The 115,343-nt window shown below is 46.8% G+C and carries 93 protein-coding genes (2 of these 93 only partly in view); 43 read left to right on the top strand and 50 right to left on the bottom strand.

Annotation, left to right across the window (positions count from 1 at the left end):
* Nucleotides 1–1,193, top strand: the 3' portion of a protein-coding gene (locus NL646_RS10225; protein ID WP_005458380.1) for a dicarboxylate/amino acid:cation symporter. Its footprint begins 112 nt before the window's first position; the window shows 1,193 of its 1,305 coding nt (coding positions 113–1,305); its start codon lies off the left edge, out of view; the stop codon is at nt 1,191–1,193.
* Nucleotides 1,194–1,297: 104 nt separating this feature from the next.
* Here the strand turns inward: NL646_RS10225 and NL646_RS10220 are convergent, their stop codons facing one another.
* The 4 genes from NL646_RS10220 to NL646_RS10205 all read right to left on the bottom strand — a co-directional run bounded on the left by NL646_RS10220 (nt 1,298) and on the right by NL646_RS10205 (nt 4,182).
* Nucleotides 1,298–1,672: a YkvA family protein gene (locus tag NL646_RS10220; protein ID WP_253664180.1), complete on the bottom strand. Its 375-nt coding sequence runs from the start codon at nt 1,670–1,672 to the stop codon at nt 1,298–1,300.
* A gap of 171 nt (nt 1,673–1,843) precedes the next feature.
* Nucleotides 1,844–2,968, bottom strand: a complete 1,125-nt coding sequence (locus NL646_RS10215) for a M20 family metallopeptidase (protein ID WP_253664179.1) — start codon at nt 2,966–2,968, stop codon at nt 1,844–1,846.
* A 9-nt stretch (nt 2,969–2,977) separates the two neighbouring features.
* Nucleotides 2,978–3,445: a YjiG family protein gene (locus NL646_RS10210; protein WP_005458317.1), complete on the bottom strand. Its 468-nt coding sequence runs from the start codon at nt 3,443–3,445 to the stop codon at nt 2,978–2,980.
* Nucleotides 3,445–4,182, bottom strand: a complete 738-nt coding sequence (locus tag NL646_RS10205) for a nucleoside recognition domain-containing protein (RefSeq protein WP_005458324.1) — start codon at nt 4,180–4,182, stop codon at nt 3,445–3,447. Before NL646_RS10205 ends, NL646_RS10210 begins: the two co-directional genes overlap by 1 nt.
* Before the next feature lie 448 nt (nt 4,183–4,630).
* Between NL646_RS10205 and NL646_RS23435 the strand changes: the two genes are divergently transcribed.
* Together NL646_RS23435 and NL646_RS10195 are read left to right on the top strand one after the other, a co-directional pair.
* Complete coding sequence (locus tag NL646_RS23435; RefSeq protein ID WP_005484669.1) at nt 4,631–4,918, top strand: hypothetical protein; 288 nt, start codon at nt 4,631–4,633, stop codon at nt 4,916–4,918.
* 96 nt (nt 4,919–5,014) lie between these two features.
* The gene (locus NL646_RS10195; RefSeq protein WP_005499951.1) at nt 5,015–5,731 is read left to right on the top strand and encodes a DsbA family protein; all 717 of its coding nucleotides are present in this window, start codon (nt 5,015–5,017) and stop codon (nt 5,729–5,731) included.
* A 67-nt stretch (nt 5,732–5,798) separates the two neighbouring features.
* On the opposite strand, the gene NL646_RS10190 is transcribed toward NL646_RS10195, so the two are convergent.
* From NL646_RS10190 to NL646_RS10170, 5 genes are all read right to left on the bottom strand, one after another.
* Nucleotides 5,799–7,859 (bottom strand): alpha-amylase, encoded by a 2,061-nt coding sequence (locus NL646_RS10190; RefSeq protein ID WP_140343612.1) that lies wholly within the window; start codon nt 7,857–7,859, stop codon nt 5,799–5,801.
* Nucleotides 7,860–8,039: 180 nt separating this feature from the next.
* The gene (gene mtgA, locus NL646_RS10185; protein ID WP_140343613.1) at nt 8,040–8,717 is read right to left on the bottom strand and encodes a monofunctional biosynthetic peptidoglycan transglycosylase; all 678 of its coding nucleotides are present in this window, start codon (nt 8,715–8,717) and stop codon (nt 8,040–8,042) included.
* Nucleotides 8,718–8,868: 151 nt separating this feature from the next.
* On the bottom strand, nt 8,869–11,118 hold the full coding sequence (gene glgB / locus NL646_RS10180) for a 1,4-alpha-glucan branching protein GlgB (protein ID WP_031791469.1): 2,250 nt from the start codon (nt 11,116–11,118) through the stop codon (nt 8,869–8,871).
* Between the two features lie 213 nt (nt 11,119–11,331).
* Nucleotides 11,332–13,512 (bottom strand): 4-alpha-glucanotransferase, encoded by a 2,181-nt coding sequence (gene malQ, locus NL646_RS10175; protein WP_005480181.1) that lies wholly within the window; start codon nt 13,510–13,512, stop codon nt 11,332–11,334.
* 117 nt (nt 13,513–13,629) lie between these two features.
* The gene (locus NL646_RS10170) at nt 13,630–16,083 is read right to left on the bottom strand and encodes a glycogen/starch/alpha-glucan phosphorylase (RefSeq protein ID WP_140052416.1); all 2,454 of its coding nucleotides are present in this window, start codon (nt 16,081–16,083) and stop codon (nt 13,630–13,632) included.
* 753 nt (nt 16,084–16,836) lie between these two features.
* Between NL646_RS10170 and malT the strand changes: the two genes are divergently transcribed.
* The 9 genes from malT to NL646_RS10125 all read left to right on the top strand — a co-directional run bounded on the left by malT (nt 16,837) and on the right by NL646_RS10125 (nt 26,950).
* Nucleotides 16,837–19,545, top strand: coding sequence for an HTH-type transcriptional regulator MalT (gene malT, locus NL646_RS10165; RefSeq protein ID WP_005480178.1), 2,709 nt, complete (start codon nt 16,837–16,839; stop codon nt 19,543–19,545).
* A gap of 590 nt (nt 19,546–20,135) precedes the next feature.
* Complete coding sequence (locus NL646_RS10160) at nt 20,136–21,053, top strand: DUF368 domain-containing protein (protein WP_253664178.1); 918 nt, start codon at nt 20,136–20,138, stop codon at nt 21,051–21,053.
* A gap of 245 nt (nt 21,054–21,298) precedes the next feature.
* Nucleotides 21,299–21,724 (top strand): hypothetical protein, encoded by a 426-nt coding sequence (locus NL646_RS10155; protein ID WP_015313652.1) that lies wholly within the window; start codon nt 21,299–21,301, stop codon nt 21,722–21,724.
* Nucleotides 21,725–21,733: 9 nt separating this feature from the next.
* On the top strand, nt 21,734–22,348 hold the full coding sequence (locus NL646_RS10150; protein ID WP_015313653.1) for an SCO family protein: 615 nt from the start codon (nt 21,734–21,736) through the stop codon (nt 22,346–22,348).
* Nucleotides 22,338–22,799 (top strand): copper chaperone PCu(A)C, encoded by a 462-nt coding sequence (locus NL646_RS10145; RefSeq protein ID WP_253664177.1) that lies wholly within the window; start codon nt 22,338–22,340, stop codon nt 22,797–22,799. Before NL646_RS10150 ends, NL646_RS10145 begins: the two co-directional genes overlap by 11 nt.
* Before the next feature lie 176 nt (nt 22,800–22,975).
* Nucleotides 22,976–23,272, top strand: coding sequence for a glucose PTS transporter subunit EIIB (locus NL646_RS10140; RefSeq protein ID WP_005480175.1), 297 nt, complete (start codon nt 22,976–22,978; stop codon nt 23,270–23,272).
* A gap of 313 nt (nt 23,273–23,585) precedes the next feature.
* Nucleotides 23,586–24,662, top strand: a complete 1,077-nt coding sequence (rsgA, locus tag NL646_RS10135; RefSeq protein WP_015313655.1) for a ribosome small subunit-dependent GTPase A — start codon at nt 23,586–23,588, stop codon at nt 24,660–24,662.
* A gap of 355 nt (nt 24,663–25,017) precedes the next feature.
* Nucleotides 25,018–26,235: a serine/threonine transporter SstT gene (gene sstT / locus NL646_RS10130; RefSeq protein WP_005458382.1), complete on the top strand. Its 1,218-nt coding sequence runs from the start codon at nt 25,018–25,020 to the stop codon at nt 26,233–26,235.
* Between the two features lie 220 nt (nt 26,236–26,455).
* Nucleotides 26,456–26,950, top strand: a complete 495-nt coding sequence (locus NL646_RS10125) for a hypothetical protein (protein ID WP_029853268.1) — start codon at nt 26,456–26,458, stop codon at nt 26,948–26,950.
* 49 nt (nt 26,951–26,999) lie between these two features.
* On the opposite strand, the gene pdxY is transcribed toward NL646_RS10125, so the two are convergent.
* The 6 genes from pdxY to NL646_RS10095 all read right to left on the bottom strand — a co-directional run bounded on the left by pdxY (nt 27,000) and on the right by NL646_RS10095 (nt 34,610).
* Nucleotides 27,000–27,869, bottom strand: coding sequence for a pyridoxal kinase PdxY (pdxY, locus tag NL646_RS10120; RefSeq protein WP_005499985.1), 870 nt, complete (start codon nt 27,867–27,869; stop codon nt 27,000–27,002).
* A 101-nt stretch (nt 27,870–27,970) separates the two neighbouring features.
* Nucleotides 27,971–28,159 (bottom strand): AbrB/MazE/SpoVT family DNA-binding domain-containing protein, encoded by a 189-nt coding sequence (locus NL646_RS10115; RefSeq protein WP_025526875.1) that lies wholly within the window; start codon nt 28,157–28,159, stop codon nt 27,971–27,973.
* A gap of 147 nt (nt 28,160–28,306) precedes the next feature.
* Complete coding sequence (gene potE, locus NL646_RS10110) at nt 28,307–29,617, bottom strand: putrescine-ornithine antiporter (protein WP_005374814.1); 1,311 nt, start codon at nt 29,615–29,617, stop codon at nt 28,307–28,309.
* Nucleotides 29,618–29,678: 61 nt separating this feature from the next.
* Nucleotides 29,679–31,859, bottom strand: coding sequence for an ornithine decarboxylase SpeF (speF, locus tag NL646_RS10105; RefSeq protein WP_011106546.1), 2,181 nt, complete (start codon nt 31,857–31,859; stop codon nt 29,679–29,681).
* Between the two features lie 410 nt (nt 31,860–32,269).
* A complete protein-coding gene (locus tag NL646_RS10100) occupies nt 32,270–32,716 on the bottom strand; it encodes a helix-turn-helix transcriptional regulator (RefSeq protein WP_005458369.1) in 447 nt (148 codons plus the stop codon).
* A 697-nt stretch (nt 32,717–33,413) separates the two neighbouring features.
* The gene (locus NL646_RS10095) at nt 33,414–34,610 is read right to left on the bottom strand and encodes a tetratricopeptide repeat protein (protein ID WP_005499994.1); all 1,197 of its coding nucleotides are present in this window, start codon (nt 34,608–34,610) and stop codon (nt 33,414–33,416) included.
* A 543-nt stretch (nt 34,611–35,153) separates the two neighbouring features.
* Between NL646_RS10095 and pulA the strand changes: the two genes are divergently transcribed.
* On the top strand, nt 35,154–39,143 hold the full coding sequence (gene pulA / locus NL646_RS10090) for a pullulanase-type alpha-1,6-glucosidase (RefSeq protein ID WP_253664176.1): 3,990 nt from the start codon (nt 35,154–35,156) through the stop codon (nt 39,141–39,143).
* 113 nt (nt 39,144–39,256) lie between these two features.
* Here the strand turns inward: pulA and NL646_RS10085 are convergent, their stop codons facing one another.
* The 5 genes from NL646_RS10085 to NL646_RS10065 form a co-directional block, all read right to left on the bottom strand.
* Entirely contained in the window at nt 39,257–40,873 is a 1,617-nt protein-coding gene (locus tag NL646_RS10085) for an endonuclease (RefSeq protein WP_025504242.1), read from the bottom strand.
* Nucleotides 40,874–41,218: 345 nt separating this feature from the next.
* Nucleotides 41,219–42,829, bottom strand: coding sequence for an alpha-amylase family glycosyl hydrolase (locus NL646_RS10080; RefSeq protein WP_054394720.1), 1,611 nt, complete (start codon nt 42,827–42,829; stop codon nt 41,219–41,221).
* A 121-nt stretch (nt 42,830–42,950) separates the two neighbouring features.
* Nucleotides 42,951–43,457: a hypothetical protein gene (locus NL646_RS10075; RefSeq protein WP_005500002.1), complete on the bottom strand. Its 507-nt coding sequence runs from the start codon at nt 43,455–43,457 to the stop codon at nt 42,951–42,953.
* A 313-nt stretch (nt 43,458–43,770) separates the two neighbouring features.
* Nucleotides 43,771–44,580: a MalM family protein gene (locus tag NL646_RS10070; RefSeq protein ID WP_253664175.1), complete on the bottom strand. Its 810-nt coding sequence runs from the start codon at nt 44,578–44,580 to the stop codon at nt 43,771–43,773.
* A 100-nt stretch (nt 44,581–44,680) separates the two neighbouring features.
* Nucleotides 44,681–45,952: a maltoporin gene (locus NL646_RS10065; protein ID WP_017447176.1), complete on the bottom strand. Its 1,272-nt coding sequence runs from the start codon at nt 45,950–45,952 to the stop codon at nt 44,681–44,683.
* Between the two features lie 444 nt (nt 45,953–46,396).
* Here NL646_RS10065 and glgX point away from each other — a divergent pair, with 444 nt between their 5' ends.
* From glgX to NL646_RS10050, 3 genes are all read left to right on the top strand, one after another.
* Nucleotides 46,397–48,388: a glycogen debranching protein GlgX gene (gene glgX / locus NL646_RS10060; protein ID WP_203485925.1), complete on the top strand. Its 1,992-nt coding sequence runs from the start codon at nt 46,397–46,399 to the stop codon at nt 48,386–48,388.
* Between the two features lie 243 nt (nt 48,389–48,631).
* Nucleotides 48,632–49,276, top strand: a complete 645-nt coding sequence (locus NL646_RS10055; RefSeq protein WP_187265225.1) for a recombinase family protein — start codon at nt 48,632–48,634, stop codon at nt 49,274–49,276.
* On the top strand, nt 49,273–50,481 hold the full coding sequence (locus NL646_RS10050; RefSeq protein ID WP_029829519.1) for a multidrug effflux MFS transporter: 1,209 nt from the start codon (nt 49,273–49,275) through the stop codon (nt 50,479–50,481). Before NL646_RS10055 ends, NL646_RS10050 begins: the two co-directional genes overlap by 4 nt.
* An 81-nt stretch (nt 50,482–50,562) precedes the next feature.
* Here the strand turns inward: NL646_RS10050 and NL646_RS10045 are convergent, their stop codons facing one another.
* Nucleotides 50,563–52,290, bottom strand: coding sequence for a hypothetical protein (locus NL646_RS10045; protein ID WP_253664174.1), 1,728 nt, complete (start codon nt 52,288–52,290; stop codon nt 50,563–50,565).
* Between the two features lie 473 nt (nt 52,291–52,763).
* Between NL646_RS10045 and NL646_RS10040 the strand changes: the two genes are divergently transcribed.
* Both NL646_RS10040 and NL646_RS10035 read left to right on the top strand, forming a co-directional pair.
* Nucleotides 52,764–53,717 carry a M23 family metallopeptidase gene (locus NL646_RS10040; protein ID WP_005455166.1) on the top strand — a complete coding sequence of 318 codons (954 nt, stop codon included), beginning with the start codon at nt 52,764–52,766 and terminating at the stop codon, nt 53,715–53,717.
* On the top strand, nt 53,621–54,073 hold the full coding sequence (locus tag NL646_RS10035) for a polymer-forming cytoskeletal protein (RefSeq protein ID WP_017447171.1): 453 nt from the start codon (nt 53,621–53,623) through the stop codon (nt 54,071–54,073). The genes NL646_RS10040 and NL646_RS10035 overlap by 97 nt, the downstream gene beginning before the upstream one ends.
* Before the next feature lie 57 nt (nt 54,074–54,130).
* On the opposite strand, the gene NL646_RS10030 is transcribed toward NL646_RS10035, so the two are convergent.
* Nucleotides 54,131–56,878, bottom strand: a complete 2,748-nt coding sequence (locus NL646_RS10030; protein WP_253664173.1) for a pitrilysin family protein — start codon at nt 56,876–56,878, stop codon at nt 54,131–54,133.
* 416 nt (nt 56,879–57,294) lie between these two features.
* On the opposite strand from NL646_RS10030, the gene NL646_RS10025 reads away from it, so the two are divergent.
* Nucleotides 57,295–59,181, top strand: a complete 1,887-nt coding sequence (locus NL646_RS10025; protein ID WP_015313668.1) for a methyl-accepting chemotaxis protein — start codon at nt 57,295–57,297, stop codon at nt 59,179–59,181.
* Between the two features lie 118 nt (nt 59,182–59,299).
* Here the strand turns inward: NL646_RS10025 and fecE are convergent, their stop codons facing one another.
* From fecE to NL646_RS09995, 6 genes are all read right to left on the bottom strand, one after another.
* Entirely contained in the window at nt 59,300–60,064 is a 765-nt protein-coding gene (gene fecE / locus NL646_RS10020) for a Fe(3+) dicitrate ABC transporter ATP-binding protein FecE (RefSeq protein ID WP_005500016.1), read from the bottom strand.
* A gap of 2 nt (nt 60,065–60,066) precedes the next feature.
* Nucleotides 60,067–61,038 (bottom strand): iron ABC transporter permease, encoded by a 972-nt coding sequence (locus NL646_RS10015; protein WP_253664172.1) that lies wholly within the window; start codon nt 61,036–61,038, stop codon nt 60,067–60,069.
* Nucleotides 61,035–62,072 (bottom strand): iron ABC transporter permease, encoded by a 1,038-nt coding sequence (locus tag NL646_RS10010; RefSeq protein ID WP_062907451.1) that lies wholly within the window; start codon nt 62,070–62,072, stop codon nt 61,035–61,037. Before NL646_RS10010 ends, NL646_RS10015 begins: the two co-directional genes overlap by 4 nt.
* A complete protein-coding gene (locus NL646_RS10005; protein WP_253664171.1) occupies nt 62,069–62,992 on the bottom strand; it encodes a Fe(3+) dicitrate ABC transporter substrate-binding protein FecB in 924 nt (307 codons plus the stop codon). Before NL646_RS10005 ends, NL646_RS10010 begins: the two co-directional genes overlap by 4 nt.
* A gap of 101 nt (nt 62,993–63,093) precedes the next feature.
* A complete protein-coding gene (gene pvuA / locus NL646_RS10000) occupies nt 63,094–65,232 on the bottom strand; it encodes a TonB-dependent siderophore vibrioferrin receptor PvuA (RefSeq protein ID WP_015313673.1) in 2,139 nt (712 codons plus the stop codon).
* 122 nt (nt 65,233–65,354) lie between these two features.
* The gene (locus NL646_RS09995; RefSeq protein ID WP_238803606.1) at nt 65,355–67,391 is read right to left on the bottom strand and encodes a TonB-dependent siderophore receptor; all 2,037 of its coding nucleotides are present in this window, start codon (nt 67,389–67,391) and stop codon (nt 65,355–65,357) included.
* Between the two features lie 247 nt (nt 67,392–67,638).
* Here NL646_RS09995 and NL646_RS09990 point away from each other — a divergent pair, with 247 nt between their 5' ends.
* From NL646_RS09990 to NL646_RS09970, 5 genes are read left to right on the top strand one after another with little or no spacing between them, the layout of a single operon-like run.
* Nucleotides 67,639–68,850, top strand: a complete 1,212-nt coding sequence (locus tag NL646_RS09990; RefSeq protein ID WP_023584467.1) for an acetyl-CoA carboxylase biotin carboxylase subunit family protein — start codon at nt 67,639–67,641, stop codon at nt 68,848–68,850.
* Nucleotides 68,847–70,679 (top strand): IucA/IucC family protein, encoded by a 1,833-nt coding sequence (locus tag NL646_RS09985; RefSeq protein ID WP_253664170.1) that lies wholly within the window; start codon nt 68,847–68,849, stop codon nt 70,677–70,679. Before NL646_RS09990 ends, NL646_RS09985 begins: the two co-directional genes overlap by 4 nt.
* A 6-nt stretch (nt 70,680–70,685) precedes the next feature.
* Complete coding sequence (locus tag NL646_RS09980; protein WP_253664169.1) at nt 70,686–71,891, top strand: MFS transporter; 1,206 nt, start codon at nt 70,686–70,688, stop codon at nt 71,889–71,891.
* Nucleotides 71,863–73,692, top strand: coding sequence for an IucA/IucC family siderophore biosynthesis protein (locus NL646_RS09975; protein WP_253664168.1), 1,830 nt, complete (start codon nt 71,863–71,865; stop codon nt 73,690–73,692). The genes NL646_RS09980 and NL646_RS09975 overlap by 29 nt, the downstream gene beginning before the upstream one ends.
* A complete protein-coding gene (locus NL646_RS09970; protein ID WP_230768016.1) occupies nt 73,685–74,887 on the top strand; it encodes a type III PLP-dependent enzyme in 1,203 nt (400 codons plus the stop codon). The genes NL646_RS09975 and NL646_RS09970 overlap by 8 nt, the downstream gene beginning before the upstream one ends.
* Nucleotides 74,888–74,960: 73 nt before the next feature.
* On the opposite strand, the gene NL646_RS09965 is transcribed toward NL646_RS09970, so the two are convergent.
* Genes NL646_RS09965 through NL646_RS09955 form a run of 3 tightly spaced genes read right to left on the bottom strand, consistent with a single transcriptional unit; the run spans nt 74,961 to nt 78,335 of the window.
* Nucleotides 74,961–76,205 (bottom strand): ABC transporter substrate-binding protein, encoded by a 1,245-nt coding sequence (locus tag NL646_RS09965; protein WP_253664167.1) that lies wholly within the window; start codon nt 76,203–76,205, stop codon nt 74,961–74,963.
* Nucleotides 76,206–76,207: 2 nt separating this feature from the next.
* Nucleotides 76,208–77,638, bottom strand: a complete 1,431-nt coding sequence (locus NL646_RS09960) for an ATP-binding protein (RefSeq protein WP_015313681.1) — start codon at nt 77,636–77,638, stop codon at nt 76,208–76,210.
* Nucleotides 77,628–78,335 (bottom strand): response regulator, encoded by a 708-nt coding sequence (locus NL646_RS09955; protein ID WP_253664166.1) that lies wholly within the window; start codon nt 78,333–78,335, stop codon nt 77,628–77,630. Before NL646_RS09955 ends, NL646_RS09960 begins: the two co-directional genes overlap by 11 nt.
* 253 nt (nt 78,336–78,588) lie before the next feature.
* On the opposite strand from NL646_RS09955, the gene ptsG reads away from it, so the two are divergent.
* A complete protein-coding gene (ptsG, locus tag NL646_RS09950) occupies nt 78,589–80,031 on the top strand; it encodes a glucose-specific PTS transporter subunit IIBC (protein ID WP_024702220.1) in 1,443 nt (480 codons plus the stop codon).
* A 94-nt stretch (nt 80,032–80,125) separates the two neighbouring features.
* Here the strand turns inward: ptsG and NL646_RS09945 are convergent, their stop codons facing one another.
* The gene (locus tag NL646_RS09945; protein WP_253664165.1) at nt 80,126–80,572 is read right to left on the bottom strand and encodes a DUF302 domain-containing protein; all 447 of its coding nucleotides are present in this window, start codon (nt 80,570–80,572) and stop codon (nt 80,126–80,128) included.
* Between the two features lie 227 nt (nt 80,573–80,799).
* Here NL646_RS09945 and NL646_RS09940 point away from each other — a divergent pair, with 227 nt between their 5' ends.
* Nucleotides 80,800–82,791 (top strand): U32 family peptidase, encoded by a 1,992-nt coding sequence (locus tag NL646_RS09940; RefSeq protein ID WP_253664164.1) that lies wholly within the window; start codon nt 80,800–80,802, stop codon nt 82,789–82,791.
* Nucleotides 82,792–82,820: 29 nt separating this feature from the next.
* Here NL646_RS09940 and NL646_RS09935 read toward each other — a convergent pair whose 3' ends face one another.
* Genes NL646_RS09935 through NL646_RS09915 form a run of 5 tightly spaced genes read right to left on the bottom strand, consistent with a single transcriptional unit; the run spans nt 82,821 to nt 87,692 of the window.
* Entirely contained in the window at nt 82,821–84,470 is a 1,650-nt protein-coding gene (locus NL646_RS09935; protein WP_253664163.1) for a glycosyltransferase family 39 protein, read from the bottom strand.
* Entirely contained in the window at nt 84,467–85,183 is a 717-nt protein-coding gene (locus NL646_RS09930) for a bifunctional 2-polyprenyl-6-hydroxyphenol methylase/3-demethylubiquinol 3-O-methyltransferase UbiG (RefSeq protein WP_253664162.1), read from the bottom strand. Before NL646_RS09930 ends, NL646_RS09935 begins: the two co-directional genes overlap by 4 nt.
* Before the next feature lie 13 nt (nt 85,184–85,196).
* Nucleotides 85,197–85,574 carry a GtrA family protein gene (locus tag NL646_RS09925; protein WP_023623791.1) on the bottom strand — a complete coding sequence of 126 codons (378 nt, stop codon included), beginning with the start codon at nt 85,572–85,574 and terminating at the stop codon, nt 85,197–85,199.
* Nucleotides 85,561–86,511, bottom strand: coding sequence for a glycosyltransferase family 2 protein (locus tag NL646_RS09920; protein ID WP_025515556.1), 951 nt, complete (start codon nt 86,509–86,511; stop codon nt 85,561–85,563). Before NL646_RS09920 ends, NL646_RS09925 begins: the two co-directional genes overlap by 14 nt.
* 8 nt (nt 86,512–86,519) lie before the next feature.
* Nucleotides 86,520–87,692, bottom strand: a complete 1,173-nt coding sequence (locus NL646_RS09915; protein ID WP_021450473.1) for a glycosyltransferase — start codon at nt 87,690–87,692, stop codon at nt 86,520–86,522.
* Between the two features lie 264 nt (nt 87,693–87,956).
* Between NL646_RS09915 and NL646_RS09910 the strand changes: the two genes are divergently transcribed.
* The gene (locus NL646_RS09910) at nt 87,957–88,202 is read left to right on the top strand and encodes a DUF3297 family protein (protein WP_253664161.1); all 246 of its coding nucleotides are present in this window, start codon (nt 87,957–87,959) and stop codon (nt 88,200–88,202) included.
* A gap of 276 nt (nt 88,203–88,478) precedes the next feature.
* The gene (locus tag NL646_RS09905; protein ID WP_042762729.1) at nt 88,479–89,576 is read left to right on the top strand and encodes an ElyC/SanA/YdcF family protein; all 1,098 of its coding nucleotides are present in this window, start codon (nt 88,479–88,481) and stop codon (nt 89,574–89,576) included.
* A gap of 77 nt (nt 89,577–89,653) precedes the next feature.
* Here the strand turns inward: NL646_RS09905 and NL646_RS09900 are convergent, their stop codons facing one another.
* Entirely contained in the window at nt 89,654–90,076 is a 423-nt protein-coding gene (locus NL646_RS09900; protein ID WP_015313691.1) for an organic hydroperoxide resistance protein, read from the bottom strand.
* A 125-nt stretch (nt 90,077–90,201) separates the two neighbouring features.
* Between NL646_RS09900 and NL646_RS09895 the strand changes: the two genes are divergently transcribed.
* From NL646_RS09895 to NL646_RS09880, 4 genes are all read left to right on the top strand, one after another.
* The gene (locus NL646_RS09895) at nt 90,202–90,660 is read left to right on the top strand and encodes a MarR family winged helix-turn-helix transcriptional regulator (RefSeq protein WP_025539723.1); all 459 of its coding nucleotides are present in this window, start codon (nt 90,202–90,204) and stop codon (nt 90,658–90,660) included.
* 273 nt (nt 90,661–90,933) lie between these two features.
* Nucleotides 90,934–91,491 carry an alkyl hydroperoxide reductase subunit C gene (ahpC, locus tag NL646_RS09890; protein WP_005395542.1) on the top strand — a complete coding sequence of 186 codons (558 nt, stop codon included), beginning with the start codon at nt 90,934–90,936 and terminating at the stop codon, nt 91,489–91,491.
* A 157-nt stretch (nt 91,492–91,648) separates the two neighbouring features.
* Complete coding sequence (ahpF, locus tag NL646_RS09885) at nt 91,649–93,217, top strand: alkyl hydroperoxide reductase subunit F (RefSeq protein WP_025577831.1); 1,569 nt, start codon at nt 91,649–91,651, stop codon at nt 93,215–93,217.
* A gap of 342 nt (nt 93,218–93,559) precedes the next feature.
* A complete protein-coding gene (locus NL646_RS09880; protein ID WP_021484316.1) occupies nt 93,560–93,979 on the top strand; it encodes a VOC family protein in 420 nt (139 codons plus the stop codon).
* Nucleotides 93,980–94,055: 76 nt separating this feature from the next.
* On the opposite strand, the gene NL646_RS09875 is transcribed toward NL646_RS09880, so the two are convergent.
* A complete protein-coding gene (locus tag NL646_RS09875; RefSeq protein ID WP_025591804.1) occupies nt 94,056–94,595 on the bottom strand; it encodes a CAP domain-containing protein in 540 nt (179 codons plus the stop codon).
* 127 nt (nt 94,596–94,722) lie between these two features.
* Nucleotides 94,723–95,679: a LysR family transcriptional regulator gene (locus tag NL646_RS09870; RefSeq protein WP_253664160.1), complete on the bottom strand. Its 957-nt coding sequence runs from the start codon at nt 95,677–95,679 to the stop codon at nt 94,723–94,725.
* Between the two features lie 126 nt (nt 95,680–95,805).
* On the opposite strand from NL646_RS09870, the gene NL646_RS09865 reads away from it, so the two are divergent.
* The 4 genes from NL646_RS09865 (at nt 95,806) to NL646_RS09850 (ending at nt 99,314) form a co-directional block, all read left to right on the top strand.
* Nucleotides 95,806–96,492, top strand: coding sequence for a DJ-1/PfpI family protein (locus tag NL646_RS09865; RefSeq protein WP_069502869.1), 687 nt, complete (start codon nt 95,806–95,808; stop codon nt 96,490–96,492).
* An 84-nt stretch (nt 96,493–96,576) separates the two neighbouring features.
* Nucleotides 96,577–97,062 (top strand): sigma-70 family RNA polymerase sigma factor, encoded by a 486-nt coding sequence (locus tag NL646_RS09860; RefSeq protein ID WP_025520459.1) that lies wholly within the window; start codon nt 96,577–96,579, stop codon nt 97,060–97,062.
* A gap of 201 nt (nt 97,063–97,263) precedes the next feature.
* Complete coding sequence (locus tag NL646_RS09855) at nt 97,264–97,959, top strand: VC0807 family protein (RefSeq protein WP_005477491.1); 696 nt, start codon at nt 97,264–97,266, stop codon at nt 97,957–97,959.
* A gap of 269 nt (nt 97,960–98,228) precedes the next feature.
* Nucleotides 98,229–99,314, top strand: coding sequence for a methyl-accepting chemotaxis protein (locus tag NL646_RS09850; RefSeq protein ID WP_253664159.1), 1,086 nt, complete (start codon nt 98,229–98,231; stop codon nt 99,312–99,314).
* Between the two features lie 21 nt (nt 99,315–99,335).
* Here NL646_RS09850 and NL646_RS09845 read toward each other — a convergent pair whose 3' ends face one another.
* Nucleotides 99,336–100,268, bottom strand: a complete 933-nt coding sequence (locus NL646_RS09845) for a LysR substrate-binding domain-containing protein (protein ID WP_253664158.1) — start codon at nt 100,266–100,268, stop codon at nt 99,336–99,338.
* A gap of 115 nt (nt 100,269–100,383) precedes the next feature.
* Here NL646_RS09845 and NL646_RS09840 point away from each other — a divergent pair, with 115 nt between their 5' ends.
* The gene (locus tag NL646_RS09840; RefSeq protein ID WP_253664157.1) at nt 100,384–101,697 is read left to right on the top strand and encodes a 6-phospho-beta-glucosidase; all 1,314 of its coding nucleotides are present in this window, start codon (nt 100,384–100,386) and stop codon (nt 101,695–101,697) included.
* Nucleotides 101,698–101,745: 48 nt separating this feature from the next.
* Here NL646_RS09840 and NL646_RS09835 read toward each other — a convergent pair whose 3' ends face one another.
* Both NL646_RS09835 and NL646_RS09830 read right to left on the bottom strand, forming a co-directional pair.
* A complete protein-coding gene (locus NL646_RS09835) occupies nt 101,746–102,738 on the bottom strand; it encodes a zinc-dependent alcohol dehydrogenase family protein (RefSeq protein ID WP_253664156.1) in 993 nt (330 codons plus the stop codon).
* 88 nt (nt 102,739–102,826) lie between these two features.
* Nucleotides 102,827–103,642 (bottom strand): helix-turn-helix transcriptional regulator, encoded by an 816-nt coding sequence (locus NL646_RS09830; RefSeq protein WP_021452870.1) that lies wholly within the window; start codon nt 103,640–103,642, stop codon nt 102,827–102,829.
* 111 nt (nt 103,643–103,753) lie between these two features.
* Here NL646_RS09830 and NL646_RS09825 point away from each other — a divergent pair, with 111 nt between their 5' ends.
* A complete protein-coding gene (locus NL646_RS09825) occupies nt 103,754–104,455 on the top strand; it encodes an MOSC domain-containing protein (RefSeq protein ID WP_253664155.1) in 702 nt (233 codons plus the stop codon).
* 53 nt (nt 104,456–104,508) lie between these two features.
* Here the strand turns inward: NL646_RS09825 and NL646_RS09820 are convergent, their stop codons facing one another.
* The 4 genes from NL646_RS09820 to NL646_RS09810 all read right to left on the bottom strand — a co-directional run bounded on the left by NL646_RS09820 (nt 104,509) and on the right by NL646_RS09810 (nt 107,331).
* On the bottom strand, nt 104,509–105,747 hold the full coding sequence (locus NL646_RS09820) for a DEAD/DEAH box helicase (RefSeq protein ID WP_253664154.1): 1,239 nt from the start codon (nt 105,745–105,747) through the stop codon (nt 104,509–104,511).
* A 255-nt stretch (nt 105,748–106,002) separates the two neighbouring features.
* Nucleotides 106,003–106,653 carry a carboxymuconolactone decarboxylase family protein gene (locus NL646_RS09815; RefSeq protein WP_005461376.1) on the bottom strand — a complete coding sequence of 217 codons (651 nt, stop codon included), beginning with the start codon at nt 106,651–106,653 and terminating at the stop codon, nt 106,003–106,005.
* A 58-nt stretch (nt 106,654–106,711) separates the two neighbouring features.
* On the bottom strand, nt 106,712–106,846 hold the full coding sequence (locus NL646_RS23355) for a hypothetical protein (protein WP_005461377.1): 135 nt from the start codon (nt 106,844–106,846) through the stop codon (nt 106,712–106,714).
* 35 nt (nt 106,847–106,881) lie between these two features.
* Nucleotides 106,882–107,331 carry a cupin domain-containing protein gene (locus NL646_RS09810; protein WP_253664153.1) on the bottom strand — a complete coding sequence of 150 codons (450 nt, stop codon included), beginning with the start codon at nt 107,329–107,331 and terminating at the stop codon, nt 106,882–106,884.
* Between the two features lie 364 nt (nt 107,332–107,695).
* Between NL646_RS09810 and NL646_RS09805 the strand changes: the two genes are divergently transcribed.
* Complete coding sequence (locus tag NL646_RS09805; protein ID WP_025540660.1) at nt 107,696–108,619, top strand: AraC family transcriptional regulator; 924 nt, start codon at nt 107,696–107,698, stop codon at nt 108,617–108,619.
* Between the two features lie 112 nt (nt 108,620–108,731).
* Here the strand turns inward: NL646_RS09805 and NL646_RS09800 are convergent, their stop codons facing one another.
* Nucleotides 108,732–109,733, bottom strand: coding sequence for an arginine deiminase-related protein (locus tag NL646_RS09800; protein WP_020838319.1), 1,002 nt, complete (start codon nt 109,731–109,733; stop codon nt 108,732–108,734).
* Between the two features lie 403 nt (nt 109,734–110,136).
* Between NL646_RS09800 and NL646_RS09795 the strand changes: the two genes are divergently transcribed.
* Both NL646_RS09795 and NL646_RS09790 read left to right on the top strand, forming a co-directional pair.
* Nucleotides 110,137–111,987, top strand: a complete 1,851-nt coding sequence (locus NL646_RS09795; protein ID WP_005468225.1) for an ABC transporter ATP-binding protein — start codon at nt 110,137–110,139, stop codon at nt 111,985–111,987.
* A 595-nt stretch (nt 111,988–112,582) separates the two neighbouring features.
* Nucleotides 112,583–113,290, top strand: coding sequence for a DUF445 domain-containing protein (locus NL646_RS09790; RefSeq protein ID WP_005484721.1), 708 nt, complete (start codon nt 112,583–112,585; stop codon nt 113,288–113,290).
* Between the two features lie 80 nt (nt 113,291–113,370).
* Here the strand turns inward: NL646_RS09790 and NL646_RS09785 are convergent, their stop codons facing one another.
* Nucleotides 113,371–113,847, bottom strand: coding sequence for an Lrp/AsnC family transcriptional regulator (locus NL646_RS09785; protein ID WP_005465952.1), 477 nt, complete (start codon nt 113,845–113,847; stop codon nt 113,371–113,373).
* A gap of 322 nt (nt 113,848–114,169) precedes the next feature.
* Here NL646_RS09785 and NL646_RS09780 point away from each other — a divergent pair, with 322 nt between their 5' ends.
* Nucleotides 114,170–114,337, top strand: a complete 168-nt coding sequence (locus NL646_RS09780) for a hypothetical protein (protein WP_005466428.1) — start codon at nt 114,170–114,172, stop codon at nt 114,335–114,337.
* A 7-nt stretch (nt 114,338–114,344) separates the two neighbouring features.
* Here NL646_RS09780 and NL646_RS09775 read toward each other — a convergent pair whose 3' ends face one another.
* Nucleotides 114,345–114,593 carry a hypothetical protein gene (locus tag NL646_RS09775; protein ID WP_020838321.1) on the bottom strand — a complete coding sequence of 83 codons (249 nt, stop codon included), beginning with the start codon at nt 114,591–114,593 and terminating at the stop codon, nt 114,345–114,347.
* Nucleotides 114,594–114,953: 360 nt separating this feature from the next.
* Between NL646_RS09775 and NL646_RS09770 the strand changes: the two genes are divergently transcribed.
* Nucleotides 114,954–115,343: the 5' portion of a GNAT family N-acetyltransferase gene (locus NL646_RS09770; protein WP_253664152.1), read on the top strand. 144 nt of this gene lie beyond the right edge of the window; 390 of the gene's 534 nt are visible here — the first part of the coding sequence; it begins with the start codon at nt 114,954–114,956; the stop codon falls past the right edge of the window.

The raw sequence follows: 115,343 nt of genomic DNA, 5'->3' as shown, positions 1-115,343 counted from the left end.
ACGCATACATCGTTAATGGATTATTTGAAGTTGGTGGGCAGATCTTCGTCGCCAGCTTAAAAATGCTTGTCGTACCACTAGTGTTTGTTTCACTGGTTTGCGGCACGAGCTCTCTAAAAGACCTTTCTACATTGGGTCGCATGGGTGGTAAAACCCTTGCTTTCTATATAGCAACGACCGCTATCGCTATCACACTTGCGCTTACAATGGGCACGCTATTCCAACCGGGAGCTGGCGCTGATCTGACAGCAGCAAGCTCATTTAAGTCGGCAGAGGCGCCTTCTTTGGGTCAAGTGATCATCGATATGTTCCCAACCAACCCAATCAGCGCGATGGCAGAAGGTAAAACCCTGCAAGTGATCGTGTTTGCGGTTCTGTTTGGTGTCGCGATCAGCGCAGCAGGTAAGCCTGGTGAACGAATTGCAGCATTCTTCTCTGATCTAAACGAAGTGATCATGAAGCTTGTAGCAATTTTGATGAACCTAGCTCCATATGGCGTGTTCTTCTTGATGGCGAAGTTGTTTACTGGTCTTGGCTTAAGTGCCATCGTCAACCTAGCCGAGTACTTTGTTGTGTTAGCGGGCACACTATTGCTTCACGGCCTAGTGACTTACAGTCTAATGCTAAAAGGCTTTACTGGCCTTAGCCCAATTACGTTCCTACGTAAGATGGAAGACGCAATCATGTTTGCCTTCTCAACGGCATCATCAAACGCGACCATTCCAGTGACAATGGAAACAGCAAAACACCGCATGGGCGTAGATAACCGTATTTCATCATTCACTGTTCCTCTAGGTGCAACCGTGAATATGGACGGCACAGCCATCATGCAAGGTGTCGCAACCGCATTTATTGCTCAAGCATTCAATATTGATTTGAGCATGGGCGATTACATGATGGTTATCATGACCGCAACACTTGCCTCTATTGGTACTGCGGGTGTTCCTGGTGTTGGCTTAGTAATGCTAGCCATGGTACTGAACCAAGTTGGTCTGCCGCTTGAAGGTATCGCGCTCATCATGGGTGTTGACCGTCTTCTTGATATGATTCGTACCGCGGTAAACATCACTGGTGACAGTGCAGTAACCGTCATCGTTGCGAAATCAGAAGGTGCATTGGATGAAGCTCGCTTCAACGACCCAATGGCAGGCGTTGCCGAAGAAGAAGTGCATCTTAAACGCGCTGACGCCTAAATCGTTCTGCGATTACCATTCTGAAATTACATAGTCCTGTCTAAAAGAAAGCCCCGATGGAAACATCGGGGCTTTTGTTTTCTCCGCGTCTAGAAATGCTCTTTCTAATCTGCCATCGAATTCAGTTTCTCTCTGGCTTGTGCTTCGTGTTCTTTAGTGATGGCATTGCCAACAGAGTTAGCGGCTAACGTAAGTGCTGCCATGTCATCGGTAAAGCCGACGCCTGCTAGTACGTCAGGCACCATATCTGTTGGTAATACAAAGTAAGCCAACGCGCCACCTAAAATCGCCTTATGGCGAACGGCGGTGTTGGAATCTGTCATCGCGAGCCATGATTTGATGCCCATTACGGCAATTTCTTCACCCGCTTTCTTAACCGACCCTTTCATTTTTCGCCAGAAGGTTTTCTCATCTGGCGCTTGCATCGTTTGATCTTTGGCGTATTTCGACGCCGATTTTACAGACATTGTTGTGGTCATCGTTGCCTCCGAAATTTATGACTGTGGCCAACATATTAATAAATCGAACCTGAACGCAAGATTAATAACAAGAAATGATAGTAAAGTGAAACAAAAACACAGATAGAAAAATCCCCAAACCGAAGTCTGGGGATCGTGATGTTGGGAACCAAGCTTTAGAAGGAGAATGCCTTATTGAGCAATCTTCTCCAGTACACGCATCAGCATTTTGATTCGTGGCTCGATAGACTCAAGCAACAAGTACTCTTGGTCACTGTGGAAACCTGCACCGATAGGTCCTAGACCATCCAAAGTTGGAACGCCAAGAATTGCCGTATTGTTTGCATCAGAGCCGCCACCCACTTCTTTCCAGTTGATGTCGATAGCCAGTTCACTTGCTGCTTCTTCAACTAATGCCATCAAGCTTTCAGTTTGCGTGCTTGGCACCATAGAGGGTTTGTAAGCTTCACGAACCAACTCGATGCTAACGCCATCAACGAATGGTGTTTCCAGCATGCCGTTTAGCTTGCTATCGACATCATCGTATTCTTCATTACTCCAGAAACGCACATCCACGATCGCTTCAGCGTGCTCAGGGACGATGTTTGCGCCGTTACCGCCAGACACAATACCCACGTTTAATGTGGTGCCAGATTCGAAGTTCGTCATGGCATTGATTGCGAGAATCCAGTTCGCCATCTCGGTAATTGCACTGCGGCCATTTTCTGGCTCGTTGCCAGCGTGGGCCGCCACGCCGTTAAACGTGATTTTGTAACGCGCCATGCCTTTGCGCGCTTTGACTAAACCGCCGTCTGCGCGTGCTGCTTCTGCCACCAATACGTTTTTCGCGTTTTTTGCAACAGATTGAATCCAGTCGACCGAATCTAACGATCCGGTTTCTTCGTCTGGGTTCATGCAGATACAAATCGACAGTTTATCTAACACCGCTTGGTCGAGGTTACGCATCGCGTACACAATATTCAGCAAGCCAGATTTCATGTCCGAGACACCCGGACCGTACGCTTTGTCAGCGTCTTGAGACATAGGACGTAATCCAGCGGTACCGACAGGGAACACTGTGTCCATGTGACCAATCAGCATCACGTCAACTTGCTCAGCCTCAGGCTTGTTTCGAACTTCAAGACCGATGCCCGCTCTGCCACAGTCGATGCGTTTTACGCTCCAACCAGACATCGCTTGGTACTTCTCTTCAAATTGAGAAGCGATAAACTCAATGCCATCAGTGGTGTACGTGCCACAATCGACATTGATGAGAGGACGAAGTTCTTCGAGATATTCATTAAGAGAAAACTGCATGATTGCCCCCTAAACAAACAAGTTCATGACTAGCATTGCGCCAAATGCGTTCAATACGGAAATCGCAATCATGATTGGGATGTAACGACCTTCAGTACCGATAGGTCCCATAATTCGACCCATGTACTGAACCTGTGAGCCCATTAGGTAAATTGCAGGTGCAAGAATCGCGATGTGCGTACCGTTCAAGATGCCTTGGTCAAACAATGTGATAACCACGCCAACTGCGCCGCCCATCGACATCCAAGCACCAATCAGCACCGCAGCCGCTTCACCTGGCAAACCAAAAACCGCCATTACTGGAGAAAACACCGAGCCCATCAAATCCAACGCGCCAGTGATCTGCAACGCCTTAATGATGACAAACGCCATAAGAACGTTAGGCACGGTTGATGTTGTCGCAATAACCCAGCCTTTTTTAGCGCCTTCAACGAAAATATCCGTCACCATCGGCTTACTTACTTTTACGTCACTCATTACGCCGTCTCCTCTTTTAAGTTCTCAGATTTGCTTTTCTCTTGCTTGTCTTCTTTACCTTCTGTGATGTTTAGGTAGATACGGAATAAGTTCGCACCCACGATTTTAAACAAGAACATCACCACAACCGCCAAACCAATAGAAGACGTTACGGCAAGCGAGCCATCCGCCATCGTCAACGTAAACAGTACCGCCCCTGAGGAGAAAAAGTTAACAATAGTGGCACCAGCGGTGAACTGGAACATAGTGAACACATCGGTTTCGCGTTTGGTGAGATGGCCTTCATCTTTAAGCTGACGAGTCATCGCCGCGCCCGCGTCGGTACTTTGCAGCGAAGCGATAAGAGCCAAACCAGAGTTACCCGGAATACCCATAATTGGACGAAGAAGCGGCGTTAACAGTTTGCGTGCTGCTTCTAGTGCGCCATAGTGCTCAAGTACATTGATCATACCCAGTGCGAACATAACGGTAGGAATCAAAGTAAGTGCAAAAATGAAACCGTCACGTGCACCGCTACCACCAGTACCACGAAGCGACGTTGTTGCAACTTGCACACCGTCAGCCGTTTCGGTGACACCATAAGCCACCTTGCCAAAAGAGCCATTCAACGTTGTGAAATCAAATACGCCATACCATTCGTTCGATTGCATGAGACCAGAAAAGAAGACGACCGCAAACGCCAGTGCAACGTAGCACCCCAGCGTAACCTTGCGCTCGGTTTGAACAGGATTTTTCATAACATTACCTACACATGTGGGACAGGACACATATGTTCACCCGAATAATGTGCTAGAGAGATGATCAAAATCAATCCGCCTGCCGAACATTCTGGCGACTCAGTTATGAAGTTTTGTTTTATGATTTTAATCACATTTGAAAGATAATAAAAATTTGTGCTAACAATTAGGTATATTAATCTATATCGATACCTCAGGACTTCTTCATCAATCCGACCAATGATTTCAACGAATATTGCTTTCTACAACATTCATGACGTACTTCATACTTTGGCATTGAGGCGATATCGATTAACTCGAAAGTAACATTCCATAATGAAATTTAGGTTAGGATTGTCCGGTCATATGCAAACGGCATAAACCAGAATCAACAGGACTAGGCAGCCCATTGTTACGCTCACAACCTAAAATAGCCAAGTGGACACTCGCCCTCGTGTTTTGGGTGGTGATGGTATGTTTGAGCCAAAACTCCGGCTTCTCGAAAAGCTGCCCTAAGGCTCACCAAATACAGAGTCAGCAAAATGAAAGCGTGAATTTATCACCATCTTGCGACCTTTCAGAGAAGCTGGTTCAAGCGTACCAACACCAGTTTGATCATATTCTTATTCCATTTTTTCTGTTTGCTTTGATTGTGGCGCTGCCGATGGCATCCACAGCAATTCGTTATCTGGAATACACAGAACCGATACGGGAAAAGTATCGGGTTCACCTAAAACTTTGCGTGTTTAGAGAATAAACCCAGCAAGGCGAGAAACCCGCTCGCCTGACTTTTGTACGTATTTTATTCACTTCACATAACAAACAACGAAATCTAAAAGTTTTAGGAAATATTATGACATTCACTCGTACACTTTTGGCGTTAACGATGGCTATCGTACCTGCCGTATCTTTCGCCTCAGAAAAGACCTCAGAACAAAAGCTAGAGGAAATTACTCAGATACTAAAAGAGAACCCTCAAATTCTTGATTCATTGCACCAAAACCTGCAAGAGTACATTGCGTATCAACAGTCATTTGGCGACACCTTGAAGGAGGTTCGTCACTATCTAAATGATGGCAAACATTCCTCTTTTGGTGCTGAAACCCCTGAGTTAACCATTATTAACGTAACGGACTACAGTTGCCCTTTTTGTAAACGTTTAGAAGGCGAACTGGTCAAAGTTGGTAAGGAATATCCGCAGATAAAAGTGCTTAACCTCAATGTTTCTTTTAAAGAACAATACGAGAAAAACGGCTACAACTCGGCAAGTTACGCATTAAATGTTTGGCAAAACCAGCGAGATAAGTACGAACAAGTGCATGCGTTATTGGTAAAAAAACCGGGCGCACATGATGCACGTTCGTTAAAACAGATCGCGAAGAAAACGGGGACAGAAGCGCAGCTTGTCGACGACAAAGAGACCAAAGCGCTGCTTGATAAAAACTATCAGTATTTCACGCAACTTGGTTTACGCGGCACGCCCGCGTTGATCATTAATGATCAGATCATTCCTGGTTATGTGCCGTTTGACGAGCTAGAAAAAGTCATCGACCAAGAACTGGCGAACTAAAACAACAGAGCCCTTCCCTGATAACTCAAGGAAGGGCTTTATATTTACCAACATAAAGAGCGTTTAGTTACTTATCACGCCCTACAAACGCCACGACGACTTTGTCATTGCCAAGCGAGCGAGAGAAAACGTACGCGCCTTCCTGTTCAATCACTCGATGCTGACCTGCGCCAATGGCAGGGTGTGCTTGACGGAACTGACCAAGGGTTTGCCAGTGTTTCAGCAAAGCTTGTTTGTCATCAGATAGCTTCCAAACCATGTCTGAACGTGTGCCTTGGTGGAAATCATCCGCGTAAGGGCCAATGTTACGGCCTACTTCATCGCCATAATAAACCTGAACCGCTCCTGGGCTAAGGAGCAATGCGTTCGCGGCGTTACGTTGCATGCCGTAATCTTTAAAACGTGAGAAGAACAACTCCGTATCGTGAGAAGACATGTAACTGACTGGGTTGAAGTCTTTCTCGTTCGCGATAGTGTCCGCATAGCTTTGGTAAGTGTCTGCCATTTGGCTAAAGCACGCCGCGCCTTTGTCTAGCTTCTTCTGCATATCGAAGTTGATCAACGCGTCAAAACCATCATCGAAATAAGGGCTGCGATACGCGGTGTGTCCCCAGACTTCGCCCATCATCCAGAACGGCTGACCTGATTTGCCATTTTCTTTACGCCATTGTTCTAGGCTGTTCGATGCTTCCTCTTTTAGACGCTTCCAAACTTCACCTTCGACGTGCTTCACCGTATCGACACGGTAACCATCAATGCCAAAGCGTTTCACCCAATCAGTTTGCCACTCAATTAGGTAGTCCGAGACGGTGTAATTGTCACGCGCCTCAACGCGAGTACCAGGGTTATTCAACAACCATTGCGGCGGCGTGACGGTTTTATTGGATTCAGTGATGAAATCTGGCAAGCCAGCAAGAGACATCGTAATGTCGCTACTGCCAGGAGCTGGGTAACCCGGCAAACCGGTTCTTACCCAATCGCCGCCCCACCACTTCGCCCAGTTCGGACTCTGATAATCAATATTCTGGTGGTAGCTATGCCAATTTTCGCCTGCTTTTGGTTGCCAGTCGCCCCATTTCTTGGGCAGTTCGGCATTAGGCTTTAACACATCGATACCGTCGAACTGTAGATCTGCCAATGTTGAGTAACCAGAATGGTTGATAACCGCATCCATCAAGACTTTGAGGCCACGCTTGTGCGCCTCTTCCACCAGCGTTTTTAAATCTTCTTCGTTACCGAAGTTCTCATCAATCTTGGTGAAATCGCGCGTCCAGTAGCCGTGGTAAGCATAAAACGGGAATGAGCCACTATCGCCACCACCGACAAAGCCGTGCACTTGTTCAACGATTGGCGACAACCAAATCGCGTCTGTACCTAGGCTCTTGATGTAATCCAATTTCTGAATTACGCCTTTAAGGTCACCGCCGTGGAACGTGCCAACTTCATCTTTGCCGTCTTTTTTACGACCATAACTGTTGTCGTTACTTGCGTCTGCGTTGTTGAAACGGTCAACCATCACGAAGTAAATGTTCGCGTTTCGGTAATCAAATGGCACCGCTTCTTTGGTTTTCTGCACAGGCTCTAGCAGCACTAGGCCGCCAGAGTCTTTACTTGGCGTCAGTGATACTTTCTGCTCTTTCACTTCAACCATTTGACCTGAATAAGCATCGCGTAGCTTGGTGCCTTCAGGAAAGCTATCCCCCACAGCGATCGTCACTTCACCGCCTTGGTAGACTTCACATTGTACTTGCGGGATCGGGCGTTTAAATTCGGTTTTTGCTGCTTTTTTCGGCTCTCGCTTAAACAACAACGTCTTAGCCGCATCGTCATAAGCGAAGGAATAGTCGCCAGTAAAGCGAACTTTGAGTGGCAGTTCGGTCGGCTTGCCACAATTTAGCGCGATAGGTTTATTGAACTTCACTTTCTGACCATCAGGTGCAACGCAGTCGCCTTCAACGCCCGTGATTTTAAGCGTGTATCCGTCTTTGGTTAGAGGCACAACCAAAGGCTGCTCTGCACTTAGCGGGAAGTCACGGCTGTTGGTCGTGGTAGAAATGGTGATGTTAGGCTCGGCGATGGCACTTGCCGACGCAAGCAGTAAAGTAGTGGTAATCAGGTTCAGTTTCATCGTTCAGTCCATTGGTAGCACATGGTAACCATGCACATTTATTAGTTTTATTCACACTAATTGTGCCTAGATAAGAAACTGAACACATCATTCTAACTGCCTACGCCCCAAAGGTCGTGACGCTTCACATTTTATTGATATAGGGGCGTAGTTCTATTTAAGCGCAATGGATTGAGGGAGTTAAAGTTGCACGTTACCAAGATTGCTCATTTGATTCATCGCCCATCTTGTGCGGCGAGCAGTGTAATCACTTTGTGGATAGACTTTGATTCGATATGGGTTTGGCAACACCACGGCTAAACGCGCTGCTTGCCACTTCGAGAGTTGCTTTGCACTGACACCAAAATAATTCTGCGCCGCCGCTTCAGCGCCGTAAATACCGGGACCAAATTCAACCACATTTAGATACACTTCGAGAATGCGCTCTTTACTCCACATCAGCTCCATCAGCAAGGCAAAGTAAAGCTCATAAGCCTTGCGAACGTAGGAGTGAGAAGGAAACAAAAACACATTTTTCGCGGCTTGTTGGGTAATAGTGCTCGCGCCTCTCGACGGACCATTATCACCAGCCTCGGAAATCACGTCGAATAGCGACTCGAAATCGACACCATAATGATGAGGGAATTTTTGGTCTTCGGTCGCAATCACCGCTAACTGCATATTTTTTGAGATACGCGACAAGGATACCCATTCATGTTGGCTGCTGTCTGGATAGTTCTTTGGTGGCGCAACAATGCGGCTTAACTTCCATCCCCATATTGGTGGATCGACATATTTCACCACACCAACCAAAACGATTGGGGCAATCAGTAATATCAACACCATTTTAAACAGAAATGACTTAAGCCTTTTCAACATGTGTGGTTCCCCAATGTATTAGCGATTGATGATAAACAAACCAGCGAGCTTGCCTGATTCAATCAGGAACAACAAGTTTTCGAGGTAAAAAATAGGTCAAAAAAAGCCCGATTTACATTGTAAAACGGGCTTAGAATTTGATTAGACTGAATTATTTATTCAGCTTGTAGAACACGGTTGAAAGTGGTGGTAAACGAAGCTCAAGTGATTGAGGCAGTGATTCACTTTCGACTTTTTCCGTTTTCACACTGGTCAGCACTTTAAAATCGCTGCCGCCGTATTTGCTGTCGTCCGTGTTCAGCAGCAGTTCGTATTGACCTGCATTTGGAACGCCTAAACGAAAACGCTCGTGTGGTACGGGCGTAAAGTTGGTGATGATGAGAATACGCTCACCTTCTTTACTGATACGCTCGTGCGCTAGGATACTCGCATCCGCTTCGTCTTGTAGACGCCACTCAAAACCAGCAGGAACACAATCTTGATCGTGCATCGCCGCTTCATTTCGGTACAAGTGGTTCAAATCGCGCATCAGCTTTTGCACGCCTTGATGACGCTCATATTCCAGCAAGAACCATTGCAACTGATCATCGTGGTTCCACTCCGCCGTTTGGCCGATTTCCGCGCCCATGAAGTTCAGCTTTTTGCCCGGTTGACCATACATGTAACCGTAGTATGCACGTAGGTTTGCAGTTTGCTGCCATTCATCACCCGGCATCTTGTTATGGATAGAGCCTTTGCCGTACACCACCTCATCGTGAGAGAGAGACAAGACGTAGTTCTCGCTGTGCGCATAAACCAGCGGGAATGTGATGGTATTGTGGTGGTATTTGCGGTGAACAGGATCTTCTTTGATGTATGAAAGACTGTCGTGCATCCACCCCATATTCCACTTGAAGCCAAAACCTAAACCACCCATAAAGGTTGGCGCAGACACCCCCGGAAACGCCGTTGACTCTTCCGCAATCGTCATCGCATTCGGGAAGTGCTTGTACACTTCTTCGTTCATCCATTTTAAGGTTGCGATTGCGTCGTAGTTTTCGTTGCCACCATCGACGTTTGGTACCCACTGATCGTGGCTACGTGAGTAGTCGAGGTAAAGCATCGATGCGACTGCGTCCACGCGAATGCCATCAATATGGAATTGTTCAAACCAGTACAGCGCATTTGATACAAGGAAGCGACGCACATGTTCACGACCGAGATCGTAGATGTATGAGTTCCAATCTTGGTGCCAACCGCGACGTGGGTCCGGGTCGTGGAACAACGGTGTGCCGTCAAAGTTTGCTAAACCGTGGTCATCCGATGGGAAATGTGCCGGAACCCAATCCAGCACCACACCGATACCAGCTTGGTGACACGCATCCACGAAGAATTTGAAATCATCCGGAGAGCCGTAACGGCTAGTTGGCGCAAATAAGCCAACGGGTTGATAGCCCCATGAACCATAGAATGGATGCTCAGACACAGGCATCAGCTCAACGTGGGTGTAGCCCATATCCACAAGGTATGGCACCAACTGCTCCGCGAGTTCGCGGTAGTTGAGGAAATCACCGTTCTCGTCGCGCTTCCATGATCCAGCATGCAGCTCATAAAACGATAACGCTTCATCACGCTTTTGTGTCACTGCGCGGTTTTGCCATTTCGCATCTTGCCATTGGTAACGCTTGTGATCGTAAGTAATGGATGCGAACGATGGGTATTGCTCAGAGTAGAAACCCCAAGGGTCTTGTTTGTGTGGCAGCCCTTCCCCATTTGGCCCTTTGAGCTCAAATTTGTACTGAACGCCTTCTTCTAAGCCAGGAATGAACAAACCCCAAATGCCATAATCTAAACGTTGCATTGGGTGACGACGACCATCCCATTGGTTGAAGCAACCCACAAGGCTAACAGCCGATGCATGCGGAGCGTAGACAAGGAAACGAACACCGGAAATGTTTTCACCGCCACGTTCTAGCGTGACAAAGTGCGCGCCCATGTAGTGATACATGTCTTTTGGTGTATGCAGATGCTCGTACTCTTGGTAGATATTGTGGTACTGGTACGGGTCATCAATAATTTGTTCAACACCATTCCAATCGACCGCTAAACGGTAGTGGGTCAGGTGTAAATCGCGTTGCTCTTTTAAGATAAAACCGCTGTCGCCATCGCGTTCAAGCGCCACGCGAGGTTCACCATTAACAAGCAGTTCAACCTTGTTTGCGCCCGGCATCCACACTCGCAGCGAACCTTCGCCGTCATCAATGAATGGGCCCAACGCCGCAAATGGATCTGAGTAAGCCGCCTCAGCAAGCAGTTCGTACGCGCGTTCGTGTTTTTTCTTTATTTTCTTTGTTTTGGTGATTTTCAAATCTTTCTCCCTAGAGCCAATATTCGTTTGAACCGAATGTTGGTTTCTCCACAGCCAACGTTGTGAACTCACAAAAGACTCCGCTTCTCACGTTCGTCGCGTAAACGGCGTCAAAATACAAAAATGCCCGCTATTGTCGCGGGCATAATAACGGTACTTCATCCTAACGGATTGTGTGGGTTGAATGAGTGACCTAGACGGAACTTTCGTACCTCTGAGCTAACAAAATTAGTAATCCGCTCATTCATCTACGTCACTCTACGCATCTTATTTGCTCGCCTGTGCGCGAACTTCTGTAAGGCGTTTAGAAATGCGATTCACGTCTTCACGACTGAAGATTTCATCTAGGTTCATCGACAGCTTACGACGCCAGTTTGGATACTCATCAACCGTGCCAGGAATGTTGACCGGTTGATCCATTTCTAACCAGTCTTCAAGCTGAACGCTAAGCAGTGCAGAATCACCCGCAGCAACGTGCAATTGAAGCGCTTCGCTTAGGTATGAATCCATTGGTACGAACTGCGCATCATGGCCAATGCCTTCTGGCAAGTAACCGTGCCAACGAACGCTGTCTAGGATGCCTTGTTTGCACTTCAAACGGTCAGCGAATAAGCCTTCCAACTGTTTTTCATCTGGGTACAGACCAATCTCACGACCCATTTTCAAGTCATCACAGTGCCAGAAACCGCGTAGGGTTGGCATGTCGTGCGTACACAATGCCGCCATAGACTGCTCTGCGTAATGCTTCGGAGAAATAAAGCCGCCGTCCTCTTTTGAGGTTTCGAAGAAGAAGACTTTGTACGAATGCACGCCCGCATCACGTAGGATATCCACGATTTCATCTGGTACAGTACCTAAGTCTTCACCAATCACAGAGCACTGATGACGGTGCGACTCAAGCGCTAGGATTGCGAGCATGTCTTCCACTGGGTAGTACAAGTACGCGCCTTCTGTCGCCTTCTCGCCTTTTGGAATCCACCATAGACGCAATAGGCCAAGTACGTGGTCGATACGCAGTGCGCCACAATGCTTCATGTTGGCACGTAGCAACTTGATATACGCATCGTAGCCTGTCGCTTCCAACACTTGAGGGTTAAGCGGTGGCAGACCCCAGTTTTGACCTAGAGGGCCAAGAATATCTGGTGGCGCACCGATGCTTGCATCCAGCACTAGGTTGCCTTCATCCGCCCATGTTTCACTGCCAGAATCTGCAACACCTACAGCAAGGTCGCGGTACAGACCCACAGCCATGCCTTTTTCTTCAGCTAGGGCTTGCGCTTCTTTGATTTGATCGTCTGCGATCCATTGTAGGTACATGTACAAGTGAACGCGATCTTGGTTGTCTTTGATGTATTTCTGAGTGCCAGCCGCGTCGAATGTGCGGTATTTCTCAGGGAATACAGGCCAACCCCAAACGCCAGAATCTTCAGCGTGCAAATCTGCGTGAAGCGCATCAAATGCCGCTTGGTGCAATAAACTTTCGCCGCCCTTCTCTACGAAATCTAAGAATGCGCGAGCGCGGTCCGTGTTTTTATCGAGATGACGAGCCTTGAACTCACTAAACAGCAGCGGCAATACGCTCATTTTTAGTTGAGAAACTTCGGTGTAGTTCACCCAATGTGAGTCACGCGCTTTTTGTAGACGTTGTTGGAACTCTGCGCTGCCCACTCGCTGTTGTGCTTCTGCACTTAGTGCAAACTCAGGTACAGAGCTTACGTCGATGTACATGATGTTCAGCCAGCGACGAGAAGACGGGCTGTATGGGCTCGCACCTTCTGGGTTTGCTGGGAAAAGTGAGTGAATTGGGTTCAAGCCAATGAAGTCACCACCACGAGAGGCAATGTCACTCACCAACTGTTTTAGGTCACCAAAATCACCGATGCCCCAGTTATGCTGAGTACGCAGTGTGTAAAGCTGAATGCTTGGACCCCACAGTTTTTTGTGTTGGTTTAGGTCTTCTTGTTTGAAACACGCTTTCGGTGTGATGATCAATGACATCTCGTAAGGCGTTTTACGACGCTTGCGACTGATGATCAGTTTGTGGTAACCCCATGCCAAGTTCTTTGGCAATGCAAACACTAGAGGGCCACCCTCAGCACGCTCATCACGAACAATTTGAGACTGAAGATAGCCTTCAAGTACCTCTCCTTGTTCTGTTTCTAAACGCCAGCTGAATTCACTCTCACGAGCACTCGTACCTAGGTTTAGTTCCACTTCGACTGGTTCGCCGTCGCGTAAAACAAGAACAGGGGCTAGTACGTCTTTCTTATGTTTCTTTTCAGCAGAAGCCAATAGTTTTTCATCGCTGCTAGTATCGTAGCCTAGTGAAGTGAGCAAGCGGCGTAGAGTCTCGTCAGAAACTTTTGCCTCGTCTCCCCACGCGCTGACATAGCTATCAGCCAATCTCGCCATTTCCGCGACTTTCTTTAATGCTGTTTGTTCTTTCATCGCTTTCTCCGAAGGTAATACCAACACCTTCCATGTAGGGTTTTATTGTTATCAATAACGTAAGTTTGCAAATGACCAAAGGTAGCGCTTGGCTACCTTGGTCTTAACTCTGTTCTATTAACGGTGAACCGCTTCTAGTTTCCAGATATTGTTCACGTAGTCGCGAATTGAGCGGTCTGAGGTGAACTTACCAACAAGGGCGGTATTAAGAATGGCTTTCTTCGCCCAGCCAGCTTGGTCTTTATATTGTTTGCCCATCTCTTCGTGCGCTTTCACATACGATGCGAAGTCCGCAAGACATAGGTATGGGTCACCGCCATCCAGTAGGCTATCGTACGTTGCACGTAGTAGGCCCGGTTGACCTGGAGTGAATTCTTCACCCAGTAGTAGGTCCATGGACGCTTTGAGTAGGTGATCCGCGTTGTAGTAGTCAAATGGGTTATAACCTTGAGCTTTCAGTGCTTTCACACCTTCAACGTCTAGACCGAAGATGTAGATGTTTTCATCGCCCACTTCTTCACGAATTTCAACGTTCGCACCATCCATCGTACCGATAGTTAGGGCACCGTTTAGCGCCATCTTCATGTTACCCGTACCTGATGCTTCTTTACCCGCTAACGAGATTTGTTGAGAAACGTCAGCCGCAGGGATGATGATTTCAGCCATGCTCACGCGGTAGTCAGGAATGAATACCACTTTCAGCTTGTTACCGATGCGAGGGTCGTTGTTCACCTTGTCTGCAATCTTGTTGATTGCGAAGATGATTTCTTTCGCTAGGTGGTAACCCGGTGCGGCTTTCGCTGCGAAGAACACTACGCGTGGCGTGCACTCAAAACCTGGTTCGTTAAGAATACGGTGGTACAAAGACAGTACGTGTAACAAATCTAGATGCTGACGTTTGTACTCGTGCAGACGCTTGATTTGAACATCGAAGATAGCATTAGTATCGAGCTCAATACCCATGTTCTCTTTCACCCAAGTTGCTAGGCGTTCTTTGTTCTCTTTCTTCACTGCCATGAATTCTTTTTGGAATTTCGCGTCAGTCGCGTACTTAGCAATGCCTTCTAGCTGCTCAAGTTTCGCTGGCCATTCTGCGCCTACTTTCTCAGTAATAAGCTGAGACAGACCTGGGTTACAGAATTTCAACCAACGACGTGGCGTGATGCCGTTTGTTACGTTGTGTAGACGTGTTGGGTACATTTCATGGAACTCTGGGAATAGGTCTTTCTTAACCAATTCAGAGTGAAGTGCCGCCACGCCGTTTACTGCGTAAGAGCCGATTACACATAGGTTTGCCATGCGAACCATGCGGTGGAAACCTTCTTCGATGATAGAAAGCTTCTGTTGTTTCGCAACATCACCCGGCCACATTGCACGTACGTCTTGTAGGAAGCGATGGTTGATCTCGTAAATGATCTCCATGTGACGTGGTAGTAGGTGCTGAATTAGCGACTCTGGCCATGTCTCTAGTGCTTCAGGAAGTAGCGTATGGTTGGTATACGCGAATGTCTTAGAGCTGATTTCCCAAGCCGCTTCCCAAGTTAGACCTTTTTCGTCCATCAGGATGCGCATTAGTTCAGGAATCGCAATCGTTGGGTGCGTATCGTTAAGCTGGATAGTCTCTTGCTTAGGTAGATCCGCTAGCGAGTAGCCTGCTGCTTCATGGCGACGTAGGATGTCGCGTACAGACGCTGCTGAGTGGAAGTACTGTTGCATTAGACGCAGTGTTTTACCTTTCTCGTGGTTGTCGTTCGGGTAAAGCACTTTAGTGATGTTACCTGCGTCGATCAGTGCGTGTTGCGCTTCGAAGTAATCACCGTTGTTAAAGCTTGCTAGTGAGAATGGTGCAATCGCCTGACATTCCCAAAGACGTAGCGGGTAAACTGTGTCTGATTCGTAACCTACGATAGGCAGATCCCAAGGCATTGCTTTTACAGACATACCTGGAACCCATTTGCGAACTTCTTTACCGTCTACATTAACAACTTCAACGTGACCGTAAAAACCGATTTCTTGCGCCAGCTCAGGACGAGCCACTTCCCAAGGGTAGCCTTCCACACCACGCCATGCGTCTGGTGCTTCTTGTTGGCGACCGTCTTTGAACGACTGCTTAAACAGGCCGTATTCGTAGTGAAGGCCGTAGCCCACTGTTGGGAACTCTTGAGCAGCACATGAATCCATGAAACATGCAGCCAGACGACCAAGACCACCGTTACCAAGTGATGGATCGCGCTCTTCTTCTAGAAGGTCAGTTAGGTTATGACCTAACTCAGCCATTGCTTCTGTTACTTGTTCGTACAGACCCATGCTGATTAAGTTGTTGCCCGTTAAACGGCCAATAAGGAATTCTAGTGAAAGGTAGTTAACGCTCTTCGCTTGTTGGATGCGAGGATCGGTTTCAGTAGCAAGCAAATCAAAAGTAGTGAACTCAGCCAGTGCGCGACCCATTGCTAGGTACCATGCGCGGCTGTCTGCATTTTCAACCGTGTGAGCGTAAGTTACTGAAAGGTGTTTCTTAACGCTGTCTTGGAAGGACTTCTTGTCAAATTGTTTCTGTTGAGTAGGTTTCATTACGAAATTCTCACGTCTTTTAGTAATTCATCTGCCATACATCGTGCATTTACCTCTGTGAATAAACATCCTCCTAATTCTCCTCCTTTGCAGGAGGAGGGGTGAGGGCGTAGAGGGGGGACCATAAGGAAGTTAGTGATCCAAATCTCAACACGACGTCCTTGGCTCCTATTCTTAGTGATTTTGATCACAACCAAATATGAGAAAGGTTAAAGATTGTTCATGACGCTTTTTATTGCCCTTTTCACCTATCATGCAAAAAGTGTCTTACCGATCACATTAGCTTCGTTAACATCGAGAAATTTTTCGCAAGAGATGTGCAACACAATCTTAATAGCACCAACACCAAAGACATTTAAGTGACAAAAATCACAAAATAAGGGCGTAGTTGATGCCAAATCCATCAACTCTTGAGAATTAGGAAGTGGATCAAAGTAACGAGCATTTCTGATGTCGTACCATCCCTCTCGGCTCACAAGATTGAGCAATTTTTATACAAGCTAGAATTATGCGGTGTGAGTCATTTCTAGTTTTGCTAGCTTTTATACCTAAGTGACCTCGGGAGATGGCATTTTGTGTGGATATTGCCAAACCCAAGACAGGGCAGTGCAAAGTGAAAATCACGCTTAATCGCCGAAACATTGATGGTTGTTTAACGGTGTCGCTGGACGAGAGGAAGACTTCGAGAGGGTCTCTTGTTAAAAACAGTGCGTTGAAGTCACTTGGGTATCATAAATAAGGACATAATTACTAATGTGGATTCCATCTAAACTTACTCGTCCCGGCCGACTACACAATGCCATTGTGCGCCCACGAGTGTTGGACTTACTACAACAAGCGCCTTACTACAAATTGGTTTTGTTCCGTTCTCCAGCAGGTTACGGAAAAACAACGATGGCCGCTCAGTGGCTATCCGATAAGCCAAACGTCGGTTGGTACAGCATTGACGACAGTGACAATGATGGCTTTCGTTTCGTCAACTATTTACTCCAAGCGCTGAACAAAGCGACCAACTTCAGCTGCTCGAATGCGCAAAAGCTGGCCGAAAAGCGCCAGATTTCCTCTTTACGTTCCCTGTTCAGCGAAGTATTTGCCGAAATGGCAGATTTTCATCAAGAGTGCTACGTGGTACTCGACGACTACCATTTGATCACCAACGATGAAATTCATGAATCCATGCGTTTCTTCCTCAAGCACATGCCAGACAACTTAACGGTTGTCGTCACCAGCCGTGCAGCGCCACCTCTGGGCACTGCTAACTTGCGTGTGCGCGATTTAATGATCGAAATCGGCAACGAAATGTTGGCGTTTGATACTGAAGAAACCACCCGCTTCTTTAACCAACGCATTGCCGATGGCATTGATGAAGACATGGCGAACAGCCTAAGAACCTACGTGGAAGGTTGGCCATCTGCCATGCAGTTGATCGCGCTGCAAGCCCAACATCAAAACCGCACATTGGCGCAAACCGTCGAGTCGGTATCGCAGTTCAATCACGCGCATTTGTGGGATTACCTAGTCGAAGAAGTATTCGACCTGCTCGATCACGAAACTCGTCACTTCTTGATGCAAGTTTCTGTGCTGGATCACTTTAACGATGAGTTGGTATTTGCCCTCACCCAACGCGAAGACGCGCTGGGTCTGATTGAATCGCTTAACCGTTATGGCTTGTTCATTTACCCACTTGAAGGCGAGCATAACTGGTTCCGCTTCCACAACTTGTTTGGCGAGTTCTTGTCTCACGAGCGTCAAGCACGTATTCCTCAACAAGAAAAAGATCTTCACCGCAATGCTGCTGTCGCTTGGTTACAACAAAAATCGCCACACCAAGCCATTCATCACGCGCAAAAGTCCAACGATAAAGACTTAGTCGTTGAGATTTTGAATGAATTCGGTTGGAAGATGTTCAACCAAGGTGAACTAAGCACACTCGAGCATGCCATCAATAAGCTGGATGCAGAGCTGCTATTTAGTCACCCTAAATTGACGATGTTACGTGCATGGTTAGCGCAGAGCCAACACCGATACAATCAAGTTGGCCAATTGCTTGAAGAAGCCGAAGAAGAGCATAAAAAGCGCAACATCGAGCTAGATATCCATTACCAAGGCCAAGCCAACGCGCTGCTTGCTCAGGTCGCGATTAACAGCAACCAACCCGAGAAAGCGCTTGAACTTGCGGAGCTGGCTCTCAGCCAACTAGACAACACTATTTACCGTAGCCGAATTGTCGCGACCTCAGTCGTAGGCGAAGTGAACCACGTGCTGGGTAAACTCGACCGCGCGTTGCCAATGATGCAGCAAACCGAAAAATTGGCGCGCCAGTATCAGGTTTACCATCAAGCACTGTGGGCGATTTTACAACAAAGCGAAATATTGATTGCTCAAGGGTACGTGCAAGCGGCCTTTGAGCTGCAAGATTCGGGCTTCCGTCTGATTGAAGATCAGCAATTACAGCACGTTCCTCTGCACGAGTTTTTATTGCGTATCCGCGCGCAAGTTTTATGGTGCTGGAACCGCCTAGATGAAGCCGAAGAGTGTGCGTACCGAGGCCTACAAATTCTCGAAAACCATTCGCCAAGTAAGCACTTACATAGCTACTCAATGTTGGCGCGCATTGCGATTGGCCGTGGCGAGCTAGACAAAGCCGGTAAATTCATCGAGCACATTCAACATTTAATGAAGCAGTCTACGTACCACGTAGATTGGACCGCCAACGCCTCTTTATCGCTGATCTTATTCTGGCAAGCGCGTGGCAATACAGAAGCCATGCAAGAATGGTTGAATACAGCGGTTCGTCCAGAATCGGCATGTAACCACTTCTTGCAACTGCAATGGCGCAATATAGTGCGTGCACACATCAATTTGGGTCAGTATGAGGAAGCACGCCAAGCGCTAAACTTCCTGCAAAGTGAAGCGCGCCGTACCAACCTCATTACCGATACCAATCGCAACCTCGTTGTTGAAGCAGTCTTGGCCGCACGCCAAAAAGACGAAGAGCAAGCCAAAGCGCTGCTAAAAGAAGCGCTAGTAATGACGAACCAAACCGGTATGGTCGGAAACTTCCTAATTGATGGCGCTACGATTGGTGGCCTGCTAGAGAAACTCAGCCTGCGTCATGAGCTGGGCGATCTAGAACGTCACCGCGCTCAACAGCTAATGAAAGACATTTCATCGAATCAACGCAGCCGCTCGATCCACTTTGATGAAGACTTTATTGAAAAGTTGGTAAATCACCCGAATGTGCCGGAGCTTGTACGCACGAGCCCGTTAACACAGCGCGAATGGCAGGTTCTAGGTTTGATTTATTCTGGCTTTAGTAACGAGCAAATCGCACAAGAATTGGATGTGGCAGGTACGACAATCAAAACCCACATTCGCAACTTGTATCAAAAGCTCAACATCGCGAATCGTAAAGAAGCCATTGTAACTGCGGAGAATTTACTACAATTGATGGGTTACTAAATCAAATAACCTTAGTAAAGAAGTGGGCTTTTAATTGAAAACAAAAATGGGTTGGCGTTATGCGTCAGCCCTTTTTTATAAGCCGCCAGTGAGGGAAGTGCAATTTGCAAAGCACGTAAGTAACGTTGTTCATATACGACAGGCAAAAAAATAGCCAACCGCAATAATCGCGATTGGCTCATATTTATTGTGAACAATCTATATTCACTAACAACGTCAGTTGGCTAGGTGACCCTCGGCTTAAGAAGGGTCGAGAAGTATTATGCATTAATCATGCCAATTTTCAAAGCTTTATTTTTGGGCACAAGATCTCATATAAACTGATATTGCCTATATAAATTTTTGCAAAAAACAAAAAATAATTGCATTATGCAATTTCAAAATGCAATTTAGGTAATTTATTAACAATTGAGTTAGTCAAAATGTAAATGAAAATAAAATGTTAACGAGTTGAAAGTTCGCTGTTCTCGCCTTTTCCTGGGATTGATTCATAAGCAACCACTCAAATATTAACTACGACACTATTTCATACTTTTTTCGCAACAATCTTTGTATACTCTGTGCCAACTACATGACTTAGCACTAAAGAAATGAACTATCTAATTACTTTCTTCAAAGGAATAGCCATGGGTGCAGCCGACGTTGTCCCTGGCGTGTCGGGCGGTACTATCGCATTCATAACTGGCATTTACGATACACTGCTTGAAAGCATTCGTCGTATTAACCCGTCTCTTTTCTCTATCTGGCGAAAAGACGGTTTTAAAGCCGCATTCAATCATATTAATGGCTTTTTCCTTATTGCTCTGTTTGCTGGCATCTTGTCGAGCATTGCAACCTTAGCGAAGTTGATCACATGGCTGCTAGACACTCATCCGATCCCTATTTGGTCGTTCTTCTTCGGCCTCATTTTGGTCTCTGTGTATCACATCCTCCGTCAGGTAGAGAAACGCGATGCGATTCGTTTCGTGACTCTTCTACTGGGCGTCGGCTTTGCGTATAGCATTACGGTGCTGAAACCACTGCATCTTGAACCTACCGCTATTAATACGCTGATTGCAGGTGCGGTCGCAATTTGTGCGATGATCCTCCCTGGTATCTCAGGCAGCTTCATCCTGCTACTGATCGGTATGTATACTCCGGTACTTGCGGCCGTAAAAGGCTTCCAAGTGGATACGTTGGCGCTGTTTTTATCGGGCTGCGTGATTGGCCTACTTTCTTTCTCTCATCTGCTCTCGTGGTTACTACGCAAGTTCCGCGACTTCACGCTGATGTTCTTAACTGGTTTGATGATCGGTACACTACCTAAAATCTGGCCTTGGAAAGAAACCTTAACATGGCGTACGAACTCGAAAGGCGAACAAGTACCGTTACTACAACACAACTTGTCTCCATTTGAATTTGAACACATTACCTCTCAACCATCGCAGCTAGTGATTGCGGTCGTAATGATGCTGGCTGCTATTGCGTTGGTTTTAGGTCTCGAAAAGTTCGCAGACTCTGACAAATAAACCGCGCAGCACATTCATAGAAAACGGAGCCATTGGCTCCGTTTTTGTTTTTAGGGCGTAGAAAAAGCCGACAATTCGGTGGTTCGGCACACGCTCTCAACCCAAGTCCGACTCACAATGAGTCGTTAACTCATTCATCTCAAAATCATTTAGGTATAACGCACAAATTGTCGAGTAGACGCCTTGGCGAGTTACACATATGTGCTACGATGCGGTTAATGTTAAGTGATAAATGCTGAACCTTAATGAAAGTGTTAAAAATTGCCGCCATTGCGGTCGCACTCGTTGCGGGATTCTACGCCCCGACGCTGCTCAAGAGTTTCTCTTCTTCCTCGACAGTCAAACCACTTGATGAGTACTGCCTGCTCTCGACAACGGCATGTGTCCAACAAGGTGTCACCATGACACTCAATGTCGATAACGCTCAGCCCCTTATTCCTGCTAAATTCGATGTCGAATGGAACAAAAGTGACGCAGAGCAGTTGGTTCTGAGCCTTTCAGGAAGAGAAATGGAAATGGGTGAGCCGAAGTTTCTCCTCAAGAAAATAGCGCCTGGAAAATACTCTGGCGAAGTCGTGTTGCCCGTTTGCACTCAAGAATCGATGACGTGGGTCGGAGAACTGACCGACGGACAATCCACCATCTATCCCGCCATCAAAATGCAAAGATAAGGAATCATTATGAGCCGCAATTGGTCTCTCTTTCTCGTAGTCGCATTCGTACTGGGTTTCGGTACTAAAACCTATTTAGATAGCCTAGATAAACCCGCAGACGTTTCAAAAACAGCCTCGTCAGAACAAAGCGTGTTGTTTGGCGAAAACAATCAACCAGTCAACGTCTTTGATGTGAACGACCCTCGTATTCGTATCGTGTATTTCGGTTTTACTCGTTGCCCTGATGTCTGCCCAACATCGCTCGCGATGCTGGCAGGTGCACTAAATCAAATCAGCGATGAGCAAAAAGCGCAGCTGCGCCCGATGTTTATCTCTCTCGATCCAGAACGTGATGAAGCAGACGCGTCCGCAAAATATGCGCACTACTTCCACCCTATGATTGAAGGTCTATCTGCGCCGTTGGACATCACGACACCACTTGCTCACCGCTACGGCGTTATTTTCCGTAAAACCGAATTAGAAGGCTCGGAGCTGAAGTACACCCTTGACCACAGCTCTTACTTCTACTTCCTCAAACCGGACGGCACGTTGATCACCAAAGTGCCACACACGCTAACGCCTGCGCCGATTGTTGAAGCAATTTCAAAACTCACCACTAAGGAAGGCTCGAATGAAGGCTAATCAACTGTTTAAAACATTGGCTTTGGGTGCATTACTGCTCAGCCCTTTAGCTCAGGCTAAGCTCGATGTCATGGCGCACGAACCGTATGCGCGTGCTATGGCTCCGGGTGCAACCACCAGTGCCGTCTTCGTAACCTTTGCCAACCGCAGCCAAGACGACATCAATATCGTTGCCGCAGAAACGCTAGCAGCGGGCAAAGTCGAATTGCACGATGTCATTAAAGACGGCGATGTGATGAAAATGCGCCAAATCGACCGCATCACGCTAGGCGCAAAAGAGACCACCGAGCTAAAACCGGGCAGCTTACACATCATGCTGTTTGATTTGAAAACGCCGCTCAATGAAGGGGATGAAATCGAAGTAACCGTGACTTACGATAACGGCCAAAAGCAGAGCTTTAACGCGCCAGTGAAAAAAGTGATGGCAGGGATGAAACATACAGCCCACTAAAATCGAATTAGGCTCCTCATTAGGAGCCTTTGTTTTATTCGCTCTCTCGCAGCGCAATGGCGATTTTATTTAAAAATGTAAATCTGTGCTTTATGCCCCATACAACACACCTCCCTCTTCGCTATAACTCTATTTCCTTGTTTCCACATCTAACCCTGTTCCCGAGATAACTCTTTATGTTTCAAGCTCTCAAACGCGTTTTCAGTTTTTTGACTCAAACCAATCCAAATGTCGAGCAAGACGTGGACACCATTATTGCCGCAATTGGTGGCCTCGATAACGTGGTGGAAACCGGGGCGTGTGCAACGCGGCTAAGACTCACGCTGCGCTCTACTGCTGTCGTAGATAAAGAGGCTTTAAAGAAACATGGCGCTCATGGCGTTGTTGTGTTGGATGAACGTCATATCCAAATCATATACGGTTTGAAAGCCAACACGTATTCGCAGATCATGGAAGAACGAATGACAAGCTAGGCGCTCGTAGCAACTCTCCTAGCAAACTAAGCGGTGATTTTGCTACCCACAAATAAAAAGGGCAGCTATACTCTCCTCGTTTCATTAAACAAAGAATGAACTCACCAACGTATCAACTAACAAAGAGGACACATGATGATTGTATTGAATAGCACTAACTGGGCATCGCAAGGGTAAACCTAACCGCACCAACTCTGTGGCATAGCCACAACTCCCCTTCTCTGCCCGGTCTTCACCGGGGTCAACTCTATCCGAATTAGACCCTAATGCGATTTGTATTAAGGCGCTTTGTTGCGTCTGGGATAATTCAACAATGAATCAAACACATACTTTTTGTGATACATTAATTTCCACTTCAAACCCATTAAAGCGATTGGGTTGGAAACCATTTTTTCAGCAACAACTGACACTAGACGACTACGACAATACGATCTTTGCACGCGTGATCGCGCATCACCGAAGTGGTTATTTGTTGGCAACAGAAGCAGGGCAAGTTCACCTTAATGTCCACCACTCTCTGCCCAATATGACCGTCGGAGACTGGGTGATCTTAAATGAAGATCAGCAATTTGTTCGCTTACTGGATCGCTTGAGCCTCTTTAGCCGCAAAGCGGCGGGCAGCAAAGTGGCAGAGCAACTCATCGCGGCCAATGTCGATACGGTGTTTATCGTCTGCTCACTCAATCACGATTTCAACTTAAGCCGTATTGAACGTTACTTAGCCTTAGTTCACGAAGCTGACGTCGAGCCCGTTATCGTGCTTTCCAAAGCCGATTTGTGCGACGACGTCGATGAACTCAAAAGCCTAGTACAGAAGCTAGACCCTCTGCTAGTCATTGAGACGGTCAACGGCTTAGATGCAGAAAGTACTTCTAAGCTCATGAGCTGGTGTAATGAGGGGCAAACCGTTGCTTTTATCGGTTCATCAGGGGTGGGTAAGTCAACGCTGGTCAACGCGTTACTTGGTCAACAAGAACAATCGACAGGGCATATCCGTGAAGACGACAGCAAAGGACGCCATACGACGACCTCGCGATCGATTCACCTATTACCTGCGGGCGGGATTTTGATCGATACTCCAGGAATGCGAGAAATCCAACTCGTCGATTGCGAAGCTGGTGTCAGCGAAGCCTTTGCTGACGTTGAAGCGCTTGCCGAGCATTGTCGATTTGGTGATTGTAAACACCAAACCGAGCCAGGTTGCGCCGTTCAAGCGGCCATTGAAAATGGCTCTCTTGAAGTTCGCCGTTTCAACAATTATCAAAAGCTGCTGCGAGAACAAGCCTTTAATGGTGCGACCTTGGCAGAGCAACGAGCTCAGAGCCGACAATTTGGCAAACTCACTCGCAATGTGATGAGTGATAAACGCAAACGTCAGCAAAGTTACTGAGTTGTTAGATTTGAGTTGTCAATAAATTCAAAGGAGACTTTCGTCTCCTTTTTAATAACTTTATTAAAAACCATTACTCATAACCAACGAGATTTTTCAACATAAAAATCTCGTTTAGATAACATCGAGCAAACATTTAATCCAAAAACAAACTAAAACTAGACACAAAATATTACCAAGCTAAGATATGTGATATTCAGCAAGAAAATGGCTGAATTTATAAAAACAGGATAATTGATAATCATGTTCTTAGCGCACAGAAGCAATGCTCATTCCTTGTTCATCAAGGGCATTATCGCCGTGTAATGTTTGGCTATTGCCCTGCCGCTCTGACATAAAATTGCAGGAATGACGTATGCAACACAACAGCCTCGTTGCCCGATATGCTCGCGGTAACCTCGTTCTCCAGATCCTTGTCGGTATTGTCTTTGGTATTTTGCTCGCAACAGTTTCACCAAGCCATGCTGAAAGCGTTGGACTGATTGGTAGCCTTTTTGTAGGCGCTCTTAAAGCCATCGCACCGATCCTAGTGTTTATTTTGGTTGCCGCTTCAATCGCGAACCAAAAGAAAAACCAACACACTTACATGCGCCCAATCGTTGTTTTGTACCTAATGGGTACGTTCTTCGCAGCGCTTGCAGCCGTGGTTCTAAGCTTCCTTTTCCCGACCCATCTAACGCTTGTAACCGGCGCTGAAGGTGCAACTCCTCCTCAAGGTATTGCAGAAATCCTACGAACATTGCTGTTTAAACTGGTTGATAACCCAGTAAACGCACTTGTAGAAGCGAACTACATCGGTATTCTTGCTTGGGGTGTGGGTCTTGGCCTTGCACTTCACCACGCATCAGCAACAACGAAAGCGGTATTTGAAGACCTAAGCCACAGTGTTTCTCACATTGTTCGCTTCATCATCCGTCTTGCACCATTTGGTATCTTTGGTCTGGTTGCTTCAACTTTCGCGACAACGGGTTTCAGCGCGCTAGCAAGCTACGCTCACCTTCTTGCGGTTCTACTTGGCGCAATGATGATTATCGCGCTAGTAGTAAACCCAGCGATCGTATTCTTCAAAACCAAACAAAACCCGTACCCATTGGTATTCCAATGTCTACGTGAAAGTGGCGTAACAGCGTTCTTCACTCGCTCAAGTGCAGCGAACATCCCAGTAAACATGGCGCTATGTGAGAAGTTAGACCTAGATGAAGACACTTACTCAGTATCTATCCCTCTGGGTGCAACCATCAACATGGCTGGTGCAGCAATCACTATCACAACGCTAACGCTGGCTGCAGTGCACACAATGGGTATTGAAGTTGACCTAATGACAGCGCTACTTCTAAGTGTTGTCGCGGCGGTTTCTGCATGTGGCGCTTCTGGTGTTGCGGGCGGTTCTTTACTGCTTATCCCTCTAGCGTGTGGTTTGTTTGGCATCTCAAACGACGTAGCAATGCAGGTGGTAGCGGTTGGTTTCATCATCGGTGTGATTCAAGACTCTGCTGAAACAGCGCTAAACAGTTCAACAGACGTTATCTTTACCGCTGCTGTTTGCCGTTCAGAACAGCAAAAAAGCCAGTAAGATAAACATTGAATAATAGAAGGGGAGCCTGTTGGCTCCCCTTTTTCGTTGTCGATAATTTATTGTCGATAGAATATGCATTCGGTATCACTTATTGATCACCAATAAACTTTCTGTCAGTTTTTTCTGAAACACGGGATTTACCCTTAAACTTTCGAGATTCGATGCGTAGAATGCCGCCCCATTGTATGAATGGTCGATTTAATTTAAGGGCAAACGAATGAGATGGTTGTCTAGTTTCTCATTGAAAGAGTGGTTGTTCGCTGCTGTTTTACTGGCCGGAATCTCTGCTTATGCACTTCACCATTCGAACCAGCGCACGTCCGACGCCCGCTCTGCTGCCATTCAAGTTTTGTTTGCCGACATGCAGTACTACGTCTCCATTCTCAACGCCAATGCGAAAGCGTTCAACCAAGAGAATGGCGCAAACCAATGTGTCCTGACGGCTGTGGGCTATCAAGAGTTTTACAACGGCTACCCAGAAACGCAAAGCGAATGTGGCGAACACCTTGGCTTTTTCGACAACATGACGATCTCAGACGAAATGAAGCAAGCAAACTTGGTGTTCATTGAAAACAACACTTATTCGATAGTCGGCTACGGACGTAGTGACTCGCCAGAAGCCTTGATGCAAGGCAAATGCTACGCCTATTACCGATTGGAAGGCGCAGGAAAAGACGGACACAGTTTTAAAGTCGATACGTCCCAATGTTAGCGATCAAAAAAGGAGCCGCCGGGCTCCTTTTTTGTGTTCGAAAATAGCGTTACGCCATTTCTAGTTCCACTTCTTCAATTGGGAAGTGTTTGCTTGGTTCAACAAACTCTTGCTGCGCTGCGATGGTTTGCAGTTCCCATTCGCCTGCATGGTAAGTGGCGCTTAACACCCCGTAACACGCGTCGTGACAATGTTGGAAAGCTTGTTTAGGAGACCAACCTTTCAGCAATCCTGAAGTGAAGATCGCCGAGATAAGGTCGCCCACGCCAACAGGTTGTTTAGCAAACTCAAATTGAGGACGCTTCGCAAGGTAAATGCCTTCTTGCGTTGCCAGTAGCATGTTGAAGCTGCCATTTTCTAGGCAGTAAAGGTGCTTAACTAGCACAACTTTTGGACCTTTCGCTAGCGCACGTTGGCATGCGGTGATCGCATCGTCTAGTGAGTGGATTTCCATCTCAGCAAATTGACTTAGCTCGAATTGGTTCGGAACGATCACGTCCGCCATTGGCATCAAACGAGTCAGAAGATTTTCAGCAATACCCGGAGCCACAATGCAGCCTTTGTCTGGCGCGCCCATCACAGGGTCGCAAACATAAAGTGCGTTCGGATTCGCTTGTTTCACTTTCGTCACAGTATCTTCAACAGCAAGGCACTGCTCTGCGCTGCCTTGGTAGCCGGTCAACACCGCTTGGCATTTTTCCAATGCACCGATGTTTCCAAGACCACGAACTAACTCGCTGATGTCTTCAGCCGCAAACGCTCGCCCAGTCCAGCCTTCTTGATACTGCGTGTGGTTAGAAAATTGAACGGTATGAATCGGCCATACTTCGAAACCCATGCGTTGCATTGGGAAAACGGCACTGCTGTTACCAGCATGACCAAAAGAAACATGAGATTGTATAGAGAGGATACCTTGCATAGTACCTTACCTCTTATTGTTGTTATCGATAGTTCAAAGACAGCGGCAAGCGCCAGTTTTGCGAAACCAGTAGTGTATCCGACAAACCAAGATTCTCTAACTCAATTCTCCTCAATATCTTCAGAGTAAGTTGAAGTGCTGGTTTTCAACACCATCTTCTTAATTTCCATTTTGTCTTTATTCAGTGCGATTTCTAGGGTATCTCCTTCCCTTATCCCGAGCTGAGCCAGGATTGCGCTTGGAATGACTACGGCGGTATCGTCACCGATTTTAACAGGTTGACTTATCATCTTTCGTCCTCCAAATGTCGAAAATGAGTTTTCACGTCATTGGATGTCTAGTCTCAAATACATTGAGCTGACTTGGATTTGGCGTAAATGCCTAAAGACAAAGAGCCTTCCACACCGCGTTTGGGAAGGCTCTTTCAGTATTATTTTTTAATTTGCTAAAGGCTCATGCTTCGCAGCAATCAGACCGTAAGCACTCCAGCCTAGGAAGGTTACGATAGAGCCCCACATCATCGCTTCGTAGCCGGAGCCGTAAAGCGCGTAGAAGCTGTACAGAGAGCCAATCAGAGCGATAACGTTGGTGGTTTTCATCTCGCGCTCCGGCACGTGCGCCACTTGCTGCATGATGAAGATTGCGCCCATACATAGAATGTAAGGAATAACGTTTGTTACTACCGCTAGGTTAACCAGCGCTTCGAACTGCTCGTTCAGCGTTGGAGAGATCGTCATTAGAGACAATACAGATTGGATAATAGTAATCGCGATCATACCTTTGATTGGCGTACCACGTTTGTCCACTTGAGAGAACAATTTAGGGAAGAAGCCAGCATCAGAAGACGATTTGAACACTGACGCGATAGTGAATTGCCAACCCAATAGAGAGCCCGCACAAGCCAATACCGCCATACCCGCAACCACTTTACCAGCGGCTGAACCTAACATCACTGTCCATACAGTTGAGAATGGCGCTGTAGATGCAGCAAGCTCAGAGTTTGCAACGATACCAGAACAGATGTTTGTCGATACAATGTAAACCACAGCCGCGATTAGTGTACCGCCCAGTACTGCGATTGGTACGTTCTTCTCTGGGTTTTCTACCGCTTCAGAGTTCGCACAAGCTGATTCAAGACCAAGGAATGCCCATAGCGTCATCGCAATAGAAGCGCTCACTGCCTCACCAAATGGCAAGCTGTGTGGGTTCCAAGCTTCAATGTACATGGTTGGGTTAAACCAGAACCAACCAACAATACCCAATGAACACACTGGTAGGATTACACCCCACACGGTGAATGTACCAATTTGACCTGTGATTTTCGCGCCACCGAAGTTAGCGAAAGTACAAATCCAAAGAATGGCGATAGTGTACAAACAGGTTTCGACCGGAGATAGGGTCACTTCAAAGAATGCGGAGCCGTAACCCACACAAGTAATCGCGATCGCAATGTTCGCAATAAGGAGCGACAAACCGTAAGTCCAGCCCGCCATAAATGCACCCGATTTACCGAATGCATAAGACGCGTAACCGTTCATACCGCCGTCACGTTTACTAAAACGACCACATTTTGCAAACACGTAAGCCAACGCCAAAGAGCCCGCCGCCGTGATCAGCCAAGACAACACAGAAATGGTGCCCACTTGCGCCAGTTTACTTGGCAGCATGATGATACCGGAGCCGGCCATGTTGATGAATGTCAGAATGGTTAACTGCACCACCGACATTTTTTTAGTTTCAGTACTCATAAATTATTCTCCACGAATAAGCGGTTCGCACCGACGCCGGAGCGTGGTGCGAACGGGTAGATTAATCTTTTAGGACATAACAATGTGCGGTAGTGCGACCGTTAACATCTTCAAGGTACACACCTTGAATTTCTGGCGCGAAGCCTGGGAAGCGGTTAATACCTTCTTCTAGAGATAGGAAGTAATCCACCACGTGTGGGGTCCAGATTTCACCAGTGATCACACAGATGATGCCTGGAGGGTAAGGAAGTGCACCCTCAGCGGCTACGCGACCAACGGCCTCTTTAAGTGGTAGGTAATCGCATTCACCACGGAAGTATTTGCGTGTCGCCACGTCTGGTTTGTGAACCATTTGTGGGAAGTACTCGCTGCGGAACATCGCTTTTTGTAGCTGTTTCACGTTCAGCTCTTTGTACATGTCATGCATTTCCTGACATAACTGACGGATGGTGTAGCCACGGTAGCGTTCTTTATTCGCTTCGTAGACGCTTGGAAGTACGATACTTAGAGGCGCATCATCACGGATGAATTTTTCGAATCGGTTAATTTGAGCCACAAGGTGACGGATCTTACCCATATCTTCCGCAGGAGTGAGTAGGAACAAGATAGAGTTCAAGTCACACTTCTCAGGGATGATGCCGTTTTCACGAAGGAAGTTCGCCAATAGCGTTGCAGGAATACCGAAATCTGCGTAGCTGCCGTCTTCTGCAATACCCGCAGTAGTTAGCAACAATTTACATGGGTCAACGAAGTATTGACCTTCACCGTAACCTTCAAATTTGTGCCAGCTTGCGTTTGGCTCAAACATGAAGAATTTCTTGTTCGTTGCGATCACGTCAGTGTCGTAGCTGCCCCAAGGTTGACCTTCAACTTCGTCTGGAATGAACGGACGAATCAATTCACAACTCTTAAGGATTTCTTTACGCGCTTCGATACCAGTCTTAACCGCATCACGCCATAAACGCAGACCTGCTTCGCCATCGTGGATCTTCGCGTTCACATCAAGCGCAGAGAACAGTGCGTAGAATGGTGAAGTCGATGCGTGCATCATAAACGCGTTATTAAAGCGTTTGTGGTTACAGTAACGAGCTTGACCTTTGATATGGCGGTCTTTCTTGTGGATTTGCGATGTTTGAGAGAAGCCAGCTTGTTGTTTGTGAACAGACTGAGTCACGATCACACCTGCGTCTTCTGGTTTCAAATCCAGCAGCAGTGGTGAACAGTCTTTCATCATCGGGATGAACTGCTCGTAACCAACCCACGCAGAGTCAAACAGGATGTAGTCACAAAGATGACCGATCTTATCCATCACGTAACGAGCGTTGTAGATAGTACCGTCGTAAGTACCAAGCTGGATAATAGCAAGACGGAAAGGACGTTCATCGCGTGCACGTTCTGGATCCACTTTCGCGATTTGAGCACGAATGTATTCTTCATCGAAACAGTGCTCATCCATACCACCGATGAAGCCCCAAGGGTTACGCGCCGTTTCTAAGTAAACTGGCATACCACCCGCTTGGATTAACGCACCGTGGTGGTTCGATTTGTGGTTGTTACGGTCGAACAGTACCAAATCACCTTCAGTTACTAGCGCGTTACACACCACTTTGTTTGAAGCAGAAGTACCGTTGAGCACGAAGTAAGTTTTGTCCGCGTTAAATACTTTTGCAGCGTGCGCTTGCGCTTGGTGTGCAGAACCTTCGTGGATCAGCAAGTCACCTAAATCTACGTCCGCGTTACACAAGTCACTACGGAACAGGTTTTCGCCGAAGAAATCGTAGAATTGTTTACCAGCTGGGTGTTTTTTGAAGAACTGACCACCTTGGTGTCCCGGACAGTCAAACGCTGAGTTACCCATCTCAACATAGTGCGTTAATTGCTTGAAGAAAGGAGGAAGCAGACGACATTCGTACTTGGTTACTGCTTCATTGATTTGACGACAGTAGTACTCAATAGATTGTCTTTCTAAATCGATAACGCCAGTTAGCCAAACGTAATCTTCTGCCGAAACTGGGTTTTCATCCGTTACTAAGAAAACTGGAATACCGTAACCCGTTTCAGAAATCATTTTATGCAGACCTGCTTTAATGTCTGCTGAAGTAATAATAGCCGCACCAACGTCGGTTAATTCAACTTGCTCTAAAGGTTGTAAATGACGATTAAATTGTTCATCTAAAGATTCAGCTAATAAACTGAAGTCTTCTGGCATGTAATTACTAACACCTATAATTAAACGTTTCATTTGGAATATCTCTTTTTTGTTCTTTAAAATTGACAGGTACAGATATTACAAACGAAAACGATATTTAAAATTCAAAAAACAAATTTCGTGATTAAATTTTCATATTTAAAAGTCTTATTTTCTCGAAATAAAATTTCGCGATCTTCATCACTTTCCAATTGATAGCCAAATGATATTGAAACCAGGCTTAAAAGGAAAAATAATTAAAAATTGTGTGACCACAGCCATTGTTGTTAGAAATAAAATATCAAGAAAATAAATTTTTGAGATTTCTATCACTATATAATTAGTAGGACTATATTAGTAGGGATAATAAATATTTTAATTTTAACTAAATTTAAACACATAATAAAAAAGCCATCAACACATGTATTGATGGCTTTTTACTTTAGGTGCAAAGGAAACACAATTCAATTAAATAAATGGCTATCTAGTTTTACGCCATTGTTGGACCATTGTTGATAGCGTTTTACCGCGATACCAGACGAGTACATGGTATGCTTACAATCCATGCACTCGACAAAGTACAGCCCGCTCATTCCTGCCATAACGTGCAGTCTACGGCTATCGCAACGCTTACAGGACAAGCGTTGCACCTTAGAGTTCACATCTATGCGTCGGGCAAAGTTAAGAGTCTCATGAGAGCAAAGGGCTTCCACTGCGCTTTCCTTGAACGGATGCTCACTGAGTAAATGATTGATGGCGTAGTCGTACACCGGGGGAATCGAAGATTTGCCACTTTCAATATTGGTTATCTTAGCTACGGAAACTCCCAACAAAGACGCAAACTCCGCTTTGCTGTATTCCAAGATGAACCTTGAAGAGATGAACTTATCTGCACTAATGATTCTCAACATACACAAATCTCTAATAGAAATAAAACAGAGCAAATGGAATATGCTCCATTTTCTGTTGAAACATGTAATGAAAAAGTTACTTCCGAATGTTTTTATACGCATAGTATGCGCTATTTTTATTTGCTTATTATCTTGCGCCTAATTAAGAATAAAATCAACAAATCAAATCTTAAACCAAAAATAGAAATTTAGATTTAGAGGTACAAATTTTAATTAATATTATTAGATAAAGTAATGAGTGTATTTTTTAGCCTTTTATTTATAGCCACGAAATTAATTTCCAATTCCAGTTAATTAGATATTGGAAATGTTTGATTTGAGCTTAATAACCATCTCTGAAACAGGGGGGATTCCCCTCCATTTTTAGGTTTCACTAGAAAGTCTGAACTAAACGTACAAAATCTGTTGAGAAATCGAATAAATAATATGCAAATGAATAAATTAAGATCTTCGCAACACTCAACTATGACAGCTTGGCCATGTTTGCAACGTTGGTACATATAGAAGCGAACATCGGGATTCAGGACTCGATGCGAAGAGAAAACACGCAAACGTCTTAAAAACGGTGTACTCGTCTCTATATAGAGATTCTTGTAAAAACAGGGATGGAAAGAGAGAGGGTGGCATCGCCTAGAGGAGCTTGCCAGTAGCTGTTATCAGGCAATAAAAAAGCCTCATTACTGAGGCTCTTCGAAGATTAAGGTTGTAAAAAATTCTGCGTAAAATCGAGCACATCTTTGGAAGGCGTTTTCTGCTCAGGTGGTTTCGCTGATTGATCTTCTGTTGTGACCGTTGTCATATCCGGTTCGAAGTTCAGCTCCGTCGTCTCTTCCCACGTATTCGCCCCAGATTTGTGCTCGTCACTTAACACCTCGTTAAGCTCTTCTTCGCCAGGGAAATATACGTCACGTTTGTACACTTTATTCAGCGCACGAATGATCGAGTGCTTTTTCACCATGCCAGATGCGAGCTTTCTTTGCAGAGGCTTCGCAATGGATTGAAGTCCAACCACCACATCCACACCTATGTTCGCCGCGACTTCATCACGAAGGACGCGAGCTGGTTGATAACCCATATTGGCAGAAAGAAACAACCAAACATACGCAATCGCATTGCCTGTTTTGCCTCTGTCTTTCCATGCTTCGCCTGCATGGTACATCGCTTCTGCGCTGCCGCCCTCAGCAGCACGTTCCAGCCAATAGCAACCTTTCACCATGCTCTTGTCTGCGCCAATGCCGTTTAGATAACACAAGCCGACTTGAATTTTGCCTTCTGCACTGTCTTTTTCTGCCGCTTTCATAAACCAGTAAAGCGCATCGGCTTTATGGCCTGAAGTATTTTCAGGCGAGAGCTGCCACTCTCCCATGTAAAGCATCGCAGCAACGCAACCTTCTTCGGCCGCCGTCTCGATGAGTTGATGGCCTTTCGGGATGTTCTTCTCTACCCCTCGACCAAACACCAGTGCTTTACCTGTCGTGAACTTCGCTTCAATATCACCTTCCATGCCCGCGATGGCAGTTCGCCAAAAGTTCGCCTGCTCTTTTAAGATCACATCTTCTCGCATTCGCTCACTAAGGCGCACAATGCCGTACATGCCTGTCACGTTATCCAACTTCGCCGCTTTGTCGTACCAATACAGCGCTTGTCGAACGTTGTCCCGCTCAGCTTCTTTCGCTAAAAACAAAATCGTCGGGATGTGGCCAGTTTCTGCTTTAAACTCACGCTCTTTGCGTTCTTGCTCGCGCGCCTTTTGCATCGCTTTACGATACGCAGCTTCACGCGCTTTCCTCTCGGTCTCCAGCCGTTGCCTTCGCATCGACAATGAGATCATCCAAACAAATATCAGGACGAGTGAAAGGCCAGTTGCCGCAATGGCAATGCCCATACTACTCATAGATAGCCTCTTTTTTAGTCAGGGCCCAAATGAACTCCCTACCGGGGAGTCTTGAAAATCACATGCCGACCAATATCGACAGCCTTTATTATATAACGACCATTACCGCAAAATCTGAAGCTTCTAAGTGTCTGTTGGCGTTATTTTATTCAATATCAGCGTAACTTATTTTTAAAGGCGAAATATCACCCTGTTTTTTATAGAAGTTAATCACAGTTTTGGGGCTGAGATATTCTCCTCCCCTATCATCCCCCCTTACTCCTCCTATAAAAATTTACATTTTGATGGTGTGCGGAATATCTCACTATGCGACCGTTTTATTATTTATTTTGTGAACAAAATCGACTGTGACAGAAAATTTTTACTTGTAAAAAACTTAACAGCCTGCTCTCACATTTTGCTGATGATTCAGTGTATTAGCATCTAGTTGAACATTTCCTTTTCGGCATCTTGCCCCAAATAGGGCGTGTAGCGCTTCGAGCTTTAGAGCCACGAAATACCGCACGTCCGTTATATCAATTCAATAACAATGGATTTGTAAACGTGGACAATAAAACATTCAAATTATCAACGATTGCCAAAACCGTACTGCCTTTGATTTCCATCGCGGTCATCAGCGGTTGTGGCAGCGATAGCACAAGCGACGACACCACGAACCCAGGCTCTGGCCTATACCCTGCGGGAGAGAACGAGGTTGTCATTTACTACAAGCGCGATATTGCATCCGCATCAACGGCAAGCGACTACGAAGGTTGGGGCTTGCACTTGTGGAACGGCGAAGGCTGTACCAGCACCGACTTAGAAGCCATGGGTATTGCTGGCACAGGTACGGACTGGTCTGCACCACGTCCATTCGACGGCATCAACGACACCTACGGCGCTTACTACGTACTGAAAGTGAACCCAGATGCGTCTGATCCGCACGAATGTATGAACTTCATTCTGCACAAAGGCGATGAGAAAGCCTTCGGTAGCTCGAACTCAAAAGTGGAGCTGACCAAAATTGGCGACTCTAAAGGTCTATTTGGCTTCCACGGCAGCAGCGAGCTTTACTACGAGCCAATCGAAGAACGTCCAGTCGATATTGATGGTCAAAAAGCGCATTGGTTAGATGCCAACACTATCGCATGGGAAGCAGCAGCCAATGCTGATTCCATGAAGCTGTTTTACAGCTTGACCAACGACATCAAAATGGATGAAGACAAGCAAATCTCTGGCGGTACAGCTGTTGAGCTGACCAAATCGGGCGATTTGTCTGACGGTCTTAAATCTCGTTTCCGCCACCTTGCAAGCCTTCAAGCCGCTGGCATTGATGTGGACGATGCAACCCTACGTACGATTCTGAAATCACAAATCGTCATGGTGGCTTACAACGCAAATGGCGACGTTATTTCTGCAACTGAAGTGCAAAAGCCGGGCGTTTTGGATGCGGTGTTTGCCGATTCCAAGGCAGGTAACGCAATTAGCCAAGAACTCGGTGCGATTGTGGAAGGCGGCGCAGCAACCTTCAAGCTTTGGGCGCCAACAGCGCAAGACGTTGCTCTGATCATCTATGGCGAGAATCTGAAAGAAGAGACAACCGTTGCGATGAAAGAAGATTCAGCAACCGGTATCTGGGTTTCTGAAGCGCAAAGCAACGTCGTCAACAAATACTACCGTTACCAAGTTAAAGTTTACCACCCAACAACGGGCGTCATCGAAACTCGCTTAGTCACAGATCCATACTCTCTGAGCTTGTCGAAAAATTCGATGTACTCTCAAGTGATCGATTTGGATGATCCAAGCTTGATGCCACAAGGCTGGAGCGACTACGAACGCCCAACCGTTAAAAAAGATGAAGACCACGTACTTTACGAATCACACCTTCGTGACTTCAGCTTTAACGATACAAAAGGCACCAAAGAATACAACGGTAAGTACTTAGCACTCACAGAAGCAGACCGCGAATCGGTCTCTCACTTGCAAGCACTAAAAGACGCAGGTTTAACAACGCTTCACATCCTGCCAGCGTTCGACATTGCTACGGTTGATGAAGAAGCGACGAACCGCGTCGATATTACTGACACCGTAGGTAAATTGTGTGGCATCAAACCAGAAGCGTCTGTCTGTGACGAAGTTGATGGCGCGAAAGTGATTGAAGATGTGCTGAACAGTTACGATCCAGCCACCGGTTCTGCGCAAGCACTGATGAACGATTTGCGCATGCTAGACAGCTTCAACTGGGGTTACGACCCATTCCATTACACGGTGCCAGAAGGCAGCTACGCGACCGATCCAAACGGCTCAAAACGTATTCTTGAGTTCCGTGAAATGGTGCAAGCAACGCACAAAATGAAGCTGAAGCTGATCATGGACGTGGTGTACAACCACACCAATGCCTCTGGCATTAACGACAAATCCGTTCTAGATAAAATCGTCCCAGGGTACTACCACCGTCTTAACGTCAATACTGGCGGCGTAGAAAACTCAACCTGTTGTGACAACACCGCAACAGAAAACTTGATGATGGGTAAACTGATGGTTGACTCATTGAAAGTGTGGGCGGACGACTACAAAGTTGACGGTTTCCGTTTCGACTTAATGGGCCACCAGCCAAAAGATGTGATGGTCTACGCGCTTGAGCAAATACGCAAGATTGACGAAAACACCTTGTTCTACGGTGAAGGTTGGGACTTTGGTGAAGTGTCTAACAACGCTCGTTTTGATCAAGCCACTCAGCTAAACATGGCTGGCACTGAAATCGGTACGTTCTCGGATCGTCTGCGTGACGCTGTTCGTGGCGGTAGCCCATTTGATGGCGGTGTCGATTCAGAAGGTAAGCACCCACTTCGCTTCAACCAAGGTTTTGGTAACGCGGCTTACGCGAATGAAGAAACCAAAGTGGACGCAGAATCGGTGAATGGTCGTCTACACAACCAAGATTTGGTTCGTCTAGGCATGGCGGGTAACTTGGCTGACTTCGTTCTTCTAGACTATAAAGGCGACACTAAACTAGGTAAGAACGTTGATTACAATGGTGCGCCAGCAGGCTACACAAAAGTGCCATCAGAAAACATCTCGTACGTGTCTAAGCACGATAACCAAACACTGTGGGATAACAACGCGTACAAGATTGCGACCGCGACTCCTTCTGCAGATCGTGCACGCATGCAATCTGTCTCGCTATCAACAGTAATGCTTGGCCAAGGTATCCCATTCATCCACATGGGTTCTGAGCTGCTGCGTTCTAAATCGATGCAGCGCGACTCTTACGATTCTGGTGACTGGTTCAACCGCGTCTTCTTCGACGGCAGTGACAACAACTGGAACGTAGGTCTGCCTCGTGAAGACAAAGACGGCGCAAACTGGGAGCTGATCAAGAAGATCGTTTCTGACACGACAGCGAAGCCAGATGCAACCGACATTGAGCTAACCAAACAACAATTCCTAGAACTACTAAAAATCCGTAGTTCAAGTGAACTGTTCCGCTTAGATACCGCTCAAGAAGTCATGAACCGTGTTGACTTCCGCAACGTTGGTAAAGACCAAGTGGAAGGCTTGATCGTTATGTCTATCGACGATGGTAAATCAGCAGGTGCCGATTTGGATTCGAAATACGATGCGATCGTGGCTGTGGTGAACTCAACATCAACAGAGAAATCATTTGTCGTGAAAGGCGCGACAGGTTTCGAGCTGCATGAAGTTCAACAAAACTCTGCAGATGACATCGTGAAAGGCGCAAGCTTCGCAAATGAAACCTTCACTGTGCCAGCACTGACTACTGCGGTATTCGTACAGCCACAAGACGGCGCGCAAGGTGCGGGTCTGCCAGTAAATACAGACAACAAAGACGTATCGAGCATTCCTCCTTTCGGTGAAACCGTGGTTTACGTGAAAGGCACAATGAACAATTGGTCAGACAACAGCGACTGGGCAATGACTTTCATTGGCAACGGCATGTACTCAGTAACAGGCGTACTTGAAGCAGGCAGCCACGAGTTCAAATTTGCAGACACAGGTTGGGCAAATCCGAACATCGGTTGTTCTGTGGCAACAGTGGGCAGCGGCTCTCTGGAGCTAGGCGCAGAGGAAAACTGTAAACTCACCGTCGCAGAAACAGGCAAGTACAACTTCACACTGAACGCGCTATACGTTCAAGATGAGAAAGTTGAAAAACCTGTGGTTTCCGTAACCAAATCTGCGGATGCACCAACGTTTGGTGAAACAGCACTGTACCTACGTGGCACCATCACAAGTTGGGACACTCCAGCGCAAGATTCAGCAGCGAAGTTCAGCTACGTCGCCAATGATGTTTACTCGCTAGACATTGACCTAGCTGCGGGTAGCTACGAGATGAAGATTGCAAGTGCAGACTGGGCAGCAGACACTAACTTCGGCGGCGAAGGCAGTGTTGAGCTTGGTAAAGCACTGACGATGGAAGTCGGTGGCGGTAGCGCAAACCTAAAAATTGCGATTGCAGAAGCAGGAAATTACAACTTCCACTTCAATGCGGCTGACAAGTCAGCGCCAATCGTAACCGTCACGAAGAACTGAGTTCTCCAATTTTCACAACATCCGTAAATACAAGGGGAAGCATTATGCTTCCCCTTTCTTATTCTCAATGGTTCGCCGTGAGATTGACTCGCAATGTTGAAACCAATTGCGCGTTAATTTCCCCAAATTTGCTCAACAAATTCAGGATGATCGATAAACGGGTTGCGGTTCCCTTGGAACTCAAACACCAAGTCATTGCGACGGATTTCTTTCGCGCTAACAGGATCATTTTTGTGCCAACGTTTCAGCATGTTTAGCATCCAAGGTTCAAATACGTTCGTACTGGTGCCATCCAACACCGCGTCAGAGTTGCTCGTGTTGTTCTCCCAATTGCCAATCACGTTCTCGTAACGGGTTGCCATGTAAAAATACGCGCGCGCAAAATCGCCTTTAAACTCATCAATCGGCTCAAACACGGTGCCTGAATAACCCAGTGCTGTGCTCGCTTGACCTAGCTTAGAACCATTACTGGAAACATAAGTCGAGGTGCCCACTTCGCCAAATGGCCAGTTGCTACGTTTGGCGTTTACATAACCATCGGTGGCAAACAAATGGTGACCGTCTGAGTTCATCGGTTCAACTTTGCCACCAAACCAGCTTTTCGGGAACGAGTGCTCACGGTTGTAGCAATCCCCTTCTTGACTGTATTGACCGCATTGGTCGGTTACTTTCGTGAAACTCACAGCGTCGTTGCCCGCAGGCATCTCTGAATACATATCAAGAATGGAGCCGTCTTTCTCGTAGTAGTCATCCAAATCTGCGTCTTTTACCAAAGTCCAAATCGCTGAATAGCCACGGCTGGAGTGATTATTGATGATGTTAAACAACGCCGTTTTGAGTGCGTAGCCTGTCTTGCCAGACGCGGCTTGATAATACCCATCAACCACTGGTGGAGTCGTAGTGGTGTCACCTAACGTAAAATCAGTGGTTTCGCTTTTGGCGAACTCAGCGCCAGAAGCAAGGGTCTTGCCTCCTTCCATCAACGTGTACGAACCCGCGCCACTTCCACAACAAATGCCGTCCCCATACTCATCTTGAATGGTGAACTGGTAGTCACCGTCGGCTAAACACATGCTTTTTTCAACGGTGGTTGCCGACTCATAACCCTGACCAGAGAACAGTACTTCGGCTTGGCTGTTTTTCAGCGTCCAACTCGTTTCAGAACCATAGTTGTCGGTCGTGAGAGTCAAGACAACTTGGTGATCACTACAGCTCTCTACGGGAGGCTGAGTGCTTGTCTCGGTCGGTTGGAAGTTATCGACATAAACCACTTCTGAGCCGTCAAAGCCCGCTTCATCATAAAAACGCAATCCCACATCGATGGTTTTCGTGGTCGTCGCGGTGTAATTGAGTGTGAGTTCTTGCCACTGATTCGTTTGCTGCGGATTGGAGTAGCCGTGATAACCGTCTGCCACCAATCGAGCTTTTACATGCCCTTCAGTGTGATACACCGAGACAGAGAACGGATAGGTTTTCCCTTGCTCCACATTAATGGTTTGCAAAAAGTCGGTGTTGCTCTGGGTACCCGTGTTCACGACGACTTGAGCAGCCAAGCCGCCCGATTTGATTTGTTCGCTGCTTGGCGACACCGCTATACCAGCGTCAATCACTGACCACTGCGTAGGTGCATTGCCATTCCACTGTTCAAAGTCACCATTAAGAATTTGGCTATACGCAAGCGGAGAGCTAACGGCAGCAAGGAGACAAAGAGGAGCTGTGATGGATTTCATTATACTTTTCCATTAGTTATGTAAATCCCACACACGATAAACATATTAGTTAGGCATAAATAACCCGTAAGTCACACTTTTACGTTGCACGAGTGTTAATTTGCTTTTTAATGTGCAGCTTATCTCACAAATATCGTACGGATTAACAGCAAAATACCAGTGCGAAACGCGAGGTAGCCAGTTATCCGCACTTTGGTAAAAACCATTGAGAAGTTGAGAAGAAAGGAGAGCAGTAGAGCGAAAAAAGCCAAGTATGCACCTATGGGGGTCAGCAACAACACTTGGCTTGTGTATTAGAAAAGTTCTGTGCAGCTCAACCGATGAGCGGCAATGCTGGATAATTCCTTAGGGAGTTACCGCAAAGAATCGCCCTTGTAATGGCGACATCGGAAGTTGATATTGACCATTGCTCGGAGCAATTTTTTCATTCGTGAGCAAATCCACCAGCTCACCTGTGCCAACACTCTCCTGAGCAAGAATGACGGTTCTCGCGGTCTCTAAGGTATTTAGCGCAAACAAGACTTTGTCTGAACCAGATTGTTTCAAGTCCACATAACTGCCGTTACTCGCAACTAAATTCGTGCGTGACCCTTGATAAAGAGCGGGATGCGCATCGCGCATTGTCATCAGCGATGTCACATAAGCTTTGAGATCGGCTTGGTTTGCATCAAGCGTCGCCGTCACGCCTTCAATTTTCGCACTGCTACGCGCAACGTGATCATCGCACAAACCTTGAATAGCACAGGTGTTGTTGTCTTCTTTTGCGGCAAAACCATCCACTTGATCCCCGATTTCATCGCCGTAGTACAATGTGATTGGCCCAGTGTACGCAGCTTGGAAAGCAAACGCGGCTTTATGGCGTAACCAATATTCTGCATCATTCACATCCGCCAAGTTTCCGCGCTGCAACAAGTCACCAAAGCGCACTAAATCATGGTTGCCGATCATCAAATTCGGCTGCGCATGTGTTGGATATTGGTTGTGTGTGCTGTAGCCGTTGTCTAGCCAATCCACTCCGCGACCACCCACGCCACTCTCATTCACGGCCAAAGTTTCAACGATGCGATAGCGCATAGGGAAGTCAAACGCAGAGCACAATGCTGGATCGCTGTTCGATCCATACGCCTCATTCGCGATCTCAGACTCCCCTTTCCAAATCTCTGCCACCATGTAACCCAACGGATTCACTTGATCGCCTTTGCTATTGGTGTACGTCACACTTTGTGAGGCTTCATCGACAGCTTTACGAAGTTGTGTCCATGCGTCTGTCGGAACTTGATAGGCTTGATCTAAACGCCAGCCGTCAATCTTGAGTTCTTTGATCCAATACGTCGCCACCTCTTTGTAGAAATCGAGACTAGCTGGGTAATCAACGGGATTGCTTGAGCCAGAAGGTAACAAGCCGGAAGGTGAGGGTTTGATCAAACCATTCTTATGGTGGCCAAATACGCCATCAAAAAATACGTACAAACCGCGTTTGTGTGCTTCTTCGACTAGAGTTTTCGCGGTCGCTAAGTCACCAAATTTAGGGTCGATTTTAAAGTAGTCTGTCGCAAAATAGCCGGTGGCGTCCAAACGATCCGCCCAATGATCTTGTCCTGCTATCGCTTCTGACTCAAAAACTGGCGTCAACCAAATCGCATTCATCCCTAAGTCTTGGATGTAATCGAGTGAATCAATCACCCCTTGCAAATCACCATTGTGATGGCTGGTGCCATAACCTGTACCGTGACCAATGCTTGCATCACCATCCACAAAACTCTCTACCATGATTTGATAAGTACGAAGTTGGTTACTTTGCGTCATGACATTGGCTTGGCAAGCATAACTCGTATCCGGTAGCGGCGTGCTGCTATTACTGTCGCCACCAGAAGAATTACACGCAGATAAAGCACCCATCACACTTAACGTAAGCAACGATCGATACAGGCGATGGTTACGTAGAACATTACGCATTTTACTCTCCCTAATTTACTCAAATAACCTACAAACATTTGAGTAATAAAATTAACCCCAACATGTTTTCCATGTAGGGGTTAATAAATAAAAAACAAATTTTAAATAACTGAATGGAATATTATTGGCACTTATTTACCATGACATGCACAGGTTTGCCTTTTCCTTCAAACTGAAGGCTCCAGACATATTTACCATCTTCTTTAATATCCACAACCGTATCAGTACCGTAACCACCAAACGTTAATGGTGTTAATTCACCAACGTTCATTCTATTTCCTTTTGCAGTAAATTGTGGGAACCACAACTCGGTCGCATACTGCATTTTGTAGGAGCCTACTTTTTCTTGAACCACCGCTTGGTAGAAGTTATTCCCTTTGTAAGTGTATTGACGCTGAGGCACGTGTTTCCAATCGGAATCCGCAAACGTACCCACCACAAATAGTGGTTTAGAAATTGGTCCTTTCGCCGTGCTATCTGGATTGTCACACGCTTTCATGAAAGCAACCACTTCGTCTTGAGACATATTAACAACTGGCTCTGCGGCCGCTTCAGGTTCTGCCGTCGATTGACAACCTACTAAGGCAACAAGTAGGGCAGCAGCAAGAGAGGTCTTCATCATGTTCATTTCACGTAATTCCTTTTTAGTATATCCAAAGCAAAATAAACTCAACGACTAAAATAAATATTAATCGTTATTAAAATGGGAATATCGAACGCTAAATATCGTCGGCTTGAGAATTTAAGTCACTTCGAGAGTTTTATTTATTTCCTAAGCTAAAAATATAAGTTAGGAACTGTCATTAATTATTGATCTAACCAATATAAAAAACAAAGCAATAAAAATAATTATGTGAATAAGGTAACTCTATGTAGGGGTATTTTTATTAGTTTATTTTCTATGAAAAAAGGCCAGCATTTCGCTGACCTTTTATATTCGATTATTTTTTATTTACGGCTTTCACAAACACTTCTTGTGCGCCTTCAATACCTAGCTCTTTTGCTTCATCAAGCAAGGTGAGTGCTTTCGGAATATCGTTCGCTGCGACTGCCGCTTCAATAGAGCTGTGGTAGTAGCTAGTGAGATCCGTACCTTGAGGAATGTTGTCGTTTTTCGCAACAATCTTGGTATTCAAGATATCATTCGCGGATACCGAAAAGCGGAACTGACCCAATGGGCTATGTTTCGCGAGAGGGTCTGCAATATCTGGCGGCTGAGTATGGCGCGCCATGGCGAAGGCTTTTGCAGGGTGTAGAACTTGTGTACTTCCTTTTAGATCGGCGGAAGTCGTGTAAACCAATACATGCAGATCATTACCTGTCATGTCTGGAATCACATTGAGATCAAGTACGAATTTATCGTTGTCCAACAGTTTTGCTGGTTCGTACTTAAACTTTGAGAAATCGGCTTGGTAAATGGTTTCTCCTGCCGAGTTCATCACTGCGACATTTGGAGCATAAAATTGAAGTTCTTTGCTTACGAATGTCTCTAATTTGATATCGAGACTGCCACGATTGCCCGGAAGAGCGAACGCTGCAATTGCGCCAGTACTGTTGCCATCCAACAGCATTTGGCTTTTATCAGTCAAAGCGAACTCAGTAACCACAGGCACATTAAGCGGTACCCATTGAATATCACCCGATTGAGTGATTACTTGTTGCTGACCTTTTGGACTCATCTCTACTTGTTCTACGGACGCACAACCAGTAGCCAACATGCCCAGCAGTACGGGAGCAAGCCATTTTCTCATTACTGTCTACCTCGACTCATTATTGTTTTTGAAATAAATACAGCCAGATAGGTTCTGGCTGTATCATTCTAGGACAATTTAGGACTTAGTGGTTAGATGATTACCACCAAGCTTCAGCTTGTACACCGAATTGGAACGTATCGTCTGAACGACCGTTATCAAATGTGTTTGAGTTGTCTTCTTTGTCAGCTGTTAGGTAAGAAGCGTAAACACGGATTTCAGGACGAGCCCAGAAGCTAGAGCCAGCAGACCATGCTTGAGCAACAGTTAGCTTACCGTATTTGTTTTCTTCGCCGTCATTATCGTCGATAGCGTAGCCAGCTTCGAAGATAGTTTTGTGGTTGTCATCCCATTTGTACATTGGACGAACAACAACAGACATTGTTTCCCACTTGTCTTGGCCAGCCCACATGTCTTCACCAACACCGTATACTAGTTGGTGACCCATTTCCCAGCTGTCGCCCATGCCGATTACACCCCAGTTGATTAGGCGGTAACCAGATGCACCATTATCAGCTTCTGCACCGTACCAGCTACCGTCGCCGTAGAACGCCATTGTTTTTGAGTAGCCTTCAGTACCGTACTGGAATACAGTTTTGTTGAAACCAGAGTCTAGACCTTGAGTCAACTCTGCTGTGAACATTACGCCGTTTTTCGCATCTTTAGTGCTGTTTGGCGCAGCGTCAGTTTCGTTAAGAATCGCGTAGTTCAAGCCCATTTCTAGAGAACCGTTATCCCATAGAGGAAGACCTGCGTAACGTACGTCTAAAGTGTTAACGTTTGTTGCGCCGCCGTCGTTGCCTGTATCTACGATATCGCCACGGTCGTTACGAACCCAAGCGAAAGAAACTTTACCTGGACCTGCTTCGATACCTTCAACACCAGCGCCCGCGCCAGAGATGTTCCAGTAGTAGAAGTCAGAGATATGGATGTCATGACGTTGGTAGTAACGCTTACCAGCCCAAAGTGTCGCTTCTGGAGCAAAGTTTAGTAGGCCTTTAGCTTGAACGTTAAACTGACGTAGAGCGAATTGTGCATCATCTACACATTTCACGTTGCTTCCGTCCATACCACAGTTAGTTGAAGTACTTTCCCAGTCGTTTGAACCGTTAGAAGTCATTGCGATCATAGAGTCTACGTAGAACGTTTTACCGTTGTTGTTGTAAACTTCTTTACCTAATTGAATCTCGCCGTAAATATCACTCTCGTTACCTAGACGACCAACCTTGTTCTTTTCGAATGTTAGTTGTTGACCACCGTCAGCGTTCACGCCAACGCCAGCACGCATGTAACCGTGGAAGTCCACTGCGAAAGCAGAACCAGCAGCTAAAGTTGCAGCAACAGCAGCTGCAATTACACTTACTTTTTTCATTCTTAACTCCATTAAGGGTATTTATAATTCTGTCTTCCCTGCTCGCCCTCAGGTGAATATAGGCAGTAAAAACGCACCTAAAGAAAGAGAGGTAAGATGGGAACGAATCCCCGTTTGTTTCAACAGTTATAAGACTACCCGAGGGGTACAAGGATGACTTCCTCCGCCCCAAACTAATTTAGGGGGGATGAGAAGGGAGTAGAGAAATTACCGCATGGTGTTTTTTCGAGTCAGATCACCAATCTAGGGAGGAATTAGTAAGTTTCTTCGGTTTTGAGCCGCTACAAAGTGATAGCTAATTCATATTTTTGACCCGAAGTCGTCATCTAAAGTAATTAAATTACACGAATATTTTTCTATTTAAGGTGGTTGACCTTAGTAAGACAAAGTTTTTAACTTATAGTTTCCTAAAGGTAGCAATAAATAATAAATAAAGTATCTCCGATGACACGACTTTTCTCTCGCCCCTACCCCCTAGGCGCAACGTTAAATAAAGAAGGCTGTAACTTCTCTATTCATGCTCCGGGTGTAAAAGATATCCAGCTGGCATTGTTTGCAAGCGATGGCAGCTATAGTTTGCATGACTTACCCAATGAATATGCGGGTATACGTCATACCTTTATTCCCGATATCAAACCGGGGCAAAAATATGGTTACGTTGTCACACATAGAGATGAACCATTACTCATCTCCGATCCTTACGCCAAATCTTTAGATAAAGCCCTTCACTACCATCCTCCTTATACTCCAGCCAAAAGTTTTGATATGCCGAAATGCGTCGTGATTGAAGACACTTTCGACTGGCAGGAGACGGATCATCCTCGTATCCCGAGAGAGGACATGGTGCTGTTTGAGACGCACGTCAAAGGGCTTACCCAATTACATCCAGAAGTCAGTGCAACCACCAAAGGGCGGTATCTTGGCCTTGCTTCACCTCAAATGCTGGCGTTTTACAAACAGCAAAACATCAACACGTTGCAATTGCTACCTATCGCCGCGTGCATGCATGAGCCACATTTATTGGAGATGGGTAAAGTCAACTATTGGGGTTACAACCCTTATTTGTTTATGGTGCCCGATCCTCGTTACGCAGAAAAAGACGCGGTAACCGAGCTCAAAACCACCATTCGTGAGCTGCACAAGCATGGGATCGAAGTGATTCTGGATGTGGTTTACAACCACACAGCAGAAGGAGGCGAAGGGGCGACGGTGTTTAATCTCAAAGCGCTCGATTCTCGCTTTTACATCAAACACGGCAATCACTTCGCCAACTACACAGGTTGTGGCAACACGGTCGATCTCACCTATCAACCAGCATTGAATCTGGTTATGGACACGCTGCGTTACTGGGTTAGCGAATTCAAAATCGACGGTTTCCGTTTTGATTTGGCCGCCACTTTGGGACGTCAAGGGGATGATTACAGCCCGGAAGCGGCATTTTTCAAAGCCGTCGCTCAAGACCCGATTTTGCGTGAAACCAAATTGATTGCCGAGCCGTGGGATATTGGCCCTAATGGCTATCAAGTTGGTAACTTCCCATTTGGTTGGAACGAATGTAACGACAAGCTGCGCGATATTTCCCGCAGTTTTTGGCGTGGTGATCAAGGCTATTTGAAAGAGTTTGCCACTCGCCTTATGGGCTCTCGCGATATCTACAGCGCCGCCAACTGGCCATACAAACTCACGGTAAATTACATCACTTACCACGATGGCTTCACGCTGCAAGATTTAGTCTCTTACAAGCACAAACATAACGAAGCCAATGGCGAAGAGAACCGCGATGGCCACGGTGACAACCGCTCAGAAAACTACGGCGTAGAAGGCGAGACGGAAAACATCATGATCATCGCCACGCGTGAGAAGCAAAAACGCAACCTGATTGCGAGCTTGCTCTTTGCGTTTGGTATTCCGCACATTTTGACCGCCGATGTATTGTCACACTCGCAAGGTGGCAACAATAACGCCTACTGCCAAGACAATAAAACCAGTTGGATCAACTGGAGCGAGACGGAGCGCAAAGTGCACTTCAAAACTTGGATGGCGCAAATGGTCGCAAACCGTCACCAATACATGGTGCCTTTCATCCGTGCTTTCAGCGGCGAAAATCGCAACAACAACCGCATTTTCTGGCGTCGAACCGATGGCCGATTAATGGAACACGACGACTGGAACCGATTAAGCTCCGTAGCGCTTCACTTAGGCATTGGTAAAGACGGACAAGAGTTGGTTTACCTCATCAACCAAACGAACGCCACTGCGCGATTTAAGCTGCCAAACGAGCGTAATCAAGAATGGGTAACGATTTGTGATACCAATGTGCGCAACCTCAATCCTGGGCACGCAGAAGGTGAAGTCTTGCTGTCACCGACCTCAATGGTGATTTTGCATTACCAGCCAAAGCCAAATTCGCCACAAGGTGAGCCATTGCAAAGCTAGCCAATACAACACCTAAAACAAAAAGCCGATACAAACATCTGTATCGGCTTTTTTCATTGCTTGCAGACAGATACCCCAACATACATCTTTGAACACCAATCAGCCATAAAACTCATCACCTAGATAATTGGGATATGCTCTAAGAAAACTTAAATGGCTCATTTAGTGTTGTAAGCATTAATGAACCCTTGTATATTTATGGACCATTACAGTATATGAACCAGCCCAATGAGGAATGCGGTCATGACGACTTATATCTACACGCGCTACTCTCCAAAAAACAAAGCCCACCGTGAGCACCTTGCCGCGTTGCGCGAGGCCGCTCCTGATGCGCTGCATTTTGAAGATAAAATTCGTGGCTGCGTTCCCCCTTCAGAAAGAGAAGCGTTTCAAAAACTTAGCAATACGATTCAATCTGGCGATACCATCGTGATGTGGTGGCTGACAGCATTTGGTCGCGATTTTACTCAGGCTCTCAACGCCATTCGAGCCTTACTTGAAAAAGGCGTCACACTAAAAACCGTGTGTGAACCATTGACGTTTGAACCTGACTCAGAACAGACGAAAACGTTACTCGCTTTGCTATCAGGTTATGGAAAGGTGCAAATTCAGCATCGGTTGTTCGCTGCAGAGCAAGGCCGCCAAGCCATTAAAGATCAACCGGATTTGTGGAAACAGAAGTTCCGTGGCCGCCCTGCTGACCGGGAAAAACATCGGCTCATCGCGGCGTTACTATTAGAAGGGAACACGCTGTTGAGCGTGGCAGAGCAATGCGATGTCAGCTTGTCGACGGTTAAACGAGTCAAAGCAAAATTGAGCGAGTTTGATGAAGATGGCGCTCTAAGAACGCGAAAAAATGCCGGATTCGCCGATGGTGAATCATCATGAAACGTCCCATCAATTTCCGCACGATTCTATTGGCATGTTTGATCATCAGTGTTGGCCAACTGAGCATGGGTTTAGTGATGCCTTCCCTACCTTGGATCGCCAAAGACTTCTCAGTTTCACTCGATCAAGCGCAGCTCCTCGTGAGTATTTATCTACTTGGATTTGGCCCTTCCCAGTTCATCTATGGCCCTATGTCCGATGCATTAGGGCGCAAGAAAGTGCTACTCGCTGGTTTGCTGATCGCAATGTCCGGCTTGCTGATGATCATTTTCTGGAGTCATACGTTTACTGGCATGGTCTTAGGCCGCTTTTTGCAAGGCTTGGGGACGGGTTGCTGCGCGGTGTTGGCTCGGGCTTCTACTCGCGACCAGTTTAGTGGGAATGAGCTTCCCGTCGCGATGTCTTACATTGCTATGGCAGCGTCCATCACGCCGTTGATTGCTCCTGTGATTGGTGGGTTCATTAACTTCCACTTTGGCTGGAGTATGGTGTTCATTTCATTGTTGGGTTACGTGTCACTCGCTTGGATCATCATTGCGTTTCGATTCAAAGAGACCATCACACGACGCTCTGCAATCCCCTCTCCAACCAAAATGTTGGTGCAGTATCGTGATTTGCTCTCGTCTCGATATTTTATGAGCTTTGCGAGCATCAGTTGGCTCAACTTCAGCTTGATGATCACGACCGTCTCCGTGATGCCTTTTATCATGCAAGACCAAATCGGGATGACATCGGACGAATACGCCATGTGGGCACTGATCCCCGCGTTAGGTATGCTCGGCGGCACAACCATTTGTAACCGCATACGCCCCGTCATCGGAAATAAGAAAATGTTGCTTTGCACACCTGTTTTGCATATCAGTGCGGCACTGTGGTTGTTTTTCTGCCCGGTAGAACCCTTGTATTTGATGATTGGACAATTGTTGATGATTCTTGGCAATGGCATTGCGTTGCCTTGTGCACAAGCACTTGTGATGCAACCATACAAAGAGCAAGCGGGCGCGGCGGCAGCCATGTCTGGCGGCGGTCAAATGGTGGTCTCTTCCTTGGTGAGTATGACGCTGGTGCAACTTGGATTGAGTGAAGCGTGGCATTTGTCGTTGGTTGTAGTGCTGTTTACCGCCATCACCTTGACCAATATTCTACGTGGGTTCAACACTGAAGAAGCGCAACAACACCGAGAGGTGGCAGAGAAAGCCAGCTAATGTCACCGACTTAATTGAAGAAAGAAAAACGCCCACTGTATTTCGTGGGCGTTTTCGTAGGGGTTTCAAGTATTGTTGCGTTTACTGCTGGGCAACGCTCACCTTTTTGGTCGAGCTGCGGTAATCAAACTCAAAACCGATGCCTTTGTCAGTAACGTCCATCTTCATGCCACCCGTTAGCTCGTTTTGGAAGCTCACTAGCACGTCTTTAGGAAGAGGCTGGCCTGTCGCCATTGATGCTTTTTCTAACACTTCCAGAATACGCTCTGAGTCCATGCTAAAGCTCAACAAACCGTTTGGCTTCAACTCTTGAGCCATCACGTCCTTGCTTGCTTCTACCGCGTACTCGCCGCTGTATAGCGTTAGGTGGCTGCCATTTAAGCGTGCAAACACGTCCATCTTCATGCCAGTGTGCATCTCTAACAAGTCACTTACGTTCACAGGTTGGTTGTCTGGTTGCAGTTGAAGCTGCGCCAATTCAGGAACTAGCATTTGCGCAGTTTGAATCAACATGTTTGGATCTTTCGCAGACAGAGTAAACATGCCATCCATTTGGCTAAACACTTCGCCAAACTGTGCATCAGGATTGATGTTCAGATCGAACAGTTGCATGCTCAACCCTTTCAACCCATTCAGCATGCCAGAGCCCATGCTCACCGCTGCCGCCGGGTTTTGTCCGCCCATGTCTTTTTGCATTTGGCTCAGCAGCGCACATTGGTATTGTGGCTGAGTTATCTCTGTCCAAATTTGACCAATCGATGGCGCAAGCGTGTTGATGTCGATGCCTAGCGCCAAGCTAAAGAAGCTCTTATCGCTGTTAGACTCGGTTAACACACCACGAATCGATTTAAGCGCATCGACGATCACTTTGTTCTTCGACTCAACAACAAAGCCGCCTTTGATTGACGCTTGCTCACCGTTTAGCTTGTACTCCGCAAACGCCACCGATTGAGGCCAGTTTTCTGCAATTTGCGTAAACTCGTTATGACAAACTGGTGTGCGCATTTCCGTAATGTTTGGATCGACATTAAGACGAGTTAATTGACGAGCAAACATGTTGCCATCAACAGTGGTTAAACCTTTGATGATTTCACGATGGTCGATGTAGCCAAAAGAGTTGTTGTTTTTACCATACTGAGTTTGGATGGCTTCAGCACGACCGCTATCCGCTAATGATTGGGTTGGAGACTCAAGACCCAGCGCCATTTTCAACGGGTTAAGATCACCCAACTCCGCGATATCCACCGTCACGGTTAGCACGTTGTCGATAACCGCCACAACTAAGCCAATGCCATCCTGCGGATCTACTGCATCCGTCATTTCATAACGACGGTACTCCACCGTACCCAGCTTCACTTTTTCGTGTGTCACGCCGCTCATTTGCTCTTCGTGATCCAACGTTTTCCAAAGCGCCTCTGGATTCTCGATTGGCAGTTTGTAAACTGGCACCATACCGAGCGTGTAAAGCACTGGGTTGATCTCATCGCCTGTACCTAAGTACGCTTTCAAAGTTTCTGGCGACGCAGCACTTTTTAAGTATCCGTCAAACAAATCGATCGCAAACTGCTCTTTTGGTGACAGCTGCTCACCAACAAACATATCAGACATGGTCATTTGATTGGCAGAGCCAAACGCGTTCACATATTCGTAGTGTTTGAAAGGTTCTGTTTGGAAAGTAACTACGAGCGAATCGGCTGGGATTTGCGCCAATAGTGAGCTTGAACCGCTCTGAGGAAGGTTATTTTGGTACAGGTACCCAGCGGCCCCCGCTGCTGCGACCACTGCTGTAGCCAATAATAGTTTTTTCACGACCAACTCCGTTGTTAGTTATATCGGTTCGTAAATGCGTTTTGCATTCGAGTTTTAAGCCTTAATAAATCGAGTTCTGTAGAGACGAATTACAGTTCTCCTACACCGCCAAACACTGGCTAATGAGTGCTCTATCGGCATATCAACCGTCATCATAAAGATCCGTCGCCAGTTATCAATTTAATGAATATTAATTTCTTAAAATATCCGCAATTTATAGGATAAACCGTGAAGTATGTTGAATTGCACATTCATACTATTGGTAATTTCGTCACTCTAAAGTGCCAAACATGCAACACCGACCAAAATTAACTCAACATTAAATCCGCACTGAGTCTTTTATCAAATATCGGAAAACGGCTCACGACCTGACACTTCTTTCCAATTTGCCTCTGGCAGTCCCCTGTGGTTTTCCTTACAGTCGAGCTCACTCAGTGACGAGGCTTATACCAGAATACGATCATTACGACATGATGAAAGACCAACTGACGATCTCGATATCAACCATCAATGGCTCCAAGCATTGGTATTTCAGTAAACGGATGCAACGCAACCTAAAAACCTTTTTAGGGCTATTTGTACTGACTTTGGCAGCTACCGCCATTCTCATAAACCATCTCTACGCGCGGGTCGATAGCGCAGCGATGAAACAAGCGCAGCTCACCGAGCACTCACGCAGCATGGGCGAAGAGCTCAGTACATTAAAGGCGTTGAAGTCTGAACTAGAAAACGACCTTTCAGAGCGAGAGGAGCGGGTTCAGTTGGTTTCCGAGCGCTTAGGCGAGCTAGAAAAAGTGCTTGGCGTGGACAATCACGCCACCAATGAAGATTTGGATACTCGACTAGATTCAGCAGCGATCACTTCGAATGTACGAACGCTGATGCTCAATCAAATTCCAAACGGTTCGCCTGTGGGTAAAGTTCGACTTTCATCCGGTTTTGGCAAACGTATTCATCCTGTCACCAAGGTAGCGAAAATGCACCGCGGATTAGATTTCGCGGTGAACATCGGAACAAAAATTTATGCCCCTGCCGATGGCGTGGTGGAAGTCACTCGTCGCAGCAATACCGGCTCTGGCAACTTTCTGAGGCTACAGCACTCTTTCGGTTTTACCAGTTCTTACTCGCACTTAAAGAAATTCAAAGTGCAAAGCGGCCAATTCGTAAGAAAAGGCGATTTGATTGGGATTTCTGGCAACAGTGGGCTCTCTTCTGGCCCACATCTGCACTACGAAGTGCGCTTTGTCGGACGAGCATTGAACCCAAAACCGTTTGTTGATTGGAGCCTTAATAATTTTGAAGATATCTTTACTAAGGAGCGAAAAATACGATGGGAATCTTTGATAAAAACCGTGGAACAACGAGTAGCTCAGCAGCTTCAACTCTCATCGCCAAAGGCTGTACTGTTAGCGGAGAACTCAAAGTAGAAAACGACGTCCAGATTGACGGCATCGTCGATGGTCAACTGAATGTCGAAGGCACGTTAGTCGTTGCAGAAAGCGGTAGAGTCACTGGCGATGTGTATGCCAAGCAGCTGATCATCAATGGTATTCTGGACGGAAACTGTCACGCAGAGCACATCCAAGTACTCACTAAAGGCCGTGTCAGTGGCAAAATCTGGAGCAACAATCTGAGCATTGAACCGGGCGGTAAGTTCTTCGGTGAAGCAGCAGAATTGCCAGAAAAAGAAGTGGTCAGCCTGAAAGGCAAAGTGCAAGAAAGCGCAACGGCGAAAGACAACAGCGCCAACACTGAAAAGCGACTCGCGCGCAAAAGCGCATAAAAAAGACGGCGATTAAGCCGTCTTTTTTGTTTTACTGTTTGGATCCAATGTCTGGTTTTACATCGGGTTGAGAATCAGCGCAGAACGCTTGGCATTCGGACCAAACGCCGATGCCGCACCTGCTTTCACTTCTTCTAGTGTTACGCTCTTAGCGGCTTTCTCCACATCCAACACAACATCCAATCCGTAGTCGTGCGCAAGGTAGCGGCTGTAAACCCAAGCGCGAGAACCAGGGTTGTCACCCAATCCTTGCATCGCGACAGCAAGCTGCTTGGCCGCGGTGTCGACTTCTTTCTGGGTAATGTTAGTCGCGAGATCGTCGAAAACCTTATCCAACAGTTTATCCATCAAACCCACATCTTTTGGATCCACCTGCGATTCAAACAACCAGTCCGAAATCGGCTCACCATCTTGCGTCATCGTATAAATGCTAGGGCTGTAATCTAAGCTTGATTCTTCACGGAACGTCTCCAGCACTCGTGCGGTACTGATGCGCTCCAGAATGTCTTCTGTCACCGTGTCTTTTGCCGTACGGTTGTACTTATCGGTGTTGGTAAAACGCAGCAGGTAAAACGATGAAGGCTCGTGACCATCAGTGACGACCGAGCGCGCTGGCAGCTCATCATTAAATGACACACGATAATCTACAGCTTTACCCGGCTTCATCTTAATTGATGCCACGTATTTGCGTAGAAGCGGCGTAATTTGCTCAGGCTCAACGTCTGCAACAATCACCATTTTGTAACCATGATCGGTTTTAAACAGTTGATCATGCACCGCAAGAATCTGCTCTGGCGTGACGGTATCGGCACCATCACTGCTCAGTAAGCGATGACGACTATCCGGCGTATAAGCGCTGGTGTTCGCTACTTGGATAAGCTTACCCATAGGCGATTCCAAGAAAGCGCTGCGCTCTTGCTTAAACTCTTGTTTCACCGCAGCAAGCTGGCGTTCATCAACCTTGATTTCGGTAGAAAGGTTGTACAAGCCATTCAAAGCTTCAACTAGACGATTTTTTTGCGTCGTAACCTGAACGCCATGCACTGTTGGCTCGAGTATTGGACCAAAAGCGATATTGTTCGTGCGCAAGTAGGCATCCAGCTCTGAGCCAGAAAACTCTCCTAATCCACTGCGAACAGCGGTCATGGCAGCCAGTTCATAGGCTGGATAAAGCGATTTATCTAGGGCTGCTTTACCCCCTTGGCTAGTGAAGTAGATGTAAGCGCGGCCACCGGCTTTTGCGTCTTTTTGGAACCAAACATCCACACCGTTTGATAAGGTGTAAACCTGAAAACCACCCGGAGCTTGACGCATACTAACGATGCTGCCTTCCTCAGCTGGTTGCAGGAAGCCTTCCGCTTTGGCGTTCATGCCCGAAGGCTTTTCACCAGCTTGTAGGTAGGCGCTGTTGAGCGCAGTGAATACATCAGCAAACTGCGCTTGCGTTTCACTTTTGCCCATGCCAATCACAAAGCTTGGTTGATTAGACAGCAGCTCTTTTAACTGCGCGTTTACGCTCTCTAGCGTCGTTTTATCCAAAAAAGCTGCCAAGCTTTGCGCATAGCTCTCTTTTGATTGGCTTACGCTGTCTTGCTCCAATTGGAAAATACGCGCTTCCGCGTAACTATTTGGCTTGCGTTTGCTCCAATCAGAATCAAGATTTGCCAGTTCGCCATGCCAGTTAGATGTGATGCTCTCTAGCTCAGCTTGTGTCACGCCGTAATCGCGAAGTGACGTCAACGCACTGATGAAAATTTGGTGCATTTGTTCACGGCGGTCAGGCGAAAATGAGATACCCGCCGACATCAGGCGTTGGTAGTTCGAGTAGTAAGGCTGCGCATAAACGTATTGGTAAGGCTCGGCGGCATCATTGAGAAGGCTGATCAAACGCTGTTGAATCAGTTGAATGGCCACTTCGTCTCGCCACTCTGCGTGTTGCTGCTCGACCGTTTCGCGACGAAGATCGCCGCGTTCAATCACCAAATGCAAGCTTGGTGACTCCATCGAGTTGCTTGGCAGAATTTCGTCTTGAGTATTGAGTCGAATGTCACGACGCTTTTCGATGGCGATATCTGAGGTACTTTCCCAGTTCGAGAACTTGTTCTTGATGATGTTAGCAAGCGACTTAGCGTCCACATTGCCCGTGACGATCAGCTCGGCATACTGCGGCTGATACCATTTCTCGTAGAAGTTTTTCAGCCCATTTGACGTCGCGTTCTCAATTGCATCACGAGTACCGATTGGATCATGTTCGGCGTAAGGCGTTCCTTCAATCGAAGCCTCATACGCGTGCATTGAAAACGACTTATCATCTGGATTGGCGCGTCGCCATTCACCCAAGACAACGCCTTTCTCTTTTTCAACTTGAGCAGGAGCGAACTCTAAACCGTCTCCAATGTCTCGCATCCAAGTCAGGGCATCTTCAAGCTTCTCGTTATTGGCCAAGTCGAGCTTATAGGAGGTTTGCTGATAGGTGGTAAACGCGTTGATATCTGCGCCAAAACTGCCGCCAGATTGCTCAAAAAGCTTAACAACGTCATTGCCGGTAAAGTGTGTGCTGCCATTAAATGCCATGTGCTCAACGAAGTGAGCGTAGCCTTTTTGATTGGCTTCTTCTTGGAACGAACCAATGTGCATCACCAAACGAACCGAAACTTCTTGGTCTTGAGTTGGATAGATGTGGTATTTCATTCCATTGGATAGCTGATTAACGTGCCAGTTGGCATCAGGCTGAATCGGCGAAGATTGTTGTGTCAGAGCACACCCTGACAACAATAACGCGGGGACTAACAATATACTGCGCATAACTATTGCTCATAACTATGATTAAGCCGATCAATATAATCCTCGTTCCATGACCTTCACATTTTTAATGGATTATTTACTGCCCAAATGTGATCTAAATCACCATTTAATGAAATCAATTATCATTTACAAAACACAACAAATCCTTACTTTACAAATACATAAAACAAGCCGCTCTCGTATTAGGTTCTTATTTCTTATAAAGCTCAAATTCGCGACATAGCGCCAGTATTTATTTTGAGCAGTAAAATATAATCAATCGATGATTTCGGCGTCAAAACCGCTTTTCAGCGACGACGCCGGATCATATACGAATGAAAATAACCAATAACAAACTACCCCGCGCTTTTAGGTCAATGGGCATTAAGCCCGACACTTAAGGCTGCTTGGGTACAAAAAATCTATTAATCGCTGCTATGTTCAAAAATTTATCACTGAAGAATAAACTGGCTATCTCGGCCAGTGCTGCCATCATCCTTGGGGGCGTGTTAGTCGAAGGCTTGTCTTTTCGAGATTCGTTACAACGGTTGGATGCGGAAGTTGCCCAGCGTCTGGAAAGCACCAGCGCGTCATACAACCAGTACGTAAGTGACTGGCTACTCTCTAAAGAGCGAGCACTCACCTCCCTTTCTGCTGAGTCAGAAAAACGAGCCATCGTGACGCACCTAAAGCAGGTACGAGATTCTGGCGCGTTCGATAACGTCTTCCTCGCTTACCCAGACGGCTCACAAAACAACGCCAATGGGGTGATTTTACCGCCAGGCAATAATGATCCTCGCAAGTGGGGCTGGTACACCAACGCCATTGCCAATCCATCGAAAGTCTTTATGGATAACCCGACCGTTGCTGCTGCAACTGGTGCGAATGTAGTGTCGCTCGGTAAGGCGTTACAACTGCACGGCCAAACAACTGTACTGGGTGCAGATGTCGAAATTGGAGATATTTTAAACAGCCTCAACCAAGTGATCCTACCGGGTGAAGGCTACATGTTTATTGCCAACGATCAGGGCAATATTTTCACCCATAACGACAGCAAGCTCCTAAACCAACCAGTTAGCAAACTGGGCTTAAACAACAACGACATCACCAACGCTGCACGCTCAGGCACTGAACGTCGCGTGTCGATCAGCGGCACCGATTATGTGATTTATGCGCGTCCAATTGAGGGCACCAAGCTCACGACGGTAACTGTGTTGGATCACAACTCGTTGGTTGCACCACTTTACGATGCCGTTTGGGATCAAATTATCGCGACGGCTATCGTGGTTATCATCTGTGTGGCGCTGTTTAACCTGCTATGTAACATCTTGTTCCGCCCACTCTACAACGTTTCGAATGCGCTTTCGCAAATCGCTAACGGTAGCGGCGACTTGACTCAACGCATCAAAGTAGAAAACCGTGACGAAGTTGGTGAGCTGGCTGAAAACTTCAACCAGTTTGTCGAAAGTTTACAGCAGCTTATAGGTCACATTCGTCACCAAGCGGAAGAACTAAGCCAACAATCAGAGCTGAGCACGACTCGCGCGAATCAGTCGGTTTCTGATCTGAACCATCAGCAACAAGAAATCACTATGGTGGCGACCGCTGTGACTGAAATGGCATCGGCAACGCAAGAGATTGCAGCGCATGCAGAGCAGACGGCTAAAGCCGCTCAAGACTCTTCAGCGAGCACACAAAATGGTCATGAGTTAGTGATCAACTCCAAGTCGTCCATCAACAATTTGTCTTCTGAAGTCAACCAAGCGAGCGTTGTCATCGGCGAGCTCAACCAGCACGCGCAAGACATTTCTACCGTGCTATCAACGATTCGAGACATCGCAGAGCAAACCAACTTACTGGCTCTGAATGCGGCTATTGAAGCGGCGCGTGCAGGTGAACAAGGTCGCGGTTTTGCCGTAGTTGCAGACGAGGTTCGAGTGCTATCACAACGCACACACACCTCAACCGAAGAGATTCGCTCGACGATCGAGACTTTGCAGCAAACCACACAACGCGCTGTAACTATCATGGATAAAAGCTCTCAGCTCGCGCAAGGTTCGGTAGAAGATGCTGATCGCGCAGCACTGGCTCTGGATGAAATCAACGCGGCCGTTGCGCTGATCAGCGATATGGCAACACAAATCGCGACCGCAGCCGAAGAGCAAACGCACGTAACCAATGAAATCACACAAAACGTCACGTCCATTAAAGATGTGACCGATCACTTGGTGATTGGTGCCGAAGAATCGATGAATCAATCTGCTGAGCTGAAATCGCAAGCAGAGGATCTCAACTCGAAAGTAGCGACGTTTAAACTGGCTTAAACGCCACGTTAGGAACGATCTTAAAAACAACAAACCCCGCTAGCAACTTTGTTACTAGCGGGGTTTGTTTTTATGGCTCAGCGTTTTTATTGCAGATAGCTTTCGAAAGACGTAAGACCTACACCGCCACACACATCGGCGTGCCTGAGATTGGATCGTTAAATACTCTCGCTTGTAAATCAAACACCGATGCCAACATGCCTTCTGTCAGTACCTCTTGCGGCGTTCCCTGCGTGACTAACTGACCTTTTTCCAACACCACCAAATGATCGCAGTAACGGCAGGCTTGGTTTAGATCGTGTAGCACTACGACCACTGTTTTGCCTTTGTCGTTCATATGCCTCATGAGTTTCATCAGCTCAACTTGGTGAGAGAGATCCAAGTAAGTGGTTGGCTCATCAAGCATCACTACGTCGGTATCTTGCGCCATTACCATCGCAATCCACGCCCTTTGCCTTTGACCGCCAGACAACGATTCAACTGGCTTGTCAGCAAACTCAATCACGCCAGTATCTTGCATTGCTTGCTCGACCAACGCTTTATCTTGCTGACTTAACCGCCCCCAGTGAGAGAGATAAGGCGAACGGCCATATTCGACCAGTTTTCTGACTGTAATACCTTCAGGACTGACAAGAATCTGCGGCAGTAAAGACAACGAACGCGCCAAGCGTTTATCGCCGTAGTTGCTTAGCGGTTTATCGTCATACAACACTTCGCCAGAAGCTGGTTTATTGATGCGTACCAAGGTTTTTAATAGTGTCGACTTACCGCAACCATTTGGGCCAACAAGCGCGGTAATTTTACCTTGAGGAATCGACAAAGAGAGATCCGGAATAATAGTCTGTTTGCCGTACGCGACGGATAAATTCTGCGTTCGTAACATGCTTACCAACCTCGATAACGATACAAAAGAAAAATGAAATATGGTGCGCCAATAACAGAAGTCAGCACACCCGCTGGCAGCTCAATTGGTGGCTGTAAGCCTCTCGCTAGACCATCGGCGCAAATCACCAACAGCGCGCCAAGGGTTGCAGAAGCAGGAATCAATAACTTGTGATTGTGACCAAACAGCAAACGCGCAAGATGCGGCGCAAGCAGGCCAACAAAGCTGATAGTGCCTGCCACAGACACACTGATGCTCGCCAATAGCACGGCAGCAATCAACGCAAGAATTTGGATCTGTCTTGGTTTCGTGCCAAGTGTAGTGGCGCTTTCTTCTCCCAGTCCCATCACATCTAACCGCCATGCCAGCCAAAACGCCAATGGCAGTAGCAGCAATAGAGCACTCCAAATTAACGGTACTTGTTGCCAGTTTCGTCCCCACAAACTGCCCGTTAGCCAGACCATCGCCGTGTTGATTTCAATAGGGTGCACAATCAGAAGAAAGTCGATACCGCTGGCTAAAAATACGCTGACAGCAACGCCAATCAGCGCCAAACGCGCAGGTGTTGGCTTCGACCAATAAGCCAGAACAGCAATAAAGCCTGCAGCAAGCAAACCTCCCGCCATAGCGACCATCGGCAACATTGCCACCGGCGCATTCGGATACAACACCAAGCAAGCGGTAGCCGCCAGCCCTGCCCCTGAGCTTATCCCCATTAAATCTGGGGAGGCAAGTGGATTGCGGATGACGCCTTGCACTAAAACGCCTGATAGCCCTAATCCAGCGCCCACGCCAATGGCGAGCAACATTCTCGGCAGTCGATATTGGTGAATCACAAAGCCCGAATCAGAGAAAGAAAACAGCAATGCAAAAACCTGTTGAGCCGACAGATTCGCCGCGCCAACAAACAGCGTGAGAGACGACGCAATCAGCAAAAGCCCAAGCAGTGCTATCAGTTTGGTTTGATTCATCATGATGATTTCCTCATTGCAATCGCGATAAAACAAGGAGTGCCCAACAGTGCGGTAATCACGCCCACCGGCGTTTCGGCCGGAAAGGCAATCGCGCGTGACAAAGCATCTGACCACGTCACCAATGCCGCGCCACACAAAGCGGAAACCGGAATGAGAATGTGATAGTTGTGACCAACAATCGGGCGTACCAAGTGCGGCACTAACAACCCGACAAAGCCAATTGGCCCAGCAATCGCCACGCTAGTACCCGCCAACAGCACAACCGCTAAACCACTGATTAATCGAGTAAGACGAATGTTACCACCCAACCCGACAGCCACTTCGTCCCCCAACGCGAGTAAATTTAAGTTTCGCGCTAATCCCATGGCGAGCACCAAACCTAAAGTCGCAAAAGGCCACAGTTGCTGCCACTGCTGAGAATCTACCGCAGAGAGTGAACCCGTTAACCAATGCAACACGCTGTAAGCCATGTCATCCGCCAAAATTACCGACGCACGAGTCAACCCTATCAGCAGCGCACTGATGGCAATGCCTGCCAGCACCAAACGCAATGGGTGAGAGCGCGCAGAGAAAAAACCACCCAACAACATGACCGCACCACCACTTAGTAGCGCGCCGAATACTGCGTTGATGATTGGGTTCAATTGACTAAAGAATGGTACGCCGATGGAGGCCAAGGCCATAAAACACGCCGCACCAGCATTAATGCCGAGAATGGATGGCGACGCCAAAGGGTTGCGAGTTAACCCTTGCATCAGCACGCCAGATACCGCAAGCGAAGCGCCAATCAATAACCCAGCATAGGTGCGAGGAGCGCGCAACGTCGCAAGAATTTGATGCAGCATATTGCCCTCATCAAACGCAAACCAATAGCTTGTCAGATCATTACCACTCAAGGAAAAGTTAGACCAGCCAATCATTGAGGCGGTATAGCCTGACAGCGTACACAACGCCATAGCACAGACAAACAAGCTCGCTTTCCAATGCGGTTTGCTAACCGAAGTCGGGCTTTCTGAGATTATCGACGCACTCATGAGCGCCCCAATAACGCTTCAAGGTTGCGGGCAATTTCTTCCGCCGCCAACATGCCACGATTTAATGACCACAGCTCCGGAGAGACTTCGACCAGTTGTCGCTTTTTCGCCGCAGTTAACAGCTTAAATAATGGATTTTTGCGCCATTCATCCACGATATTTGGTTGAGAGTAAAGTCCAACTAGTAACCAATCAGGGTTGGTTTTTAGTAAAAGTTCGAAGCTGATTGGGATATAAGCATTTTGCTCAGACGGAGCCAGCGGGCTTTGGATACCTAGTGTACTCAAAACGCCACCAGCGTAAGAAACCGGGCTATGCAGCCACATCCCTTTATCGGAAACCACACCAAACTGAATGGTTTCTTGTGTAGAAAAATGCTGTTTGAACTCTGCCATGGTCTGTTTGTGCTGCTCAATGCGTTGTGTCATTTGCGCTTGCTTGCCAATCGCAACCCCGATTTTCTGTGCAGATTCGAGGTTTTCTTGATATGTCTCACCACGACTTTTTAATAACAAAGTTGGCGCAATTCGCTGCAAATCTTGATAAATAGCGCGATGACGTTCGGCATCGGCAATGATCATATCAGGCTTGAGCACCGCGATCGCCTCTAAACTCGGTTGTGAACGCATGCCGACCGATTGCCAAGGTTCAATCTTGGCGCGAACAGCAGGGATGACTCGTGTGGCATCGTTGTCATCGGCAACGCCTACCGGTGAGACATCGACGGCCGCTAATGCATCGACAAACGAAAATTCTAAAACCACAATACGTTGAGGTATCGCTTCTAGCTCAAAAGTGCCTTGCTCATCTTGCACGCTGCGCGCCTGAGAAAATGCGCTAAATGACATCAAAGCTGAGCTCAACAGCATCAACAAAACGGTTGAAAAGTGTTTGATCGTAAATTGTTTTTTATTTTTCATCTTGCTTTTTTCCAGTGCTAAGAGTTTTCCAGTACCTAAGATCGGCAAAGTCGCCAAGGTAAATTGGCGACTTTTCTTTTCAAACTCGGTGAACGAAACGCTTAAAACTGATAGTTCAGATCCAGTGTGTAAGAGCGTCCCGGAGCTGGGTATCGACCAACAGGGCTGGTATCAATCCCACGGAAGTAATACTCCTCGTCAAACAAGTTGTTTACTGCAACATTCATGCGTAACTTGCCTTTGTCGTCTTTGTATAAATCCGTACCTAAGTTGAAGTTCCACACCATGTAAGACGGCACTTTGCCCGTTGCACCTGTTGCGTCTTCGGCACTGGTGTTGGCGTTATCGGTATACGAATCACTGAAGTAGAAGCCCGATAGAGTGGTGTCCATGCCGTAAAACGCGTAGGTCGCATCCCAACCAAGTTGATGTTTAGAGGTGTAAGGCAGCTGGTTACCTTTATTCGCACCTTCTTCTTCAAGCGTGGCATCGAGGTAGTTGTAACTTGCGCCCAAGCTCAGAGCAGGTAAAACTTCAGGCACGTAACGAGCAGAAAGTTCTAAACCTTGGTGAAGTGTTTTTCCGATGTTATCGAAGGTCTGTGTTGAGCTTTGCCATTGCAGTTGGTCTTCAAAATCGATGCGATAAAGTGCAGCGTTAAAACTGGTCGCATCTTGGGTGTAACGCGCGCCGACTTCGTAGTTCCAAGCCAGTTCGCTGCCTTCTTCACCCAAGCCTCGGATGTAGGCAATTTGTGGCGCACGAAGCGATTTTTGCGCGTTCGCATACGTTACCCACTGATCGGTCACGTTGTATGCCACCGTCAAACCCGGCAGCCATTCGGTCACCTTGTTGTCTGCCGTTTGCTTTTTACCGCGATCGGTAAACGTCATGCGAACCGACTCAACACGCAGCCCAGGCGTTACCTTCAACGTATCGTTGAACAAGCCAATCTCGTTACTGACGTAACCAGCAAACGCATCCGTATCTAAATGCCAATCACGCGGCACTTTGGTTGCGCCACCAGCGATTGGAGTCTGAGTGAGTTTGTAGTCAATGTCTTCGTTAACATAACGAGTACCCACGATCCAGTTTTGGGTAACGGATTTGCCTTCACCAAAATACATCGCCATTTTCGGCTCTATGCCGTACACGGTAAATTCACGTGGAGAGGTACGAACGTCTGTCGCAGGCAGAGCCGGATCCGCCCAATGGCCACCCGCACTGTTAAAGCCCCACTTGAAAAGACGCTCTGATTTGTGACCAAACGTTAGCACTTCTAGCTCGGCACTGTCGGCAAATGGCAAATCGTGGATGTACTTAACACTCCAGCGCGTCGACTTACCTTCATAATCATCGTACGGGCGTTTCGATTGATGACGATCTTGCTCGTAATCTTGCGGCGAAAGTGCGCCCGGCATTTGCGTTTCAGCATCGTAACGTTGCAGGAATGCTTGAATCTCTTGAGTATCACTCAGTAGCCATTGTGCTTTAGCTTGAAAGTTCTTCACGTCCGTATCGGAATGTTCACGGAAGCTTTCACCTTTTAGAAAGTTACCTTCCAACTGCAGCGCGAATGTGTCGCTTAACCAGCCACCCGTGCGTAGGTAAAAATCATTCAGCGGCGCATCACCACCGTCAAACACGGTAAGGCGGTTGCTGATTTCAGTTTGCCAAGTGTGTGGAATCGGTTTGGTCACTAGGTTGATCACACCACCGACGTTGTTTGGACCGTACTGCACTGCGGCACCACCGCGTACAATGTCAATACGATCAAGCATCGATAGCGTTGCTGGGAAGATAGACTGACCAGTATGGCCGTATGGCGCGAGCGTTAGCGGCACACCGTCCATCAAGAACTGCGCATGACCACTTCGACTTGCTTTCAAACCACGTACGGAAATGTTAGGCAATACGCCCGTTCCGCTTTCATCCTGAACTTTAATACCCGGAACGCGCTGTAGCGCATTATCAATCGAACCCGCTGCGGTTTTCTCAATTTGATCACGGGTAATGACGGTACGAGCACCTGGGTACTCTTTGACGTCTTCAATGTCAGAGTTGCCAATCACGCTGCCAGTGACAACCACCGTTTCCATCACGGTGGTTTCGTTTTTTGCGGCAGGAGCGGCAACTGCGCTCATGGAGGTGGCAGAAGCGATAGCAATCGCGAGCACACTGTAAGTGGTAGACAAACCAGCACGTACACGCACTTTACCATCCAAATTCTGGTAAGACATTAAGGTCTCCTTTGCGAGAAATTGAGCCTCGGGCAAAACATTTCCCGTAGGCTCTCGGGGCTAAAACATCCTCAATAAGAGGCAAAAAATCGGCTAACGTGCGCCAACTACGCACAACAAGCCTAGAACTGGTATCCGTAGCTAAGCATGAACTCGGCTGGTGCGCCGTAGCCAATCTGGTTTAGGCCAGACGTGCCGTTTGTTGCGCCAAGAATGTATTTCTCATCCAAAATGTTGTAAGCGTTCGCTTGGATCTTGTGACGACCAGTGGTGTACGCCGCCATCAAATCCACCGTGGTGTAATCGCCAAGTGCGACGGCTTCGTCATTACCTGCATAACGGTCGCCCACGTATTTCACGCCGCCACCCAAACGCCAGTTGTCATCCAATTGGTAAGTGCTCCAAAGGGAGAACAAGTGGTCTGACACATCGTTCGGCTTTTTACCTGTGGCTTTGTCTTCTGCGTCCAAGTAGCTGTAACCAACAGAGATGTCCCACTGTTTGGTGATTTGGCCGCGAACTTCTAGCTCAATGCCTTGGTGACGTACTTCAATTTTGTCGATAACATCGCCGTCCACGTTGGTTTGTGGCTGCTCTTGGTCGATCTGGAACAGTGCCGCATTCAACATTAATGCGTTATCCAGCAGGTACGCTTTCGCCCCCACTTCTTTTAAGTCGGTATGGAAGAATTCCGCCAACTTTGGATTGATGTAGATACCTGCGTACGGCAACTGCCAAGAGCGCGCTAAACTGGCGTAAACGGAGGTGTCGTAATTGATGCGGTATACCAAACCAGCGCGGTAGCTGACTTTGTCATCGTCCAATTTTTCCTTTCCTGCGCCCGCTTTTTGCTGTTCGAGATCCATCGAGTCGTAACGCACATTACCGATCACAGAAAGGTCGCCCCACGTGTACACATCTTGTACGTACACACCCGTGGTTGTGGTGGTATTGTCACGGAATGGTTTGAAGCCCGGATCGGGTGTTGGGCCCACAACTGGGTTGTAGATATTTTGCGGGGGAAGCGTTTTATCACTTGCCAACGTCAGGTCGATATCAATTTGGTTGAAATCCGCACCCAACATCAATTGGTTGTCGTTGGTTTCCCAAATCAGCTCAGATTGCAAAGTGGTTGTAGTACGAGGATCGTAACCAAAATTGTTCACGGTTTGAGACACTTCATTGCCCGTCACTTTGCCCTGACGCGTGCCTTTTTGCTCAAGTTCGATATGGTTGAACGCCGCTCGGTTGTTCCATACCCATTGATCGTTCAAACGCCATTCGTAGTCCACTGCAACGCGAAGACTGTCCGACTCCTGATAATCGTTCGTGCCACCAAAGTAAGTACTCACTGGCAAATCAACTGGCTTGCCATTTTTTGATGGCACACCACGATATGGCACTAATTCTTGATGGGCGTATTCAACGTCAATATCAATGGTGTGACCGTCCGCTGGCAACACGCGAATGGTCGGCGCGATGAAGAAATCGTTCGAATCAACATGATCGACGTAAGAATCGGCCTGACGGTATTCCAAATTAATACGTCCGTTGACCTTGTCGGAAAACGCCATTGAGCTGTCGACTTGACCAACATACTGGCTGTTGCTGCCCACACTGCCTTTTACGTGGGTGAAGTTATCGCCGTTTGCGCGCTTCGTCACCAAGTTGATGATGCCACCTGCCGAGCCACGGCCATACAGCGCGCCTGCCGGGCCTTTCACAATTTCAACGCGCTCAACGTTCGCCAAGCTGCGGTAAGACTGCAACGTACCGTCGTCTCGCATGCCGTCACGGTACATATCATTGAGTGAATCAAAACCACGGATCATGAACTGATCGCGGCTGCCTTCACCCAAGGTGTTATTGACCCCAGCCACCCCATCTAACGCATCCACTAAGCGCACCGCGCCGCGATCTTGCATTTCTGTTTTGGTCACCACCGAGACCGCTTGCGGCACATCAAGCCATTCCACATCGGTTTTGGTGCCCGATTGAGGCATGTGTTCAGCGTAGCCTTCGTACTGATGTCCGTAGACTTGAATGGTTTCGGTTGCTGATGGGGTTGAGTTTGTCTCTTCTGAAGCCACTGCGCTTGGTGCCACTAGTGAAGAACCAATCGCGACCGCCAAAGGGGTCAGGGTCAATAATTTATTCATTCCATAATTCCGTTTAGTTGTTATAAAGCCAATGGATAGAAATAAGAACAAATATTATTTACATTTGCAATATTAATTTTATGCTCTATATTTATTTACCCTAAAAACACAAGCAACAACAAAAAATCAAACACAATAACAATAAAGACCAAACCTTCTGCCCCGTAGCCTCGCGAGAGGCACATTGGAAGCCGACTGTGAGCAGACAGTATCAACGTTAGGAAATGTTAGAAAATTAGGAAAGCTCATGAAATCTACGATGATTATCGTAAGTCATGTCGTTAATGATGCAGTCACTCACGGCTTCGTGCCTGCAGCTAAAGCGATGGACCTCCACGTCGTTCTTATCACCGATCACAAGCTCAGCCATTTAGAGCTGGCAAGTCGTGATAGTCACTTTAATCCGGATGCCATTCTAGAGTGCGATGTCTTCAATCCCTTGGAGATCATCGAAACCATCACTGAGAATGAGTTAAAACCTGACGCTATTTTCAGCAATAGTGATCACTTACAAACTTCCACCGCCATCTGCGCACAATTTTTTGGTCTACCGGCCAAAGATTGGTCTGTCACGTTAAAGGCCAAAAACAAACACTTAACTCGACAAGTGTTGAATGAAAAAGCCCTACCCAACACACAAAGCTGTTTGTTGCACCGCCATTCGAATGTGGCATTAGGCATGGCCTTCCCTGTCGTAGCAAAACCCAAAGAAGGCGTGGCGAGTTTAGATGTGCAGCGCTGTGACACCCAAAGCGAGCTCGATGCTTACTGCGATGCGTTTTGGCAAAAACACCCAAACGCCGCCATTCTGGTGGAGCAATTCCTTCAAGGGCCTTTGGTTACGCTCGAAACTCTGGGAGATGGTGAGCGCCTTATCGCCGTGGGCGGTTTTGATGTGTCGCTCTCTGAACCGCCTTACTTTATCGAAACGGCCGCAGACTGGAACGGACCAAACGGCATTGCTCACCGAGAAGCTTGCTTGGCTCAACTGAAAGCGTTCGGCGTTGGCTTTGGAGTTTGCCACAGCGAATTTATCATCACGGAAAACGGCCCAGTTCTGGTGGAAATCAACTATCGCAGCATTGGAGATGGTCGCGAATTCTTACTCAACAATCTCGCTCACTTCGGTTGGTTTAGCACAATTTTGGGTCTGCATTTGGGCCGAAGATTGGACGGCGATTACCAAATTCATGGCTCAGCACACGTGCACTATGTGGTTGCGGAACACAGTGGTGTTATTGATGGAGATTCGACCTCCTTCATCCAACACGATGGCGATGTCATCACCCAGCAACAGGTACTAAAAACCGCGGGAGAACTCTTCCAACAGAGTTATTCAAACAAGGATTATCTCGCCCGAATTTCGATTGTCTCACCATCGGGGCGAAACCTCGACCAAGCACTGCAGAACGCGCTTAACAATTTCAATCTAGCTCCGACTCGCGAGGTGGCAGCATGAATCACAACGCTTTATACCTAACCCAACGATTGATCGATACTTGCCTGCGCGAAGACATGTTTGGCATTTTATCGAACGCCAAGTTCAGTAGCGCCGCACCCAAAGGGGTTATTGTTCCTCAACGCGAGCAAGTCTGGCTAACCTTTGATAATCCGGATTTCACGCTCTATTTACCTGTTGTGCCAACGTATTACATGCAGCATTGGTGTTACGGCCAAACCAATGGCCAAGCGCCGCTAGGTTGGTGGGTGGAGAAAAATGGCCAGGTCGAGCATCAGCAGCATTATCAAGAGTGGATTGCGCTACTAACGACACTGGCGCATGAGAGCTCTCACGAATTATTAGCAGGATATCTTCAAGAACTGGAATGCGCAGAGAAACACAAAGCACTGTGTGACCAAGCGTTTCGTCACCACGCCGACCACATTTCTCAACCAATATCCGAGCTTGGTTCTTGGCATAAAAAGCTACTGCTTGCCGACCAGATTGCTTCTTACCTCGATCACCCGTACTATCCAACTGCGCGGGCGAAGTTTGGTCTGAGCGATGAAGACCTTGCTGAGTACGCGCCCGAGTTCGCACAAAGCTTTGCTCTGCATTGGATTGCGATTGAAAAATCACTGGTGACATTAACCAGCGGACAACCTGATTGCTGGCCGACGATGGAGCAAGTGGGGCTTCCTGCTGATTTTGCACTGAGCCACGTACTGTTCCCTGCGCATCCGCTCACCCTTCGCTCTTTAGAAGCCTTACCCGAAGGCATGATAGAAGCGCCGTTTACGTACCTAGACGTGACGCCAACGCTTTCCGTTCGTACTGTGGTAGTCAACGACGCGCCGCACATTCACATCAAAGTTCCGCTGATCATGCGATCGCTAGGCACGAAAAACATTCGCTTAATCAAGCCTTCAACACTGTATGACGGCCACTGGTTTGAACGTCTACTCAGCCACCTTGAGCAAACGGACGCCGACTTAAACACTCGCTTGTTCCATTGCAACGAAAAGCACGGTGGGCACGTCGGTGAGGATAAAACCTTCGCGTACATCGTACGTGAGTACCCACTTACTCATTGCGAAGATAAAGCGTTAGTTCCGGTTGCAGCACTGGCTAGCCCAATGCCTGACGGTCGCTTGTTTTTAGAACATTTGGCGGAGCAGTACTATCAACAAGATACGCTGGCTTGGTTCCAAGATTACGTCGACCTATTATGCCAAGTGCACCTCACCTTGTGGCTTCGTTATGGCATCGCATTGGAGTCCAACCAACAAAACGCCATCGTTGCATTTGATCAACAGGGCAAAATGACGCTCGCGATGAAAGACAACGACGCAGCGCGAATTTGGCCAGAGCGCTTCCACTTTGCAACAGAGCATGCAGCCCAAAAACACGGCACAGGAACAACTCCTGTAAATTGTGATGAACTGCTCGACCAACGCATCAAAGTCGACAATGAATTGGCGCTCGGTCAGATGTTTACCACCATCACATTACAACTGGATATTGCAGCGATTGTAGAAGCCATGGCAGCGAAGGGCATTGCCTCTTCAGCATCGCTTTACGCCATCGTGGCCAAAAGCATTGCAGAGCAACTCAACCGACTAGAAAGCGGAGGGTTAGAGACAAAACTGGCACGCGAGCTACTGCAAGAGGCGCCTGATTTGTACGCCAAGTACTTGTTGAGTTCTGGCAGTTTGCTCTCGAAAGAAGCCTCCGGCGCGAGTGACATCAATAAGTTCTATGGTTTGTCGGCTCCGAACTTCTTGCTGCTTTCTAGCGAAGAAGCGCAACGCGCCTACTTAGAAGCCATCAAAAAAAGCGTACGTTAAACGATTATGACCAAACTCATCTACAGTGTGTTGTTGTGCCACTTTATCGCTGCGTTTGCCGCGTTAGGTATGCCGCTATTTCTACCCGTCGTGTTGCCAACGTTAGGCGCAAGCATTGATGCGGACTGGGCAGGGGTATTGTTTATCCTACCTACGTTTTGTACTGCGTTGGCGGCGCGATTTTGGGGCAACTTTGCCGATCGCTATGGTCGCCGCCGCTCACTCTTGCGTGCGCAACTTGGCCTTGCAGCAGGGTTTGCGCTGTGCGGCTTGGCAGACAACCTCGCCATGTTTGTGTTTGGTCTTATTGTTCAAGGAACCTTTGGCGGCACCATGGCCGCCTCGAACAGCTACTTATCTAGTCAAATTAAAGAAGCCAAAACACTCGGCAAGTCACTCAATAAAACCCAACTATCTGCTCGCTTGGCGCTGATCGTTGCGCCCATTGGGCTCGGCTGGAGCTTGTCAGAGACCAAACCGCTCAACGCGTACCTTTGGTTATGCGTTTTGCCTTTAATTGCGATGGGCATCACGCTAACACTGCCAGTGGATAAACCCGCCGACCAAAACCTCGAAAAGCCAAACTCAGAATCTCAGCAAGAACAACCTGTTGCACAGAAAAACGCAATGCATGCCATTCGCTGGATCTTCTTTGCTCAGTTCGGGTTTGCGTTTTCTATGGTGGTGACCTTTCCTTATTTCTCGCCGTTTGTGCAGCAATATGGCATCACTAACCACGCATGGATCGGTTTTTTGTACGCACTGCCGCATGGCGTCTATCTGTTGCTGGCAGGCAAAATCCACGTGTTGTCAGATGGGCTGAATCGCCATCAACCGCTGCGCACGTTGTGGCTCGGGTTTGCATTGCTTGCCGTGAGCTCTGCCTTGCATTTGATTGCGTCCGAAATCGCACTCATTGCTGCGAGAATTATCTTCGGCATCGCGATGGTGTGTTGCTATCACGGATTGCATCAGCATCTTGCGAGCAATCTGGATCGCAAACTCAGTGGCAAAGTATTTTCTCGCTTTGATGCCATGTCCAAATGGGGTGGCGTGGCGGCGGGATTTTGCGCTTCTTTCATTTCTAGCTTGGGGCTACTTGAGGTTCCTTTCCTACTTTCTGCGATAGTCAGCGTAATCACCTTGATCGCGCTGGTTCTCCACTCAAAATTTGGAAATCAACATGTTACAAACTCAATCCTCTCAGACTAGCGAGTTGCGCGCGCATGATGTGCAGCTCAATCGTGAGAAAGCCCAACTCAACACGATAATGGGTGTTCTTAATTGTTACTTACGGGAATTTGCGTTACCGAATCAACAAGTGGAATGGCACTACCAATCGACATCGCTACCCCAAACGTTAAAACGCAACTATTCCGCCAAGCAGCGGGTAGCCGTTCATCTTTCTCAACAAAATGGCGTGTTGGTTTTGCCGATTCACTACGCGAGCAAACTGGGCAAAATAAAATTGGCAGAACTGCCTTGGGCGAAAATGCCGGGATCTGGTTGGGCGAAATTGGATGCCACGCAAACTCTTACGCTTTTGCTTAACTATCTCAAGCAGGTGTTGGCGATCCCATTTAACCATGAGCTGATCGAACAACTGGAAAATAGCGTTCTGGTTACCGAGCAGTTTCTCAACGTCACGCCCAAATCGCATCACAACGAATTTATCGCTTCGGAACAATCTCTGATTTGGGGGCATACTTTCCATCCGACCCCGAAAAGTCGTTCGGGCGTCACCATGGATGATCTCTTGGCGTTTTCTCCAGAAGTCGGCGCGCAAGTCCCGTTGTACTGGTTTGAAGTGGATACATCGTTACTTGATGTGCTGAGGTCCGACGGAGAAGCTAACCCTGCGCAGCGCATGCTACAACAGCTCGCGCCACAACACACCACCAGCAATGGGAAGACCCTCTACCCTTGCCATCCTTGGGAAAGCTACACCATTTTGAGCAACCCAAGCGTGAGGCGTGCCATTGAACAAGGCAAGATCACGCCACTGGGTTTAGGTGGTGAAAAGATGCAGCCGACCTCTTCAGTTCGTACCCTCTACCACCCAGATATGGATTGGTTTGCGAAATTCTCCATCAACGTACGATTAACCAATTGCGTGCGCAAAAATGCGTGGTACGAACTCGACAGCGCCGTGCAGCTCACGTCGATTCTCAAACCGATTCGAGAAAACGAACAGCTGCACAACCCCGTATTTAAAGTGATGACAGAGCCTTACGCCACCACATTGAATCTAGAAAGTGTCGCTGAGCGTAATTGGGATGACAACACCAAAGCGCGCGAATCGTTTGGGATTTTGTATCGCGAAAATTTCTCGCTGAGCGAAGTCGATATCTTAAAACCAACCCTCGCTGGCGCTCTGTTTGCTTACGACAAAAACGGCAACAGTTGCATTGCTCAACGCCTTAAAAACAAAGCGCGTACTACGCAAAATCGCTATTCCGACATCGCGACACTGTGGTTTGAACGCTATTTGCATTGCCTGATCCCGGGCGTGTTTAATTACTACTTCAAACACGGGGTGGCGTTTGAGCCGCATTTGCAAAACACCTTGATTGGCTTTGAGCAAGAGATGCCGTGTTGTGTTTGGATTCGTGATTTGGAAGGCACTAAATTACTGCCGGAGTTTTGGCCAGCAGAAACATTAACTGATTTGTCTGAACGCGCGCGACAATCGGTTTACTACAGTCGCGAACAAGGTTGGAATCGCATCGGATACTGCACCTTTATCAACAACATCAGCGAAGCGATTTTCTTCATCGCAGAAGGTGATGAGCCACTAGAGCAAACGCTGTGGAATGCGGTGCAAAGTGCCATTGTGCGTTGGCAATCAGTGAATGGAAAACAGCCGGAACTAGAAGCGTTGCAGAATGGCGGTCACTTCCCAAGCAAAAATAATTTCACCACGCGTTTGATGCAAAAAGCCGATAAGGAGTCGGGCTATACCCAAGTCGCCGCGCCTTGGCAGCAACACGAAAAAGGAGCGCAACATGCCTAATTCCCTCTCTCTACCGACACGCGTTAGCCAACAAGTTCACACGCTCGCACAGCAGCAAAATCAACCTTTGTGCGCGTACGTGTATGACCTAAACGCCTTAGAAGAACACATCAAACAACTGCGTCACGTTTTGCCGAAAAATGTCGAGCTATTTTACGCAGCCAAAGCCAATCCATCGGGCCCTATTCTCAAAACGCTCGCGCCGTATGTCGATGGTTTTGAAGCGGCATCTGGCGGGGAGCTGGCACACCTCCACCAGCAGCAACTCGATAAGCCATTGATCTTCGGCGGCCCGGGGAAAATGCCAAGTGAATTGCAACAAGCGATTGAGCTTGATGTTGATGCAATTCATGTCGAAAGCCTCACCGAGCTAAAGCGCATTGGAGCACTAACCGAGCGCCTCAACCGCCCTACTTCGATCTTTTTGCGTATGAACATTGATATTGGCGATATCACGCTCAGCAAGTTGGCGATGGGCGGCAAGCCAACTCCTTTTGGTTTGGACGAGTCCGAACTGAGTAATGCTTTGATGTTGCTGCGCGATTTCCCGCAAGTGTCACTGAAAGGTTTCCATTTTCACTTGATGTCGCATCAGCTCGATGTTGAACGTCACTTAGCGTTAATGCAGCGCTATTTCCAAGTCGTGAAGGCGTGGCAACAAGAGTTTGAACTCGGTGAGCTGATGATCAACTTGGGTGGAGGCATGGGGATTAACTACCAAAACCCTGAGCAACACTTTCCGTGGATGGAGTTTTGCGACAAGTTGGAATTCCTCATCGCCAAAGAGCAAGTGCAAGACTGGACACTGCGTTTTGAATGCGGACGTTTCATCACGGCGGCATGCGGTTATTACGTAATGGAAGTGCTGGATATTAAGCAAAATCTTGGCGAAAACTTTGTCATCGCGCGCGGAGGAACCCACCATTTTCGCACGCCAGCAGCGCAGAGCCATGATCATCCATTCGTCATCCTGAAAAGCGAGCAACACCATGAAATTTCTCATCCAATTCAGCATGCACAAGCAACTTTTGTCGGCCAGCTTTGTACGCCCAAAGATGTGCTGGCACGCAATCAACACGTCGCCCACGTCGATATTGGTGATTATGTTGTGTTTACCTTAGCGGGCGCCTATGCGTGGAACATCTCCCATCAAAACTTCTTGATGCATGAACCGCCGATCTTCCACTATTTCTAAACGGCATACTTCGCTTTACTCAAGCCCCAATCATTGGGGCTTTTTTATTCCACTCGGCACAAATTCATTGCCATTAACCGCTTTGCGAAATAGCAATAATGCGTTTTATCAGCTCGTCGGGTTCCATCTTGGGATTGCGGTAAAAACGGAAGATTTCCGAGTTTATCGCTTGCTGGGCAACCGGATTGACCGCCATCGAATCAATCATACTCGGCACAGCGAGGTTGTGTTTAACGCCGTAGTGAAAGTCTTGATATGACTGGATCTGACACGGATTAAAATCGCTGATGTCGATATCAGTGCGTACCGGAATCGAGCCTTTTACCTTATTGAACTTAGCTTGAAACTCGACGTCTGCCAGCGCGCTTGCGGTTTGCTGAGCCGCCTCGGCAGAAAACGACTTGCTCGACATAAACACCAAACTGTCCATGTTGTAGAGGAATACACCATCGCTGTCAGGCGTTGGGTAACAGCCGACCTCTTGCGGGACTGAGACTTGATTGGCGAGCAGCTCACCTAAAATCCAATCTCCACCGATTTGAAACAGCGCTTGACCGTCGGCTAGCGCTTGGGTCGCCGTATCCCACTTACTGTCGGGTAATTGGTTGTCGATCAACAAACTCAGGCGGCGAAATTGCGTCAACGCTTGACGCAGGGTATCGCTGTCGATGCTGTCTCGCTCAAGTTTAACCATTGCATTGGTGTAGAACTCAACGCCGCCAGTGGAGATCACTAAGTTCTCGAAAAGTTGGGCGACTTGCCACGGCTGCTCACCGACCGCGATTGGCACGATGCCATTTTGCTTCGCAAGCTCCATGGCGGCGAACATCTCTTGCCAGTTTTTTGGCGCGGACAGATTCAGTTGTTTAAGCAGCTTGTGGTTGACCCACAGCCAGTTCAAGCGGTGCAGCGTAAGTGGCAGGGCGATATAGCCGTGTTGTGTTTTATTGATTTCGATAGACAGCGGGTAGAGCACCTCGTCCCAGCGCTGCTCATCCGCTACCGCGTTGACGTTGTGCAAAATACCGATGGCATCCCACGCCTTAATACTTGGCCCTTCGATTTGCGCGAAGCTCGGTGGGTTGCCCGCCAGCGCGCGTGCTTGCAGTACCGTCATCGCGCTGTCGCCACCACCGCCTAACACCGGACTTTGCAGCAGCTCTATATCGTGCCGTTTTAGCTGAGCTTTAAGTGTTTGCAGCGCTTGCTGCTCGCCGTCAGAAGTCCACCAATGTAAAAACTCTACCCCTTGTGGCGACTCAGCGTGAGCAACGCAAGGGGCGAGCAACAGTGGGAACCAGAATGCCAGTTTGTTCATAGTCAGTCTCTCGGGAAAGTCAGTGTGGCGCAGAGGCCGCCAAACTGAGAATGGCTCAGCGACAAACTGCCGCCGTGAGCCTTTGCAATGCTCTGTGAAATGGTTAACCCCAGCCCACTGCCTTCTTTATCGTTGCTAGCGCGGAAGTATGGCTGGCAGAGCTTTTCAAGTAGTAAATCGTCAACACCATCACCGTGATCTTCAATTTCAATCTGGATCGACTCTGGGCTTTCACTCAGCGTAATGTCCGCTTGATGGCCGTATTTGAGCGCGTTATCGACCAGATTCTGAATGCAGCGCTTAATCGCTAACGGTTTACCAGCAAAGTGGGTGCGGATTTCACCGTGGATGCGAATTGTGTCCGGCGCATCGGCGATATTGGCGGAAATGTGCTGAATCAATTGGGTGAAATTGATCGGCTCGATTTCCTCGTGGATATCGGTCTCTTTAATGCATTGCAATGCGCCTTTGACCATCAAATCTAGGTCGTTACTCAGGCGGATAAAGCGTTCTCGGTCGGCGTCGTCATCCAGCATTTCCGCCCGCAGTTTTAGGCAGGCTATCGGCGTTTTCAGATCGTGGGAGATGGCGCTGAACAGCATCTCGCGGTCTTTAATGTGGCTGTCGATGCGTCGATTCATCTTGTTAAACGCACGTACTGCCGCTTTTAGTTCGTTACTGCCGCGCTCAGAGACTTCGGGCACGTCTAATCTGCTCGACATCAGGGTTGCGGCTTTTGCCAGCTCTCGAATGGGTTGAATTTCTTTGCGAACGATAAACCAGGTACACAGCAACAGCATTAGCGCGGACACCAATAGCGTCAGCCATTGGCGCAGCTCAAAATAGTTAGTCTCTAGGTTGATGTAAGGCGCGGGCAGCACCGCCGCGAGATAAAACCATTCGTTCTGCGCGACTTCGACCTGCATCACCAGAATAGGCGGATTGAGGTCACCAAACGAAAGCGAATAATGCGCCCACAATAGCGGCAGTTCATCGATAGGTAGCTCGTTGTTGAACACTTTGAGTTTGTCGCGCTGGGTGAACTCCACCTCGATATTAGGAATGCCGCTCAGCTCGCTTTCTAATACTTCACGAACTTGGTTGATGACCAGCGTTTTGCGTTCGCTCTCCGGCAGCGGGTCGACGTCAATCTGGTGATTGTTGAGTGAGACGAAAAAGCGCGTACCACCCATGTTGCGTAGTTGATTGAGCACCAAGTGGCGATATTCAGAAGGGAGGGTTTGAAAGAAGGCGATGGTGGAAGAAGCACTCAGTGCTAAGCTTTTGACTGTGGTGGTCAGGCCTTCTTTATCGCGTTCGCTGGCGTGTTGATACCAGATAATCCCGGATAATACCTGCGCCAGAATGATCACCAGCAACAAGAACACACTGGTACGAACGACCAGTGATCCCGTCCAGCGTTTAATTCTCATAATGCACGTCCGTGGTCAGCATGTAGCCTTTGTTGCGCACCGTTAGGATCAGCGAGCGGTCTTTATCTTCAAGGTGATGACGCAAGCGGCTGATCTGCACGTCAATGCCGCGTTCAAACGGGTCGGCATCGCGTCCCCAGATCTCGCGCGCAATGTCATCGCGAGACAATATTGATTGCGCGTGGTTGACGAACAAACCGAGCAGCGACAAATCCGCGCCACTCAGTTGCTTAACCTCGCTGCTAGCAACGTGGGTCAGTTGCCGGGTTACGGTATCTAACAACCAATCGTCAAAACGCACTTTACGCGTCAGTTTGCTATTGGCGGTCGTTTGGCTGCGTCTCAGAATCGCTTTGATGCGCGCGAGCAGTTCACGCGGACTGAATGATTTGGTGATGTAATCGTCAGCGCCCATTTCTAGCCCTGCGACTCGGTCGGCTTCTTCAGTGACGGCGGTCAGCATGATGATAGGAACATCGGAGTTTTTGCGCAGTTTCTGGCACAGGGTAAAGCCGTCTTCACCGGGCATCATAATATCGAGGATGATCAAATCAGGATGGTGATCGTTGAGCAGTTGCCACATCACGCCGCCGTTTTCCGCGCAAAGCACTTCAAACCCTGCGCGGCCAAGGTAATCTGACAACGCTTCGCGAAGGTCGAGGTTGTCATCGACGACCAGTATCTGCTTGTTTTCCATCCTACTTTCCCTGTGTCCGTCCCTGAGTTTGGCGCTGGCCAATATGATGCATTCTTAAACGCCCATGCACAATCGAGCCGATTACAATTTTCACTTCTCGGTGTAAGAGATTTGTAAGCGGCCACTTACAAACTGATTGCCTTTTGTAACCTTAGGCGCCGCCTTGCTCGCTATGATCATCCTGACCTTACGTGAAACAACATGACCTGAAGGAATCAGGTCCTACAACACTGGCATTCGTCAGGAGGAAACCATGTTTGCAAGTATATTTGGACAACTACAAAAAATAGGGCGGTCGTTGATGCTGCCTGTGGCGGTGTTACCGGTGGCTGGCTTGATGCTGGGTATTGGTAACGCGGGTTTTGCGTTTATTCCAGACGCGGTCAACAAAGTGATGCTCGCCGCCGGTGAAGGCGTGTTCGGCAACATGCAGTTGATGTTTGCGGTCGGTGTAGCGCTCGGGTTATCAAAAGGCAATGACGGTGCGGCTGCGCTCGCTGGCTTAGTTGGCCTAATTATTATGAACGCATCGCTCGGTATCGTGACTGGCTTGCGCGGCTTAGAAACTGACGCCACCATCATGGGCGTTGAGACGCTGCAAACCGGGGTGTTTGGCGGCATCTTTATCGGTGCGGTCGCGGCAATCATGTACAACCGCTTCTACAACATCAAACTGCCGGAATATTTGGGCTTCTTCGCGGGTAAGCGATTTGTGCCCATTGTCACCGGTCTATCGGCGATCGTCGTTGGTGCGATTCTCGCGTTTGCATGGCCACCTGTCGGACAACTTCTTGATGCATTCTCTCATTGGGCAGCGTACCAAAACCCTGTACTCGCGTGGGCGGTTTACGGCGCGGGCGAACGTTCACTACTCCCGGTTGGTTTGCACCACATCTGGAATGCGCCGTTCTTCTTTGAAGTCGGCAGCTATGTAGACCCAGAAACCGGCAAAGAGTTTACCGGTGAGCTCACTCGCTTCTTCGCGGGCGATAAAACCGCGGGTTATCTGTCTGGTGGCTTTATGTACTCCATGTGGGCGCTACCAGCAGCGGCACTGGCGATTTACCACTGCGCGTCTCCTGAGCGTAAGAAAATCGTCGGCGGTTTGATGATGTCTGCGGCGTTGACCTCTTGGTTAACTGGTATCACAGAGCCAATCGAATTTACCTTCCTATTCGTCGCGCCAGTGCTGTACGTAATCCATATTTTCCTCACCGGTATTGCGTTTGCGATCACCGCATTTTTGGAAATCAAACACAGTACTGACTTTGCGCACGGCGCGATCCAGTTCTTCCTTTACTACCCAATGTCGAGCAACGCGTGGATGTTCATCATCATCGGTCCAATCTGGGCGACGCTGTACTACGGTTTGTTCCGCTTTCTAATTGTGAAGTTGGATCTAAAAACGCCGGGCCGTGAAACCGACATTGCAGAAGTGAAGATCGCCGGACAACCTGATGAAATTGCGGTGGATGTAGTAGCTGCATTGGGCGGCAAAGCCAATATCAAGTCAGTCGATGCGTGTATCACCCGTCTGCGTGTCTCGGTGAAAGACATTGCCAACGTTGATGTTGCTAAGCTAAAAGCACTCGGCGCGCGAGATGTGTTAGTGATTGGCGACAGTTTACAAGCGATTTTCGGCACGCAGTCTGACTCAATTAAGTCAGAAGTGCACAGCGTACTCGCCGCCTCCTGATCTTACCTCCCCAATCTAGGTAAGATTTGCCAACCTCCTTGTGAGGTTGGCTTTTTCGTTTTTGGGGTAAAAAAAGCGAAGTCAACAACCAGCCCTACTTCGCCGCCGCGTTGGTTAAATTGCCCAGCACGCCGCTGATTTTGTTCAATACCTCGTCGCAGCCTTCAATATGATGGCGCTGCTTTAAATACATAGGATCGTTGTAAGCTAACCACGTTTTGCCTTCAGCATCTTCATACACCAACACTTTTTGGGGTAAATCGAGCGCCACTTCCGGCGTACAGATCATCAGTGGTGTGCCCACTTTAGGGTTTCCAAACACGATAACTTCAGTTGGTCGCAACGTCATATCGACTTTCGTGGCATTCTCTTGATGGTTAATGCGCGCAAAGACGTTCAACCCTTTTTCTTGCGCGATAGCGACAAATTTATCCGCCGTATCTTTTGCTGAATGCGTGCTCGCAACGGTTACCACGCCCTCACCAGCCAACGCACTCAATGACGTCAACGCCACGACCAACCCGATGATTACTTTTTTCATTTGTCGTCCCTTCCTCTTTCTGAGTCGAAAACTAGATATAGAAAAACCAAGTGTAGGAAAACTATAGAAGTCAGATTCCGCTATCGCGAATTGCACTCTACCCACTCAAGAGTCGACCGTGTAACACGGATTAATTGATTCAGATTAATAAAGCATTAACTAGCCGAGCATCAAAAGCGTGAAATACGTAACATTTGCAGCCTATTTTAGTAAGAAAGAGAAAAGTAGTGACACGCGATCAATTTGAGTTATTAGCACCCGGTGGTGATTTAGATTCCATCAAAGCCGCCATTGCCGCTGGCGCCGATGCAATTTACTGTGGGCTCGACCGCTTCAATGCTCGTAACCGAGCGACCAACCTCACCTTAGATAACTTAAATGGCGTGTTAACGTTGGCCCATCAGCACAGCTGTAAGATTTTCCTAACGTTGAATGTGCTGATTTTAGAAAGTGAAATTCCGGCGATTGTTCGCTTACTCAACCAACTGAACACCACCAAAATCGATGGCGTGATCGTGCAAGATCTCGGTCTGGCCTACATTCTCAAACATCACTTCCCCGATTTGGATGTGCACGCTTCAACGCAACTGAACACGCATAACGAAGGACAGATCCTCTTTCTCAACCAGCTCACCGCAAGCCGAGTAAACTTATCTCGCGAACTTAACATCGATGAAATAAAACATCTGGCGCAATTTGGTCGCGAGCACAACGTAATGATGGAAGTGTTTGTCCACGGCTCATACTGCATCGGATTCTCCGGAATTTGCTACATCAGTTCCGCTCGCAATGGTGCATCAGGTAACCGTGGACGCTGCAGCCAACCTTGTCGCGAACAGTACGAAACGACCAAAACAGGCAACAACTACCCACTCAATATGAAAGACAACTCCGCCTTTGGGGACTTGAAAGCGCTTGCCGATGCTGGCGTGTATTCATTAAAAGTGGAAGGGCGAATCAAGAAATCGCACTACGTCTATACCGTGGTCGACAATTGGCGCCAGCAAATCGATCGCTTGTGCGAGGGTTTGGAACTCTCTGAAGACACAACCGAGTTGTACACGGTGTTCAACCGTGATTTCTCCAACGCATTTTTGCAAGGTGATTTCGGCAAGGCGATGTACATCGACAACCCGCGCGACCACGCTGTAAAGCATTTTTCGAAGGTTTATCAATGCCAGTCTGCTGATGATGTGCAAGCGGTGAAAAAGAAACTCTACGACGACAAAACCGCGATCATTGAGAAAGTGGCAGAGCAAACTAAGTCGTTCGATGTCACTTCGACACAAGTATCCGGCAGCAGCTTGAAAGGGTCGATTGATGTGCCAACTCTGCCAGCGTTACCTCAACCAGAACCTCGCCAAGGAGCGCCAAAACTATCGGTTCTGATCTCGTCAGCACAAGAAGCCATGCTGTGCGAATACCGCGACATTGATGTTTACTATCAGTTGCCAATGGGATTGTCTGGTGAACTGAGCGCGATGATTGAATTGTTCCAAGCCAACCCAATGCTCAAACCTTGGTTCCCTGCCATTTTGATTGGCGAAGACTACCAAGCCGCTCGTGTATTTTTGGAAACCATCCAACCTGAATTGTTGATCACCAACAACTCAGGCGTCGGCATGATCGCAAAAGAGCTCGGCTTAGGCTGGGTGGCAGGCCCACAAATGAACACGGTGAACTCATACGCGTTTAAATCCCTTCAAGACGAGTTCGCGGCAAGTGGCGCGTTTGTTTCTAACGAGCTGAATATGAAGCAGATGCGCCATATCAAGCGTCCGAAAAACATGCGCAGCTTCTACAGCATTTATCATCCAAATACCCTACTCACGAGCCGCCAATGTTTGTTCCAACAAACCGAAGGATGCCGTAAGGTGAAGGTCAACAAAGGTTGTTTGAAACGCTGTGATAAACGCACTTCTATCATCAACTTAAAAGACAATCCTTACGTGGTGCAAAAACAGAAAGGCAACCACAATTCAATCTACAGCGAGCACAACGTCTTAAACCTGCAAGTGCTGCACGATCTGCCGCAATTGTTTACCGATGTGTTGATCGATCTGCGTGATATCCAGACCGAAACGAAAGTCTCAGCAAGCAAACCTGAGTTGATTGACGCGTTCTTAGCTCTACTTGAAGATCACAGTGAACAAGCCGTCCAAACGCTGAATGCCATGATTCAACCAACAACCAACGCGCAGTATTTGAAGGGGTTGTAGAGGGATATTTCTAGATCCTACAACCTTTACTAAGGGCTAAATAAATAGGGGTGACTCTCAGGATTGCTTTGCCTGAGCGCCTCAATGCCAAGATGAGAAAAATACCAATGAAGAGTACAAGTGCCGTCTTGAGACGTTAGTGTATGCGCCCCGAAGTTGAGCCATATCTTATCTCCGACAGACACATCAACACCATCAATAAAGCAACGGTTCAAGCGGTCACTCTCAAGCACGTACCAACCCGAGCGCAGTAAATCACCTTGAACACTAGATTGTGTTTTTAACCCAAGAGTCAGAATAAACGGGGCAATAGAAACATAGTGTTGCCGAAGAGCATCGCGGTCCCCCTCTAATAACCAATCAGGAATTCGATAACTTTCGACGATGAGTATCGGCTTTACTGCACGAATTTCCTGCCAAACGTCATACTGACCCCGATAATAGTTGTTTATCTTGATGGCAGATGTTCGCCAATGATAAGTAGATGGACGAAAAAGACCTATTCCTTCATAGGCAAAGACCGCGTCGTCAACTTGCGTTTGCCTTTCTATGAATGTTTGTAGGGCGACTTGGTGCTGATTATTATGTTGTACCGGATAGTGGAGGATACGAGCAATCACAATCAAGAATAGTACGATACAAGTGACGACCGTCCCTTTCGACCACTCCCGAGTAGATGAAACAACGTACTGGATTGAGAACGCAACAAATACCGCAAGTAAAGGATAAAGTGTGACCAAGTTATATGCATGATAGTGGGGGTTAGCCAAAACCGACAACACAGCTAATGTAACCAGAGCTATCAAAAACTGAGCTTGCTTAAACGATAGTACTTTCCACTTACTGACACATATTCCCACTCCTATAAGAGCAAACAGCCAATAAACAATATCATGTAAAAAGTACTGTATCAGTACATCAACCTTCAGAGAGCTTGCGTCACTACCATGCGATGTCGAATACAGAAATAAATCAAACGTCGTGTACAAAAACAATTCAAGTGAAGAGATTCCAACGGCCGCAACAAACAAAGCAGCGCAAGAGATAATGCCTAAAAAAAGCGCACTTACATCCAAGACAAAGTCCCGTACGGATCGCTTTTGAATTAGCCGAATAAGCCCGAAGAGCCCAATCACTAAGCCAATCAAAATCGCCTTAAATTTGAAGAGTATCGCAAGCCCGAATAGTAAACCCACCCAAAACAATTTATGAGCATCACTTCCTGGGCACACATACAACACAATGATTATTTGTAACCAAAGAAAAAGAATAACGAGGTCAGGACGAAGGTCAATGCCACGCATCACCATCGCAGAAGAGGCAAAGAGCAATAACAATGTAGTGAGTGCAATATTGACCGTAAATATTTGGCAAAGAAGCACATAGACTTGCCAACCTATCGCCAACAAAAACAAAACAAAAAACGAACGAAAAACGTAAATAAGCTCGAATCTATCGCCAAAGAAAAAGTAAACTGGCGTCATCCAATCAAAAAGCAAAGTATAGCTATCAACATTGAAGTCAAGATTCGGCCGTTTCCCAACGCTCATTAACCATGTGGTATAAAGCGCCATGTAATCATCATTAACGAGCGCGAGATTGAATATGATGTAAACATAAAAACCGAATAACAGACTTAAGTTAATCCCAAGTAGCCATCTAACTCTTTCTTCACTCATCGCTTCTTAAGTATCCAAACTTGTTTCGTTTTGAGTAAACTCGGCCAAATTGACTCAAGCCATATCAACGGGGGCATTAAAATACCTGGAATAAAGTTATAAACAAAGCTAGGAAAGAGCAGGATCACTTGAGAGTCTATAACCTCGAAACCGTGTGCATCTGCCAGCTTGTAAATACTAGATGTGCTATTGGTGTAAACATCTCCTCCTAGCTGTTCAGAAAAAAGTCGTGTCCAAGTTCGCGGAGACCATCTTAGGCTATCAAAAATAAGATATCCTCCTGGTGCAATTAACCGTTCAAACTCTGAAAACAACCGATCTTGATCATCACAATGAAATAGAAAACGGCTAGATAATACTACTGAAAATTGCTGCTTCGGATATGTCGTTGAATAAATGTCTTGTTTAGAAAAGTGTGCTTTTAGGAACAAAGGGTTCTCGTTACAAACTGCGAGCATCTCATTAGAGTAATCTGCCGCATAAACCTTTTTAAAGCCAGACGCGGTAATAGTAGGAAGCATTCTCCCTGTGCCACAGGGTATATCTAGGATTGACTCTCGCAAGGAGCAGATATTAAGAAACTTTGAAAACAAAGACACTTCAGACTGATGTACAAATTGTCCACCAGCATTTGAAAAACGTAGTTCTTCATACTTTTTCACAGTTTCAGAATCACTGTAGAACTCTTGTTTTTCTTGCCGATTCGTTTTCATAAGTCACCTCTTTTCATCGTTGAAACAAATGAGCTTGATTAAAGACCATGCGTTTCATTAATAGATATACAATTGGGAAACGAATCAACACGACCAAAATCTGCGCGATGAGAACATGAATGCCTACAGTACTTTTAAAGATATAAAGCAGTAAAACACTCAAGAACAATGATCCTGCCGTTATAATGAGAAATTTAAAAAAGCTTCTTACATTTGCACAAACAGAAAACGTATATCTTGAGTTCATGATGTAACTAAAGGCAGAACCCACTAAAAAAGACAAAACAGAAGATGTCAAATAATAGACATCAAAATAAATAAGCACACAAAAAACGAGGTAGCTGACCAGAGTGTTCAAAATACCTACTGAACCAAACTTAACTATCTTCATCGCTACTCTTTATATTCCTTGTGTAACGAATAGTGTAATCAGGTCGGCCTTGACCTTGCTCGAAAATTCGCCCGACATAAGAACCGATTAAGGCAATAAAGAACAATAAAATCCCTGAGAAAAAGACTTGAAAAAAGATGATTGATGTCCAACCATCGACAGTTGTGCCAAAAACGAACTTACTTACTAGTGCTTTGGTGAGATATAACAAGCCAAGTGACCACATCAATGTTGAGATAACAAACATCAGTTGAATAGGAAAGCGGGAAAAATTAAGTACCGCGTCTAACGCTAAAGCAAACATCTTAGTAAGTGAATACTTCGTTTCTCCTGCATGTCTACCATCACGTTCATATTGAATAATGGTTTGATTAAATCCGATAATGGCAAAAATACCCCTCAAGTATTTGTGCTTCTCTCGGTAACATGAAATGGCCTCTCTAACTGGCTTAGTAAATGCCCGAAAATCACCGCAATCTTCAATTAAATTAGCGGGAGAGGTGAGGGATAAAAAGCGGTAAAACAATTTTGCACTAATTAGCTTAAAAGCGGTTTCATTTCTTCTCGACAAGCGTTGGGCATGGACGATATCAAAGCCTTTATCGATCTCTTCCAAGAACTGTGTAATAACTTCTGGAGGGTCTTGAAGATCAATATCAATGGTAATATTAATATCTCCAGTTGCAGCTTCGATTCCAGCAAACAAAGCGGTTTGCTGCCCGACATTCGCAGCAAGATGCACGATCACTAATCGTTCATCCGCCATAGCCAGCTTGTCTAAAATTACTGCACTTTTATCAACACTAGCATCATTAACTACAACAAACTCAAACAAATACTGATCGTACTGTTTGGCAACTTCACACAAACGCAAGTAATACTCCTCGATCACAGATTCTTCATTAAAACACGGAGCAATAAAGCTAATTTTATCCATACTCCCTCCTACCCAAGGCCGAGTGTTCGTGTATAGCCAGAAACAAAACTTTCTAACGTATAACGAGCTTTAAACTGCTTTATTTGATTTCTAGACATCTGATCAAGTTGACCTAACTTAAAACCGTTTTCTATAGCTCTTGCACTCGCTTCTAAATCATCCAGATCAATCTTGATGGCATTAGAACCGAATTGAGTGACATCCGATAATTGCTCGAAATAAGGAATCGCAATCGGTAATCCGCAAGATACTGCCTCCACGATTAGATTAGGTGTTAGGCTCGTTCCGACACATGTCCTTAGTGGTAAAATCAACAAGTCTGCCCTCGCCATCTCTACTGAAATATCAATGTTCTCTTTAAACTCAGTTTGGTGCTGTAGATCATATTTAGAAACAAGTTTCTCTATATTTTCTTGGTCGCCGAAGCCACTGAGACAGAGAGTTAGATCAAAGTTGATACATTCTCGTTTCTTTAGTATTGCAGCCAATTCAATTAAAGCGTCAACGCCTTTTGATGGCTTAGAATGTCCGATATAAAGTAAAGACATTTTTTGTGTCTTCTTTGCCAGAATAGGCCGCGAAAAGTTCTCAGAAAACACCCCATTTTGAATGAAATATATTGGTAAATTAGACTGCGAAGATAGCTGCAACTTCTGGTACTTACTGTGTACAATCGCTTGACAAAAATTGTCTAACAAACTCTTGTATAAAGGCGCACTGACAAACGAATTAAATAGAAACAAATGTAAATACTTAAACCAATTCTGCAAAAAATAATTCTTGTTATTCCGGACCTCCTCTAAGGTCAAATATGACTGCCAAATTGATAAAGTCGTTTGTTTTTGATACCGAGAGTTTAAAAAGAAAAAAACCACCAATAGTTCTATAGGCGTAGCAATATGTAGGTTAACTTTCGCACTGTTGGTTTGCTCGAGCAGCCTGTTGAGCTCTCTACATAAGTAAATAAGATTCATCAGCCCCTCAAACAGAGATTCATATCGACTCTCATCGCGAAAGGTATGTTGTTCAACCTTAATATGAGAACGAAATCCGGTTGGAGAAACCGTGACAACATGATGTCCATTTTCAGTTAAGCGCTGCGCTAAATTGACGAAGTTTTTACTCATCGCTTCTTTTTGATCACTTCGAAATCTAGCGATAGCTAAGATCACAAGTTCCATTTGTTTTCCTAATACTTATCGCACTTAATAACCATAGTATAAGCAACGGCAACCTGAGAAATGATTGCTAGTAAGAGAGTCAAGACGATCAAAAGATAATGACTAAGTTAGTTTAGAAAAGCACTTAACGAAGAAGCAAAAGGAGACCGTTAAAAATTGGACTTTTATTACAGCGTAATCCACTTAAAACTAGTCACAATTCTTGAACACTCACTGTGCACTGACTACAATAGCGCACTTTTTTACGGAATTTAGGTCACAAACATGACAGATACAGCAAAACCAGCTCTACCAGATCGCCTAGCAGGTAACCCACGTAGCCCATTCTTCATGAAAGAATGTTTTGAGCACCAAATCGGTATCCGTTTCAACGGTAAAGAGCGCACTGACGTAGAAGAATACTGCGTGAGTGAAGGTTGGGTAAAAATTGCGTCTCCTAAAGCAAAAGACCGTTTCGGTAACCCAATGCTGATCAAACTGAAAGGCGAAGTTGAAGCGTACTACGTGTAAGCAACTCTCGTTCAGTCGAATCTAAAAAGCTCGAGTCTTACTCGGGCTTTTTTAATGCCTACGTTTTGTTGCATTCGCACTGTTTATCTTTTAAACCAAACAGTTACATGACAAATAATTAGTAAACCATTTTCGTGATCCTACTTCGTGTTTTGGCGATAAAGGTCGCTTGGCTCGGCAGCTTTGAGATTCGTTTCACAGTTTATTCATGAGCCAAACCTAGACTGAAAAAATCCACCTTTCTAATTCGAAAAATAACAAAACTAGGATCCACCCATGAAGAAGAACCTCCTGGCTATCGCCCTTGGCAGCGTAATTGCGCTGACAGCAGCCCCTTATTCACTGGCCGCCAACGATTCTACAATCCAATCTTCCGCAGACTACTCGCAACTGGTGACCAAACGTCAAGTTGTCGACCAACTTTTGAATGACGCCGTGGAAGCCTTTAAATCGCCGGCGCGTATCTCTCACGCTGGTTTTACCGCGAAAATGCCGAGCAATATGGAGATAGTTACCGACCGATTGCTAGAAGCTTACCAACTTGAGCCATACCGCACCGACCTACTCATTTCTGCGGCAAATGCGCAGATTTACAACAAGAACGTCGATCGAGCAATTGAACTGTTCGAACAAGCCTTGTCGGTGGCGCCGGACGATGCAGATTTACACGCTTATCTTGCGGTGTGGCAGCGCTTTAAAGGCAATCAAACCGAATCAGACCAACACATGGCAACGCTGGCCAAACTGAATGCCGGCAAAGCAGCAGACATCAACCGCATTTTCGACACAGTAGATCGCGTTTTGGCAACGCCGCTGAAAGAGAAAGCCGATAAAGACAAACTGGACGACAAAGGCGCGATTGTTACCTTGGGTTATGCGCTCAATCCCGATGGTTCGATGCATCAAATCTTAGTCGAACGTCTACAAACCACGTTAGCAATGGCGAAAGCGAACCCAGATGCGATAATTATTTTGACGGGCGGCGTACCAAAGAACCATAAAACTGAAGGTAAATTGATGGCGGACTGGCTGATTGAAAAAGGAGTCAGCAAAGACCGCATCATCGAAGAAAACTACGCCACCAGCACGGTGGGCAATGCCCTGTTCAGCAGCTACGCCTTGGCGCGCCACAACATCAAACACGCGACCATTATCAGCTCGGCAAGTCACGTGCGTCGTGGTCAAACCTTGTTTGAAATCGCTAGCTGGCAAACTGGCCCGCAGGGCATCACTTTCGACACCGTAAGTTACCCAGACAAACCCCTCAAAGACTTAGCGAAAGCCAGCGAGAGCGAACTACTTGGCATTTACCGCGATGCGCTGCGTACTTACGGTATGTGGAGTTATCGCTCTTACCCGTTGGAGTCGCGTTAACCCTTATCGCCCCATTCAAATCGAAGAAAGCCTGCACGTTCGCAGGCTTTCTTGCATTAGAACAGTATCTAAAGCGATTAGATCGCTTCGCCATTTACTGTAACTGCGACGTCAATGTTGCCACGAACGGCATTTGAGTATGGGCAGACTTGGTGGGCAATGCGCGTCAGCTCTAGTGCTTGTTCTTGTGGTAGGTCTAACTCTGCCGCGAGGCTAACGGTCAACGCAAAGCCACCGTTTTCATTCGGGCCAATGCCTACTTCAGCTGTCACAGGTGCGCTCTTTAGCGCTACTTTTGCTTCACGCGCAACGTGCAAAATCGCGTTAGAGAAACAAGCCGAGTAACCCGCTGCAAACAGTTGTTCTGGGTTCGTTGCTGCGCCTGTGCCACCCATCTCTTTTGGGTAAGCAAGTTCAAGATCCAGCAGACCATCGTTGGTTTTTACTTGACCATTACGGCCAGCCAGAGCAGTAGCTTGAGTTTTGTATAATGTTGTCATGCGAATATCCTCTTTAATTTAAGTTGCGCACAATTTAATTGCTTGCAACCTTATATCGAAACAACGATAGTTTGCAACTATATTGTGCACAATTTATTTTTATCGCCTTTATCGAGATTAAGCCCATGAGCCAGTGTTACTCCCCAAGTACATTGAATGCAGACGAAAAATTGTTACTAGAGAATCAAGTCTGCTTTCCGCTATACAGCGCTGCTAACGCTGTGATTCGCGCGTACCGACCGTTGTTGGACGCACTTGATCTCACCTACTCGCAGTACTTGGTAATGATGGTGTTGTGGGAAAAAGATGGCACAAGCGTAAAAGAGTTGGGCTCACAGCTTCACCTCGATTCAGGAACGCTCACCCCGTTGCTAAAACGCTTAGAAGCAAAAGGCTTTGTGAGCAGAGGAAGAAGTGAAACCGACGAGCGCGTACGCGTATTGAACCTTACTGAAGCAGGCAGAGCACTTAAAGATCAGGCGAAATCCGTCCCTGATGCCATTGCCTGTAAGTTCACGTTGGATCTAGAAGAATTGGGGACGCTAAAAACGCTCTGCGAGAAAGTGCTCGATAAGCTCAGCTAACCGCCAAGCCCTTTATAAACTCCTCTCAATAGCTAAAAGCCTGCCATTGCAGGCTTTATTGATCTCATTGCTTTCAGACACTCTTTCTATTGCCATTCTTCAATAAAACCTATCAACTTCTCGCGTCTATAATCGGATTTCCCTATTAGCGAAAATAGGATTTGTCTATCAATAGGATAGTTACAAGCGATTTTCCTTAAACACAATCCGATGCGAATATACTTTCCGAAAGCAAGAACTGCTCACCCTAAAACATTCTGAGGAAAGTAAAAAATGATTAATACAAAGATCAAACCATTTGCAGCTACAGCATACAAAAACGGCGAATTCGTTGAAGTAACAGAACAAGATGTTCTAGGCAAATGGGCTGTATTCTTCTTCTACCCAGCAGACTTCACATTCGTATGTCCGACAGAACTAGGTGACCTAGCAGACCACTACGAAGAGCTACAAAAACGCGGCGTTGAAGTGTACTCAGTATCAACAGACACACACTTCACTCACAAAGCTTGGCACGATAGCTCAGAAACAATCGGCAAGATCCAGTACTACATGCTTGGCGACCAAACAGGCAACATCACAAACAACTTCGGTGTGATGCGTGAAGGTCAAGGTCTTGCAGACCGTGCAACGTTCCTAATCGACCCAGAAGGTACTATCCAAGCAATGGAAATCACTGCTGAAGGTATCGGTCGTGACGCAGAAGACCTACTACGCAAAGTGAAAGCAGCTCAGTACGTAGCAGCACACCCAGGCGAAGTTTGCCCAGCAAAATGGAAAGAAGGCGAAGAGACGCTAGCTCCTTCTCTAGACCTAGTAGGCAAAATCTAAGCCACTGAATTTAAGCTCAATTTCACATGCTAATTGACGCTTAACTTAGAGAGCATTCCAGGTTAGATACCTTGACGACCTTCTGCCTGGTTTGCTCTCTCCCTACTGATTTTATCCAGAGTAACCACTCTTTTGTTTATTTAAGGTAACAACAACTATGTTAGACCAAGCGATCCAACAACAACTCAAACAATATCTGGCTAATGTAAAAGAAGACGTTCGTCTAGTGGTTAGTCTAGATGAAAGCAAAGCATCGAATGACATTCTGTCTCTGGCGAACCAAATCGCAGAGATGAGCGACTTTATCACCGTTGAACGTGACGACAACGCAAGCGCACGTAAACCAGTGATGACGGTGACCAATCCTGTAAAAGGCACAGCACTTCGCTTTGCTGGCCTACCAATGGGTCACGAATTTACCTCTCTGGTATTGGCATTACTGCACTCTGGTGGTCATCCAATCAAACTAGATCCAGAAGTGATTGAACAAATCGCAGCACTAGATAAAGAATTGGATGTTGAAGTGTTCATTTCACTCTCGTGCCAAAACTGCCCAGACGTTGTTCAAGCGTTCAACATGATGGCGGCGATCAACCCGAAAGTGAAAGCAACCATGATCGACGGTGCACTCTTCCAAGATGAAGTGAAACAACGTGACATCATGGCAGTACCAAGCGTATTCGTAAACGGAGAGCTATTCGGTCAAGGTCGTATGTCTCTGACTGAAATCCTAAACAAAGTGGATGACGGTGCGAGCGAGAAAGCAGCCAAAGCACTGAGCGAAAAAGACCCATACGACGTACTAGTGGTCGGCGGTGGCCCTGGTGGTAGTGCAGCAGCACTATACGCAGCGCGTAAAGGTATTCGCACTGGCGTTGTCGCTAAACGCTTCGGTGGTCAGGTGATGGACACCATGGCAATCGAGAACTTTATCTCGGTAAAACGTACTGAAGGTCCAAAACTGGCGACTGACCTAGCAGAGCACCTAAAAGAATACGACGTAGACGTCGTGACTGAGCAACAAGCGCAAAAACTGATGGGCGCAGCACATACAGAAGATGGCTTGATTCATATCCAACTTGAAAGCGGCGCAACGCTGAAAAGTAAGAGTGTCATCCTAAGCCCTGGTGCTCGCTGGCGTGAAATGAACGTTCCGGGTGAGCAAGAGTACCGCAACAAAGGCGTCGCGTACTGCCCACACTGTGACGGCCCGCTATTCAAAGGCAAGAAAACCGCGGTTATCGGTGGTGGTAACTCAGGCATCGAAGCGGCTATCGACCTAGCAGGTATTGTTGAGCACGTAACCGTTCTTGAATTTGCAGACGTACTTCGCGCAGACCAAGTGCTTATCGACAAAGCGAACTCTCTACCAAACATCGACATCATCACGATGGCGCAAACCACAGAAGTAGTGGGTGACGGTACTCGCGTAACAAGCTTGAAGTACAAAGACCGTAACACAGATGAAATCAAAGAGATTGAACTGTCAGGTATCTTTGTCCAAATCGGTCTAGTACCAAACACAGAATGGCTAAAAGATTCAGAAGTAGCGCTTTCTGAGCGCGGCGAAATTGAAGTCGGTAGCCGTGGTGAAACCAGCCTAGAAGGTGTCTTCGCAGCCGGTGACGCAACGACGGTTCCTTACAAACAGATCATCATTGCGATGGGTGAAGGTGCAAAAGCAAGCTTAGGCGCGTTTGACTACCTAATCCGTAAGCAAGGTTAATCTCCAAATTTCTTGAACACAAAGCGCACGGTGCAGTGTTTTCTTCCCCTGAAAACCAATCGGGGCAACGTGTAGAACGGAGTGGCAAGAAAGAAAAGCAAAAATCCTAGAAGCCCAAAGACTTTGCCAGCAGGTACTAACTGCTGGCTTTTTTGGTTTTTGGGAGGGTTACATGCACCTAACCCAACTCGCAGATCCAAAGTACCACCCCACCGAATCTCTCCATGTATCAAGCTCCAAAGACACCAACCCTAAAAAATTTAAAATAGCCCTTTACCTCGACTTAACTTGAGGTTTTAGCATGTTCATCGTTGGCTAGGAAATGACAAAAAGGAGCACATCATGATCCAACTAGAACATATTAATTTAGTCGTGAAAAACATCCCTGAAATGCTGAAGTTTTATCAAACTGCATTTCCACATTGGTACGTGCGTGACGAGGGGGAAGGTACATGGAGCGGCAAGCATAGAAACTGGCTGCACTTTGGCGATGAGTACCAATACATTGCGATGAGTGACCACGGTGAAGGGGAGAACCGCGATTTGGGTGGCCATCAAGTTGGACTAGCGCATTTTGCTTATGTGACCAACAACGTCGATGCCATCATCAAAAGACTGACCGATGCAGGTTACCCGATTGCCCAACCCGGGGCTGATGAGCCATACCGCAAGAATGTGTATTTTGTTGACCCTGCAGGTTTTGAGATCGAATTTGTTGAATACCTGACGGATGATCCAAAACTTCGTAACCTGACAAGCTAAAAAGACTTAAATAACAAAACGTCAGCAGCTGGTGACTGCTGGCGTTTTAGTTTATCTATCAGGTTTATTTATCGCATTAGCGCTGTTTGGCAAAAACCTGAGTCCAGTAATACCCGTAGCTTGCCGAGTGATTTTCGACAAGCGACGCGCCCATCTGATCGAAATCCGCACTCATGATATTGAGGCAGTGACCTTCGCTCGATAGCCAAGCATTGACGACGGCGTTAATGGAGCTTTGCCCTACGGCGACATTCTCACCAATAGCGCTCCAAGCATAGCCCGTTGCGTTGACTCGATCTGACAGCGTGCTGCCGTCAGAGCCTGTATGACTCATGAAATCGCTGTTCGCCATATCGCTCGAATGTCGATAAGCCGCGCTTTCCAAATCGTAGCTCCAAGTTAGTGCTCCAACAGGTGGCATGGTGGTTGCTCCACACCGTTGTTTGGTAGAGCGAGCACTGTTGACCGCTGCGAGCATCTGCTCGGCAAATGTGCCTTGTGACGATGTGGAACCTGTGTTTTGAGAACCGTTTTCTACAGGTGCTGACGACTCCCCGTCGCCGCCACATGCGCTGAGAAGTAGAGCCAAAACTGGCACTAAGATCTTAGTTGGCATTGTCTTTCCTTTATGAGTGACGAAGAGCAAACTGCGCTTTTCGATAATAACGCCCAATAACCTAACAAAAACCAATAAAAGCACCATATGGCTTGGGGTGTTTTAACCAAAGACTCACATGAAGTTTTCAATCACCTTGGTTCGGTTGGTAAATCGGCAACGTTTCAGCCCACGTATGGAATGGCGTTTCATCCATATCCTGTATTGCTTGAGTGATAAAATCGATGAACACCCTCACTCGGGCAGGCACATATTCCCGGTTAGCATAGAGAAGATACACGCCATTTCCTGCTTGACGCATGCTCGGAAATATCGGCACTAAACGCCCTGCTTTGAGCCAATCTCTCGCGATAAAGTGAGGAATCTGAGTTAACCCTAAGCCTTCTGCGCAAAGCTCTGCCATCGATTCGCCGTCGTTTACAATAAAATTTCTCTCGGGGTTATACTCACTTGCACCGTCTGGTTCTGGCATCCGAATCGGCAACAGTTTCCCCGTTTGTTTAAAACGAAAACGAACCCAAGAATGGTCATTGAATGCGTCTGGGCCACTCGGAACACCATGCCGTGTTAAGTAATCCTGACTGCCACAAATAATAAAATCGATAGGACTCAGCTGGCGCACGATCAACTGGCTGTCCTGAACGACACCAGAACGAATCGACACATCAATCCCTTGTTCAATAATATCAACGTAGGCGTCATCGTAATGAATATCGATAGTGATGCTGGGGTAGCGGCGACAAAACTCTTTTAATAAAGGGCGAATGTAAAGGCGACCGTAGGAGACCGGCACATTAATCTTAAGCAGTCCTGAAAGCGCATCATTGTGGCTTTTTAATGAATCCTCACACGCAGTCAGTTCGTCCAGTACAAACCTAGCGGTATTTGCGTATCGACGACCAGCTTCTGTCAGACGGAGCTGTCGCGTAGAACGCTGGAACAGCTGTATTCCCAAGTCGCTTTCAAGACGATGGATTGCCTTACTCACTGTAGAAGGGTCTGTGCCATACGCTTTGGCGGCCGCAGCAAAACTGCCACCTTCTAAAGTGGCAATAAAAAATCGTAGGGACCGTATCTTATCCATAAAACTCGTGCATTCCATTCGTGAACTTTATTCACTTTAGTAAAGACAAAGTGGCTCTTCAATCACCAATCAGCCCAAATATAATGAATCTCAATAACTTGATGCTCTGTTAGCGAGGAAAAAGCAATGGGTAAAAATGGATTAAAGAATGCACTACATCTACTAATAGCGACCTTAGTCCTATTCTTTGGGATGCTGCAAGCGGCACATGCGGCGGATAAACGCATTGGCATTCTGGTTTACGACGGCGTACTGACCTCTGATGTCACTGCGCCTCTAGAGGTCTTTGGCGTCGCAAGTCGGCTGACTTGGTTTAGTGATTATGAAGTGCTCACCATTTCCGTCTCTGATCAGAAAACCATCACCACTGAAGAGGGATTAAAAATTGGTGTGGATGCTTGGATTGGCGATCAGCCAGAACTCGACGTGCTGGTTTTAACATCCAGCTACGACATGGATGCGCTAATCGAAAACAAGGATCTCATTCACTTTATTCAAACCACATCAAAGGCGGCAGATTGGATGGCAAGTAATTGCTCTGGTGCATATCTATTGGCCGAGGCTGGCCTTTTAAACGGTAAGAAAGCAACGACGTGGGCTGGAGGTGAAAACGGATTACAAAAAGACTATCCAGCAGTTGATGTACAGTTCGACCAGAATTTTGTGGTTGATGATGGAGTCATCACCTCAAACGGCAGCCTAGTCAGCTATCAGGCCGCCCTTAAATTACTGCATCTCATGACTTCAGAATCTAAAGCTCAAGAAGTCGCAGACGCCCTTCAATACTCACGTTTTTCTACCCAGCCATTTTAAACGGGCAAGGACGAAACCACAGGTAACCTTCGGTGTTTCAGAGGTTACCTTGCAGCCCACTTCTACACTTCAGGTCTTAATGTTATGGAAAAACAAAAACGTTACGAAACACTGACGAAAGAGCGATACCAAGATATCTATCGTCTCGCATATTGGCTGTGCAAAGATCAACACATTGCTGAAGATTTGGCGCAAGAGACCTTCCTGAAAGCGTGGCGATTCTTTGATAACTTAAATGATCCCAACGCCGAGAAGTCTTGGCTCATCACTATTTTGCGTCGTGAGAATGCTCGGCGCTTTGATAGAAAACAGTACGATTTTGTCGACATTGATGAGTGTGCAATACAGACAAAAACCTACCCCGGCAGTGACCACGACATGGCCCAAGATTGGCTTCAAAAACAAATGATGATTCTCAAACCCAAATACCGAGAGCCATTGCTCTTGAGCCTAGTGGCTGGGCTGAATCATGATGAGATTGCACAAGCCTTGAGGCTCAATCACAACACGGTGGCGACTCGATTATTCAGAGCGCGCAACCAGCTCATCGCGCAGCAAGGAAACCATTAAGACAGAAGTTCCTACTGGTATGGAGCTCACCTAGCCACCAAAAAAACTTGGTCAATCATGCCAACTAACTGGCTATGCTCGGGTCTATTTCATAAGTCGTTACATAACTTGGTGCGTTAACGCTTTACATCTGGCGTTACTGGATGAACACTTCCACCCAAAGTACAATGGCAGCCGACATAATAGAGTCAGTAGGAAATTATGAGTAACACGACGGCGAAAAAGTCGAATCCCCTATTCGAGATCCTTTTTAACGTATTCATCCCTTCGTTCATCTTGATGAAATACAGTGGTGAAGAGCACCTAGGAACCGCAATGGCACTGGTTGTCGCTTTGCTCTTTCCTGTGGTATACGGCGGTATGGATCTCATCCGCAACAAGAAATTTAACTTTATCTCAGCGCTTGGTTTTATCAGCGTATTATTAACTGGCGGCATTGGCTTGTTGGAGCTTGATACTCGCTGGTTAGCCTTGAAAGAAGCCTTGATTCCCGGCCTGATCGGCATCGCGGTATTGGGCTCCACTTTTACCCGCTACCCATTGATGCAAAAAATGGTATTGAACGACACGGTTTTGAACCTCGCGTTGATTAACGAGCGTTTGAGAGAAAATGGTAAAACTGATGCGTTCGAACGTTGCCTAATGTCTTCGAACTACTTGTTCGCAAGCACCTTTGCATTCTCATCTGCAATGAACTACTTCCTTGCTACGTGGATCGTCACCAGTCCATCAGGCACCGCGGCCTTCAATGAAGAGCTCGGTAAGTTGACACTTTACAGCTACCCAATGATCGCCATTCCTAGCATGTTGATGATGTTTGGTATTTTTTACTACATTTGGCGTCAAATTCGCGCAATGACGTCTCTTGAAACTGAACAAATTTTCCACATAAAGTAAAACCTCAGCACTCGAAATACTAAGGGGAAGAGCCCTCTTCCCCTATCTTCCACCCGCCCTTTTCTATTCCATAGCTTTCCATTTAGATTCACTCATCCGTCACTCAGTGTTGACCACGTTCACATTGATAGGAGCGACTTTCGCTCTTTTTATGAAAACCCACATAAAAAATGTGACAAAAATGAACAAGTATATGAAAGTCATGGTGCATTGCTTATCCAACTGATTTAACATGAATTTTTTAAAACCTTGCTGCATTTATAAAAAATATGTTCGGATCAAAAAAATTAAAAATGGAAAATGAGGCGCTTAAGCAGGAATTAGCGAGCCTTAAAGACAAGTACCAAACCGACGTTGATACGTTGGAACGTCAGTTAAAAGAAGCCAAACAACTACTGAACACAACGCAACAGCGTTACGAAAGTAGCGACGAGTTGATGTCGAGCAGCTTGAAAGGCGGAGATATGCTCCAAACCATTCGCACAGCGATGGTCGAAAGCGCTCAATCTATGGCGCATGAAAACGAGGAGCTAAAGCTGCTTGATGATATGTTCAAGCAAACACATCAAGCACTCGCACGTCTGGATGACCGAGCCGTAAAAATCAGCTCACAAGCCACTCAAAGCATTGAATCTGTGCAGATATTAGATAACACCGCGACTTCTATTTCCCACCTTGTATCTACTATCCAAGAGATTTCTGACCAAACGAACTTATTGGCTCTCAACGCAGCGATTGAGGCAGCACGCGCTGGTGAAGCAGGCCGCGGATTTGCAGTGGTGGCGGACGAGGTAAGAAATTTGGCAGGCAAAGCCAGTGAAGCGAGCGAACAAATTGATTCACTGGTTAATCAGGTGCTAACCCAAGTCAGCTCCATCAAAAGCGCGATTGATGAAAACCAAATCTGCGCAGAAGAAGTCTCCGCCTCTTCGGCGCAAATTGGCTCAATCGTCAACGAGGTGGTTGTCAAATCAGAGCACATGAAACGGGTGATCCACTTTGCGTCTACCCGCTCTTTCCTCGATACGGTCAAGCTTGATCATGCCATTTGGAAAAACAACATCTATCGCTTGCTGCAAAGTGGCTCTTTTGGTGAAACCGTCAATAGCCATTCAGAATGTCGATTGGGCCAGTGGTACTACAGAGGTGACGGCAAAGCATATAGCCAACTAAGAAGCTACGCGCAGCTCGAAGCGCCACACAAAGGTGTGCACGATAGCGGCCGTGATGCAATGAACCACGCGAAGTCAGGAAATATGGCCGGCATGGTGACTTCCATCAACTCGATGGAAGACGCGAGTGAGCAAGTGGTGATTCACATTGACCGCTTGATGGATGAAATCATCGCAAACTAAGGCTTATGCCTCCCTTTGTTTTTATTGCGATGCAAGGGGAGGTAGCTGCGTTTCTAGCCATTCGATAAACGCCGCATTTTTCGGTCTGTGCTGCTGGCCGTTTAAACAAATCAAATCGTACCCTCTCCCAGCATTTACGCGTTCAAAAGGCGCGACGAGCTCTCCCTTTTCCAAACTGGCTTGCACCAAAGACGCCCGCGCCATTGCGATTCCCATGCTGTTTTTGGCGGCAATGATTGCCATATCGGCATGGTTAAAAAGGTAGGTTTTCTCCATCACATTGAGCGATTTCAGCTCAGGGTTGCTTTGGCTTGCTAACCAGCTCTGCCATTCATGATTTGGCTCGTTTGCTTCTAACGATTCAGTGCAATGGATAAAGGTCACGGCCTCAAATTGGCTGGCACTACTCACACCATCGGAGAAATGTATTTGGCTGTATTCAGGGCTACAAACCGGCATCAACTCTTCATCAAATAGCCTTTGATGATGGAACCCCGGATGCTCGCTGTCACTGTAGTAAATCGCAATATCAACGGGCTCATGTAAGAAATCTAATCGGCTTGCCTTTACTCGAAGCTTGATATTGAGAGAAGGGTACAAACGCTGAAATTCCACCATACGCGGCAATAACCAGCTCTGTGCAAACGTAGGGGCCACGCCGATGTAAAGCTCGCCACGCAGCTCGTTGAATTTGATGTCTTCGAGCTCAGAGAAAATCACTTCGAACGATTGGTTTAATGCATGCAGTAATCGCTCACCTTCTTTGGTCAGCTCTAATCGCCGAGTCATACGCACAAACAAGCTGAAACCCAGTTGATCTTCCAGTGACTTAATGCGTTGGCTCACTGCCCCTTGGGTTATAAACAACTCTTCAGCGGCTTTGGTAAAACTGAGGCACTTACCAGCAACGGCGAAAGTGTACATGTTAGAGAGCATCTGCTGTTTTCTGTCCATCTTGGCACTCGACATAAATTAGAAAGGCTAATGCATAGCAAGTTTAAATTGGTTTGTATAGCGAATCACGATGCTTTTAAATCAAACTGTCTTATCCATAACGAGAAACAGCACGATGAAAAAGAATCTAAAAATTACCATTATTGGCGCAGGCTCCAGTTACACGCCTGAGCTTATCGAAGGTCTCATCAAGCGCAATCATGAACTGCCTATCGGCGAGTTGTGGTTGGTCGATATTGAAGATGGCAAAGAGAAAGTCAGCATCATTGGCGACTTAACACGCCGTATGTTGGCGAAAAACAACCTGTCTCATATTGATGTTCACGTCACGCTGGATCGCAAACCCGCATTAAAAGACGCCGATTTTGTCTGTTCTCAATTTCGCGCGGGTTGTTTGGAAGGTCGCATCCGCGATGAACGCATCTCGCTTAAATACGGCATGATCGGTCAGGAGACCAATGGTTTAGGCGGTTTTGCTAATGCCTGTCGCACCATTCCTATCGCGCTAGAAATCTGTAAAGAGATGGAAGAGTTGTGTCCAGACGCTTGGTTGCTGAACTTTACTAATCCATCGGGCATGGTGACCGAAGCAATTCTCAAACACACCAAAGTAAAAGCGGTCGGTTTGTGCAATGTGCCAGTGATCATGCAAAAAGGCATCGCGCAAATGCTGGGGGCTGACGAGCAAGACTTTGTATTGCAAGTCGCGGGTTTGAACCACTTTATCTGGGCGCGCCAGATCCTGCATGAAGGTCGCGATAAGCTGCAAGAGGTAGTCGAAGAGATCTTATCGGGCAACGATCCTCTCGTTCCACAAAACATTCCTCCATTCGAATGGCCAACAGAACTGCTGCGCAATATGGGGATGATCCCATGCGCATACCTTCGCTACTATTACACCAGCGAAGACATCATGAAGCAGGAAATTGAAGAAGCGAACGGCGAAGGCACTCGCGGCGAAGTGGTCAAAGCGATGGAGAAACTTCTGTTCGATATCTACCGCAACCCAGAGCTTAACGAGAAACCAAAAGAACTCGAAAAGCGCGGTGGCCAATATTACTCAGAAGCGGCCTGTGCGCTGATGAGCTCAATCTACAATGACAAACGCACCATCATGCACGTGAACACTCGCAACAACGGCGCGATTGCTGGCTTGCCGGACGACTGCACTGTGGAAGTGAGCTGTATGATCACTAAATCAGGGCCCGTTGCTTTGAATGTTGCGCCGTTCCCAACAGATACGCTGCGCCTGATTCAATTGATGAAGGATTTTGAATCGCTCACTGTCGAAGCCGCGGTCACTGGCAACCGCAACGCGGCGCACCGGGCGTTGATTCTGAACCCACTTGTCACAACAGGGACGATTCTAGAGCAGGCATTGGAAGAAACAATTCAAGCGAACCTCGACTACATGCCGCAGTTTCGTTAATCCTAACTAAAATGCAAAAGGGATGGTGAGTGCCATCCCTTTTTGTATTCACATGGTTAGAATAATCTTGCCACTCCGCGCTAGTGATTTTTCTTCAATTTGTTCAATCGCAGTTTGAAATGCTTCTAACGGTAAGTAGCGTGCAACTGCGAGCTTTATATCATTGGCAATAAAGTGTTTTAACATTTCAGCGAATACCGTCTTTCTCCCGCCTTTGCCTACCGATTCTTCCCAATACCGCAAAAAGAAGGTGCTAAAGTCGATGTTGTTGGCCTTCACGGACTCAAAAAACACTGGCGTATAAGGCGCTAGCGACAATGTCCCGTAGTTGATGTACTGACCATTTTCTTTCAAGGTACGAATGAGATCCGTGCCAGTCTTACCGCCTATCGCATCCAAAGCGGCCGTTGGTTGTGGCAGTTTGCGCGTTTGCAGTTGCGCGTGTAAGTCTTGCTTCGCGTCCAATACTGGAATCGTATCGTACGGATACTCGTCTGGCTTTGAAGTCACAGCAATCAGTGTAAAACCCAGTGAATGGGCGAGCTGGGCAAATATCTTACCGATCGCTGACCCTGCCGCATTGATGATCACCACATCATCTTTGTTCAACTTAGCCACTTTAGTGGTGATAACCCACGCGGTTAGCGCGTTGATGTACAACTGGCAGGCATAGCCGTTATCCAAACTTTCAGGTAACGGAAAAAGATTCTCGGGCGAAGCATCGATGTAGTATTGCCAAGTCCCACTCATCGCCACCAACACTTTTTGCCCAACTTGAAAGCCAGTTTGACCAACAGCACTGACTTCCACCACACGCCCAACCGCTTCAAACCCCGGCACGCGAGGTGGTACGTGAGCGCGGCGGTATTGCCCAACTCCATGAATGGAAAGCAAGTCACTTGGGTTAATATTGGTGGCTTCCAGTCGCACCCGAACCTTGCCCTGAGCAAGCGGTTTTAGGGGCACTTTTTCCAACGACAGCGACGTTTGGGGTTGACCAAAACAGAATTGATTAACTCGTGTATTTATCGTTGGTGCCATTGTTATTCATACCATGTAATTGAAATTAAAAAGGGACGTTTCTTGGCTTCTTCTCAAAAGCATTAAGTGAAGTCGAAGATCTGTATTTCTACCTGCGCGATGCGCCGTTCACTCTAAACTGTTGTGGCGTCATATCAAAATAGGCTTTAAATGCTTTGATGTAGGATGAGTCGTTTTGATAACCCACTAGGTCTGCAATGGCTTGGATTGGCAACGATTCATCCAACAAAGAAAGCGAGTAAATTAGCCGAATTTGTTGCCGCCAAAGCAGAAATGAAGTGTTGAATTCCTTGGCGAACAACCGTGATAAAGTGCGCTCAGACGCGCCAATTTTCTCTCCCCACTCTTTTAGCGAACAGCTCAACGCGGGCTCGTCGGTCAACTGCTCGAAAATCAGTTTTAGTCTTCTGTCTTGTGGCAGCAATAACTGAAATGTCTGCACGTTGCTTTTCAAAATTTGATCATGCAACACCGCCAGCAAATGCAGCACTTCTTCGTGGCTTGTCTCACCTTCACACTGTCTGCGGATCTCTTGTAAAAGCTCATTTAAAAACGGCGTTAAAGCAATGGTTCTCACTTGTGGCTCGTACGTTGCGCCAAACTCAGGGTTGAGGTAAATGCCAACAAATATCGTGTTGCTTAGAGCAATCGACTCGTGTTGAACGCCCGCAGGAACAAATAACGCAGAAGTGTGCGGAACCAAATGCTGATAATGCTCCGTTTGTGTTTGCAATAACCCTTTAATAGGAAAGATGATTTGATGCCAAGTGTGTTGATGCAACGCATCAATGTAACCTTTTGGCATGTCGATGGTTTTCACCAAAACAGGAGAATGGGGATTCGCGGCCATCATCTCATTGGAGGTGATGACGCCTGACTTCGAATCAATTTGGCGAGTTAGCATTGTTGATTGTCTTTTCATCCCTATTCCGACACAAGTTCTCTAGGCTATCATGCTCCGCATCGTGAATGAAGGTAAACACTTTATCTCTCATTCAAATAATAAGGAGGTTACATGAAGAAAATCGGCGTCGTAAAAGCTGTGCTAGCAGGGAAAACCGTCCCTTATGCTCATGGAGCGCTAAGCGCAATCAATAAACAAGTGCTGCCTGAGCGCCAGCACGCAACAGAGCTCGGTTTTATCAGTGATGAGCAAGGCGATCCGCGCTTTCATGGTGGCATTCAAAAAGCGCGTCATATTTACCCAAGCGAGCACTACCCAATCTGGCAACAAGAATTAGGCGAAAGAACCATTTTCCAATCCGCCGGCGGCTTTGGCGAAAACATCAGCTCCGAAGGCGTAACCGAATCCACGATTTGCTTGAAAGATAAAATTCGCATCGGCTCAACACTACTGGAAGTGTCGCAAGGTCGCATGCCTTGTTGGAAACTTAACGTACGCTTTGACCAACACGACATGGCGAGAAGACTGCAAGATACGCTTCGAACAGGCTGGTATTTCCGAGTGCTGGAAGAAGGCGAAATCGGTGCAGGTGACGAGATTATTCTGTGCGAAAGACCTTATCCAGAATGGCCACTGGCTCGCATCATGAGCGCGGTTTTCACTGGCTGCCTGGATAAAACAGAGCTAAGCCAACTGGCAGAACTGCCATTGGTTGAATCTTGGGGCAAGTTGGTCGAGCGCCGCCTAGAAACCGGCGAAGTTGAAGATTGGGAAATGCGCTTGATTGGCCCAACGGCGAACACCCCAAAGTAAAATTTTAAGCCACGCTCTGAACCGACTATGCCGTCAAGAGCGTGTTTTTTGGTTTACTTCGCACTCGGGGCTGGGCGTTTCAACTTACCTTGAAACTGCTTAATGCTCTTCTTAGCATTAGTTCGGCGGTTGGCTTTTTTATCGCGTGGCGCGCGTTTGCTCTCGCCAGTTGATGGCTTGTCCGTTACTGGAAAACCTACCAGATCTTGCACTGGTAACTCACGTTGAGTCAGGTGACGAATCGCGCTCAGTGCGTCCATTTCACCATGACATACCAATGACATCGCCACACCTTGTTCGCCTGCGCGAGCGGTACGTCCTACTCGGTGAACATAAGTTTCTGCATGCATTGGCAGTTCAAAGTTGATCACTACAGGTAATTGCTCAATGTGAATGCCGCGCGCTAGTAGATCGGTGGCAATCAACACCTGAATTTGCCCAGATTTAAACTGCGCCAGTGCTTCTTCTCGCTCATCTTGACTCTTATTGCCATGCAGCGCATTGGTTGAGATGCCCGCTTTATTCAGCTTCTTCGCTAAGCCATCGGCGTTCTCTTTCGCACCAATAAAGACTAACGTCTGAGTCCACGCGTTTTTTTGAATCAGTTCAATCAACGCCTTGGTTTTGCTGCCTTTATTGACCAAGTACAACGTTTCAACGATGTCTTGATTAGTGCTGTTTTCTTGATGCGCTGCGACTTGCTTTGGTGCCTGCATAAGTAGCTTCACTTTACCCTTTAACTCATCTGAAAACGTAGCCGAGAACATTGCCGTTTGACGATGGTTTGAAATCAGCCCCGCAATATTTTTTACGTCAGGCCAAAAGCCCATGTCCAACAAACGGTCGGCTTCATCCAATACTAGATAATGAACATTGCTCAAATCAAAGCCATTGTTTGCTAGGTCAACTAAACGACCAGTCGTCGCGACAAGGATATGTGGATTTGTCGCTAGCGCGTGATGTTGTTGCTCTTTATCAACTCCGCCACACAAACACACTGCGTTGAGGTCAAGAGCTTGACCAACTTGGTTAATAGCTTCACTCACTTGCATTGCCAGCTCACGAGTTGGCACAAGAATCAGCGCTTTTTGCTCTGGATTGACACTCAGCTTTTCCAACAAAGGCAAACCATAAGCAAGTGTTTTGCCGCTGCCTGTATTTGCCAAAGCCAATAGATCTTGACCAGCCAACAGCTCAGGAATGGCCAACGCTTGAATATCGGTCGGTTTCTTGAAGTCTTTTGGCAGGGCGTGAATCAGCTCAGAACTCAATGAGAGAGTAGAAAATGGCATTAGCGAAACCTTGTACTTTTGGTTGAAGAAGCAATAAAAACAATGAAGATGCGGTAAAACGCAGGCGCGGACTTTACCACAATCTGCTAGGTGAACCATCCTATTTTAGGCGCTTAAACCAAGCGGCGCCGATGCAAATCTTCAGAAAACAAAAAAGCGCCGAGCCGAAACCCTGCGCTTTTAAAAACGGTTTTACATTGTAAATCGTTACTTGGTGTAGAAAGCGATTGAACACATCTCCCAAACCCAAAACAATCAGTTTTTGGCGTCTAACACCGAATCCAGTACTGATTGAGCATTACTCGCAATACTTTCACCACAGCACTGCTTTAAAACCAGAATGAAATCATTCAGTTCTTCGGCAGACACGCCATTATTCATGCTGATGTTGTAGTGCGCCGCAAGCTGGCTGTTCACTCCGTTGATATTTGCCAGCGCTGCAATCGTGGCAATTTCTCGTTGTTTCCACGTCAGGAGGTCACGCGCGAAGATGTCACCAAACAAATGGGCTTTTAAGTACTGATCTATTTGAGGTGAAAAGTCGAACAGCGGGCCTTTGACTTGCATACCGACCAGCGTTGTTTGGTTCTGACTGCCTAGCTCTAAGCTGCTTTTATCTGCCGTCAACGGCGTCGATTCACGCCCTAATGTGTCGGTAATACCACGATTTTTGCGCACTTCAACCACTTCCATAAAAGCAGCCAATCCATTCAAACTGCGGGGAAAACCTGCGTAAGCGTATAGTTGAGCAAGAACTTCTTTAATCTCATTGATCGTTAAGCCGCTTTCTAAACCATCATTCAGGCTAATCTTGAGTTTTTCTACGTCACCGCTTGCGGTGAAAGCCGCGATTGGAACGATGGCTCGTTCTTTATTACTCAATTTATCTGTTGCAAAAGCAGGCATAACGGCGGATATCGTTGTCATAGTCAGTACCCAAATTAATATGGACTTGATTGAAGTTTTAATCGCGATCATTGTCAGAACCTTCCGTTGGTTGACCACACGCCGAAGCGACTTGAGGAGCCATAAAAGCGACACCAATGAGCGCAATCTGTACGCTCATGTAAGTTTGATATTTACTTGGCTTGCCTGTCATTGTCAGATCTCCGACGTCCTTAAGTTAGCGTTCAATTAGCCAAGCTCTGCGTACTCTTCGTCCGTCACGGGTTCACACCACTCATTGCTTGCTCCTTCAGCGGGTATTTCTATTGCTACATGTGAAAACCAGCTATCTTTAGCTGCGCCGTGCCAATGCTTAGTGCCAGGTGCAATATGCACGACGTCGCCCACGTTGAGCGCTTGCGCTGGCTGACCAAATTCTTGATACCACCCGCGGCCTCCCGTCACGAGCAAGATTTGTCCGCCTTCGTGATGAATGTGCCAAAAATTACGGCAGCCCGGTTCAAACGTCACATTTGCTACGATCAGCCCCGGTAGGTTGAGCAACGCCAAGTAGCTTGTCCCCGTGAAGTAATCGGCATACGCTTCGTTCTTTGCCCCGAAATCAAAAATGCCACGGCCGTTAAATACTCCGGCTGTTAGTGATTGTGGAATCTGTGTTTTTGCTGTGTGATTAACCATTGCTCTACGTCTCTTTATGGAATGCAGGATGCGTATCGAGCATTCGCCAAACTGTGTAGATACGTTAACGCCGTAGGCCATTTATCGTTAGCCTATTCATGGCTAATACTTGCCTAATTTTCCAAACAATTGGACTTACATTTTGGTACTAGAGACGACCAACCGTCTCTTCTTCTGCCAAGAACAATAAATAAAACATTAATTTAAAAGCAAAATAAGTAAGAATAGAGATTGAAAACGTTTAAATTGGAACGGTTCAAAATTGCACAAAAGGAAAACAGCGCCTTGCCTGATAATCTTTACTTCGCAAAATGTCGTGATATACATTGAATAACAACCTCAATAATCCGAGAGCCTTTTCGCGATGTCAGATTTATCACCTACCAGCTTACCAAGTAGAGCATTCGCCACTCAGAAATTAGCCAAACTGATTGATCGATGGACGGGAGACGCAAACCAATACGACACGCCAATTTCGGGGTTGAGGTTCAGTCGTTGGACAACCCCGACACCGCCTACGAGCTATACCCACAATCCAAGTATTTGTCTTATCGCGCAAGGCAGGAAGCGAGTCTTATTGGGAGAGGAAAGCTTTATTTACGATGCCAACCACTTCCTGATTTCTTCTGTCGATCTCCCTATCATTGCCAACATTATCGAAGCCAGTGAAGAGCAACCTTATTTAGGGCTGATCATGGAGCTGGATTTGACCGAGATTTCCCAACTGATTGTCGATAGCGAACTTGCCTTTACTCAATCCAAAGAAGCGCAAAAAGGCATTGCTGTCGGTGAGTTGTCGGAATCTCTATTGGATGCGTTTGTACGTTTAGCAGAATTATTAGACGAAGGCCAAAACATCAAAATTTTAGCGCCCATCATTAAACGGGAGATTTTTTATCGCCTTTTGATGAGTGAACAGGGCACGCGTCTCCATCAAATCGTGACTGCGGGCAGCCATAGCCATCAAATAGCCAAAGCCATCGACTGGCTCAAAAACAACTTTGTCAAACCATTAAGTGTTGGAGATTTGGCTTCGTACACAGGTATGAGTAAATCGTCGTTTTACACGCACTTTCGCTCCATGACGTCCATGACACCATTACAGTTTCAGAAGAAGTTACGCTTAAGTGAAGCACGCCGATTGATGCTGACAGAAAACTTAGACGCCATGGCTGCGACATTCAAAGTCGGCTATGAAAGTCCGTCTCAATTCAGTCGGGAATACAGCCGCTTGTTTGGCGCACCGCCGTCTAAAGACATCAAATCGCTAAGAGAAAATTTGGGCTAAATTGGCACAAAAAAGCCGTTAGTCTGTACTGCCACAGAGCTAACGGCTAAAAACCCATGAAGAGAACGCTTCGTCAGCACTTCACTGCGGCTGACAAAAAATGTGTAGTTTGTTAAAGCACAGCTTTGCGACTCGGTAAGAACACTTCACCCAACATGCAACGTACAGAACCACCACCAATAGATTCTATGGTGGAAACGTCGAATGGCAGCAATTTACCGTGTGTCGCCAATTGGTTTCTTTGTGCTGGTGAGAATGCTTCGTACGCCGATTGAGACATCGCAATCACCTTGTCGCCGTTGATGGTTTCCAGTTGCAGAATGTTGCCACAGAACTGGTTCATCTGATCAAGCGAAATTGAGATAACTTGTTTATCTTTTGCCAGAGACTTCAAAACAAAACGACGCTCAAATTCTGGGATCACTTCATCACAAATCACACAAAACTGCTCACCCACAGCCATCATCACGTTGGTATGGTAAATCGGCGAACCCGATGGCAACCGCGTTTGGAATGAAATCACGCGCTCATAACCAATGCGATTCGCGTAATCTTCCAACACTAGGCGATCACAACGCTGTGACAACGCGGCATAAACGGTTTTGTTTAGATGGTCAAAAACCATCACACCAGTGCTTTCTAGGTACGCGTGATCGCCTAGGTAATCCGTTAGGCTGCTTTGTTGGTGAACTTCACGTCCTGCAGCGGCTAGCGCGGCAATTAACGCTTCCGGGCGAACCTCATGCTGACGGTTTTCACACGCCATTGGGAAGGTATAAAGCGTGCCGTCTGGTGTCGTGCTAAACCAGTTGTTTGGAAATACCGCATCTGGCGTCGCAACATCAGAAACTGGATAGTCAAATTCCACCACTTGCACTCCTTCTTGGCGCAACGTGGCAACCATTGCCGAAAATTCAGCCATGGTTTTTTGTGATACTTCTTTCTGGCTCAATGACACCTGATGCTGAAACTCATTGTCTTGCGCCGTTTCTTCATTAAAACGAAATTCTTTAGGTGGCACCATCACTACGCAGTTTGCGGTTTGGCGCAGAGCACTTTGTGTGCTTTCTTCTTTCCCATCAGCAAATTGGGGTACTGATTCGTGTAATAGCATCCAATACATTCCTTATCTCTAGAATGGAGAGATTGTAAATTTATTGTTAACTCCAGTTTTGCTGTTTTCGCGATTATTTCTATTCTCTAAAAGTAATTTTTCCTGCAATTGGACAGCGAAACACGATTTTTTATTGTCACTTTGCTGGTTTACGCTTTTGTGGCTCGGACATGACAAATACAATAAATGGGATATTTCAATTCAGTTCATAACCAACTAGTTACATTTAAAAGGCGATCGGTTAGACTATTTTTTCGCCCCTCTCACAAACTCGTCTGCTTTTCTGGCTAGCGGACAACGATATTTCTTACCACCTATCTCGGTGCGCACTGCCATGTCCAAGCAGTGTAAATCGATGGATTCAGTAGACCGAGATGGCATTGTTTTAACTTTAGGATGAGTTATGTTTAAACGATTTGAAGGCTTCACAGAGCCGTTTCCCAAATCTACGCCCGATCAGCCCCCTTCAGGGATTTTTGCCTTTCTACGCCATTACACCCGAGGGTATGAAAAGCCACTGATCATCATGTCACTGATGTCGACGATCGTTGCCATCGTCGAAGTCATGCTATTTGGTGCAATGGGCCAACTGGTGGACTGGCTTTCCACCAGCAATCCAGAAACCTTTTTGCAAGATAACCGAGCGGATCTGATTTTTTACGGCGTCTTACTTCTGGTTGTAATGCCACTTTTGGTTGTTATCTACTCTTTGCTGGTGCATCAAACCTTGTTGGGTAACTACCCAATGTCCATTCGCTGGCTTGCTCACCGTTATCTGCTCAATCAGAGTCTGAACTTCTATCAAGATGATTTTGCAGGGCGCGTTGCAACCAAAGTGATGCAAACCTCTCTCGCAGTACGTGAAACGGTCATGAAGAGCATGGACGTATTTGTCTACGTGACGGTTTACTTCACCAGTATGGTCGTGATGTTAGCAGCTGCAGATTGGCGTTTAATGATTCCGATGATTGTCTGGCTTTTGGTTTACATCGCGATTCAGATTTACTTTGTACCGAAACTGAAAGATGTGGCCTCTGAGCAAGCCGATGCGCGCTCAACCATGACAGGCCGTATTGTCGACAGCTACACCAACATCCAAACCGTGAAGCTGTTTTCACATAGCCAGCGAGAAACCCAATATGCCGAACAAGGCATGAAAGGATTTCTCAACACGGTTTATCGTCAAATGCGCTTGGTTACGGGCTTTGACGTGGCGGTTGAAATTTCCAACTACATCTTGGTGTTTTCCGTCGCGGCTTTGTCGATTTATCTGTGGTTGGACAGCGCGATTAGCGTCGGTGCCATTGCTATTGCGGTCAGCCTAGCGCTGCGCGTTAACGGCATGTCGATGTGGATCATGTGGGAAGTAGGAGCCCTGTTTGAAAACATGGGTACTGTCGTGGATGGCATGAAAACACTGTCCAAACCTATCGATATCCAAGACAAACCGAATGCGAAAGACTTGGTCGTATCTCAAGGTGGCATCCAGTTCGATAACGTCAGCTTTCATTACGGTGAAAACAAAGGCGTCATCAACCATCTGAATCTCGACATCAAACCTGGAGAAAAAGTCGGCTTGGTTGGGCGCTCTGGCGCAGGCAAATCCACGTTGGTGAACTTGCTGTTACGCTTCCATGATGTGGAAGAAGGCAGCATTAAGATTGACGGTCAAAACATTGCTGACGTCACGCAAGATTCGTTGCGCTCGAAAATTGGCATGGTGACACAGGATACGTCTCTTTTGCACCGTTCAATAAGAGATAACATCTTGTACGGCAACCCAACCGCCTCAGAAGGGGAACTGCTTAAAGCGACGAAACAAGCGCACGCTCACGAGTTCATCGAAACACTGACAGACCCATTTGGCAATGTCGGCTACGATGCGCAAGTTGGCGAACGAGGCGTGAAGTTGTCTGGTGGTCAGCGTCAGCGTATCGCTATTTCTCGTGTGTTATTGAAAGACGCGCCGCTGTTGGTACTGGATGAAGCAACTTCAGCTCTGGACTCAGAAGTCGAAGCGGCTATCCAAGAAAGCTTGAACGAGCTCATGCAAGGAAAAACCGTGATTGCAATAGCACACCGATTGTCGACCATCGCCCAGATGGATCGCTTAATCGTTCTCGACAAAGGTAACGTCGTAGAGCAAGGCTCGCACCAAGAGCTGATCGCTCATAACGGCATCTACGCACAGCTTTGGGCACACCAAACTGGCGGTTTTCTTGGTGAAGAACTAGACAATCAACAAGCTTCTTAACACCGCTTCATCCCTTTAAAAACGGCGCTTAAAGCGCCGTTTTTTATTCTCGAATTACATGAGCACTGAACTGACGAACTCACTTATTCTCATTTATGAAACACCAACAATGATGAAGATCACACTTTTTCTGCTAATATAGCGCCTCGTTGCGTATCTATTGCAATGGACACAATGCAGAGTACCTAGCTGAATTCATTTATCGTTTCACTTTTTGATAAGCAGCTATACTCAATAGATGGCTTAGTTATTAAATTAACAATAAGGTAATTAGCTTATGTGTAAATGTGGTTCAATGCAGATCGTACAAGTAAAACCTAGTTGGGCTGACAAGCTATTCGGCTATTCAGAAAGATGGAAATGCCAACTTTGTTGTAAGATCTACCGCATCTAAAAATTAAAAAAATAGAATCTTAGTTTTTCTAAGAAAAAGCAGTGGCCCGACAATGATTGTCGGGTTTTGTTTTTCTAAAGCCTCAATTATCTCCTACGCTTCCACGTAAACCAATCTGCTCAACACCTAGCATCTCAATGTGACTTAGGTATAGAATCTGGCCCACTTATTTCTTCCTCTATTCATACATAACTGGTCACTATGAACAAAAGTTTGCTAACGAATCTGCTCGCCATCGCTTTGATGGGCGCAGGCCATCAATTTCAGAACGACTATCTTTGGTATGCAGGTCTCTTTGCCTTCTCTGGCGCCATCACTAACTGGCTTGCCATCCACATGCTGTTTGAAAAAGTGCCGGGCTTATACGGTTCTGGTGTGATTCCCGCAAGGTTTGAAGAATTCAAACTGGCGATCAAAAATTTGATGATGGAACAGTTCTTTACCGAAGCGAACATCGACCGATTCTTGAATAAAGAAATGGCGGGCGGTGTGAACATCGATCTTCAACCTGTGATTGAGAAAGTGGATCTAAACCCGGCCTTTGACTCACTGGTAGAAGTCATTGAAGGCTCCCAGTTTGGCGGCATGCTAGCGATGTTTGGTGGTGCGGAAGCTCTACAGCCGATGCGACAACCTTTCGTCGAAAAGATGCAAGTGTCCATCATCGAACTGAGCAAGAGCGACAGTATTAAAGAAGCTTTGAAAGAGCAATTTGAATCACCAGCCATGATGGATGAGATTAAGCAGAACATCGAAGGCATCATCGACCAACGCCTTAGCGAGTTAACGCCGGCATTGGTTAAAGAAATGGTGCAAAAAATGATTAAAGAACACCTAGGCTGGCTAGTAGTTTGGGGTGGCGTATTTGGTGGTTTGATTGGTGTTATTAGCACCTTTATCGGCGCATAATCCTTCACTAAACATCGAGAGACCTATCGAAAAAGGAGCCCGTTGGCTCCTTTTTTATGTCCTGTACCACGACAAATGCGTTAGCCTAATAGCTCCGGATTCACACCAAATCCCGTTTTGTGCTCTTCTATCACCACTTCACTTCGCGTCTGAATAACACCCGGTAGCGTGCCTAGCTTACTCGACATGAACTCTTGATACGCTTTCATGTTCTTCACTCGGACTTTAATCATGGTGTCGAAGTCACCAGAGAGCGAATAACACTCTTCGATTTCTGGCATCAATTCCACCGCTTTGGCAAACTTTTCAAAAATCGAGAAGCTGGTTTGATCCAAACGAATATGAATGAACACCTGAACATCCAATCCTAATTTTTCAGCATTCAACTCGGCATGATAACCATTGATATAGCCTTCTTTCTCAAGCCTTTTGACGCGATCTGAGCACGGCGACGTGGTTAAGTTAATCTGCTTCGCCAGTTCGACGACTGGAATTCGTCCGCGTGAATGAAGCACTCTCAAAATATGCAGATCAATCCTGTCTAATTGGTAGCTCATCAACACATCCTTGTAACAACTCAGGGAGCTTTACATTAATCGTTACCGTTATGTTTGCAAACTAACAAATGAACAACGTGTGAATTCCGCTTAGTTTTAACGTTTGCTTAGCACAAAAAGCCATCATCAACCTAAAAACACATCCTACTTGTTAACATAAGTTTATAAATAACAAAGGTACTCACACGGCATTTATAAGAGAAAAATCGGTGTGAATGAAAAAGTGAAACGATGAACTTTGCAGAGAATAAAGTGAGCTATAAACAGAAGAAATGAGCCAAATAGTAAGGCAATAATAGGAAAAATTATTGAGGAAAAAGCAATGTTAACCTTACAACTGGCGTACAAACCGTTTGGTGTTGGCGAATGGACATACACCACGGTTTCTCACGAAGTCGCGAAGTTTTTAGCACGTGAATACGCATCTTATGGCTGGCCAGTGATGATCGACGGATCGCCCTACTCCAACGAAGAACCTTTAGCAGCCTAACGTTAAACTACAGGGCGGCCGATACGTGTCTTGCCGGGTGAGGTACCACTTCACCGATGGCTCGGTGGTTGCAGCAACGACAGAAATACTGTGGTTCCATCTCGTAATAGTGCTCACCTGAGACAAACTTCGCCATCAGTTGCGTGAAACTCACCACCTTACCGGTTAACGTGTCAACGGCTTGAGGCTCACAACGCTTCATGATCACCTTATGTTGCGTTGATTTTCTACACGCTGAGCAATATATATCCGGCATCTCTCTTCTCCCTGAATTTTTGTGTGCTACTGACAATTGACATATTTTGTTCAAAATAATTCCACAATAAAAAAGCCCCTTTACTTTTTTGTGCCCTATCTTCAAAAAATCCTACTAAAGTATGAAAAAACTGAGACCTTGGTCAGACCTCAACTTTTATACCACTTATATGAAAAACAGCACCTATGTGTGTAATAATACGACACATCACACATAAGCTATTGTTAGGGCTTATTATTTAGTAAGGCGCGTGACAACTTTACAGTTGGCTAGGTCGAGCTTTCGTAACGCTTTGTTATCTCGATTTACCCCGCAAACCAGTTGCTAGCAACAACAGCCGTCTCATCAAGGAAGAAATGCATGACGATACAACCGACTCTCACTACCGAAAGACTCGTCCTCCGGCCATTCAATATCGGTGACTGCCAACAAGTGGCTTTACTCGCTGGAGATAAGCGAATTGCCGACATGACAGCAAACATCCCACATCCTTATGAGCTACCGATGGCGCAAGCATGGATAGGTAGGCACGATCCGATGTATCAGCAGCATCAAGGCGTGGCGTACGCTATTACCTTGCGAAACACTGGGGAGTTACTTGGTGCGGTGAGTTTACCGCGTATCGAAGAGGGGTACGGAACATTAGGCTACTGGGTTGGCGTGCCACATTGGGGGAAAGGCTATGCATTCGAGGCCTCCAAAGCCTTACTCGAATTTGCTCGAATGCACTTTGAGTTAAACGGAATAACC

This window comes from Vibrio sp. Y20_XG_PY13, assembly GCF_024181925.1.
GTDB classification, from domain to species: Bacteria; Pseudomonadota; Gammaproteobacteria; order Enterobacterales; family Vibrionaceae; genus Vibrio; species Vibrio parahaemolyticus.
The sequence above is the reverse complement of the archived record's forward strand: the minus strand, read 5'-3'. Positions and strand labels throughout refer to the sequence as shown.

Bases quoted from the DNA above. Each gene is read 5' to 3' on its own strand.
- NL646_RS09830 (WP_021452870.1), bottom strand. From the start codon at position 103,642: ATGCTAACTCGCCAAATTGATTCGAAGTCAGGCGTCATCACCTCCAAT.
- NL646_RS10150 (WP_015313653.1), top strand. From the start codon at position 21,734: ATGAGCCGCAATTGGTCTCTCTTTCTCGTAGTCGCATTCGTACTGGGT.
- NL646_RS10050 (WP_029829519.1), top strand. From the start codon at position 49,273: ATGAAACGTCCCATCAATTTCCGCACGATTCTATTGGCATGTTTGATC.
- NL646_RS10210 (WP_005458317.1), bottom strand. From the start codon at position 3,445: ATGAGTGACGTAAAAGTAAGTAAGCCGATGGTGACGGATATTTTCGTT.
- NL646_RS10125 (WP_029853268.1), top strand. From the start codon at position 26,456: ATGAGATGGTTGTCTAGTTTCTCATTGAAAGAGTGGTTGTTCGCTGCT.
- NL646_RS10145 (WP_253664177.1), top strand. From the start codon at position 22,338: ATGAAGGCTAATCAACTGTTTAAAACATTGGCTTTGGGTGCATTACTG.
- pdxY (WP_005499985.1), bottom strand. From the start codon at position 27,869: ATGCAAGGTATCCTCTCTATACAATCTCATGTTTCTTTTGGTCATGCT.
- NL646_RS09895 (WP_025539723.1), top strand. From the start codon at position 90,202: ATGAGCCAGTGTTACTCCCCAAGTACATTGAATGCAGACGAAAAATTG.
- NL646_RS10170 (WP_140052416.1), bottom strand. From the start codon at position 16,083: ATGAAACCTACTCAACAGAAACAATTTGACAAGAAGTCCTTCCAAGAC.
- NL646_RS09785 (WP_005465952.1), bottom strand. From the start codon at position 113,847: ATGAGCTACCAATTAGACAGGATTGATCTGCATATTTTGAGAGTGCTT.
- ahpC (WP_005395542.1), top strand. From the start codon at position 90,934: ATGATTAATACAAAGATCAAACCATTTGCAGCTACAGCATACAAAAAC.
- NL646_RS09850 (WP_253664159.1), top strand. From the start codon at position 98,229: ATGTTCGGATCAAAAAAATTAAAAATGGAAAATGAGGCGCTTAAGCAG.
- NL646_RS09845 (WP_253664158.1), bottom strand. From the start codon at position 100,268: ATGGACAGAAAACAGCAGATGCTCTCTAACATGTACACTTTCGCCGTT.
- NL646_RS23355 (WP_005461377.1), bottom strand. From the start codon at position 106,846: ATGACAGGCAAGCCAAGTAAATATCAAACTTACATGAGCGTACAGATT.
- NL646_RS09855 (WP_005477491.1), top strand. From the start codon at position 97,264: ATGAGTAACACGACGGCGAAAAAGTCGAATCCCCTATTCGAGATCCTT.
- NL646_RS09990 (WP_023584467.1), top strand. From the start codon at position 67,639: ATGAAATCTACGATGATTATCGTAAGTCATGTCGTTAATGATGCAGTC.
- mtgA (WP_140343613.1), bottom strand. From the start codon at position 8,717: ATGTTGAAAAGGCTTAAGTCATTTCTGTTTAAAATGGTGTTGATATTA.
- NL646_RS09980 (WP_253664169.1), top strand. From the start codon at position 70,686: ATGACCAAACTCATCTACAGTGTGTTGTTGTGCCACTTTATCGCTGCG.
- NL646_RS09875 (WP_025591804.1), bottom strand. From the start codon at position 94,595: ATGCCAACTAAGATCTTAGTGCCAGTTTTGGCTCTACTTCTCAGCGCA.
- NL646_RS10100 (WP_005458369.1), bottom strand. From the start codon at position 32,716: ATGTTGAGAATCATTAGTGCAGATAAGTTCATCTCTTCAAGGTTCATC.
- NL646_RS10065 (WP_017447176.1), bottom strand. From the start codon at position 45,952: ATGAAAAAAGTAAGTGTAATTGCAGCTGCTGTTGCTGCAACTTTAGCT.
- NL646_RS09870 (WP_253664160.1), bottom strand. From the start codon at position 95,679: ATGGATAAGATACGGTCCCTACGATTTTTTATTGCCACTTTAGAAGGT.
- NL646_RS09880 (WP_021484316.1), top strand. From the start codon at position 93,560: ATGATCCAACTAGAACATATTAATTTAGTCGTGAAAAACATCCCTGAA.
- NL646_RS09905 (WP_042762729.1), top strand. From the start codon at position 88,479: ATGAAGAAGAACCTCCTGGCTATCGCCCTTGGCAGCGTAATTGCGCTG.
- NL646_RS09820 (WP_253664154.1), bottom strand. From the start codon at position 105,747: ATGCCATTTTCTACTCTCTCATTGAGTTCTGAGCTGATTCACGCCCTG.
- fecE (WP_005500016.1), bottom strand. From the start codon at position 60,064: ATGTTACGAACGCAGAATTTATCCGTCGCGTACGGCAAACAGACTATT.
- NL646_RS09865 (WP_069502869.1), top strand. From the start codon at position 95,806: ATGGGTAAAAATGGATTAAAGAATGCACTACATCTACTAATAGCGACC.
- NL646_RS10115 (WP_025526875.1), bottom strand. From the start codon at position 28,159: ATGATAAGTCAACCTGTTAAAATCGGTGACGATACCGCCGTAGTCATT.
- NL646_RS10205 (WP_005458324.1), bottom strand. From the start codon at position 4,182: ATGAAAAATCCTGTTCAAACCGAGCGCAAGGTTACGCTGGGGTGCTAC.
- NL646_RS09910 (WP_253664161.1), top strand. From the start codon at position 87,957: ATGACAGATACAGCAAAACCAGCTCTACCAGATCGCCTAGCAGGTAAC.
- NL646_RS09800 (WP_020838319.1), bottom strand. From the start codon at position 109,733: ATGCTATTACACGAATCAGTACCCCAATTTGCTGATGGGAAAGAAGAA.
- NL646_RS09935 (WP_253664163.1), bottom strand. From the start codon at position 84,470: ATGAGTGAAGAAAGAGTTAGATGGCTACTTGGGATTAACTTAAGTCTG.
- NL646_RS10085 (WP_025504242.1), bottom strand. From the start codon at position 40,873: ATGAAATCCATCACAGCTCCTCTTTGTCTCCTTGCTGCCGTTAGCTCT.
- NL646_RS10140 (WP_005480175.1), top strand. From the start codon at position 22,976: ATGTTTCAAGCTCTCAAACGCGTTTTCAGTTTTTTGACTCAAACCAAT.
- NL646_RS09930 (WP_253664162.1), bottom strand. From the start codon at position 85,183: ATGAAAACGAATCGGCAAGAAAAACAAGAGTTCTACAGTGATTCTGAA.
- NL646_RS10080 (WP_054394720.1), bottom strand. From the start codon at position 42,829: ATGCGTAATGTTCTACGTAACCATCGCCTGTATCGATCGTTGCTTACG.
- NL646_RS10040 (WP_005455166.1), top strand. From the start codon at position 52,764: ATGAAAGACCAACTGACGATCTCGATATCAACCATCAATGGCTCCAAG.
- NL646_RS09970 (WP_230768016.1), top strand. From the start codon at position 73,685: ATGCCTAATTCCCTCTCTCTACCGACACGCGTTAGCCAACAAGTTCAC.
- rsgA (WP_015313655.1), top strand. From the start codon at position 23,586: ATGAATCAAACACATACTTTTTGTGATACATTAATTTCCACTTCAAAC.
- NL646_RS09860 (WP_025520459.1), top strand. From the start codon at position 96,577: ATGGAAAAACAAAAACGTTACGAAACACTGACGAAAGAGCGATACCAA.
- NL646_RS10005 (WP_253664171.1), bottom strand. From the start codon at position 62,992: ATGAAAAATAAAAAACAATTTACGATCAAACACTTTTCAACCGTTTTG.
- NL646_RS09780 (WP_005466428.1), top strand. From the start codon at position 114,170: ATGTTAACCTTACAACTGGCGTACAAACCGTTTGGTGTTGGCGAATGG.
- NL646_RS09795 (WP_005468225.1), top strand. From the start codon at position 110,137: ATGTTTAAACGATTTGAAGGCTTCACAGAGCCGTTTCCCAAATCTACG.
- NL646_RS09790 (WP_005484721.1), top strand. From the start codon at position 112,583: ATGAACAAAAGTTTGCTAACGAATCTGCTCGCCATCGCTTTGATGGGC.
- NL646_RS10015 (WP_253664172.1), bottom strand. From the start codon at position 61,038: ATGATGAATCAAACCAAACTGATAGCACTGCTTGGGCTTTTGCTGATT.
- pvuA (WP_015313673.1), bottom strand. From the start codon at position 65,232: ATGTCTTACCAGAATTTGGATGGTAAAGTGCGTGTACGTGCTGGTTTG.
- NL646_RS10025 (WP_015313668.1), top strand. From the start codon at position 57,295: ATGTTCAAAAATTTATCACTGAAGAATAAACTGGCTATCTCGGCCAGT.
- NL646_RS09805 (WP_025540660.1), top strand. From the start codon at position 107,696: ATGTCAGATTTATCACCTACCAGCTTACCAAGTAGAGCATTCGCCACT.
- NL646_RS10190 (WP_140343612.1), bottom strand. From the start codon at position 7,859: ATGAAACTGAACCTGATTACCACTACTTTACTGCTTGCGTCGGCAAGT.
- NL646_RS09915 (WP_021450473.1), bottom strand. From the start codon at position 87,692: ATGGAACTTGTGATCTTAGCTATCGCTAGATTTCGAAGTGATCAAAAA.
- NL646_RS09900 (WP_015313691.1), bottom strand. From the start codon at position 90,076: ATGACAACATTATACAAAACTCAAGCTACTGCTCTGGCTGGCCGTAAT.
- speF (WP_011106546.1), bottom strand. From the start codon at position 31,859: ATGAAACGTTTAATTATAGGTGTTAGTAATTACATGCCAGAAGACTTC.
- NL646_RS10155 (WP_015313652.1), top strand. From the start codon at position 21,299: ATGAAAGTGTTAAAAATTGCCGCCATTGCGGTCGCACTCGTTGCGGGA.
- NL646_RS10075 (WP_005500002.1), bottom strand. From the start codon at position 43,457: ATGAACATGATGAAGACCTCTCTTGCTGCTGCCCTACTTGTTGCCTTA.
- NL646_RS09925 (WP_023623791.1), bottom strand. From the start codon at position 85,574: ATGAAGATAGTTAAGTTTGGTTCAGTAGGTATTTTGAACACTCTGGTC.
- NL646_RS09995 (WP_238803606.1), bottom strand. From the start codon at position 67,391: ATGAATAAATTATTGACCCTGACCCCTTTGGCGGTCGCGATTGGTTCT.
- ahpF (WP_025577831.1), top strand. From the start codon at position 91,649: ATGTTAGACCAAGCGATCCAACAACAACTCAAACAATATCTGGCTAAT.
- NL646_RS10095 (WP_005499994.1), bottom strand. From the start codon at position 34,610: ATGAGTAGTATGGGCATTGCCATTGCGGCAACTGGCCTTTCACTCGTC.
- NL646_RS10070 (WP_253664175.1), bottom strand. From the start codon at position 44,580: ATGAGAAAATGGCTTGCTCCCGTACTGCTGGGCATGTTGGCTACTGGT.
- potE (WP_005374814.1), bottom strand. From the start codon at position 29,617: ATGAGTACTGAAACTAAAAAAATGTCGGTGGTGCAGTTAACCATTCTG.
- NL646_RS09960 (WP_015313681.1), bottom strand. From the start codon at position 77,638: ATGAGAATTAAACGCTGGACGGGATCACTGGTCGTTCGTACCAGTGTG.
- NL646_RS10215 (WP_253664179.1), bottom strand. From the start codon at position 2,968: ATGCAGTTTTCTCTTAATGAATATCTCGAAGAACTTCGTCCTCTCATC.
- NL646_RS10220 (WP_253664180.1), bottom strand. From the start codon at position 1,672: ATGACCACAACAATGTCTGTAAAATCGGCGTCGAAATACGCCAAAGAT.
- ptsG (WP_024702220.1), top strand. From the start codon at position 78,589: ATGTTTGCAAGTATATTTGGACAACTACAAAAAATAGGGCGGTCGTTG.
- NL646_RS09825 (WP_253664155.1), top strand. From the start codon at position 103,754: ATGAAGAAAATCGGCGTCGTAAAAGCTGTGCTAGCAGGGAAAACCGTC.
- NL646_RS09920 (WP_025515556.1), bottom strand. From the start codon at position 86,511: ATGGATAAAATTAGCTTTATTGCTCCGTGTTTTAATGAAGAATCTGTG.
- NL646_RS09835 (WP_253664156.1), bottom strand. From the start codon at position 102,738: ATGGCACCAACGATAAATACACGAGTTAATCAATTCTGTTTTGGTCAA.
- sstT (WP_005458382.1), top strand. From the start codon at position 25,018: ATGCAACACAACAGCCTCGTTGCCCGATATGCTCGCGGTAACCTCGTT.
- NL646_RS10030 (WP_253664173.1), bottom strand. From the start codon at position 56,878: ATGCGCAGTATATTGTTAGTCCCCGCGTTATTGTTGTCAGGGTGTGCT.
- NL646_RS10195 (WP_005499951.1), top strand. From the start codon at position 5,015: ATGACATTCACTCGTACACTTTTGGCGTTAACGATGGCTATCGTACCT.
- NL646_RS23435 (WP_005484669.1), top strand. From the start codon at position 4,631: ATGGTATGTTTGAGCCAAAACTCCGGCTTCTCGAAAAGCTGCCCTAAG.
- malT (WP_005480178.1), top strand. From the start codon at position 16,837: ATGTGGATTCCATCTAAACTTACTCGTCCCGGCCGACTACACAATGCC.
- NL646_RS09955 (WP_253664166.1), bottom strand. From the start codon at position 78,335: ATGGAAAACAAGCAGATACTGGTCGTCGATGACAACCTCGACCTTCGC.
- glgX (WP_203485925.1), top strand. From the start codon at position 46,397: ATGACACGACTTTTCTCTCGCCCCTACCCCCTAGGCGCAACGTTAAAT.
- NL646_RS10010 (WP_062907451.1), bottom strand. From the start codon at position 62,072: ATGAGTGCGTCGATAATCTCAGAAAGCCCGACTTCGGTTAGCAAACCG.
- NL646_RS09810 (WP_253664153.1), bottom strand. From the start codon at position 107,331: ATGGTTAATCACACAGCAAAAACACAGATTCCACAATCACTAACAGCC.
- NL646_RS09840 (WP_253664157.1), top strand. From the start codon at position 100,384: ATGAAAAAGAATCTAAAAATTACCATTATTGGCGCAGGCTCCAGTTAC.
- malQ (WP_005480181.1), bottom strand. From the start codon at position 13,512: ATGAAAGAACAAACAGCATTAAAGAAAGTCGCGGAAATGGCGAGATTG.
- NL646_RS09965 (WP_253664167.1), bottom strand. From the start codon at position 76,205: ATGAACAAACTGGCATTCTGGTTCCCACTGTTGCTCGCCCCTTGCGTT.
- NL646_RS09985 (WP_253664170.1), top strand. From the start codon at position 68,847: ATGAATCACAACGCTTTATACCTAACCCAACGATTGATCGATACTTGC.
- NL646_RS10055 (WP_187265225.1), top strand. From the start codon at position 48,632: ATGACGACTTATATCTACACGCGCTACTCTCCAAAAAACAAAGCCCAC.
- NL646_RS09975 (WP_253664168.1), top strand. From the start codon at position 71,863: ATGTTACAAACTCAATCCTCTCAGACTAGCGAGTTGCGCGCGCATGAT.
- NL646_RS09775 (WP_020838321.1), bottom strand. From the start codon at position 114,593: ATGCCGGATATATATTGCTCAGCGTGTAGAAAATCAACGCAACATAAG.
- NL646_RS10160 (WP_253664178.1), top strand. From the start codon at position 20,136: ATGAACTATCTAATTACTTTCTTCAAAGGAATAGCCATGGGTGCAGCC.
- NL646_RS10035 (WP_017447171.1), top strand. From the start codon at position 53,621: ATGGGAATCTTTGATAAAAACCGTGGAACAACGAGTAGCTCAGCAGCT.
- NL646_RS09815 (WP_005461376.1), bottom strand. From the start codon at position 106,653: ATGCCTGCTTTTGCAACAGATAAATTGAGTAATAAAGAACGAGCCATC.
- NL646_RS09945 (WP_253664165.1), bottom strand. From the start codon at position 80,572: ATGAAAAAAGTAATCATCGGGTTGGTCGTGGCGTTGACGTCATTGAGT.